101 protein-coding genes and 1 pseudogene (1 of these 102 running past the window's edge) are annotated in these 115,343 nt (G+C 43.9%); 51 read left to right on the top strand and 51 right to left on the bottom strand.

What is annotated here, in order from left to right:
- Together FLAVO9R_RS19655 and FLAVO9R_RS19650 are read left to right on the top strand one after the other, a co-directional pair.
- Positions 1–458, top strand: the 3' end of a protein-coding gene (locus FLAVO9R_RS19655) for a hydrolase (protein ID WP_159534090.1). 571 nt of this gene lie to the left of the window's left edge; the window shows 458 of its 1,029 coding nt (coding positions 572–1,029); its start codon lies beyond the left edge, outside the window; the stop codon is at positions 456–458.
- A gap of 82 nt (positions 459–540) precedes the next feature.
- Positions 541–783, top strand: a complete 243-nt coding sequence (locus FLAVO9R_RS19650) for a YheU family protein (protein ID WP_013786688.1) — start codon at positions 541–543, stop codon at positions 781–783.
- A 109-nt stretch (positions 784–892) separates the two neighbouring features.
- Here FLAVO9R_RS19650 and FLAVO9R_RS19645 read toward each other — a convergent pair whose 3' ends face one another.
- Positions 893–1,453 carry an outer membrane beta-barrel protein gene (locus FLAVO9R_RS19645; RefSeq protein WP_159534088.1) on the bottom strand — a complete coding sequence of 187 codons (561 nt, stop codon included), beginning with the start codon at positions 1,451–1,453 and terminating at the stop codon, positions 893–895.
- A 610-nt stretch (positions 1,454–2,063) separates the two neighbouring features.
- On the opposite strand from FLAVO9R_RS19645, the gene FLAVO9R_RS19640 reads away from it, so the two are divergent.
- Positions 2,064–3,743, top strand: a complete 1,680-nt coding sequence (locus tag FLAVO9R_RS19640; RefSeq protein ID WP_159534086.1) for a glucan biosynthesis protein — start codon at positions 2,064–2,066, stop codon at positions 3,741–3,743.
- Positions 3,724–5,676 (top strand): glucans biosynthesis glucosyltransferase MdoH, encoded by a 1,953-nt coding sequence (mdoH, locus tag FLAVO9R_RS19635; RefSeq protein WP_159534084.1) that lies wholly within the window; start codon positions 3,724–3,726, stop codon positions 5,674–5,676. The genes FLAVO9R_RS19640 and mdoH overlap by 20 nt, the downstream gene beginning before the upstream one ends.
- Positions 5,677–5,864: 188 nt before the next feature.
- On the opposite strand, the gene FLAVO9R_RS19630 is transcribed toward mdoH, so the two are convergent.
- The 3 genes from FLAVO9R_RS19630 to nudE all read right to left on the bottom strand — a co-directional run bounded on the left by FLAVO9R_RS19630 (position 5,865) and on the right by nudE (position 7,941).
- Entirely contained in the window at positions 5,865–6,449 is a 585-nt protein-coding gene (locus FLAVO9R_RS19630; protein WP_159534082.1) for a YceI family protein, read from the bottom strand.
- A 76-nt stretch (positions 6,450–6,525) separates the two neighbouring features.
- Positions 6,526–7,374 (bottom strand): 3'(2'),5'-bisphosphate nucleotidase CysQ, encoded by an 849-nt coding sequence (cysQ, locus tag FLAVO9R_RS19625; RefSeq protein WP_159534080.1) that lies wholly within the window; start codon positions 7,372–7,374, stop codon positions 6,526–6,528.
- 3 nt (positions 7,375–7,377) lie between these two features.
- Positions 7,378–7,941: an ADP compounds hydrolase NudE gene (nudE, locus tag FLAVO9R_RS19620; RefSeq protein WP_159534078.1), complete on the bottom strand. Its 564-nt coding sequence runs from the start codon at positions 7,939–7,941 to the stop codon at positions 7,378–7,380.
- 66 nt (positions 7,942–8,007) lie between these two features.
- Here nudE and yrfG point away from each other — a divergent pair, with 66 nt between their 5' ends.
- From yrfG to FLAVO9R_RS19600, 4 genes are all read left to right on the top strand, one after another.
- Positions 8,008–8,715, top strand: a complete 708-nt coding sequence (gene yrfG, locus FLAVO9R_RS19615; protein ID WP_159534076.1) for a GMP/IMP nucleotidase — start codon at positions 8,008–8,010, stop codon at positions 8,713–8,715.
- Positions 8,705–9,247, top strand: a complete 543-nt coding sequence (gene yjjX, locus FLAVO9R_RS19610) for an inosine/xanthosine triphosphatase (protein WP_013786679.1) — start codon at positions 8,705–8,707, stop codon at positions 9,245–9,247. Before yrfG ends, yjjX begins: the two co-directional genes overlap by 11 nt.
- Before the next feature lie 257 nt (positions 9,248–9,504).
- A complete protein-coding gene (locus tag FLAVO9R_RS19605; RefSeq protein WP_159534074.1) occupies positions 9,505–10,893 on the top strand; it encodes an NAD-dependent succinate-semialdehyde dehydrogenase in 1,389 nt (462 codons plus the stop codon).
- Between the two features lie 69 nt (positions 10,894–10,962).
- Positions 10,963–12,084: an MBL fold metallo-hydrolase gene (locus FLAVO9R_RS19600; protein ID WP_159534072.1), complete on the top strand. Its 1,122-nt coding sequence runs from the start codon at positions 10,963–10,965 to the stop codon at positions 12,082–12,084.
- Between the two features lie 17 nt (positions 12,085–12,101).
- Here FLAVO9R_RS19600 and FLAVO9R_RS19595 read toward each other — a convergent pair whose 3' ends face one another.
- The 12 genes from FLAVO9R_RS19595 to gspC are packed head-to-tail and all read right to left on the bottom strand — an operon-like array spanning position 12,102 to position 23,465.
- The gene (locus tag FLAVO9R_RS19595) at positions 12,102–12,860 is read right to left on the bottom strand and encodes a type II secretion system protein N (protein ID WP_013786676.1); all 759 of its coding nucleotides are present in this window, start codon (positions 12,858–12,860) and stop codon (positions 12,102–12,104) included.
- Positions 12,857–13,336 (bottom strand): type II secretion system protein GspM, encoded by a 480-nt coding sequence (gene gspM, locus FLAVO9R_RS19590; RefSeq protein ID WP_159534070.1) that lies wholly within the window; start codon positions 13,334–13,336, stop codon positions 12,857–12,859. The genes FLAVO9R_RS19595 and gspM overlap by 4 nt, the downstream gene beginning before the upstream one ends.
- Positions 13,333–14,532: a type II secretion system protein GspL gene (gene gspL / locus FLAVO9R_RS19585; protein WP_013786674.1), complete on the bottom strand. Its 1,200-nt coding sequence runs from the start codon at positions 14,530–14,532 to the stop codon at positions 13,333–13,335. The genes gspM and gspL overlap by 4 nt, the downstream gene beginning before the upstream one ends.
- Positions 14,532–15,575, bottom strand: a complete 1,044-nt coding sequence (gspK, locus tag FLAVO9R_RS19580) for a type II secretion system minor pseudopilin GspK (RefSeq protein WP_232370708.1) — start codon at positions 15,573–15,575, stop codon at positions 14,532–14,534. Before gspK ends, gspL begins: the two co-directional genes overlap by 1 nt.
- Positions 15,575–16,195 carry a type II secretion system minor pseudopilin GspJ gene (gene gspJ, locus FLAVO9R_RS19575; RefSeq protein WP_013786672.1) on the bottom strand — a complete coding sequence of 207 codons (621 nt, stop codon included), beginning with the start codon at positions 16,193–16,195 and terminating at the stop codon, positions 15,575–15,577. Before gspJ ends, gspK begins: the two co-directional genes overlap by 1 nt.
- Positions 16,195–16,599 (bottom strand): type II secretion system minor pseudopilin GspI, encoded by a 405-nt coding sequence (gspI, locus tag FLAVO9R_RS19570; protein WP_269748498.1) that lies wholly within the window; start codon positions 16,597–16,599, stop codon positions 16,195–16,197. Before gspI ends, gspJ begins: the two co-directional genes overlap by 1 nt.
- Positions 16,596–17,225, bottom strand: coding sequence for a type II secretion system minor pseudopilin GspH (gene gspH, locus FLAVO9R_RS19565; RefSeq protein ID WP_013786670.1), 630 nt, complete (start codon positions 17,223–17,225; stop codon positions 16,596–16,598). Before gspH ends, gspI begins: the two co-directional genes overlap by 4 nt.
- An 8-nt stretch (positions 17,226–17,233) precedes the next feature.
- Positions 17,234–17,671, bottom strand: coding sequence for a type II secretion system major pseudopilin GspG (gene gspG / locus FLAVO9R_RS19560; protein ID WP_013786669.1), 438 nt, complete (start codon positions 17,669–17,671; stop codon positions 17,234–17,236).
- Positions 17,671–18,897, bottom strand: coding sequence for a type II secretion system inner membrane protein GspF (gspF, locus tag FLAVO9R_RS19555; RefSeq protein ID WP_126872108.1), 1,227 nt, complete (start codon positions 18,895–18,897; stop codon positions 17,671–17,673). Before gspF ends, gspG begins: the two co-directional genes overlap by 1 nt.
- 1 nt (position 18,898) lies before the next feature.
- Positions 18,899–20,464, bottom strand: a complete 1,566-nt coding sequence (gene gspE / locus FLAVO9R_RS19550; RefSeq protein ID WP_013786667.1) for a type II secretion system ATPase GspE — start codon at positions 20,462–20,464, stop codon at positions 18,899–18,901.
- Position 20,465: 1 nt separating this feature from the next.
- Positions 20,466–22,508, bottom strand: a complete 2,043-nt coding sequence (gspD, locus tag FLAVO9R_RS19545) for a type II secretion system secretin GspD (protein WP_159534068.1) — start codon at positions 22,506–22,508, stop codon at positions 20,466–20,468.
- Positions 22,509–22,526: 18 nt separating this feature from the next.
- Positions 22,527–23,465, bottom strand: a complete 939-nt coding sequence (gene gspC, locus FLAVO9R_RS19540) for a type II secretion system protein GspC (RefSeq protein ID WP_159534066.1) — start codon at positions 23,463–23,465, stop codon at positions 22,527–22,529.
- 136 nt (positions 23,466–23,601) lie between these two features.
- Here gspC and hslR point away from each other — a divergent pair, with 136 nt between their 5' ends.
- The 9 genes from hslR to FLAVO9R_RS19495 all read left to right on the top strand — a co-directional run bounded on the left by hslR (position 23,602) and on the right by FLAVO9R_RS19495 (position 39,004).
- Positions 23,602–23,997 carry a ribosome-associated heat shock protein Hsp15 gene (hslR, locus tag FLAVO9R_RS19535; RefSeq protein ID WP_013786664.1) on the top strand — a complete coding sequence of 132 codons (396 nt, stop codon included), beginning with the start codon at positions 23,602–23,604 and terminating at the stop codon, positions 23,995–23,997.
- Between the two features lie 27 nt (positions 23,998–24,024).
- Positions 24,025–24,924: an Hsp33 family molecular chaperone HslO gene (hslO, locus tag FLAVO9R_RS19530; protein ID WP_159534064.1), complete on the top strand. Its 900-nt coding sequence runs from the start codon at positions 24,025–24,027 to the stop codon at positions 24,922–24,924.
- Between the two features lie 275 nt (positions 24,925–25,199).
- Positions 25,200–26,762: a phosphoenolpyruvate carboxykinase gene (locus FLAVO9R_RS19525; protein ID WP_159534062.1), complete on the top strand. Its 1,563-nt coding sequence runs from the start codon at positions 25,200–25,202 to the stop codon at positions 26,760–26,762.
- 597 nt (positions 26,763–27,359) lie between these two features.
- Positions 27,360–34,610, top strand: a complete 7,251-nt coding sequence (locus FLAVO9R_RS19520; protein ID WP_159534060.1) for an FG-GAP-like repeat-containing protein — start codon at positions 27,360–27,362, stop codon at positions 34,608–34,610.
- A 2-nt stretch (positions 34,611–34,612) separates the two neighbouring features.
- On the top strand, positions 34,613–34,849 hold the full coding sequence (locus FLAVO9R_RS19515) for a hypothetical protein (protein WP_159534058.1): 237 nt from the start codon (positions 34,613–34,615) through the stop codon (positions 34,847–34,849).
- A 486-nt stretch (positions 34,850–35,335) separates the two neighbouring features.
- Entirely contained in the window at positions 35,336–35,665 is a 330-nt protein-coding gene (locus FLAVO9R_RS19510; RefSeq protein ID WP_159534056.1) for a hypothetical protein, read from the top strand.
- Positions 35,666–35,909: 244 nt separating this feature from the next.
- The gene (locus FLAVO9R_RS19505; protein WP_159534054.1) at positions 35,910–36,893 is read left to right on the top strand and encodes a transposase; all 984 of its coding nucleotides are present in this window, start codon (positions 35,910–35,912) and stop codon (positions 36,891–36,893) included.
- A 181-nt stretch (positions 36,894–37,074) separates the two neighbouring features.
- Positions 37,075–38,562 carry a P-loop ATPase, Sll1717 family gene (locus tag FLAVO9R_RS19500; RefSeq protein ID WP_159534052.1) on the top strand — a complete coding sequence of 496 codons (1,488 nt, stop codon included), beginning with the start codon at positions 37,075–37,077 and terminating at the stop codon, positions 38,560–38,562.
- Positions 38,563–38,683: 121 nt separating this feature from the next.
- Positions 38,684–39,004 (top strand): hypothetical protein, encoded by a 321-nt coding sequence (locus FLAVO9R_RS19495; protein ID WP_159534050.1) that lies wholly within the window; start codon positions 38,684–38,686, stop codon positions 39,002–39,004.
- A gap of 286 nt (positions 39,005–39,290) precedes the next feature.
- Here the strand turns inward: FLAVO9R_RS19495 and FLAVO9R_RS19490 are convergent, their stop codons facing one another.
- Positions 39,291–39,608 carry a hypothetical protein gene (locus FLAVO9R_RS19490; protein WP_218396934.1) on the bottom strand — a complete coding sequence of 106 codons (318 nt, stop codon included), beginning with the start codon at positions 39,606–39,608 and terminating at the stop codon, positions 39,291–39,293.
- A gap of 25 nt (positions 39,609–39,633) precedes the next feature.
- On the bottom strand, positions 39,634–39,993 hold the full coding sequence (locus FLAVO9R_RS19485) for a hypothetical protein (protein WP_159534046.1): 360 nt from the start codon (positions 39,991–39,993) through the stop codon (positions 39,634–39,636).
- 251 nt (positions 39,994–40,244) lie between these two features.
- On the opposite strand from FLAVO9R_RS19485, the gene FLAVO9R_RS19480 reads away from it, so the two are divergent.
- From FLAVO9R_RS19480 to FLAVO9R_RS19470, 3 genes are all read left to right on the top strand, one after another.
- Positions 40,245–40,598, top strand: a complete 354-nt coding sequence (locus FLAVO9R_RS19480; protein ID WP_159534044.1) for a hypothetical protein — start codon at positions 40,245–40,247, stop codon at positions 40,596–40,598.
- Positions 40,599–40,623: 25 nt separating this feature from the next.
- A complete protein-coding gene (locus FLAVO9R_RS19475) occupies positions 40,624–40,953 on the top strand; it encodes a hypothetical protein (protein WP_159534042.1) in 330 nt (109 codons plus the stop codon).
- 236 nt (positions 40,954–41,189) lie between these two features.
- Positions 41,190–42,365 carry an MFS transporter gene (locus FLAVO9R_RS19470; protein ID WP_159534040.1) on the top strand — a complete coding sequence of 392 codons (1,176 nt, stop codon included), beginning with the start codon at positions 41,190–41,192 and terminating at the stop codon, positions 42,363–42,365.
- Here the strand turns inward: FLAVO9R_RS19470 and envZ are convergent.
- The 4 genes from envZ to FLAVO9R_RS19450 form a co-directional block, all read right to left on the bottom strand.
- Positions 42,356–43,672 carry a two-component system sensor histidine kinase EnvZ gene (gene envZ, locus FLAVO9R_RS19465; RefSeq protein WP_159534038.1) on the bottom strand — a complete coding sequence of 439 codons (1,317 nt, stop codon included), beginning with the start codon at positions 43,670–43,672 and terminating at the stop codon, positions 42,356–42,358. The two genes, FLAVO9R_RS19470 and envZ, sit on opposite strands and share 10 nt — an antisense overlap.
- A 44-nt stretch (positions 43,673–43,716) precedes the next feature.
- Positions 43,717–44,439, bottom strand: coding sequence for an osmolarity response regulator transcription factor OmpR (gene ompR, locus FLAVO9R_RS19460; protein ID WP_159534036.1), 723 nt, complete (start codon positions 44,437–44,439; stop codon positions 43,717–43,719).
- 111 nt (positions 44,440–44,550) lie between these two features.
- Positions 44,551–45,648, bottom strand: coding sequence for a DUF2855 family protein (locus FLAVO9R_RS19455; protein WP_159534034.1), 1,098 nt, complete (start codon positions 45,646–45,648; stop codon positions 44,551–44,553).
- Positions 45,649–45,786: 138 nt separating this feature from the next.
- Complete coding sequence (locus FLAVO9R_RS19450) at positions 45,787–46,695, bottom strand: phosphoribulokinase (RefSeq protein ID WP_159534032.1); 909 nt, start codon at positions 46,693–46,695, stop codon at positions 45,787–45,789.
- A 150-nt stretch (positions 46,696–46,845) separates the two neighbouring features.
- Here FLAVO9R_RS19450 and FLAVO9R_RS19445 point away from each other — a divergent pair.
- Positions 46,846–49,506, top strand: a pseudogene (locus FLAVO9R_RS19445) (DUF2339 domain-containing protein).
- Positions 49,507–49,519: 13 nt separating this feature from the next.
- Here the strand turns inward: FLAVO9R_RS19445 and FLAVO9R_RS19435 are convergent.
- Entirely contained in the window at positions 49,520–50,491 is a 972-nt protein-coding gene (locus tag FLAVO9R_RS19435; protein ID WP_159534026.1) for an ion transporter, read from the bottom strand.
- A 90-nt stretch (positions 50,492–50,581) separates the two neighbouring features.
- On the opposite strand from FLAVO9R_RS19435, the gene FLAVO9R_RS19430 reads away from it, so the two are divergent.
- The gene (locus FLAVO9R_RS19430; RefSeq protein WP_159534024.1) at positions 50,582–51,328 is read left to right on the top strand and encodes a sugar-binding protein; all 747 of its coding nucleotides are present in this window, start codon (positions 50,582–50,584) and stop codon (positions 51,326–51,328) included.
- A gap of 140 nt (positions 51,329–51,468) precedes the next feature.
- Here FLAVO9R_RS19430 and purD read toward each other — a convergent pair whose 3' ends face one another.
- From purD to prmA, 6 genes are all read right to left on the bottom strand, one after another.
- Positions 51,469–52,761: a phosphoribosylamine--glycine ligase gene (purD, locus tag FLAVO9R_RS19425; protein ID WP_159534022.1), complete on the bottom strand. Its 1,293-nt coding sequence runs from the start codon at positions 52,759–52,761 to the stop codon at positions 51,469–51,471.
- A gap of 41 nt (positions 52,762–52,802) precedes the next feature.
- Positions 52,803–53,618, bottom strand: a complete 816-nt coding sequence (locus tag FLAVO9R_RS19420) for a class I SAM-dependent methyltransferase (RefSeq protein WP_159534020.1) — start codon at positions 53,616–53,618, stop codon at positions 52,803–52,805.
- A gap of 605 nt (positions 53,619–54,223) precedes the next feature.
- Positions 54,224–55,822: a bifunctional phosphoribosylaminoimidazolecarboxamide formyltransferase/IMP cyclohydrolase gene (purH, locus tag FLAVO9R_RS19415; RefSeq protein ID WP_159534018.1), complete on the bottom strand. Its 1,599-nt coding sequence runs from the start codon at positions 55,820–55,822 to the stop codon at positions 54,224–54,226.
- A gap of 81 nt (positions 55,823–55,903) precedes the next feature.
- Positions 55,904–56,197 (bottom strand): DNA-binding transcriptional regulator Fis, encoded by a 294-nt coding sequence (fis, locus tag FLAVO9R_RS19410; RefSeq protein ID WP_012520109.1) that lies wholly within the window; start codon positions 56,195–56,197, stop codon positions 55,904–55,906.
- Positions 56,198–56,227: 30 nt separating this feature from the next.
- On the bottom strand, positions 56,228–57,226 hold the full coding sequence (gene dusB, locus FLAVO9R_RS19405; RefSeq protein WP_013786628.1) for a tRNA dihydrouridine synthase DusB: 999 nt from the start codon (positions 57,224–57,226) through the stop codon (positions 56,228–56,230).
- A 235-nt stretch (positions 57,227–57,461) separates the two neighbouring features.
- Positions 57,462–58,343, bottom strand: coding sequence for a 50S ribosomal protein L11 methyltransferase (prmA, locus tag FLAVO9R_RS19400; protein ID WP_159534016.1), 882 nt, complete (start codon positions 58,341–58,343; stop codon positions 57,462–57,464).
- A 351-nt stretch (positions 58,344–58,694) separates the two neighbouring features.
- On the opposite strand from prmA, the gene FLAVO9R_RS19395 reads away from it, so the two are divergent.
- A complete protein-coding gene (locus FLAVO9R_RS19395; RefSeq protein WP_332310443.1) occupies positions 58,695–59,387 on the top strand; it encodes a substrate-binding periplasmic protein in 693 nt (230 codons plus the stop codon).
- Positions 59,388–59,648: 261 nt separating this feature from the next.
- A complete protein-coding gene (locus FLAVO9R_RS19390; RefSeq protein ID WP_159534012.1) occupies positions 59,649–61,298 on the top strand; it encodes an amidase in 1,650 nt (549 codons plus the stop codon).
- An 84-nt stretch (positions 61,299–61,382) separates the two neighbouring features.
- Here the strand turns inward: FLAVO9R_RS19390 and FLAVO9R_RS19385 are convergent, their stop codons facing one another.
- The 3 genes from FLAVO9R_RS19385 to FLAVO9R_RS19375 form a co-directional block, all read right to left on the bottom strand.
- The gene (locus tag FLAVO9R_RS19385) at positions 61,383–61,676 is read right to left on the bottom strand and encodes a high-potential iron-sulfur protein (protein ID WP_013786614.1); all 294 of its coding nucleotides are present in this window, start codon (positions 61,674–61,676) and stop codon (positions 61,383–61,385) included.
- A gap of 257 nt (positions 61,677–61,933) precedes the next feature.
- Positions 61,934–62,617 (bottom strand): flavin reductase family protein, encoded by a 684-nt coding sequence (locus FLAVO9R_RS19380; protein WP_159534010.1) that lies wholly within the window; start codon positions 62,615–62,617, stop codon positions 61,934–61,936.
- On the bottom strand, positions 62,610–62,801 hold the full coding sequence (locus FLAVO9R_RS19375) for a CPXCG motif-containing cysteine-rich protein (protein WP_159534009.1): 192 nt from the start codon (positions 62,799–62,801) through the stop codon (positions 62,610–62,612). The genes FLAVO9R_RS19380 and FLAVO9R_RS19375 overlap by 8 nt, the downstream gene beginning before the upstream one ends.
- A 202-nt stretch (positions 62,802–63,003) precedes the next feature.
- Here FLAVO9R_RS19375 and FLAVO9R_RS19370 point away from each other — a divergent pair, with 202 nt between their 5' ends.
- Positions 63,004–65,136, top strand: a complete 2,133-nt coding sequence (locus FLAVO9R_RS19370) for an exonuclease domain-containing protein (protein WP_159534007.1) — start codon at positions 63,004–63,006, stop codon at positions 65,134–65,136.
- Between the two features lie 287 nt (positions 65,137–65,423).
- Positions 65,424–65,654 (top strand): TIGR03643 family protein, encoded by a 231-nt coding sequence (locus FLAVO9R_RS19365; RefSeq protein WP_269748502.1) that lies wholly within the window; start codon positions 65,424–65,426, stop codon positions 65,652–65,654.
- Positions 65,655–65,658: 4 nt separating this feature from the next.
- Here the strand turns inward: FLAVO9R_RS19365 and FLAVO9R_RS19360 are convergent, their stop codons facing one another.
- From FLAVO9R_RS19360 to FLAVO9R_RS19330, 7 genes are all read right to left on the bottom strand, one after another.
- Positions 65,659–66,102: a hypothetical protein gene (locus tag FLAVO9R_RS19360; protein ID WP_159534005.1), complete on the bottom strand. Its 444-nt coding sequence runs from the start codon at positions 66,100–66,102 to the stop codon at positions 65,659–65,661.
- A gap of 250 nt (positions 66,103–66,352) precedes the next feature.
- Positions 66,353–67,291: a hypothetical protein gene (locus tag FLAVO9R_RS19355; RefSeq protein ID WP_159534003.1), complete on the bottom strand. Its 939-nt coding sequence runs from the start codon at positions 67,289–67,291 to the stop codon at positions 66,353–66,355.
- A gap of 462 nt (positions 67,292–67,753) precedes the next feature.
- On the bottom strand, positions 67,754–69,097 hold the full coding sequence (gene accC / locus FLAVO9R_RS19350) for an acetyl-CoA carboxylase biotin carboxylase subunit (RefSeq protein WP_129740410.1): 1,344 nt from the start codon (positions 69,095–69,097) through the stop codon (positions 67,754–67,756).
- A 14-nt stretch (positions 69,098–69,111) separates the two neighbouring features.
- A complete protein-coding gene (gene accB / locus FLAVO9R_RS19345; RefSeq protein WP_126872091.1) occupies positions 69,112–69,579 on the bottom strand; it encodes an acetyl-CoA carboxylase biotin carboxyl carrier protein in 468 nt (155 codons plus the stop codon).
- Between the two features lie 9 nt (positions 69,580–69,588).
- The gene (aroQ, locus tag FLAVO9R_RS19340; protein WP_159534001.1) at positions 69,589–70,035 is read right to left on the bottom strand and encodes a type II 3-dehydroquinate dehydratase; all 447 of its coding nucleotides are present in this window, start codon (positions 70,033–70,035) and stop codon (positions 69,589–69,591) included.
- A gap of 286 nt (positions 70,036–70,321) precedes the next feature.
- A complete protein-coding gene (locus FLAVO9R_RS19335) occupies positions 70,322–71,173 on the bottom strand; it encodes a M23 family metallopeptidase (RefSeq protein WP_232370707.1) in 852 nt (283 codons plus the stop codon).
- Positions 71,174–71,222: 49 nt separating this feature from the next.
- Positions 71,223–72,977, bottom strand: a complete 1,755-nt coding sequence (locus FLAVO9R_RS19330) for a protein-disulfide reductase DsbD (RefSeq protein WP_232370737.1) — start codon at positions 72,975–72,977, stop codon at positions 71,223–71,225.
- A 334-nt stretch (positions 72,978–73,311) separates the two neighbouring features.
- On the opposite strand from FLAVO9R_RS19330, the gene FLAVO9R_RS19325 reads away from it, so the two are divergent.
- The 3 genes from FLAVO9R_RS19325 to groL all read left to right on the top strand — a co-directional run bounded on the left by FLAVO9R_RS19325 (position 73,312) and on the right by groL (position 76,033).
- Positions 73,312–73,842: an FxsA family protein gene (locus FLAVO9R_RS19325; RefSeq protein ID WP_159533995.1), complete on the top strand. Its 531-nt coding sequence runs from the start codon at positions 73,312–73,314 to the stop codon at positions 73,840–73,842.
- Between the two features lie 219 nt (positions 73,843–74,061).
- Entirely contained in the window at positions 74,062–74,352 is a 291-nt protein-coding gene (locus FLAVO9R_RS19320) for a co-chaperone GroES (protein WP_013786601.1), read from the top strand.
- Positions 74,353–74,392: 40 nt separating this feature from the next.
- Positions 74,393–76,033 (top strand): chaperonin GroEL, encoded by a 1,641-nt coding sequence (groL, locus tag FLAVO9R_RS19315; protein WP_159533993.1) that lies wholly within the window; start codon positions 74,393–74,395, stop codon positions 76,031–76,033.
- 124 nt (positions 76,034–76,157) lie between these two features.
- On the opposite strand, the gene FLAVO9R_RS19310 is transcribed toward groL, so the two are convergent.
- Positions 76,158–78,401 carry a winged helix-turn-helix domain-containing protein gene (locus tag FLAVO9R_RS19310; RefSeq protein WP_159533992.1) on the bottom strand — a complete coding sequence of 748 codons (2,244 nt, stop codon included), beginning with the start codon at positions 78,399–78,401 and terminating at the stop codon, positions 76,158–76,160.
- 226 nt (positions 78,402–78,627) lie between these two features.
- On the opposite strand from FLAVO9R_RS19310, the gene FLAVO9R_RS19305 reads away from it, so the two are divergent.
- Positions 78,628–79,884, top strand: a complete 1,257-nt coding sequence (locus tag FLAVO9R_RS19305; protein WP_159533990.1) for a serine hydrolase domain-containing protein — start codon at positions 78,628–78,630, stop codon at positions 79,882–79,884.
- A 447-nt stretch (positions 79,885–80,331) separates the two neighbouring features.
- Complete coding sequence (locus tag FLAVO9R_RS19300; RefSeq protein WP_159533988.1) at positions 80,332–82,143, top strand: putative bifunctional diguanylate cyclase/phosphodiesterase; 1,812 nt, start codon at positions 80,332–80,334, stop codon at positions 82,141–82,143.
- A gap of 159 nt (positions 82,144–82,302) precedes the next feature.
- On the opposite strand, the gene zigA is transcribed toward FLAVO9R_RS19300, so the two are convergent.
- Positions 82,303–83,505: a zinc metallochaperone GTPase ZigA gene (zigA, locus tag FLAVO9R_RS19295; RefSeq protein ID WP_159533986.1), complete on the bottom strand. Its 1,203-nt coding sequence runs from the start codon at positions 83,503–83,505 to the stop codon at positions 82,303–82,305.
- Between the two features lie 709 nt (positions 83,506–84,214).
- On the opposite strand from zigA, the gene ppiC reads away from it, so the two are divergent.
- The gene (ppiC, locus tag FLAVO9R_RS19290) at positions 84,215–84,493 is read left to right on the top strand and encodes a peptidylprolyl isomerase PpiC (protein WP_159533984.1); all 279 of its coding nucleotides are present in this window, start codon (positions 84,215–84,217) and stop codon (positions 84,491–84,493) included.
- A gap of 62 nt (positions 84,494–84,555) precedes the next feature.
- Here the strand turns inward: ppiC and FLAVO9R_RS19285 are convergent, their stop codons facing one another.
- Entirely contained in the window at positions 84,556–86,829 is a 2,274-nt protein-coding gene (locus FLAVO9R_RS19285) for a TonB-dependent siderophore receptor (protein ID WP_159533982.1), read from the bottom strand.
- Positions 86,830–87,013: 184 nt separating this feature from the next.
- Between FLAVO9R_RS19285 and FLAVO9R_RS19280 the strand changes: the two genes are divergently transcribed.
- Positions 87,014–88,510 carry a PepSY-associated TM helix domain-containing protein gene (locus tag FLAVO9R_RS19280; protein ID WP_159533980.1) on the top strand — a complete coding sequence of 499 codons (1,497 nt, stop codon included), beginning with the start codon at positions 87,014–87,016 and terminating at the stop codon, positions 88,508–88,510.
- 25 nt (positions 88,511–88,535) lie between these two features.
- Here FLAVO9R_RS19280 and FLAVO9R_RS19275 read toward each other — a convergent pair whose 3' ends face one another.
- Positions 88,536–89,234 carry a hypothetical protein gene (locus FLAVO9R_RS19275; protein WP_159533977.1) on the bottom strand — a complete coding sequence of 233 codons (699 nt, stop codon included), beginning with the start codon at positions 89,232–89,234 and terminating at the stop codon, positions 88,536–88,538.
- A 109-nt stretch (positions 89,235–89,343) separates the two neighbouring features.
- On the bottom strand, positions 89,344–89,520 hold the full coding sequence (locus tag FLAVO9R_RS19270; protein WP_159533975.1) for a DUF6435 family protein: 177 nt from the start codon (positions 89,518–89,520) through the stop codon (positions 89,344–89,346).
- Positions 89,521–89,963: 443 nt separating this feature from the next.
- Between FLAVO9R_RS19270 and FLAVO9R_RS19265 the strand changes: the two genes are divergently transcribed.
- The 5 genes from FLAVO9R_RS19265 to speA all read left to right on the top strand — a co-directional run bounded on the left by FLAVO9R_RS19265 (position 89,964) and on the right by speA (position 95,492).
- Positions 89,964–91,121: an NAD(P) transhydrogenase subunit alpha gene (locus FLAVO9R_RS19265; protein WP_159533973.1), complete on the top strand. Its 1,158-nt coding sequence runs from the start codon at positions 89,964–89,966 to the stop codon at positions 91,119–91,121.
- Positions 91,122–91,123: 2 nt separating this feature from the next.
- On the top strand, positions 91,124–91,408 hold the full coding sequence (locus tag FLAVO9R_RS19260) for an NAD(P) transhydrogenase subunit alpha (RefSeq protein WP_159533971.1): 285 nt from the start codon (positions 91,124–91,126) through the stop codon (positions 91,406–91,408).
- Positions 91,409–91,419: 11 nt separating this feature from the next.
- Positions 91,420–92,808, top strand: coding sequence for an NAD(P)(+) transhydrogenase (Re/Si-specific) subunit beta (locus FLAVO9R_RS19255; RefSeq protein ID WP_159533969.1), 1,389 nt, complete (start codon positions 91,420–91,422; stop codon positions 92,806–92,808).
- A 223-nt stretch (positions 92,809–93,031) separates the two neighbouring features.
- Positions 93,032–93,466, top strand: coding sequence for an arginine decarboxylase (locus tag FLAVO9R_RS19250; RefSeq protein WP_159533967.1), 435 nt, complete (start codon positions 93,032–93,034; stop codon positions 93,464–93,466).
- Between the two features lie 115 nt (positions 93,467–93,581).
- Positions 93,582–95,492, top strand: coding sequence for a biosynthetic arginine decarboxylase (gene speA / locus FLAVO9R_RS19245; protein ID WP_159533965.1), 1,911 nt, complete (start codon positions 93,582–93,584; stop codon positions 95,490–95,492).
- Between the two features lie 85 nt (positions 95,493–95,577).
- Here speA and FLAVO9R_RS19240 read toward each other — a convergent pair whose 3' ends face one another.
- Positions 95,578–96,726 carry a serine hydrolase domain-containing protein gene (locus tag FLAVO9R_RS19240; RefSeq protein WP_159533963.1) on the bottom strand — a complete coding sequence of 383 codons (1,149 nt, stop codon included), beginning with the start codon at positions 96,724–96,726 and terminating at the stop codon, positions 95,578–95,580.
- 206 nt (positions 96,727–96,932) lie between these two features.
- Between FLAVO9R_RS19240 and FLAVO9R_RS19235 the strand changes: the two genes are divergently transcribed.
- From FLAVO9R_RS19235 to FLAVO9R_RS19225, 3 genes are read left to right on the top strand one after another with little or no spacing between them, the layout of a single operon-like run.
- Complete coding sequence (locus FLAVO9R_RS19235; protein ID WP_159533961.1) at positions 96,933–98,345, top strand: DNA-3-methyladenine glycosylase 2 family protein; 1,413 nt, start codon at positions 96,933–96,935, stop codon at positions 98,343–98,345.
- 38 nt (positions 98,346–98,383) lie between these two features.
- On the top strand, positions 98,384–98,869 hold the full coding sequence (locus FLAVO9R_RS19230) for a methylated-DNA--[protein]-cysteine S-methyltransferase (RefSeq protein ID WP_159533959.1): 486 nt from the start codon (positions 98,384–98,386) through the stop codon (positions 98,867–98,869).
- Complete coding sequence (locus tag FLAVO9R_RS19225; RefSeq protein ID WP_159533957.1) at positions 98,860–99,750, top strand: DMT family transporter; 891 nt, start codon at positions 98,860–98,862, stop codon at positions 99,748–99,750. Before FLAVO9R_RS19230 ends, FLAVO9R_RS19225 begins: the two co-directional genes overlap by 10 nt.
- A 155-nt stretch (positions 99,751–99,905) precedes the next feature.
- On the opposite strand, the gene FLAVO9R_RS19220 is transcribed toward FLAVO9R_RS19225, so the two are convergent.
- Positions 99,906–101,327 carry a sensor domain-containing diguanylate cyclase gene (locus tag FLAVO9R_RS19220; protein WP_159533955.1) on the bottom strand — a complete coding sequence of 474 codons (1,422 nt, stop codon included), beginning with the start codon at positions 101,325–101,327 and terminating at the stop codon, positions 99,906–99,908.
- A gap of 198 nt (positions 101,328–101,525) precedes the next feature.
- Here FLAVO9R_RS19220 and glmU point away from each other — a divergent pair, with 198 nt between their 5' ends.
- From glmU to FLAVO9R_RS19200, 4 genes are all read left to right on the top strand, one after another.
- Positions 101,526–102,884 (top strand): bifunctional UDP-N-acetylglucosamine diphosphorylase/glucosamine-1-phosphate N-acetyltransferase GlmU, encoded by a 1,359-nt coding sequence (gene glmU / locus FLAVO9R_RS19215; protein ID WP_159533953.1) that lies wholly within the window; start codon positions 101,526–101,528, stop codon positions 102,882–102,884.
- 272 nt (positions 102,885–103,156) lie between these two features.
- A complete protein-coding gene (locus tag FLAVO9R_RS19210) occupies positions 103,157–103,936 on the top strand; it encodes a DeoR/GlpR family DNA-binding transcription regulator (protein WP_159533951.1) in 780 nt (259 codons plus the stop codon).
- A 2-nt stretch (positions 103,937–103,938) separates the two neighbouring features.
- On the top strand, positions 103,939–105,771 hold the full coding sequence (gene glmS / locus FLAVO9R_RS19205; protein WP_159533949.1) for a glutamine--fructose-6-phosphate transaminase (isomerizing): 1,833 nt from the start codon (positions 103,939–103,941) through the stop codon (positions 105,769–105,771).
- Between the two features lie 28 nt (positions 105,772–105,799).
- Positions 105,800–106,459, top strand: a complete 660-nt coding sequence (locus tag FLAVO9R_RS19200; RefSeq protein WP_159533947.1) for a hypothetical protein — start codon at positions 105,800–105,802, stop codon at positions 106,457–106,459.
- A 37-nt stretch (positions 106,460–106,496) separates the two neighbouring features.
- On the opposite strand, the gene FLAVO9R_RS19195 is transcribed toward FLAVO9R_RS19200, so the two are convergent.
- Both FLAVO9R_RS19195 and FLAVO9R_RS19190 read right to left on the bottom strand, forming a co-directional pair.
- Positions 106,497–107,177, bottom strand: a complete 681-nt coding sequence (locus tag FLAVO9R_RS19195; RefSeq protein WP_159533945.1) for a spermidine synthase — start codon at positions 107,175–107,177, stop codon at positions 106,497–106,499.
- A 183-nt stretch (positions 107,178–107,360) separates the two neighbouring features.
- Positions 107,361–108,866, bottom strand: coding sequence for a S10 family peptidase (locus tag FLAVO9R_RS19190; protein ID WP_232370706.1), 1,506 nt, complete (start codon positions 108,864–108,866; stop codon positions 107,361–107,363).
- A gap of 386 nt (positions 108,867–109,252) precedes the next feature.
- On the opposite strand from FLAVO9R_RS19190, the gene FLAVO9R_RS19185 reads away from it, so the two are divergent.
- From FLAVO9R_RS19185 to FLAVO9R_RS19170, 4 genes are all read left to right on the top strand, one after another.
- Positions 109,253–109,471, top strand: a complete 219-nt coding sequence (locus FLAVO9R_RS19185) for a hypothetical protein (RefSeq protein ID WP_159533941.1) — start codon at positions 109,253–109,255, stop codon at positions 109,469–109,471.
- Positions 109,468–109,890 (top strand): RNA polymerase-binding protein DksA, encoded by a 423-nt coding sequence (gene dksA / locus FLAVO9R_RS19180; RefSeq protein ID WP_159533939.1) that lies wholly within the window; start codon positions 109,468–109,470, stop codon positions 109,888–109,890. The genes FLAVO9R_RS19185 and dksA overlap by 4 nt, the downstream gene beginning before the upstream one ends.
- A gap of 99 nt (positions 109,891–109,989) precedes the next feature.
- Positions 109,990–110,610: a ZrgA family zinc uptake protein gene (locus tag FLAVO9R_RS19175; protein ID WP_159533937.1), complete on the top strand. Its 621-nt coding sequence runs from the start codon at positions 109,990–109,992 to the stop codon at positions 110,608–110,610.
- Positions 110,611–110,650: 40 nt separating this feature from the next.
- Entirely contained in the window at positions 110,651–111,070 is a 420-nt protein-coding gene (locus tag FLAVO9R_RS19170; protein WP_159533935.1) for a MerC domain-containing protein, read from the top strand.
- A gap of 250 nt (positions 111,071–111,320) precedes the next feature.
- Here FLAVO9R_RS19170 and FLAVO9R_RS19165 read toward each other — a convergent pair whose 3' ends face one another.
- From FLAVO9R_RS19165 to FLAVO9R_RS19155, 3 genes are read right to left on the bottom strand one after another with little or no spacing between them, the layout of a single operon-like run.
- On the bottom strand, positions 111,321–112,076 hold the full coding sequence (locus FLAVO9R_RS19165) for a DUF3299 domain-containing protein (RefSeq protein ID WP_159533933.1): 756 nt from the start codon (positions 112,074–112,076) through the stop codon (positions 111,321–111,323).
- Positions 112,077–112,092: 16 nt separating this feature from the next.
- Positions 112,093–112,548 carry a hypothetical protein gene (locus FLAVO9R_RS19160; protein WP_159533931.1) on the bottom strand — a complete coding sequence of 152 codons (456 nt, stop codon included), beginning with the start codon at positions 112,546–112,548 and terminating at the stop codon, positions 112,093–112,095.
- A gap of 3 nt (positions 112,549–112,551) precedes the next feature.
- Positions 112,552–113,139: a DUF3299 domain-containing protein gene (locus FLAVO9R_RS19155; RefSeq protein ID WP_159533929.1), complete on the bottom strand. Its 588-nt coding sequence runs from the start codon at positions 113,137–113,139 to the stop codon at positions 112,552–112,554.
- A gap of 203 nt (positions 113,140–113,342) precedes the next feature.
- Between FLAVO9R_RS19155 and FLAVO9R_RS19150 the strand changes: the two genes are divergently transcribed.
- Positions 113,343–114,086, top strand: a complete 744-nt coding sequence (locus tag FLAVO9R_RS19150; protein ID WP_159533927.1) for an ABC transporter ATP-binding protein — start codon at positions 113,343–113,345, stop codon at positions 114,084–114,086.
- A complete protein-coding gene (locus tag FLAVO9R_RS19145) occupies positions 114,086–115,321 on the top strand; it encodes an ABC transporter permease (RefSeq protein ID WP_159533925.1) in 1,236 nt (411 codons plus the stop codon). Before FLAVO9R_RS19150 ends, FLAVO9R_RS19145 begins: the two co-directional genes overlap by 1 nt.
- The last annotated feature ends 22 nt before the right edge of the window (positions 115,322–115,343 follow it).

Genomic DNA, 115,343 nt, shown 5'->3' with positions numbered 1-115,343 from the left:
TCTCGCGGGTGTATCAGAAATACCTTTTATCGAGCATAAAAACCACGCTACAAAAGAAGATGTCGTTTATCGATTATCGTAAACTTATTCAGTTAACAGGCGATGATGTTGATGGCATTACCAGCTTTGCGCAATTTGACGAGAAAGTCACTGCACCCTTGCATGGTTTCGAAGACGCGAACGACTATTACGAGAAATGCAGTGCGTACCACTTCTTGAGCGCTATTCATTGCCCTACGCTTGTATTGCACAGTATTGACGACCCCTTTATGAACCATTTAGTGGTGCCTAAAGAAGAAGAGTTAGCACGCAATGTTACCCTTGAACTCAGTGAGCGTGGTGGCCATGTTGGCTTTATGCAAGGTTCGGTGTTTAGCCCTAAAGTGTGGCTGCATGAAAGGGTAAAAAGGTACGTTAGCGATGTACTGCCCATTAACCCCACCACGCCCTACGTGTAAGTTTCCTATCTTGTTTGCACGTTAGCTGGCTTTATCTCATGCTTAATCGTTAGCGTGAGCTCACTTTTTTCTGGAGGCAGAGATGATAATTCCAATCGACGCGGTTGATACCGAAACCCTACACAGTTTAGTGGAAGCATTTGTGCTGCGAGAAGGCACAGAATACGGCGCTGAAGACGTCACTATGGAAACCAAAGTGACACAAGTATTAGATGCGCTTAAAAGTGGTGAGGCCGTGCTAGTGTATTCAGAGCTTCACGAGAGCGTGGATATCAGACCAAAAGGCGATGTGACATCCCAAAGTGAGTCTGCTGAAGAAGAGTAGGTATACGTGCAGCTTAAAACAGAGCTTATACGTAAATTGAAGAATAAAAAAAGCCGGGCGAGTGACCCGGCTACCTTTCATCAGGAGAGCATCCCAAAACGAGAAAGGTTTAGAAACTGTAGCGTGCAGTTACCTGCATGATGTCTAAGTCATCCATAAGCTTGTAGTTGGCACCCACGGCCCATTGAGGGGTGATATAATAGTTCGCGCCTACTTTGAACGTGGCATCGCCATCTTCAACGTCGTAGTAGCCTACTTCACCTAGAAGCTCAACTTGCTCAGTCACCATAGAACGAACACCAGCATTCACACTGTAGCCCGTCTCATCATCGAAATCGCCATCGATGCGCTCAAAGTTGGCGCCGAAATATGCATCGGTAGTGGCGTTAAGTGGCATTCTGTAACCAGCACCTAGGGTTAGCATATCGAAATCGAAGCTGCCTTCTTCAAAGTTGCTGTATTCACCGTTTAAGTAAATGTTGCTGTTTAATAGATATTTGCTGCTTAGTACGAAACCATCGGGTTCGAACGATTCGTTATCGTCAAAATCCATCTTGCTATAGCCACCTTCTACATAACGCCAGTCTGGAGACTCAGCTAACGTTGCAAAAGAAGCAACAGAGGCTGCGGTAGTGGTAAGTGCTGTCAGTAAAGTGATTGCTTTACGCATTGAAAAAACTCCTATTTATCGCAGAAAGAAAAAATACCTGCGTTTCAAATTTTGCGAACCTGTGCATCGTAATATGCAAACAAATATCGCGAATTCCATTGTTAAATCTGAAGTTTGTTTTGCAAAGGGTTTGCCAATTACGTTATGGGTTGATGGTTTAACAGACGATTTTTCTATAACTAACAGAAAGATAGTGGTTTTTAGCTGCGAGTGCATTCTCTTACCGAAACAGGTTTATCAAACAGCGTTGATTATCTGAACAACAAAATCCGCTAAATGTGTATCTAAAAAACAACACTATATCCTTTCGTCTAATGGCTGGTACGTTTTTACACAGTGGAAGATGGCCCTCCAATTCAAAAATAACTTTTGTAAATGTTTGAAAATAAGGCGATTGATGGTTTTTCAACCCCTTTTCAATAAGTTGGATCATTCTTTGCAATTGCTCTTATGAGTTCAAGCGCGGTTAATTCGCTACCCAGTTCTTCTTCCTTTTATGGGGCAGCGAGGTTCCTATCAAAATAAGCACCTTTGGGCATTCATCTATGGAGTTAGCAGGTGACTTTTTTGAACGCGTTCTGGCATAGCCCTAATTCATGGAGATAACGACATGCAGCAAGAGTATAAACAAGACCGCTTTGATGGCGTGACGAGTGTCAGTAAAGTAACCAAGCGAGGCCTCATGTCACTTTACTCTCGCGTTGCGGTTGTGATGGCCTGTGTGTTGTCATTATTAGTCGCACCAGTGATTAATGCTGAAGAGGTGAGTAATAGCAACGAACCTCGTGATGCATCCCCTATTCTTCAATCTGTTATCGATGCCGCAAAAGCGTCTGCTGAGCAAGGTTATGAGCAAAACGATCATGGTCTCGATGAAGGGTTAAAATCAATTGATTATCAAACTTATCGCGCTATTCGCTTTAATCCTGAGAAAAGCTTATGGGACGGCAAAAACGACTACGAAGTACAGTTTTTTCACCCCGGCTTTCTCTATCAATTGCCTGTGACAGTTCACACGATTGATGAATTCAATAGCGCTCAGCGCATTCCCTTCACTAGCGACATGTTTCGCTATGACGACAAAGCAGCGCCGTTAGCAGGGCTGACTAACGATAAAACGGGGTTTGCAGGCTTTCGCGTTCATTACCCATTGAAAAATGAAGTATACAAAGATGAGTTTGCCGTATTTTTAGGGGCGTCTTATTTTCGTTTAGTGGGTAAGAATCAAGTGTATGGTATTTCTGCTCGCGGGCTTGCCATTGATACTGCCCTCACGAAAGGGGAAGAATTTCCTCACTTTACTGAATTTTGGCTTATTGAGCCTAAAGAAGGCCAGCCTATTACGATTTACGCACGACTGGAAAGTCCGTCAGTGGCTGGAGCGTACAAGTTTGTTATTGAGCCCGGCATTGATACAAAGGTTGATGTGCAAAGCTGGTTGTTTGCCCGCGAAGATGTAGAAAAACTAGGTGTCGCCCCTTTTACCAGTATGTTTCTTTATGGCGAAAACAGTGAAAAGCGTCCAGATGACTACCGTCCTGAAGTACATGACAGCGATGGCGTGTTAATGGTGACGCATGCCGATGAAGAGATTTGGCGTCCGCTGACTAACCCGGCAAGGCTACAAATTACCTCGTTGAGTGACAGTGCACCGAAAGGCTTTGGCATGTTGCAGCGCGATGGTGAGTGGGGAAGCTACTTGGATGCTGAAGCAAACTATCATATTCGCCCAGGTCTTTGGGTAACCCCTACTGAGGGGTTCGAGAAAGGCCGGTTAGAGGTGGTAGAAATACCGACTAACTCAGAAACGCACGACAATATTGTAGCCTACTGGGTGCCTGAAGCACCGTTACGTAGTGGTGAATCTCGCTATTTTGCGTACACCTTAAAAACGGTAGAGCGAAACGCATTTGTTAGCGAGTTGGCCACTGTTATTCGCACACGCCAAGGCAAACCGTCGTTACCTGGTGAGAAAGTAAAAGATGAAGCGAAGCAGACTCAGCGCCGCTTTATTGTTGACTTCGCTTCACCTGATATGGATTCGACCGAAATGTCAGCTAATGAAAACACGGCTACAAGCGTTAACCCAGACGCTACCAAGCTTATTGTGCAAGGTAGCAATGGTGCAATTTCTCAGCAGCGCCTTTACCCCGCTAATGAAGGGAAAGAGTGGCGTGCTACTTTTCTTCTTAAGCCTAAAGACAAAAGCACGGTAGATATGCGTGCTTATATCGAGCTAGATGGCAAACGTATCAGTGAGGTTTGGAATTATGTCTATCAACCCAAGTAATGCTTCCATTTCCCCAACATCCTCAACAAAGCGTTATCGATTCATCACGACAGGAGAGCACATGCGCTTATTTATAATGGCAATGTTAGTGCTTCCGAGTACGGCTTTGGCCGGTTGGAGCCTTTATGAAATTTTTCTTCCAAATGGGTTAACAAAGCTTGAAATAGCTCAGCTTGGTTTAGGTCTAATATTGTTCGCTTGGCTCTGTATGGCATTTTGGACCGGTATTATCGGGTTTGTACTCCAACTCTTTAATATTGACCCTTTAAGCTTGCGTAAAAAGCAAAGTAAGCCTGATGAAGCCACTCAATTAACCGGGCGTCATGCGGTGGTAATGCCAGTATATAATGAAGATACACGCCGAATTATGGTGGGCTTTGAAGCGTGTGTCCGCGAATTAATGAATACGCCACACGCTGATCATTTCGACTTCTACATGTTAAGTGACACCCGCGATCAAACCAAGGCGGATGCCGAGCTTCGCGCATGGCAGCGTATGACGAAACGTTTAGGCAGCTTCGCCTCACAAGTGTTTTATCGTCGCCGGGAAAAGAACCTTCATCGCAAAGTGGGTAACTTAAAAGAATTTTGTGAACGCTGGGGTGCGAACTACGAATCTATGATTGTGCTAGATGCCGACAGCATAATGACGGGCGAGCGCATGTTAGATTTAGCCCGCCGTCTCGAACAAAACCCAGATACCGCATTAGTACAAACTATCCCTATGCCGGTACGTCAAAATACCTTCTTCGGCCGATTTGTACAATTTGCGGCGCACCTTTACAGCCCTATGCTGGCAACTGGTTTGTCGTTTTGGCAAACAGACAGCGCCAACTATTGGGGCCACAACGCGATTATTCGCATTGCGCCCTTTATGCAGCACTGCGGTTTACCTAAATTAGAAGGCAGCGCACCGTTTGGTGGTGAAATTCTAAGTCATGACTTTGTTGAAGCCGCGCTGCTTCGCCGTGCAGGCTGGCAGGCCTATTTACTGACAGATACCACGGGCAGCTATGAAGAAGTCCCTAGCAACGTTGTTGATTACGCTATTCGTGACCGTCGTTGGGTGCAAGGTAACATCCAGCATTTAGGTTTGCTGAACGTGAAAGGCCTGAAAGCGGCTAACCGTCTTCACTTTTTATTTGGCGCGTTTGCGTATATTTCATCGCTGGTCTTATTTTGCATGCTAGCGTTAGGTACAGCCGATGCCCTTATTCGCGCCACATCAGTGCCTGACTTCTTTGTATCTGAATACCAGTTATTCCCAAGCTGGCAGGTAGCCCGTCAAGATATGATGATGGTTACCATGTGGGGAACTGCTGCGCTACTCTTCTTGCCAAAAATGCTGGGTATCGTGCTTGCGCTAATTAAGCGCAGGGAAGAGTTTGGTGGCGCCATGTCGTTACTGAAAAGCGCAGTGGCAGAAATTACCATGGCGATTCTTATTGCGCCGCTCATGATGTTTTATCATAGTTTCTTCGTAATAAGTGTGTTTGTTGGGCACTCGGTTAAATGGGAAGCACAAGAGCGTGAAGGTAAAAAAGTGCCATGGAGCGTTGCCTTTAAACATACGCAGCTTATGAGTTGCTTGGCGGTAATATGGGGCGTAACGACCTTCCACTTCACACCCTCTTTATTTATGTGGTTGCTACCGGTTTTAATTGGAATGGTGCTCGCCGCGCCGGTTATTCGTATTACTAGCAGTGATAATTTAGGTATAAAAATGCGTAAATGGGGCGTGTTTGTTATTGACCAAGAAGTGAATGAATGTACCGCCCTTAAGCGTTTGCGGGTGGCTATGAATTACTTCGCGTTGTCTCAGTACAAGGCAGAAGAGCCAGCACTGCCTGAAAGCTTGTGGGTAACCATGCCTGAACAGGTATTAAGTGAAAAGCCGCTGCCTATGCGCCCAGCATTGGTCAATAACGCGTAGAGCCTTGTTTGTGTTAGCGCATACCTAGTAGTAACAGCTAAAGATGAGGTGTTCTTACCTCGCCGCTAGCTCCCCAGCACTACGCGGCTATATAGCGCTAACACGCTGAAAATAAACTACTAGACACAAAAAAGCCGGGTCGCTTTACTTCACAGGTAAAGCCCCGGCTTTTTTTATAGAGCGTATATTTACTGCGTGAAAGTTACGGAGAAAGAAACCGGAACCGTGGTCGTAATACTTTTAAGCCCTGCAATTTTTTGAAGTGCTTCAACACCTGCCGCTAACCCGAAAGACGCTGCTTTAATTAGCGTAGGCGCTATTGTTGAAACCGTTAAAGTATCTGTGTCTACTTTACTCGCCATCACTGAGAAGCTTGTAGGTACTGCCATACCATGCAGCGTTAAAATACCGTCGACTCTACCGCTAACCACTTCGCCATCGGCTAAATTTAGCATTGACTCAGGTAGGGTTGCGTCAAAGGTGGCTTCAGCAAATTCAGTTACATTGAATAGCATGTCTTGCATACGTGTATTACGGATATCAATTGACGTATTTACCGACGCCAAATTAACCGTAACACGCAGTTTTCCGGCATTCGATAAACTGCCTTCAAAACTATCGAATTTATGCACTTCGGTAATCTGTGAATTCTTAGTAGAAAGGAAATGCAAAGCACTGGTGTCGCCATCTATCTTCCAGTCAGCAAGTGCAGGAAACGCAAGACCGAATGCGAGCAAGGCAGTTGTTACCTTACGAATACGTGTCGTCACCATAATATTACTCCTTTAAATAATAATAATGTCCACTCGAGATTACTCGAAGATGGCATAGACCAAATAACCTAACGCACTAATTACGATGAGGGTTTACAAAGTCATTATACTGGACAACATCTTTCCATGGCACTCTTTGATCGCCCATTACCACAAAATCTGGGTTCTCTAGCGAATGGCGCTGGTTGTAAGTAAGTGGTTCGAAGTTCGCGGCAGCAATACTGCCCCCGGCTTCAGATACAATGCACTGTGATGCACCTGTATCCCACTCACCCGTTACGCCAATTCGCATAAATACATCGGCTTTACCTTCTGCAATAAAGCAGGCTTTCAGTGAGCAGCTTCCCAATGGTAGGGTTTGATAAACCCGCTTTGCACACATACGACCTAATACTTTCTCGCGGCTTTGCCTACGACTAATCGCAATCATAACCACGCTGTTTTTAGGATCATCAAGCTTACGGACGGCAATCTTCTCTTCCCCGTCGGGTGACGATTTAAATGCCCCTTTACCCTTTTCTGCAAAATAGAGCGATTGGCCAGGGGGCCAGAAAATAACACCAATCTTAGGCTGATTATTTTCTATAAGCGCAATGTTCACCGCAAAGTCACCACTTCTGGCGATAAACTCTTGGGTGCCGTCGATAGGATCGATAAGCCAATAACGCGGCCAATCTTTTCGCTCTTCCAAGCTGGCATGCTTATTTTCTTCAGACAGAATAGGAATGTTGGGGGTGGCGTCGCTTAAGCGTTTAACAATAATATCGTTGGCAAGGTAGTCGGCGCTAGTAACCGGAGAATCGTCTTCTTTTTGGTAAGCGTCAAAATCGCCTTTATCATACACTTTAAGCACAGCTTCGCCGGCTTCAACGGCAACGGTTTTTGCGAGCTCTAATAGTTCGCTGTGGGGGTGTTCATCGGGCATAATCTATTGGTCCTTCAACCATTTTTGAGCAAGCAACAGCGCAGCGATACAGCGAGCTTCAATAAAATCTTCACGAGCCAGTAACGCGTCTGCCTCAGCAAGGGGCCAGTGAATCACTTCCAATGGCTCTGGTTCATCACCCTCTAGTCGTTCAGGGTATAAATCTCTTGCTATTACAATGGTCATGTTGGCATTAAAAAAGGTAGGTGCCATGCTAACTTTGTGTAATTCAATCAGGTCGTTCGCACCAAAACCTGCTTCTTCTTTTAATTCTCTATCGGCGGCTTCAAGGGCGGATTCGCCAGGGTCGATAAGGCCTTTTGGAAAGCCAAGTTGATAGGTGTGAGTACCTGCGGCATATTCGCGAATCAATACCATGGTATCTTTATCAATCATGGGAACAATCATGACGGCGCCACGATTGCCTCCTGCCATCCGTTCAAACTCCCGCGTTGCGCCATTAGAAAACTCTAAGTCTAGGCGCTCTACGCGAAAAAGCTTACTTTGGGCAACAATTTCCCGATTGTGAATTTGCGGTAATGGCTTGTTCGGGTCAATTTTTCGCATGTCTCTTGCTACAACTTTGTTATCATACCTACTGTAACTAGCTTACTTCATTATAAGGAAAATCGCTTGCCCTTTCTGCCCTGGAATGAAATTGATACGGTGTTGTTGGATATGGACGGCACCCTACTGGATTTGCACTACGACAACCGGTTTTGGCTAGACCATTTGCCAATACGTTTGGCTGAAATCAAAGGCATTCCAGAACAAGAATGTCGAGACATGATGGCCTCGCATTATGAAAAGGTGCACGGCCAAATTCAGTGGTATTGTCTCGATTATTGGGCAGAAACACTGGATATCGATATTATGCCAATTAAGCGTGAACTGGCGCATCTTATCGAAATTCGCCCCGATACCGTTCCCTTCTTGAAGGCGTTGCATCAATCTGGTCGCGAGGTGGTGTTAGTCACTAACGCCCACCCTGGTAGTTTATCGTTAAAAATAGAGCGTACACAGTTAGACGCGCATATCGATAAATTGATTTCCACGCACGAGTTTGGTGTCACGAAGGAGTCGCAGTTGCTGTGGCAGAAGCTGCGTGCACGCTTAAACTTTAATCCAGCGCGAACCTTGTTTGTAGACGACACCATACGAATTTTAGATGCGGCAAAAGAGTTTGGCATACAGCACCTTCTTGCGGTTGATAATCCAGATCACACGTTGCCTCATCGTAATATTACCGAATTTCCTGCTGTTACCGACTATCGTTTAATGTTAGATGATATTTTGGCAAACCCTGTCTCTAGCAACGAAGGAGGTAAACATGCTGAGTAAATTATTTGTAGGGTCTAAAAACCCGGTTAAGGTAAATGCAGCGCACATCACGTTATCCATTACCTTAGAGCAAGATTTCGATGTTTACGAAGTTGGCGTGCCTAGTGGGGTATCTGAGCAGCCAATGAGCGAAGAAGAAACGCGGCTAGGCGCGGTAAACCGCGTAAAAGCACTTATTGATATGCACAAAGACGAGACAAACGATTCGTGGTATGTGGCTATTGAAGGTGGCGTTGATGTATTCGAAGATGGTCCTGCTACCTTTGCTTACGTGGCGATTTATAACGGCGGGCGCATGTCGATAGGCCGAAGTGCCAACTTGCCGTTACCCGTTAGCGTGTATCAAGCATTACAGCGGGGCGAAGAACTAGGCCCTGTTATGGATAAGTTATTCAATACTACTAATGTGAAGCAAAAAGGGGGCGCGATTGGCTTGCTTACTCTTAACCACGCTTCTAGACAAAGTGTTTATGAAGTCGCGCTTACGCTAGCCATGGCAAAGTTTCATTTTCCCGATTTGTATACCGATTGATATACAAAATACACGCTGCTAACTGCCATTGAAAATGGCAAGGTAAATAGCTGTGTTTTACTTAAAAGCACTCTGTAAGCTCTACCGAAATGGTCACGGACTTCCGTAATTATTTCTTATCGAGCTTTTTTAAAATATCGCACTCATTGTTTAGACTTTAGTCTATGTTGTTGATATGTAGTTGAAAGTCTGAGGCTGGCTGTTTTGGCGTTGTAGTTGCACTGCTTCCCATCACAAACGGATTAAGGAGTGTGACAATGAGCGAGACAATCAACACATATAACCCTGCAACGGGTGAGAAGTTAGATCATTATCATTTGATGTCAGCGGATGATGCAGAGCAAGCGGTAACCCGCTCGCAAGAAGCCTACTTAAACTGGCGCAGAACTTCTTTCGATGCCCGTGCCCAATTATTTAATAACCTTGCTGATTTAATGGAAGAGCGCATTGACGACTTAACCAGCCTGATGACCCGAGAAATGGGTAAGGTAACCGAGCAAGGTAAGCAAGAAGTGCAGTTATGTGCAAATATCTGTCGTTATACGGCAGAACATGGTGCCGAAATTCTAGAAGATGAACACCGCATTTTTGAAGGCGGTCGTGCCATCATCAGTTACCAACCTATTGGCGTGATCCTAGGTATTCAGCCTTGGAACTTCCCGCTTTATCAGGTTATCCGCTACAGTGTATCAAACATTATGGCGGGTAATACCACCGTACTTAAGCATGCTAAAAACGTATTTGGTATGGCCGTAGCTATCCAACAAATGTATGAAGATGCAGGCTTCCCTAAAAACGTCTATCAGTCGCTATTGATTGATGGCGGTACGGCGAGTGACTTAATTAAGCATAAGCATGTTCGCGGTGTGACCTTTACAGGCAGTGACGAAGTGGGTAAGCAAGTTGCTAAAGAAGCAGCAAGTTTATCGAAAAAGACGGTGATGGAGCTCGGTAGTAACGATGCGTTTATCGTACTAGCAGATGCTGATATCGACCAAGCGGTTGAAACCTGTATTAAAGGCCGTGTTATCAACAACGGTGAAACCTGTGTAGCAGCCAAGCGCTTTGTTATCGTCGATAGTATTTATGATGAGTTCAGAGATAAATTTGTTGCTCAGTGTAAGAAGCTTAACGTGGGCGACCCAGCGGACGAAAATACCGACCTAGGCCCTATGGCTCGTGAAGATTTGCGTGATGAATTACATGACCAAGTTAAAGCGTCACTTGAAGCGGGTGCAACGCTATCGTTAGGCGGCGAAGTACCAGATAGTAGTGGTTATTTCTATCCTATTACTGTGCTAGAAAACGTCACCCCTGGCATGCCGGCGTACGACGATGAATTGTTTGGTCCCGTGGCTTCACTAATTCGTGTTCGCGACGATAAGGAAGCCATGACAGTAGCAAATGATTCACGTTACGGCCTTGGTGGTGGTATCTTTAGTACTGATACAGACAATGCTATCGCCCTTGCTAAAAACGAGTTCGATACGGGTATGGTGAATATCAACGGTTACTCGTTAGCTCAGCCTAACTTGCCATTCGGCGGTGTTAAAGACAGTGGTTACGGTCGTGAGCATGGTGGTTACGGTATGCGAGAATTCGTAAATATCAAAACCATCATGATTGCAGAGCAACAAAACAGCTAAGCGTACCAATGCGGTTAGCCCACGGTGTTGGGCTAATCTGCAACAAGGCGCTGAATAGGAGTAAGTAGTATGTTAGTCACATCCATGAAATCTAGTTCAGCCCGTATTGCGAAGCCGCACGGTTCAAACGTAGGTTCAAATTTAGGCGCACACTTAGGTGTTAAATTAGGACTGGGCACAAAACTAAGTCTTGGGCTGGGGTTATTTACCTCAGCCTTTTTTGTTTGTGCTGAGCCTACCCCTTTCCCTATCGCAGCGGCTGGAGATTCCATTGAACAGTCGCCTGCTCAGCATGCATCAACGGATAAAAGCGCCACCACCGTATGCCAAGGGGTGTCATTACAAGTGCTTGGATCTGGTGGCCCAGAACTCGACGATGGTCGAGCTTCTGCATCCTACCTTCTTTGGAAAGACGAAAAGGCCAAAGTGCTGGTAGATGCAGGGAGTGGCAGTAGCGTTCAATTTGGCGCGTCGGGTGCTGATTTTACCGATGTAGACATCATCTTATTATCTCATTTGCATACTGATCATGCCGCCGACCTACCTAGTTTTATCAAGGGAAGCTATTTCACACGTCGAGATACAGATTTAACCGTGTATGGCCCTGCCGGTAACGACCTTATGCCAAGTACTCAAGCGTATCTTGATGCGCTGATAGGTAAAGAAGGGGCATTTAAATACCTGTCTTCTTATACCCAAGAAGGTGAAGATGATTATAAGGTGTCTGCACACACGGTTGCAGATACCACTTTTTCCACATCCATTAGTGATGATATCAGCATAGAGGCTATATCGGTGCACCATGGCCCAATCCCGGCGTTGGCGTGGAAAGTTACTATTGATAAATGTGTTGCTGTATTTTCAGGCGACACCAACAATGCGGATGGAACATTAGCCAACTTTGCTAAGCATGCTGATGTGCTTGTGTTGCATAATGCTATTGAAGATATTGAAAAGGGGGCGGGTAGCGCTGCAACCAATTTGCATATGACGCCTGAGCAAATTATTGAAATTGCAAAAGAGTCAAAAGCAAAACGTATTGTGCTTTCTCATATAATGAAGCGCAGCGAAGCAGGGCTAGATGGGCTTACTGAGGCTATTGCGGTTATTGCCCCCGGACGGGTGTTTGCCGCGCAAGACCTAATGAATATTCCATTGGTTAGCGACCTTACTCGTGAAGAAGGCCGCTAACTTATATAGCATTGCGCCTATTGTAATTTAATGGCGATATAACCATTCGCGTCGGGTTGTCCGAAGAATTTAGACGCCTGATGTACCTCTTGAGGAAGGCTATCATCTGGCTTAAATTTCCCGTCTACTTTAACTTTTTTCATGTCTGGGCTAACTACAGCATCAATAGAAAGGCCAAGTAGGTTTGGCTCGCTGACCACAATACCAATGTCATCACCCACACAGCGAAGTTTGGCAGAATAAGTGCCAAAGTCGATAGGGCCTTGTGTACCTGCAACGGCGGCATTCAACCAATCACCGGTGCCTTGTAGCGCCACACACTGAGGGCCAAAAGTAAGTTCGTCGAGCTTCACTTTAAATCGCCCGCTGGCATTCACTGGCAGAGGCAAATTCACTTGCGCCAACACGCGGTCGACGGGTAGGTAAACCGAAAAGTTTGTGGTTTCTACTTTGTTTGTATTAAACAAACTGGTTTTAAATGGCCCTTCAAAAGCAATGTCGTTTACATCGCGAATGTTACCCGCTTTTACATGCGCACTTACCTTTCCAATCAGCAACGCAAGGGGGCTAAGCTCCCAATTAACGTTATTAATAGGGAGTCCGTTCACCACGATGGTTTGCGCCTTACCCGTCCATAATGTGCCACTGACACCACTAATCGATACATTTTTTGGCAAGTCTACTCTGCCAATCACCTGAATAGCAGGCATGTAAGCAATTGCAAAAATTAGAAAGGCAACAATGCCACCCACTAGCCAACCAAACTTAGACTTCATGCTTTTCCTAACTGTAAACGGCGAACTTTGATGTAACCTGGATCATCAGCTTCAGCAATATCGGCCTGAATGATGACAATGCCCATGCCTTCAAGGGTTTTTAACCATTCCAGCACATTATTAAAAGGGGCTTGGTCTATCCAAACTTGTAACTCATCATCTTGCGGTTGCATACGCGAAATAGCGATGCTGTGACTTGACGTAGTGCGGTTAACGGCTTGAGGTAATGAACCTCGAAAAGGCGTAGCGCGGTTGCTGCTTTTTCTTAGCTGTTGGGCGCGAACGGCACTGTCTTTTACCCATACCAGCAAGCTTTGTTGGTTATCTAGCAATTGTTTTTGCTGATGCAAAGCTGCATTAAGGGGCGACCATACCAAAAAATAAAATAAACCAATAACCACTACCACAGCAGAGATCATTACCAGTATTTGCTCGCGCTCGGTAAGCGCTTTAAATTTGCTGACTAGTGCGTTCACAACACACTCCTAATTGATACCGTGCCAATCACATTGTCATCACGGTTATTGATAGCCCCTTGCTCTACGGTAAATCCAGCACCTTCCGCCTGTCGGCGAAATTGCTCTAATGCCTCAAAGCTTTTACCTTGCGCTTGAATACGAATTTCGGTGCGGGTGGCATCAAATCGTAAAGTTTGTGGTTTTACTTGTGTGCTAGCAAAGGCTTCTGAAAGCTGATCTAGCATCACTAACATAGAGGCATCGCCGCCACTTTTTGATAATTTATCAAGCTCATATTGCAGCTTAAGCTTCACGTTACGATAAACGCCAATATTGGGAAACCCAGATTTTACCGCTTGATCTATTTCACTGGAGAGCGCCGCGTTATCAGATTTCAGCTGGTACAGGGTAACGGTTTTATCAACCAGGCTGGTACATAACACCAGTACCGCTAATACAGCCGCGACACGCCATTGTGCCCACGCATTGTTGCGAGTACGCTTTACTTTATACTCGCCCTGAAGCAAGTTGAAACTGCTCGACAACGCCTCTTTGGCTAGCACATGCATAGGTAGCTCAAGAGGGGCGTCATTTACCGTAATATTCGGCACACCACTTAAATCAATACCCGCATAGTTGGTAATGACAACCGGGGCTTCTTGTTGGCTGGTGAAATGGCCTAGGGTGGGTAACAACCACGCTTGCTCGCCCTGTATACCTTGAAAGGTATCTTGGCGTACCAACATTTGCTCGCCTAGAGTAAGTACAGACCAACCGTTTTCAGTTACCGGTACGGCGAGTACATCAGGAATTAGATGGTTACAGAACAAGCCTGCATCAGCTAACCATTGCTGCCACATTTGAAGTTTTGCATGACTTACCACGGCAACGGCTTGGCTATCGCCTACCTTAGGACCAATAGCAAAAAACTGTTCGCTAATATCAGTGGCTAATTCATCTTCAAGCATGAAGGGCAAAGCAGAAAGTACCTTTCTGCCCGCTCTTGGCGGTAACGCTACCCATTTAAGTAATATTTCGCTGCTAGGTGCCAATGCGATTACCGCACGCTGCCCAGCACGTTCCGCTAAGGTAGAAAGGGCGTCGGCATTGGGAAGTTCACCAGAAGCGATAATTTCTTCTTCGGCTGTAGACCATACTAGCCAGCTAATTGGGTCGGCCTCGGTGGCACCTAACCTAATCAGGAGTTGTTCCATTATTTTACGCCTCCAAACTCGCGCTTTATTATTTTTACGCCCGCGTCACTACTTGCGTTAAATACGGTAGAAAGTTGAAACGTTGCTTTATTGTAACGGGTCTTAGTGTGCAAAATAAAATACTCAGTGGTTACCGTAAACCATTCTTTTCGGCTATCAGATAAACTTAATGCTTCAACACTCGGCTCGGCCAGAAATTCGCTTACGTCTTCCCAGCCATCTTGTGGGCGGTTACCCAGCAAGCTAGTGGCTTGTTGTAAATCTAACCCCGTTAAGCCGGCTAATAGCGCAGCATGTTCTTCATCAATGGTATTCACATTAATGGCTAAGGCGTCGTTGTCGGGAATTACGCAAACCAGAGGGAGAATTTCATTCAACCAAACCGCAGAGACACCGTTAATAATACGCAATTCGCTTGTCGATGCCAGTAATCCGTTTGCTGCTAAGTAAGGAAACTCTCTCGACTCATATTCGCTATCTTCTGCGCCATAGGGGCGCATGTTGTCATCTTCATCTACCCAGTCGGCCAAACTGTCCCGCACGGTATCAGCGGTAAAGCTGTTTAGATCGTCTATTTCAAGCGCCAAAAGCATAGTGTGAAAGGCATCCATCGCTTCGGTAGCGCCATCACCACTATTCACGTTTGCGCTAGCGCTGCCTTGTAGAATAGCGTTTAAGTTAAAGCATGCTTGAAGGTCGGTAAGGTTCGCTTGTAAACCGCCATTGTCTAATGGGTACATAAATTCCTGTGCCCAAGGCTGGTCTAGCGAAATTTTATCACCGGTCTCTTCCATCAAGGTTTGAAGTGACTTTCTTGCAAAGGCCTCGGCTCCCAAGGCATACCAGTACGCTTGATTACTGTCTTTAATATTCATGGTGCGCTGAACTTGCAACTGCAAGCGGGTACCCATTTCAGTGGCCAATACAGACACCAGCGCCACAATCATTAGCACAATCATAAGCGCCACGCCTTGTTGGCGAGAAGGCATCGAACGGGGTGTTTTTGTAGGAGCTTTGATAGCCGTTTTAATAAGAATGCCCATTACGCCGAACCTCCTGTTAAGGCAAACTCACGACGTACTAAACCAAAATCTTTACTCACAAACTCAATCGCCACCGCAGTGGGTAACGCTTCACCTTGGTAACTTTCACTCCAACTTAGATCGTCGCTGTCATCAGTACTACTTTCAGCGCTAATGAATTCAACGGTAAAACTTTCTATATTTTCAAGCAGGGTACGAGTCTTAGGTTCATAGCCAATAACATTATCGACGTAGTTGCTATAAAGGCGTTCTAGTCGGTCTTCATCAAGGCGATATGCCACGTATTGTAGGGTGCTTCGGGGCAACATGAGTTGAGGGTTGTGCCAACCGCCCCGCACAAAGCCAATACCATCACCGTCACTATCATCTACCTCGCCGCCAGCCATTACTACGGTTTGGGTTTCCCCTTCAGCGCGAACTGGCCGTGGCACCGCTTGTTGAATATCACGCTCTATGATGACCATGGCACGTTGTAGTTGCTGTAATTTCTCAAAGCGCTCGCTAGATAAGTCGTTGCTATCAATTACCGTGGTTAGCAGGCCTGTAGATGCCAAACCAATGAGCGTAAAAATAGCCATGGCAATCAGAATTTCAATGAGAGTAAATCCGCGCTGCTTCATTAAGTGCCTGCGCTGGTGGGCTTGGCCACAAAGGTAGTTACTGACGTGACACTGCTAGAATAATCTGAGTCTAAGCCTACGCTGATACTTACCGAGCGAAGTTCATCGTCATTGGTTTTGGTTACTTTTTGCTGCCAATACCAAGTACGGTCAGCCATTTCCATGCTGCCTTTTAAATTGTTCTTAGGTGGCCAAGTATCATCAAGCTGTAACTGATTTAGCCGGTTACTGGCAACATAGCTGGCAAAGGTTACCGCTTCAATTTGCCCTACGTTATTTAAGTGATCCCCTGCGGCCTTTAAAATAGCCGTACCGGTTAAGGCAAAAATAAGCAGTGCCACCATGACTTCAAGCAGTGTCATGCCTTTTTGATTGTTGGGCGAATGCGAAAAAGGGCTTTTCACTGATCTGGGCTCTCAAAGGGGCCAGCCAATTCTAGTGGCGGAAACTCTTCATTGTTTAGCGCAAAATAAACGGGTTCGTCGTTAAAGTCGCCTTCATAGGCAAAACTAAGGCTGAAGGGGGTAATATCGCCGCTAGACATGATTAATATTTGCGGCGGTGGCAGTTTCTTTTCTTCTTCGCTGCCTATTTCAACACCATCTTCAGACACGCTTAAGGTTTCGTCGAATATGCCTCTATCAAAAAGTTGGTCTTCTTTGGTCCAAGGCAAGTCGTCTAAATTTAGCGTAAATGAGAAGTCTTCAGGTAATGTGTGAGGTTCATAATATTTCTCGCCCTCAATACGTTGCCACTCATCATTTTCATCTAAAAAAACGAAGTAGTATTCGTTGTCTTTTTGCTCTATACGAATGCCAAGTTGCTGCTGGTTTAGCACAGCATAATCGCTTGCCATATCGACCAGTACTTGTAGTCGTTGGGCTTGGCTTTTTAGCAAGTCTGCTTTACTGGCGCCAAAGGCATTGAACATCACGTACCCAGCCGCTAACCCCATAAGCAACAGTACCAGCATCACTTCTAATAGCGTGAAGCCAGTGTGCTTGTTGTGAGGATGAAAGCGGCCAAGCATAAAATAACTTAGTTTAAGTATTCGTTAATGTTCCAGTTACCAATATCGTCATCGGTACCTGGTTCACCGTCTGGGCCATTTGAAAAAATGTCTACTACGCCTAATTCTCCTGGGCTAATTAGCGCATAAGGATTGCCCCAAGGGTCTTCTGGCAAACGCTTGATGAAACCGCCTTCTGGGTAGTTTCTTGGAATGGGATCAAGGGTTGGAGCGGTTACTAACGCTTCTAGCCCTTGCTCAGTCGTTGGGAACTTATTGTTTCGAAGCTTATACATTTCAAGCGCGCTTTCCATTTGCTGAATATCAACGGCGGCTTTTTTAAGTTGTGCCACTTCTTGGTTACCCAAAATTTGCGGCGCTACCATCGATGCCATAATGCCAATGATAAGTAGCACCACCATTACTTCAATCAAACTAAATCCAGAACTACGTTTTAAGGTTTTCATCAGATATTCACCATATTGTTTAAGGCCAAAATAGGCTGCAAAATTGCCATTACGATAAACAGCACTATGCCAGCCATCGACACGATAAGTAGAGGTTCAAATACTTTTAGTGAGACACCAACAAGGGCTTCAAATTCCCTATCTTGGTTATCGGCGGCGCGACCAAGCATTTGCTGTAATTCGCCAGACTTTTCACCCGATGCAATCATGTGCATCATCATTGGCGGGAAAATTTTTGTATTGTCGAGCGCAGCGCGCAAGCTGCTCCCTTCTTTTACATTAATGGCAGCATCGGCTACCTGATTCTTTATATGCTGGTTTTCAAGTACATCGCCAGAAATGCGCATAGATTCAAGTAAAGGCACGGCGCTGGCACTTAATATACTTAAGGTACGTGCAAAGCGAGCGGTATTAAGCCCGCGGGACACTTTACCAATAAGCGGAAGTTTCAAAATAACTTTGTGAAACCTTAGCTTCATCTTTTTCTGCTGAAGCACACGCTGAACAATTACCGCCAGAATAGCCACTACTACCAGCAAGATAAGGCCGTAATTTTGTAGCCAAGTACTCACCGAAATAAGTACTTGGGTAATACCTGGAAGGTCTTGCCCCATATGGTCGAATTGACCGACGATTTTAGGCACAACCACCGTCAGCAATAACATCACAATGCCGAAAGCGAAAAACAGCATGAGCGATGGGTAAATAAGTGCTTGGGTAATTTGACTGCGAGTTTGCTGGCGTCGTTCGGTGTAGTCGGCAAGGCGATTAAGTACCGTATCTAAGTGACCGGATTTTTCACCTGCCGCCACCATGGCGCGGTATAAGTCGTCAAATACACTAGGAAATTCAGACAAGGCATCGGCTAAACCATGACCTTCAACCACTTTGCTTCGAACAGCCATCATCATGTTCTTTTGACGGGGCTTTTCACACTGCTCGGCAACCGCCAGTAAGGCTTCTTCTACCGGTAAGGCAGATTCTACCAAGGTGGCCATTTGACGGGTTAACAGGGCCAGATCTGAGGCTGAAATTCTCGGTTTAAAAAACGAGAAACCACCACTTTTACCGTCACTTTTTCCGCGTTCGGTAACTTGTTCTACTTCTAAAGGAATAAGGCCTTTTTCACGCAATTGCTGGCGCACTTGGCGAGCATTATCGCCTTCCAGTACACCATTTGCGTTACGGCCACGGTTATTTACCGCTTTATAAGCGAAGGCGGCCATACTAATCCTCCTTGGTTACACGCAGGACCTCTTCTAAAGAGGTAACACCTGCAAGTACCTTACGACACCCGTCATCCCGAATACTGGGGGTAGAGTGCCTGATATATTTTTCAATGGCCTGTTCACCCACGCCTTCATGCATCATTTCGCGCACTTTCTCATTCACCAGCAATAACTCGTGAATACCCGTACGACCTCTGTAACCGGTTTGGTTACAGGCAGCGCAGCCGTGAGGTTGGTAAATGGTAAAGTTGCTATCGGCATCAATATTAAGGGCTTCACACTCTTGAGGATCGGGCGTGTGAGGGGTTTTACACTCTTTACACAGTGTGCGCACTAAGCGCTGCGATAATACCGCCAGTAAGCTTGAAGAAAGCAAAAAGGGTTCAATACCCATATCTTCTAAACGGGTAATAGCGCCAGCGGCGGTATTGGTGTGAAGGGTCGATAATACTAAGTGGCCGGTTAAACTGGCTTGAACCGCAATTTGTGCCGTTTCAACGTCTCGAATTTCACCCACCATCACCACATCGGGATCTTGTCGTAATATGGCTCGAAGGCCGCGGGCGAAGGTCATATCTACACGGGGATTTACCTGTGTTTGACCAATGCCGGGTAAGTCAAATTCAATAGGATCTTCTACGGTTAAAATATTGCGGTCGCGAGAGTTAATTTCGCTAAGGCCTGCATACAAGGTGGTACTTTTACCAGAACCTGTTGGGCCGGTAACCAAAATAATACCGTGAGGTTTTCTAATCAATGAAGAAAAATGGTCGCGGTTTTGCTGGGTCATGCCTAAGTCTTTTAGGTTTAACCGTGCGTTGTTTTTATCTAATAAACGCAGCACCACACGCTCACCATGGCTAGACGGCATAGTAGACACACGTACATCTACTGCGCGGCCTGCAATGCGTAGGGTAATACGGCCATCTTGCGGTACCCGTTTTTCAGCAATATCAAGTTTTGCCATTACCTTAATACGAGAAACCAGCATGGAAGAGAGCTTACGATTGGGGCGTAAAATCTCTCGTAATACACCATCTACGCGAAACCGAACCACTAACTGGTTTTCAAAGGTTTCAATGTGAATATCCGACGCGCCTTCTTTAATCGCTTCACCTAACATGGCATTAATCAGCTTGATGATAGGGGCGTCGTCTTCGTTATCTAATAAATCTTCGGTATCAGGTAAATCTTCCGCAAGGGCAAACAAATCGCTCTCGTTACCTAAGTCTTCCATTAACTGCTTTGCTGCAGAACTATCACGCTGGAATGCACTGGTTAGAAAGCTTTCGAACTCATCAGCAGCAATAGTTTTAGGTACAAAAGGTTCGCCGTAAAAGCGGCGTACTTCGGCAAACACTTCAAAAGGGGTGTTTTCCGTAAAATACAGCACAGCAGGAGTGACATTGGTTTCAAGCAATACCTGATTACGCTTAGCAAAGCTGAACGAAAGCTGGCGAGGGCCAGCCACGGCTTCTGGTAAGCCTTCTTCATCAACCATTGCTTCGAGCGCTTCTTCCTGTGCCTCTACCGCAAGGGTGAGTTGCTCGTCTTGACCTGCCATATTACTCGTTACCTTCATCAAGGTTGTCTTTCTCAGTCAGGTATTCTTCAAATGAAGGCGGCAAAGAAAGTTCATCATCCCAATTAGGCATACTAGGGCTTTCAGCGTTTGGCATTAGTGAAATACCTTCTTGCTGACGCTTAAGCTGTAACGCTCGAATATAGTTGTACTTACGATGGCTAATAGAGTTCATGGTAGCGCCGTCACGTACAATAGTAGGCTTCAAAAATACCATTAGGTTACGTTTACGCTTACTGGTAGACGTCGACTTAAACAAGTTACCAAGAATAGGAATATCGCCTAATAAAGGCACTTTAGATACGCTTTCTTGCACGTCTTCGTCTATCAAGCCGCCTAATACTATCGTGCCGCCATCATCCACAATAACCGTAGTTTTAATTTCACGTTTATTAATAGAGATATCTACCGAGGTGGCACCACTCACGCTAGATACTTCTTGTTCAATTAATAACTGAACTGCATCGCCTTCATTTATTTGAGGCGTGACTTTAAGTTTAATGCCTACTTCTTGGCGATCGACCGTTTGGAAAGGGTTCGAGTTATTCGAGCCTGTAGAAGTACCAGTAATAATCGGTACTTCTTGCCCTACAATGAAATAAGCTTCTTCGTTGTCCATGGTCGTAAGGTGCGGCGTGGCCAATACGTTTGAGTTAGTATCGGTGCTAACCGCTTGCACAACTGCGCCCCAGCCATTATCAATAATACCGGCGATTAAGCCATTGGCACTGCCAAGTAAGCTGGCTAATGACGTATAGTCACCCTCATCTGTATTGGTTACCGTATAAGGAGAACCATCATCTGATACATAAGTTTCCGTTTCGGTAGTATCTTCTGCTTCTTTAACCGCTACAGCCAATGAACCTACAGGAATTACACCGTTGCTAAACTGTGTACCACCGCCACTTTCAGATACCCACTGAACACCCAAAGTAGTACCGTCGCTTTCAAATACTTCAACAATAATGGCTTCAACTTGAACCTGTGCGCGGCGAATATCGAGCTGACGTACCACTTCTTCCAGCGAGCGCATCATGTCAGGCTCAGCGGTAATGACTAACGCGTTTGAATCTTCATGAGCATCAATACTCACGTCACGATTTGACGAGCCACGGCTATTGGTGCTGCCACTTTTCTCTTCGGCTTGAATACTGGCAGAAACCCCTTGAAGCACTTTAACTAGGTCGTCGGCTTTGGCGTAGTTAAGAAACAGGACGCGAGTGTTACCGCTGGTTTCTAATTCCTGATCCATGCGCTCAATAAGGTTAATTAAACGTTGGCGGGCTTTAATATCACCGCTCACAATCACTGAGTTAGTGCGGTCGTCGGCAACTACGCGAGGGTCAGATTTTGCACCGGTATTCGTTTTACCTTGAGATTTATTAATGCTGTCGATAATACGCACCATTTCAGATGCTGAAGCGAAACGTAGCTTCACAATTTCAACTTCTTCGTCACCTGCACGGTCTACACGCTCAATAATTTCAACCAAGCGGTTTACTACGGCCGCACGGCCAGTAATCATCATTACATTTGAAGGGTCGTGGCTTACTACGTTACCACCGCCTGCTTGGTCGTTAAGCTGACGTAAAATAGGGGCTAATTCTCTTACCGGTACGTTATAAACAGGTACTACACGGGTGATCATTTCATCACCGTCTTTCGCTGAACCTTCTACTACGGGAATATTTGATGTTTTAGCATCTTTTGAGCGCACTACTTTTAAAATACCGCTAGGCATTTCAACTACAGCAAAGTCGTAAACCTGAAGCACGTTTAAAAAGAACTGATAATACTGATCTTCAGTCAGCATATCGTAGCTTCGAACACTAATTTTACCGCGAACATTTGGGTCGACAATAATGGTGCGCTCTAAGTTTTTACCCACAATATTAATGAACTCACTAATATCAGTGTCTTTAAAATTAGGCATATATTCAGCGGCTGTTACCGAGAAACAAAGAAGGGCCGTACACAGCGCTGTGCTTAGGCGAGATAACAATTTGTGGCTAGTGCGCCTTTTCATTCTGTCTTCCTTTAATTCTTATTCTGCTGATGGCTCAGGCAAATCGAGATACAGCGTGACAAAACTGCCATCACGAATGATTGTAAGTTCAATATTCTGAGCATTGCGAAGTTCAGATAGTGCTTCTTGGGATTGCTGCATGTCTGTCAGATCCAATCCGTTAATTTGTGCAATCACATCGCCGGCTTGAAGCCCCGCCGATTTAAATAATGCGGGTTCTTTACCTGGGCTAACTTGATAACCGACAAGCTGACCTTCTTCGGTTTTTGGCGAAATAGAAATGAAGTCGGTAAAGCTTGCTGGACGCTCTCGCAATGAAGCAGTTGCTTCAATGGCTTCTTCACTTAACTGCCTTGTATTGGGTTCGTCTCGTTCATCATGCACTGGCTGTGGACGACGTTTAGCTTGTTGTTGGCGACGTTTATTCGCTTCGTCGTAATCAATGCCATCTAACATCAAGGTTTCGTTTCTAACCCCATTTTTAATGATAACCCTGTCGCGGAATACTTGTTTTAGGGTGGCGTTAGTACCTTCAATTTTTTCACCTAAGCCATACACGGCTTGGCTATTGCGATTTTCAATAATCGCGGTGCTAGAGTCTTCATCCGAACTTGCCACCACACCGGTAAGCGTAAGGTTAAGACGCGTTTCAGGCGCATCGGTAACTGGCGCTTCTTCTACCTTTGCAGGCGCGGCAGCCGCGTTACCAAACAAATTTAATTGTTGTATTTTGCGTATGTTGACCCCACTTTGCCCTGAAGCCGAAGAAGGTATGGGCGCAAAACTCACTGCGGGAGTCGCAGATAATTGAGGTTCAGGTATAATTCGCCATAGTAGCTTGGCGGCAAAGGCTATTAAATATAGGCTCAGCAGCACCACAATTAACGTGTGAAGTTGTTTTTGGTTCTGGTTTACAAAAACAACCAGAGACTGTGGATTGAGTTTATCGAATGTCATGTCGCCACTTGATGGTACTGCTTATTATAAAAGTGAAAATTTGGTTAACCGCGCTTTGTCCGACCCATCATAGCCTAGTCGAGGTGGGGCTCACAACACTAAAGCCGCACCGTTACGAAATTATTACAAAGGTCTTATGGAAACGAACAATACATCACAAAATGTGAGGCTAGACAAGTGGCTATGGGCAGCAAGGTTTTTCAAAACCCGCGCCATTGCCAGAGACATGGTTCAGTCAGGAAAAGTTCACTACAACGGACAGCGCACTAAGCCCGGCAAGAATGTAGAGCTTGGTGCAGTGATAAAAGTTCCCTCAGGTTGGGATAACCGTGACGTTATTGTTCGAGGACTCAGTGATAAACGACTTAGCGCAGCACTTGCTCAAGACTTATATGAAGAAACTGAAACAAGTGTAACAAAACGTGAAGAAAACCAAGTTGCACGAAAATTGAACGCTTTTCATAGTCCTAAGCCAGAACATCGGCCAGATAAAAAACAGCGCAGACAAATTATTAAATTTAAGCAGCAGTAGAAGTACGCTGCCTAACAGGACAAGTTTATGAGTGATTTTGATAAATTACATCGATTTTTATTTACCCAAGCGAACGTTCGCGGCGAATTAGTTCGTTTAGATGAAAGCCTAAAGCAAATTGTGCACAGCTACGAATACCCCGTACAAATTCAGCGTTTGTTGGGGCAGTTGGCAGCGGCAACGTCGTTACTTACGGCTACGCTTAAATTTAAAGGCGAAATTGCCCTACAAATCCAAAGTAAAGGGCCTGTAAGTTACGCGGTTATTAATGCCACCCATGAACAAACATTTCGTGGCGTTGCCCGCTGGGATGAAAGCCTAGAAACGCTGCCAGAAGCATTTGATGAGTTACTTACCGAAGCGGTGTTGGTGATGACCATCACTCCTGATGAAGGCGAGCGTTATCAAGGTATTGTGGCATTAGATAAGCCAACATTAGCTGAGTGTTTAGAAGAATACTTCGCTCAGTCTGAACAGTTAGCCACTCGCGTGCACTTAATGACTGACTTGCAAGATGAAAACAATGCCAGAGCGGCGGGTATGCTGCTTCAAGTATTACCAACAGATGCCAGCGCCACTGACATCACCCAAGCAACAGGGTTTGATCATATTGCTACGTTAACCGAAACGTTAACGGAAAAAGAAATGTTCTCGTTGTCGGTTGAAGACATTCTTTATCGTTTGTATCACCAAGAAGAAGTGGAAGTATACCCTGCGAAAGCGGTTAGTTTTGCGTGTACGTGTTCTAAAGAACGTAGCGCAGAAGCACTTCGTAATATCGATAAAGCTGAGCTTTTATCGATAGTGAAAGAAGATGGCGACATTAAAATGAATTGTCAGTACTGCCATGCAGAATATCGTTTCGATAGCATTGATATTGAGGCGATTCACAATGGTAATGCACCCTCACCTGATACTAATCAATAAGGGTACACTCCCGCCCCTAAAATAAGAAAACCTCTTAATTCACTTTCCCTTTACAGCATATGTTGTAAGGGGACGTTGATAAAAAACCACATATCCCGTTTTGTATCCCTCCTCAAAATAAAAAATGTAATTTTATTACGTTTTTTTCGAAAGTTGATCCAGATTAATAATCAGTATTCTTTATAGAAATAACGCTATGCCCTTATTTACTTTAGACTCAGTTAAATGATACTTTTTGAAAGTGCTATTGAAAGATTACATTAAGGGTTACGGTTATGAGTGTGGCAGCGTCTTTAAAAACGGATTTAAAAATCTCTCCATTGGTTGATTTGCCTAGCGCCGAATTAATCGAACGCGCGATTAAGCGGGGCGAGGGTGTGTTAGATACTAACGGGGCTTTGGTCGTTGAAACCGGCGAAAGAACTGGTCGCTCACCAAATGATAGGTTCATCGTAAAAGAGCCTTCCACTGAGAATGAAATCGATTGGGGCAAGGTTAATAAGCCATTTGATGCTACTAAATTCGATGCCTTGTGGAACAAAGTAGAGGCCTACCTAAATACTCAAGAGCATTTTCTATCTCACCTTCAAGTGGGCTCAGATCCTGCGCATGCACTCCCTTTAGAAGTAAGAACGCAAACTGCGTGGCAGCACGTTTTTGCGCGTAATCTTTTTATCGTGCCAGACAAATGGAACGTCAATAACGAAAGCCCGTGGCAAGTATTAAATGTTCCTGGGTTCGTGTGTGACCCAGAGCGTGACGGCACCCACAGTGATGGCGTGGTAGTGATTAATTTTGCTAAAAAACGTGTGCTTATTGCCGGCATGAGATACGCCGGTGAAATGAAAAAAGCCATGTTCTCGGTTCAGAATTTCTTACTTCCTGCGAAAGACATATTACCCATGCACTGCTCTGCCAACGTAGGCGAGCAAGGCGATGTCACTTTGTTCTTTGGTTTATCGGGTACAGGTAAAACCACGTTATCTGCCGATCCTAAACGCTTTTTAATTGGCGATGATGAACACGGTTGGGGCGAAGGCAGTGTGTTTAATATTGAGGGCGGCTGCTACGCAAAATGTGTCGACCTTTCGCAAAAGAACGAACCGGTTATTTGGGACGCCATTAAGTTTGGCACTATTTTAGAAAACGTTGTGCTAGACGATACTCGCACCCCAGATTACAAAGATACGTCGCTAACCCAAAATTCACGGGCGGCTTATCCATTAAGCCACATTGAAAAGCGGGTTGAAGCAAACCGTGGCGGCGAGCCTCGCTCTGTCGTATTTTTAACCTGTGATGTAAGTGGTGTGTTACCGCCTGTATCAGTACTAAGTGAAGAAGCGGCGGCCTATCATTTCTTAAGTGGCTACACGGCAAAAGTGGGCTCAACAGAAATTGGTTCAACCTCTGATATTGAATCGACATTCTCTACCTGCTTTGGCGCACCCTTCTTCCCACGCCCAGCAGGCGTTTATGCCGAGTTATTAATTAAACGGGTTAAAGCGTTTAATGCCAAAGTGTACTTGGTGAATACCGGTTGGACTGGCGGGCCTTATGGTACAGGTCAGCGTTTCGACATTCCTACTACCCGCGCCATTATCGATGCCATTGTATCGGGTGATTTAGCCAATGTTGAAACCCAACATGTTGAAGGCTTAAACCTTGATGTGCCTGTTGCAGTATCGGGCGTTGACGATAATTTATTAGTGCCTAAGCAAACCTGGAATGATGCAGGAAAATACGAAGAATACGCACAGAACCTAGTCAATAGCTTTAAGCAGAATTTTGAGAAATACGATGTTAGTGACGCCATTGTTAAGGCGGGCCCTAGCTTCTAATTCTTGCTGCGTTTTTTTAGGGCGCAGTTAGATGTTAGGGGAGGCAACCCTTCCCTTCCCAACCTTCATCACACTCAACGTGATTGATGTTTTGCCCGCGCTTAGCCGCGGGCTTTTTTCGTTTGGTCGTAAATGAGTGTAAATGATATTGACTAAAACAAAAATTTGATGTTGATAAAATGTGCTGATATATTCATCTTTTATTCAGGGAAGAACAAAAATGTTTTTAAAAAAGCTCCTCTTTATTTGGTGCGTTGTATTTTCTTTATCTGTGCAAGGTAATCAGCTCACAGATGAAACGACCATAAAATTTCTTGAGAGCTGGACTACTACCTCAGGTGATTTGTACGTTAAAACAAATGAAAGCTCGGTCGCCAATCCCGCTTCTTGCTCTAATTCGAGTGTCTATGTTCTCCCCAAAAATGCCCCAGAAATAACTCAAAGTATGTTGTTAGCGTCTATACACGCAAACTCAACCTTGAAACTGACAATTTATGGTGGTGGCTGCTATTACAATCGTCCTCAGATCGTGGCTGTTAAAATCATAAATTAATAATCAAAATTAAATAAAACCAAACTTACTATCAGGAATTCGGGATGAGTAGCAACTACCTGTTGAAAATGTGTTTAATATTAGCGTTGGGCGCAATGTTAATGTCTCCTAATATCTATAGCTCAACATGGGTACCAATTAGAGTTGGAGATATAACAACATTTACGCCATTGCCTAAGCTAGAATCATTTGATTATGGTAAGTTTCAGCAAGGTACGTCCATTTCGGTGAATGTAGGCTCAACAGACAGTACACAAGCATATTATTTCAGAACCATCGATACTCAAACAGGGTCGCTCGGTGCATGGCAATGTTCTACGGCACAAGCGGTTGCCGCTCAGAATAATAGCGTTATAGCAACTACTAATCAGGAAGGCCACTTTAAGGTAGAGGTTTCGGCCTGTATGACAGGAAACGGATGCGATGTGCAAGCATATACTTCCGGTGCGCTGGCTTGTTCTGAAACCGTTGCATCTGCTTCTGTTGAGGTGATGGATACCGGCGTGGTGACCACTCCATCCACAACGAATTCTACATATCAGTATGTTGCTACAACGGGGGCTGAGTTCAGAGTGAACGAATTAGGTGCAGCAACATACCAAGTCCCATTTCAGATTCCTCAAGGTACGGCTGGTGTTCAACCTAGTTTAGGCATTTCTTATTCAAGTAGTGGTGGTGATGGCATCGCTGGTAAGGGGTGGAATATATCTGGAGCATCAGCAATCACCAGATGCCCAAAGAACTTTGCTCAAGATGGGGCTATTGCAGGCGTTCGTTTTACTAAAGGTGATAGGTTGTGTTTAGATGGACAAAGGCTCATAACCAATAAGTCGTTGAACACTAGCATATCCGATTTATCTGAAATTAAACAATTAACATCGGATAAAGGGGTAAGTGACGGCTCTTATTGGTCAACAGACGCCCGCTTTCATACAGAATCAGATTCTTTTAGTTATATTACTCCCCATTACGATTCTGCGGGTAGCTATTTGAAAGCGTTTACTGTGGAAACTAAGTCGGGTGAAATTCACTACTACGGTTTGCTTAACCACGTTACAGGTAATTCCAAATTAAACAATGCTCAGTTAAGAACCAGCTTTAAAAATAGGGATGGAGTTGTTGAGAATGGTACTGATAGTTTTGTTCAGCTAGCCACAAATGCAAATAGAGCCCGGATATGGGCGATAAAGGCTATCAAAGATGTAAAAGGCAACTATATACTTTTTAGGTACGGAGAAAATGTTACTAAAGGCCAACATTATTTAGAGGAAATTCAATACACAGGCAACGCTTCGCATGGTGTGAACCCTTACAACCGCGTAGATTACAGGTATAAAACTAATCCTAAACCATCGGTCGGCTGGATTACTGCAAACCCTGTATCAAATGACAAGTTGCTAGATAAAGTGGTTATCTTTGCAGATTCATCTGAGTTTAGAACTTATAAATTTAGTTATCATACTTCGCCCTATTTGGATGAAGCGAATAATCTTGAAAAGATTACTGAGTGCGTCGGCAGTTCATGCCTTAAACCATTAACGTTTAAGTGGCAGAAAAAAGCTGAAATTACATCTTCTACTGTAAATAGCGCTTTTAAGCCTTTTAGCTCATCTGGCACAAAGGTGACTAATACATCTAACTATAGTAAAGCGAGAGTTTTCGATATTAATGGTGATGGGTACTCAGATATTGTGTATGTAAGGGGGTCTTCCTGGAAAGCTAAGTTAGGGCCAAGCTACAATACAGAAACGCACCTATACGCAGGCTCCACTGGTAAAGCTGAATACGCACAAGTGCTAGACTATAACGGAGATGGTGTCTTAGATCTCTTGGTTGCTCAATCTGCCACTAGCAATTGGATAGTAGTTTCCTACGACCGAGAATTTAAAGCGGTACAAAATCAATGCCGTTATGGAAGTAGAACCCCAAACTGTAACTATAACGCAACCGTTAATTACAATAATACAAACAGAAAAGCGATAGGGCTTGAGGGCGCGGCTCAAATTCTTGATATTGATGGCGATACGTTAGGCGACATCGTTTTTGGTCAAAACAATGCAATAAAATACTATAGAAACCAAGGCGACGGTACTTTTAGCGAAGCTAAAACAGCAATTTCAATTAGTTCTCAGGCAGGCGATTTAGGTTTCAATCGTATTGCTTACCGTCACACTGCAACAATGAAAAATGCTTCTGCAATGGACATTAATGGAGATGGGCGCTCTGATTTGATATTTCATGAGCAACATAACAGTGGTTATTGTGAAGGTGCTAATTATCAAGAAATGGGTGATTGTGAATATGAGGGGGGAGTATGGCAACACGAATCAAGTCACTACTGGAAGTTATTCGTAGCGAACGGCGATGGAACGTTTACAGAGAAACAAGTGTTAAGTGAAAGTGCGGAATTAGATTACCACGTTGCTGATTTAAATGGCGATGGTCTAAGTGATATTGTCATAAGAACCGCATCCAGTTGGATGTATAGGTTATCTAACGGAAATGTATTCTTAGGGCTACGCGAGTTAAAAACGACCGCAGGCGCTAAATTCGGAATAGATAGGGATGATAAGCATCTCGCGATGTTTCTTGATGTATCTCAAGATGGAAAAACCGATATTCTTGTACCTAACTCAACAGGTACCCAGTGGAAAATATTATTCACCCGCGTCTATCCAGGTGACCCTACTAAAATTACAGCGGACTATCGCGGACTATTTAATTTTGATGAAAATAGAACCATTCAATTTGGCGATGCTAATGGTGATGGTAAATTAGACTTGTTCCAAAGTAACGGCAACTGGTATGTACATTATGCTGGAATGTCGGGACGACCTGAAAATGTTATTACAGAGTTTACGTCCCCTTTCGGTGTTAAAACTACGGTCAAATATGGTTATATAACTCAACCTTCTATTTATTTTAATGATGCTTCTTCTGAATGGGCTACAGATGGTAACCCCGACAAAGACTACTTTGCTCCCCAATCAGGCTTTTCTGTAGTTTCAACTGTCTCTACTCAAACGAATACGTCAGATACTAACTCTGTCCTATACGAATATGGTGGATTACTAGTTCATAAAAATGGTCGTGGAATGATGGGCTTTGAACGCCTGAGAACACGAGATCTACAAACTTGTGGTACTGAGACTATTGAACCTTCTATACCCAAATACGAAGATGGGTACTACGATTACGGTGGGACTGTTCAAGTAGCGGATAGTGCGACTTGTATGACCACAGAAACACAATATCATCAACGTTACCCGTTTACAGGAATGCCAAAATCTACGGTACAAACATTAGGTATTGGTGATAACTCAATTCTGATTTCTGAGGCCAATAATACAGCAGACGTTAAATTAACCGCTAACGGCGGGGTGTTTGCTTATATTAAAAGCTCAAAAGAGACGTCATACAGTTTGAACAGCGCGTTTTCGTCATCCTCAAAACAATCAGTTGTAGATTCTGAGTTTAGTTACGACAGCTACGGAAATCAGCTAACTTCTCAAATTTACGAGCGTCATCCGACTAATCCAAGTAAATATTATCGGTCAACGAAAGTAACAAACACGTACGGTACATCGGTTAAGTACAAAACATTTGGGCGCCTAAGTGATTCATCGGTTGTCAAAACTCTCTATCACAACGGAAGCGCTGTAGAGCATGCGCCAAACGATAAAACGGTTAATCGATCGTCGAAGTTTGAGTATTATTCTGACTCATTGATGATTAAAAAAGAGATTGTGAGTCCTACCAATAATAGTCATAAATTAGTGACGACGAATGAATATGATAAATTCGGTAACAAAACTAAGGTGTCAACCGTAGGTGCTTCTGGTAAAAGTGGTACGTTGTCTCAAACAAGAAGCGCGGCTACAGCCTATGATGGTAGGGGGCAATACACAATAAGCTCAACGGATTCATTGGGCTATAAAACCATAACATCAGTTGCAGGAAATGGCGGCGGAAGCAAAGGAAGAATATCATCGATTACTTCTACCAGTCCAAATGGTACAACATCGAAAGTGTATTTTGATAATTTTGGTGGTAAAAAAGAAACTAGAATTACGGCAGGAGGCGCTAATGATCCAACCATTATCAGCCGTCAATATCCAGCCTATTGTGCAACCTCAGGCGTCGATTGCTACACCAGCAGCTTATTTCCAACAGCTTACTATCGCATAATAAGCGTTTCCCCAGGAAAACCTGAAAGTCAGGCGTTTTTTGATAAATGGGGTCGGCAGGTAGGGTCTAGAACTCAGGCTTTCAAAGCTGGTGACTGGACCGTTACTGTTACAGAGTATGACAGCAACGGTAACCCTTCAAAAACCTACGAGCCCAAGCTAAATGCAAAATCATCCTATTTCACGTCATACGAATACGACAGGCTTAAGCGCGTTGCAAAAGAAGTTAAGCCAAGAGGGACGGTAACTCGAACCTATAGCGGGAACACCGTAAAGACAGTTAACGAAAAGAACTTAATTCATAAAGAGATTCGAAGCTATTTAGGGCATATCGAAACGGTAACGTCAGGTTATGTTAGTAGCAATGGGAGCGATGTACAGACCTCTAAGTTATATTATAGGCATTCAGCAAATGGCGACTTGTTGTGGGTAAATGTTTATTCAAATAATACTTATAGTCATCGACAAGTAACCAACAGATATAATGATTTGGGCCAGAAAATATCCATGACTGATTTGGATAAAGGGAGCTGGTCTTACGCTTACAATGCATTTGGCGAGTTGGTAGAACAAAAGAATAGCAGCAACCAAGTCACTAGTTTTGTATATGATAAAGCTGGCAGAAAAAAGAGTCGAAAAGACAGCGACGGTTTTACTCATTGGCTGTACGACTCAGGCGCTTTCGCAAAAGGTAAATTACATGAAGTTGCCTACTTTAAGGGCAAGTCATCGGCCTCGGGCACGCCTACACATAGGGAAAGGCCAACTTACAGAAGTATGGGGCTAGTTGCTGCAAACGATGTATTAATAGATGGAGAGAGCTTCAGAACTGAGTTTGGCTACGATAAGTTAAATCGTCTTTATTACACTCAATACCCAGCAAATAACTTCACAATTAAGCAAACTTATACCGCGTTGGGTTTCCCATCTAAGACTATTAATGCAACGCCCGGCCATCGTGAATACGGAAAAGTCTATCAAGAAGTGACCCAAGTTAATCATCGTGGGCAAGTAAACCAAGTGAAGTATGGTAATGGAGTTACCGAAAACAAATCATACGAGTCGGATACAGGGTGGTTAAGTACACTTGACATTCAAAAAGGGACAAATTACGCAAACCCCTATCATAGCCTAATTTATTCATATGATGACCTTGGAAATTTAGAAACAAGAGACCATGCTTTTGCGTCTTCAAGTGCAACAGACTTTACTGAAAGCTTTGGGTACGATGAGCAAAACCGCCTAAAATACAGAGACCGGAAAGTTAATGGCTCTACACAAAGGCAAAATTATACCTACGATCGCCTAGGTAACTTTAAGAAAAAAGATGGACTGGGATATTACTTCTATAATGGTGCGAAAAAGAACAGGCTAGAATACGTTTACAGCGGTGCCAATAAATCGGGAACACGTTTGTATGCCTTTAGTTACGACAATAGAGGTAACATAAAAACAGATGGCAATAGAACGTTTAATTATACTGCTTTCGACAAACCATACAAAATAAGTAAAGGTAGCAGCGCTACCACCGAATTTTGGTATGGACATGACAGAAGTTTATACCGTCAAAAATTGACGAAATCGGGTAAAGTAACCGATACACTTTATGTGAAAGGCCTGTACGAACGCACTAAATTACCCAATGGTGTGACAGAGCATAAATACAATGTCGGTTCAGTTATTGTTACTGACAGAAGTAACGGTTCGAAAGAAACACTATATCTGCATAAAGATAATCTAGGCTCAACGGTGTCGATTACTAATGCTGGCGGAAATATTGTGCAGCATTTCTCATACGACCCATGGGGTAAGCAAACGGCATTCGGTAGCCATAGTATATTCAATACGTATTCAACACCGGGTGATAGTCACGGCTACACTGGCCATAAAATGATGAATGATATTGGTATTATTCATATGAATGGTCGGATCTACGATCCTACTTTGGGTCGATTCCTGCAGGCTGATCCGCATATTCAGGCGCCTAAAAACTCTCAGAGTTATAACCGATATAGCTATGTGCTGAATAATCCGTTGAGTTATACTGACCCAAGTGGATATTTCTTTAATAAACTGTTCAAAAAACTTAATAAAGCATTAGGTAAATTTGCTCCATTTGTTGGGATCGCCATGATGTTTATACCCGGAGCACAAGGTTTCGGAGCAACCTTACTCAAAGGTTTTATTGCTGGAGGTATAGCTACAGGCAGTCTCAAAGGAGCCTTAGTTGGGGCATTTAGTGCGGGGGTATTTTACGGAATAGGAAATGCGTTCAGCCAAGCTAACTGTAGTAGTTGTTATACAACTAGTGCTAGCGGAGGATTAACAAATGCACTTACAACAGGAGCGAGGATCGCTAAAGTAGCCGCACATGCTATGGCAGGAGGAGTGATGAGTGTTTTGAATGGCGGTAAGTTTGGACATGGCTTCGCTGCTGCTGGTTTAACACAAGCTATGGCTGGCTCTATTGATCAAATTGGGCCAGAAGTAAATGGAGTTAGGCATAGTGATTGGTATAACACTGCCAATAGAATTAAGCGTATAGTCACAAGTGCAGTCGTTGGTGGGACAGCTTCATCAATAACAGGTGGTAAGTTTGCAAATGGTGCTGTAACAGGCGCATTTTCTAGAGGATTCAATGATGAAGCTCATCACCAGCAAGGACAAGAAGGGTTTGGGAAATTTATGTGGAATCGTTTGCTAAGTGGACAGGTTCGAGATGATATATTCTCATATTTTGGTGGAATGTATGATGGTGCGTCATCAGTATTTAGAGGTTCATATAGGTTTGGATATCAAGCGGCTAGGGAATTCGATTCAAATATATATGTACAAAGTATGACGAATATGGAATCTAGAGCAATGTACTCGGCAGTGAGTCTTTATGCTACAAATGGGGATGCAAGGGGCTATGCGAACCAAGCCTTAGTGAACCATGTAACCTCTAGCCCTCATAATATGGGGTATGCTGTCGGAAGATTTGTTACTGGTACTCTTTCCGGCTTAGGGATTGTTGCTATAGCAGGAGATAGTATGCATTATACCCATCAAGCGGGCCAAGAAGTGACAGCACAAGGTTTATCTATTAGCGGTATTTTGGGACAGTAATTGTGGAACTATTAAAAGAAAATAAAGCACAACGCATTTTTATGCTTTTAACTTGTATTGTTGTATTTACTTATTTGTTTGTGGAATGGACTGTTTTTTATGTCGGAGTATTGTTTATTGGCTTTTCGGTATATTCCTTTTTTAAAAATAGTAATAAAAACTTAGGAGTTATAAGCTCAATAATAGCAATTTCTAGCTTATTAGCTGTTTGCATTGGTGGGATAATGATGTCTATGTAGGCATAGCTTAATGTTTTAATTTCAAACTTAGTTCAACGGCAAGTTACCCGAAGGTTTGGCTTCTTTGGGAGCAACCAAAAGGCGCAGCCAACAAGCAAACGAAAGCCAGCGGGAGCTGGTTTTCTTTTATCTGGTGTTTGGGTTTGGCGCTTCGCTTCCTTTGGGTTGGTGCCAAAGCTAATGGGCTAAAAGAGGCGATGAGCTGTTTAGTGCGCGGATCTGCTCTGGTGAAAATCCGTGCCGAAGCATTTCGAAATCGTCTAAATCGATAACAGCTCGTTTTCCGCGTCCCTTGAGAACGTAGCAAGAGTTGCTTGCTGTTATTATCTGCTGTAATTAAATAGGACACCCACCTTAACTGGCCCAAGGTTCAATTAAGTGGTTGGTTAAAATAGTCCAAAATAGCGGTCATCAAAGTTTATATGGTGGCCGTCGAATTAAATAGAATATCCACTATAACTGGCCATAAAATAATAAGGAATAATTATGAAGTTAGTGTTAATTTTTTTTGCAATAATTTTTGCTTTTAAAGCTGATGCGAAATGTAGTCAGAATAGTTGTGATACTAATATTTCCCGGCTCTACCTTACTAGCCTTTCTGATGGCCGTGTGTTTGTTGAACCAAGCGATGTTGCATCAGAAGTAATTAACTGCGAAATGGCAGAAGGGAAATTTTTTACTCTTTATAAGTCACACCCTTTATTTCGCGAGGTATATTCAACCTTACTAGCAGCTAAAATTTCCAATCGCAGCGTTAGATTAAGAATTTTAGAAAATACTTCGGGCTGTAAATTGGCATATATCTGGTTGATGTGAATATCAGAATTAACGAAATAGGACACCCACAATAATTGTCCTAGGGTTCAATTACGTTAAGTTGGATTAGCAGTCAAAATAGCGGTCACTGATAGCATATATGTGTCCGCTATGCCTTTACCAAGAAGCTCTCAAAAAACTAAATCAACTAATAGGACACCCACTAAACTGGCCCAAGGTTCAATTACGTGTTTAGTTAAAATAAGCCAAAATAGCGGCCAGCAAAGTTTGCATGGTGGTCGTTATGCCTAGAGCCAGAAATTCTCAAATTAGCCTGTCAGATACCCCCTACTATCACTGCGTATCACGCTGTGTACGCCGTGCATTTTTATGTGGTGAAGATAAGCTTACAAGCCGAAGTTATGAGCATCGTCGCCAATGGGTTGAAGATAGAATTCACTACCTTACTGAAGTATTTTCCATTGATGTATGTGCCTATGCAGTTATGAGCAATCATACGCATTTAGTGCTACATGTTGATTCAGAAAAGGCAAAAGTAATGTCTTCTGAGGAAGTGGTTACTAAGTGGCACAAAGTGTTTAACGGCACGCTGTTAACACGCCAGTATCTGGTTGAGGAAAGGCGAGAGCGCATGCGAGAAGCACAACTAAAAGCCATTGAGGCAACGATAGCGATATGGAGAAAGCGCTTATGTGATATTAGCTGGTTTATGCGTTGCTTGAATGAATACATAGCACGGCAAGCAAATAAAGAAGACCAATGTACAGGTAGATTTTGGGAAGGCCGATTTAAATCTCAAGCGCTACTTGATGAAGCAGCATTAATGGCGTGTATGACTTATGTCGATTTAAATCCTGTTAGAGCAAAGATGGCTAGTACACCTGAAAACTCTAACCATACCAGTATTCAATATCGACTCAATGCCGCGAAACGCAGGGTAGCCCCTAAGTACCTTATGCCGTTTGTAGGTAACCCAAGAAAAGATATACCCAAAGGATTGCCATTCTTGATGATGGATTATGTTCAGTTAGTCGACTTAACCGGTAGGCAAGTACGCGAAGATAAAAGAGGTGCGATAGCGGATACTGAACCGCCTATTTTAGTTCGTTTAGGATTAACTGCAGCGCATTGGTATGAATTGACAACAACGTTCGAACGTTGTTTTTCAAGCGCCGCAGGAAAACTGGAATACCTTGAAAAATATTGTAAAAGCCAATGTATGCAGCGGGTGTCTAGCCGGGCAATTGCTATTAGGTTGTTTGCATAGGATTTAGTTATTGATTAAAAGTGATTACTGGCGGATAAAATTTGACCAAATAACAACGGTTAGCTTACATTATTGTTATACAATTTTTGGAAGCTAATTAAATGGAATTTAGCCAAGCTTATATTGATAAAGCGTCTTACTCATGAGCAGAGTAACGCTGAGAAAAGTATTCGGAAATGAAATGGCTCAAGAAGACCCCAATTTCCTTGAGTACGCGCTAATCAGAAATGAGTATCTAACACCTTTATCAGATATAGATTCGAAGGTAATTATTCTAAATGCCGCTAGAGGTTCTGGTAAAAGTGGTTTACTCATATCCCTTTCAGAAAATCTCAACAAACAGAAAGATACTGTAGTAATAAACCAAGACTATAGAGATATGACGTTTCCTAGGGGAGAGCTGTCTGTCAATGAAGCTATAAATTATTGGAAAAATACAATTTTATCAAAAGTAGTATCTCATATTGGTCAAAACAAAGGTTGGGCGATGTTAGATGATAATATTACTGCTGTAGAGTTAGCTGAAAGTTTAGGTGTGAAAAATAAGAACCTACTTACTACTATTCTCGATAGACTAAAATTTAAAGGTAGTCCTGTAGAGAAATGTGATTTTGACGGTAATATTCCGATTGAAAAAATGTCTAGGATTGTCGCCACGTCTGAAAATAAATATTGGCTGCTCTTGGATGAAATGGATGATATTTACGACAATGGTGATGAAATAAATTTGTTGATTGGACTATTGCAGGCAGTGGCTTATCTGGCTGTAAGATTAGAAAATGTCTGGATTCGGGTAACAATACGACCCCATATTTTAACCAGTCTTAGAGTTTCTAATGGAACGATTCAAAAGTTAAACGAGCACGAATTATCTCTGTCGTGGAGCAAAGAGCAGCTAATAGAAGTTATAGCAAAAAGGCTGGATTTCTATCAGAAGAAATGTTCCTCAGAAAATCAGTTCCTACTTGATTTAGCCATGGTTGATGCAAATAAACAAAAAGAAAGTGAGAAGACCCGTTTAATATCAAATTATTTTGAAGACTTTGATATGAGTTTTTCTGAAGAATCGACGTCAGGTTATCGGGCATTTGCTACTTTGTGCTTTTATCGTCCCAGATGGTTAATTGAGTTTTGTAAAGAAGTTAGAAAGATTACCTCTGAGGGTAAGAAAAGTAACTTGTATCACTATAAAAGAGCATTCGTTCCTTTCGGGAATAGACGTATTCAATTCATTTCGGGTGAATTTAATAAAACAATCCCTTACATAGAGGCGGCCATGAATGCTTTGATTGCCGTTGGTGTTTCAGGTTTCGGAAAATCCAAAAAACTTAGGTCTGTTATAATTAATCAAATTATTAAAACTAACATTGTTGAAGCACCGGAGAATGCACATCAAAGAGTTGCATTAGAAATTGCAAAAAATATGTATAGAACCGAATTTTTAAGAGGGAAGTCGAAAATATCTGGTGCAGGTGGCTATCACAGGTTTTACTACTTTGTAGATAGGCCTGACTTATTGAGTTCTTGGCAACAAGAGGCGGATATCCTCTGGGAGATACATCCTACATTCCAGCGAGCTTTCAATTTGATTGATAGTCAAACGTATAAAGTTTCTGAAGACGTAAAGCTAGTAGGTAAGAAAATACAGGGCGAAGAAGGTGTATTTTAATAGTCTTGGGGGAATCTAGTTAAATGGGTCTTTATTTTACTTTAAATGACGAATGAAAATGTGTACTTGAATTAAATTTTATTAATTTAATTGTACGGAATAAATTTAAAAAGGAATTAATATGAAGAAAACTTTATTGGCAGGTGTTATTTTTCTTATCTGCCCACTTGAGGGGATGGGTGCTTGGTCTGGTAAGCATTCCATAAAGTCAGTTAAAGCGACAAGCGGGGGCGTGGAAGTTGTTCTTTCTGGGTTTACCAATAATAGCACAGAGGTCGTTTGTACTCACAACTCGTTTGTTATTGGCAATAGTAATTCAAATTACCAAGTTAAAACGTCATTTGTATTATCTGCATATATGGCGAAAGAGCCAATTAATATAAGTTACTACAGTTGTCGTTCAAACGGTCAAATCGAAGCTAGTTCTATATTGTTTCAGTAAATTAAAGGCGCTAGATTTCTTAGTGATTTTAAGTGGATTATCATATAAGGAACTTAGTGATCGCGTATCTGAATTAGTATCTAGGCACACAGATAGGTGAACCAGATAAGGCTGCATCGGATGAATCCAGCAATGCTGCCAACCCTGCCCCATTTCAAGCAATAATCAATATTGCAACGTTGGTTGAAAGTAGTTTGTTACTATAGTGTCAGATTTTGCTCAAGACTTCATAGAGTGGTAGCAGTTAACTAAAGAAGCTTCGCTACTCTCTACTAAGCTTCCAGTACTAATATATCGTTATGTCCTTTGCGCTCGCAGTATCTCGCCAAGGTGAATCACTACACTCTACGTATCTAGCTACAATTTTTCTTTTAGAAAGCATAGCAGCTGTTGTAATAGCAGTTACTTCGTCAATGTTTGGTATGCTAGTTGATATCTTGATTAAGCTGCCATTACAACCGTTCTTTTTTTCCTTTAAAGTAACGACAAGTGCCCAGTTGGTTGTGCGTATGCTTGAAATTTCACTTTGTTGGCTATCTATAGAATAAGCAAGTGGTGTAACCAAAGTGCCAATTAAAGCTATTAATAGAGCTCGTTTTATCATCATAATTCCTTTTAGTTGTTAATATCTAATAGTTGCGTAGTGCCATTGTCATTGGCCTTGGGTACCGAGTAGCTCCTTGGGTTACACAAGAGTCATTGTCTAGCCACATATATATCTTTTTGTTGGTGGTAAAAGCGGTTAAGGCAATTGTCATGAAATGATCAAAGTTGTTGTCATCCTTAGGAATAACAATTTCTTTTTCTTTGCCCGAGGTTACGCACGTAGAGCTGTGCTGTTCATTTACCAATTTGATTCTTAAATTATCCCAAGATGTAATTTCGACTAGTTCAATATTTTGATCTCCAGTGCCTGAGCCGGCAGAGAAGCAGTTTAAGGAAAAAGCTAAAGTCGAAATTAATAAAGTTATCCTCATAGTACTTTCCATAATGGTTTGTTTCCATAAAAATGTAATATAAGAAAATAATAGCTCCTCGTCTAGAGAACTATTATCGTACAGATATTATTCCAAAAATAGGTAATAGGTTTGGAAATCAACATGTATTACCTTAGATATTTGAATTGATTTTATTGATACTATATATTGTTAGTGAGGATGAGTTTTCTTCAGGTACGCTTAAGAATATTTAGAGGAAACCATTTTGAATGGTTTTTATTTTATTGTAAGAAAGGAAGCTTATGAAATTAAAAATGATTTTGAACATCACTACGTTCATTATGCTTATTCTTGCAGCCAACATGGCAAACGCCGGTGTAAACTGTGACCGTGGAACAATTAAAAGTGTTTACTTTACTTTTCCAAAAAATGGTGAAGGTCAAGTGAACATTTATTTCAACGATGGTAAGGGTGGGATTTGGAAAAAAGTTCCACACCACACAACGAATGAAGGCCTAGATAGGTTATTTAGTGCTGCAATTTCGTATAAAGTAGCCAATGAAAGAGTGACGGTACGTTATCCAAATTTAGCGTCATGTAACGACATATCTTCATCGGAGACCGATGCTACTGTTACAGCAATATGGTTGAACTAAATATTAAGTAAGGAAAACTGAAGTTATGAGAAATTTATTTATATTGCTTTTATTGGTGGTATCTCCATACGCGCTAGCAGCAAAAGCGAACTCATTCAAAGTTGATCAAGTGAGGGTGGATAGAAATGGTAAAGGCTACGTTCAATTTGTGAATAACTTGGTCGAATCAAGGCCTTCCTGCTCAACACACCTCAAACAGTTGGCTTTCGATGTTAATACCCCAGGTGGGCAAGCAATCTTTTCTTTGGCGCTAGCTGCTAAAGCATCAAACAAAAAAATATGGGCGGTAGGTACTGGCACATGTGATGTATATGGTGTGGTAGAGTCTTGGTCGTGGGGAGTTATCAGAGATTAAACCAAAGAATGTTTTGCCCGCGCTTAGCCGCGGGCTTTTTTCGTTTCCTATCTTGCGCGAGTTATACTAAAGGCGTACTGTAGCGTCCTTGGTAGTCGATAACGTTCTCACGTTAAAATACGCTCCAAACAAAAAATCAAAAAACGTTGTAGTAAGTCTCTTAACTACAAATCATGCCCTGCTACACCAATATATTGCACTATTTCGTTTAGAACCCTGTTTGTAAAGGAGCATGGATGAGCCGTCGTCCTATTACTGTTGTTATATTTTCCGGTTTTTTCTTACTGGGTATGTTGTTTATATTATGGGGTATTTTACTTCCAGATATTGCGGTCGACCTGCGTATGTCAGAGTTAGTAAGTGGTTTGTTCTTCTCGCTTTTCTCATTGGGTATGATGGTGGGAGCCGTAGTAGGCGGAAAGTACGTTAGTCGCTTTGATTACATGCCATTGTTAGCATCGCTATTGGGTATAAACGCTGTTTTATTATTGCTTATATCGTCATTACACGGGTGGCAATGGGTATTGGTGGTAGCCGTCGTTATAGGCATAGTCAGTTCCTCAATTTTTACTATTGGGCACACCTTAATTGCCCGCTTGTATGAAGAAAAGCGCTTTACCATGATGGGGCTAATGGACTTTATGTTCAGCCTAGGCACATTTGCCGCTTCGTTTTTTGTTACCTTGCTTTATCTTCAAGAAGAAAACTGGCGTAGGCCAATTCAAGTGCTTGCACTCTTTATGCTAGCCCTGTCGGCGTATACCTTTATGGCAGCGCACTCTCAAGCCAAATTACTCCGAGGCCAACCCAAAGCGCAGCGTAAAACCCTCAACTTTGGCGCGGTAATAAAACAACCTATTTTTATTTTTATGGCGTTACTTAGTTTCGGATACGGCGCGGTAGAGTTTGGTAACGCTAATTGGTTTGTAAGTTATGCGCAAAACGGCATTGGGTTTACCGGAGAGCAATCTCGAAACCTACTCGCGTGTTTTACAGCGGGTATGGTTATCAGTCGGTTGGCTTTTCCTTTCTTATTGCGATTTATGTCAGTGCATCGGCTTATTGTTATATTGGCTACAGCGTCGTTGTGCGGCGTATTTGCCATTAAGCTTACCACTGACCTGTACAGTATGGGCGCAGGTAACTTACTGTTAGGGCTTGGATTAGGTGGGTTATTTCCACTTATGTTGTCGGCAGCCATGAATATTGATAGTGACAATGGCCCCGTATTATCTGGCATTTGTATTATTGGCAACTCAACCGGCGTACAAGTGGCCTCTTTTTCAACGGGGTTATGGGCAAATTATGTTCCTCTAACTACTGCGTTTTGGGTAATACCTATAGGTGGTTGCTTGTTGTGGGTTGCTGCGTGGGCGTACAGCCGAATGGTGAAACAGCACGGTTACTTATGAAGGGGTAAATAGAACTCTGCGATTAAACCTTGTTGCGGGTGATTGCGTAGCTCTACACCACCATCATGTGCTTCCACAATACGTCTTATAATTGATAAGCCTAAACCAGAGCCCGATGTACTTCGGGCTTTGTCACCTTGCGCGAAGGGCATGAACACATGCTCTAATTCTGCTGCGGGAATACCAGGGCCAAAGTCGCGTATTTTACAGTAAACCCGTTTTTCATTACGGTTATAAAATGTGGAGATAACAATATTATTTGAGCCGTAACGAAAGGCGTTCTCGATAATATTATCAATAACCCGCTTCATGGCCACACGGCGTAAATCTAATAAAGGAATATCGTTAAGCTTCAACGCGATACGATGCTTCTCTTCAATATGCCGAGCTTGTGCCAATTCGATAATAAGGCTGTTTAGGTCGGTATTTTCTTTTATCTCTTCTGTGTCGTAGCGGGCGTAGTCGATGAATTGATCGATAATCGCATTCATATCTTCAATATCATTAACAATGCCATCTTTTATCCAGTTTTGCGATTCGGGCAGCATTTCAGATGCAAGGCGAATGCGCGTCAGCGGGGTGCGTAAATCATGAGATATACCTGCCGTCATCAAAGTCCGGTCATGTTCTAGCTGCTTAATACCTTGATTCATACGGTTGAAGGCGCGGGTAACTTGAATCATTTCCGTGCTACCTTGCTCTTTAAGCGGCACTGGATGTTCGCCTTTACCTACCGCTAATGCTGCTTTTTGCAAAGAAGACAGTGGCATGGTCATGCGTCGTACGAATAGCCAACCACCCGCTACACTTAATATACCTATCACCATTAAATACATGGTTAACGGTGAAATATTCGCTTCGTTTAAACCGGTTATGGGAATAGCAATCCAGGTGTCGGGGTAGCGAGACAATGAGACCCACACCGTATAGGGGGCATTAGCGTCGGTTTTCTGTGAAACCGTACTAATACGAACATCAGCTAGTTGCTCAAGTTGCTTGCTTACCTGCGACGACATGAACCCGTAATAAACCGCACTTTCTAACCCTTTGGTTCGCGCTTTGCTGGCATCGAGTATCTGAATGTCGGTTTTGGCGAAATAACGAGCTCTGCTGTCGTCATTACTAACTAACAAATCTTCCGCTAATACCGATTTTACTTGTGTGGCAAGTAAGCTGTTTATTTGCTGATAACTAGGTTGAATAAAATAATAGGTAACCGACAGATAGGAAACGACTTGGTTAATAAGCAACAGTACACCAATCAGTAACACTGTTTGACCAAATGCACTTTGGGGTAACAAACGCACTACTTAGACAACCTACGTAAACAACCTGTTTTGGCCATGGTTACTTATGCCTGCTCACCATCAGGAATAAAGACATAGCCTAGGCCCCATACGGTTTGAATGTATCTTGGATTTGCAGGGTCTTTCTCTAGCATTCTACGCAATCGCGATACCTGAACATCTATACTGCGTTCTAGCGCACTGTAGTCTCGTCCACGGGCAAGGTTCATAAGCTTGTCTCGTGATAGGGGCTCTCTAGGATGGGTGACTAAAGACTTCAACACTGCAAACTCACCACTTGTTAGCGTAAGAGGGGTGGTGCCAGCCGTCATTTCGCGAGTCGCCAAATTCAGTTTGTATTCGCCAAATTCGATAACTTGTACGTCTTTAGAAGGTGCGCCAGGGGCTTCACTACTGCGTCGACGTAATACTGCCTTTGCTCGAGCAAGTAACTCTCGGGGATTGAATGGCTTAGGCAAGTAGTCATCGGCACCCATTTCAAGGCCAATAATTCTGTCTACTTCATCGCCTTTTGCAGTAAGCATGATGATAGGAAGTTCGCTACCTACTTGGCGTAAACGACGACAAATAGACAAGCCATCTTCGCCAGGAAGCATTAAATCTAACACCATAAGGTGGAAGTTCTCGCGCTCCAGCAATCTGTCCATTTGCTCTGCATTTCCAGCGCCTCGCACCTGATAGCCTTGCTCCACTAAATAGCGTTCCAGTAGGCTACGAAGGCGCATGTCGTCATCGACAACGAGAATTTTAGACGTTTCCTGACCCATGACATGCCTTTAGTAATAGTTTTCCTCACTATAACTATTCGCTGGCGAATACAAAAGAGAGGAATGCATGAAAGCCTTCCTCTCTTTGTTACAAATAGTGTCTGTTAGCAACTAGTCAAAGCGAACGACATTAAGTGCTTTGGTGTCGGCAGTGCCATTTAGGGTGTCTGAATACAAAGCAATAATTTGTTGCGAGCCTGTGTGTTCTTGCTCAAAAAAGGTATCTTGAACTTTACCTGCAAACCCATGCCAGGCCTTTGCGTATTTTGCTAAAAATGCCTCATGACCCCATTCTTGTTGGCGTTGTTTAACTCGTGCAGGGGCAAAAAATATCTCTGCATCTAAGGCTTTCTTATTTGGTTTTTGCTCGGCCTTCCAATCGGTGGCACCAATAAGCGTTACTTTGGAAAGATTATCACCAAGGGCGTCGCCAAGTGATGTGATCAGAGCACCGTTGGCAGCAAAATCGAGCAACCAGTATTGTTGACCTTTAGGCAGTGTTTCTACATCGTCGTAGCTAAATACGTGGTCGTAGCAACCTGACGCTTTTACCATGTCTATATTTGACGCAGAGGTTAACCCAATGACTTGATAATTAGCATGTCTGTGAACTTTTTGATCTTTAAGCAGTTGAGCGGTGCCCAATGCAGTTTTGCTAGATGCACTAGAGAGCAATAATGACTCACCCTTGCTAAATTCATCTACAAAATCATCCAGCACAAACGAGGTCATATATAACGGACGGAAATTTAGCTGCCAAGCTTCACGGCTTTCATCATACCCAGGGTCACCGGCGCAGCGTAGAAATTGGTCGTACACCGGGCTAATACTTTTACGATTTTCGTGAATATCAGAAAAACCATGGGGGGCGACCTTTCCGGCTTTAGTTATCCAGTGGCTTGCCATAGGCAGGTAACCAAACACTTTCTCGCCTGCTTTAATGTCAGCGTGGTTTGACGCCACCACAGTGGCAAATCCCCATACAGGTACAATGCCGTAACCTTCATCAGCGGGGAAAAACCCCCAGTAGCCCATGGTAAAGCCCAGCGCGGCATAAGTAATATTATTGGCTGAAAAACCAAAGCTGTCAGTTTTAAGTAAAACCTCATCTTCAGCTAAGTCATTGGTAGACAGGGTTTTGTCTACTACTTGGGTGGAGTCGATTTTGTCTTTTTTCACCCAAATCTGCGTACTGGTTACGGTTGTCATGGCGTCACCTTTCATCTAATTTTAATAGACTACGATGCCGTACTTTGTATGGGTTTTCGACTTCAGGTTGTAAATAGATTGTTATAGGGGCGGCGAATATACAGTCACTAACACCCTTTTTTGAGATGATGGCTAATATTACTCGTCTTGGGTATTCAACCAATCCATTTGGTGGCCTGCACGACGCTTTCTATTTAAAATATCTTCCAATAGTGGAGTAAGAATGAGCTCCATCGCTAACCCCATTTTGCCACCTGGTACTACGAGTGTGTTTATACGCGACATAAACGCGCCATCAATCATTTGTAGCAAATAAGGGTAGTCAACATGCTTCATTTCACGCCTGAAGCGAACCACAACAAAACTTTCGTCTTGCGTAGGTATTTCACGGGCACTAAACGGGTTTGAGGTGTCTACAGTAGGTACACGTTGAAAGTTAACATGGGTTTGAGAGAACTGAGGCGTGATGTATTGGAAATAATCATCTAGCCCACGCACGATGCTACTCATTACCGCTTCACGAGAATGGCCTCGGTCGGTAGTGTCGCGCACAATTTTTTGAATCCACTCAAGGTTTACAATAGGTACCATGCCTACCAATAAATCCACATGCTTGGCTACATCATTTTCTTCGGTTTTAACGCCGCCATGTAAGCCTTCATAAAACAGTAAGTCGGTATTTTGTGGTAAATCTTGCCATGGGGTAAAGGTGCCCGGCATTTGATTAAAAGGCACGGCTTCATCAAAGGTGTGCAGGTACTGGCGGAACTGACCTGAACCCGAGCTTCCGTATTCTCTAAAGAGGGTTTCGAGTAATTCGAAATCGTTGGCCTTCGGGCCAAAGTAACTAATATGTCGGCCCTGTTCTTGGGCTTTGCGAATTTCCACTTCCATTTCCGGGCGAGTAAATCGGTGGAAACTGTCGCCACCAACCACTGCTGCGTTCACATTTAAGTTTCTGAAAATGTGGCGTATAGCATTGGTTGTTGTGGTGGTGCCCGCACCAGAAGAACCTGTTATAGCAATAATTGGATGTTTTACAGACATAGAAATTCGTTTGAGAAATGACGGGTACTAGTTATAAGCTGATGTGGGTTAAGAATCAAGACCACCCTCTTACTGAGAAATTGACTACAAGCACGAATTAGCGCTAACTTGGCGAAAATAAATTACAAAAAGCACAATGAGGAAGTGGCGATGGAATCTTTTCTACTGGGTATACTGGCTTTAGTAACCGTAGCTGGTGCCATGCTATCTTTTAAACATGTGGGCAAGCTGTCACGCATGCAAACTCATATTGATCAATTGGAAAGACGCTTAAGGGCATTTGAGCAAAAATCTACGTCTTCAAAGCCCTCTCCTCGCGTTGAAAGCATAACCGCTCCTAAACGCGACGCCTCGGCTAGCCATTTAGGGGGCGCCTCTAAACCTCGTGCATCGAGCAACCCGTCAAGTCCTCCTACGCTTATTTCCTATGTTGAAAAGCACCAGCAGGGGCTCGTTAACGCCATTAAGGGTAACGGGTTATTATGGCTTGGCGGCTTAGTTTTGGCGGTGGGAGGCATTTTTCTCGCAAACTACGCCATTGAGTCGGGTTTCGTTTCAGCCGAACTTCGCGTGATACTCGGTGGCGTATTTGGTGTTTCTCTGGTGGTGGCCTCAGAATTTTTAGCTCGCCATCGCATTCGCTTTTCTATTTATTCACCGGCGGTATGTGCGGCACTTGCCTCAGGTGGTGTGGTCACGTGTTACGCCATTACGCTAGTGGCCTTCAATTATTATGGTTTTTTATCGCCTTTGATTGCTTTTGCAACGTTAGCGCTTATTGCTTTAGGCGCGGTTTCATTGTCGCTCCGATTTGGCCCATTGCTAGCGTTTATTGGGATACTGGGGGCATTTGCCATTCCAGCGCTCGTTAACACGGGGTCGAATAATATTCCTTTGCTTTTGGCGTTTGTTAGTCTTGTTTCTTTATCTGGCGTGTGGGTGGCGCAAAAGGTCGCCGCGGTTTGGTTGTGGCGAGTGAGCTTTTTAGGGCAATTTTTATGGGCGTTAATGGGGCTATCAAGTACAGAGGCGAGCCACTTTGTTGCTTGGTTATGTTTTAGTGTATTTTCAACATACTTGTTTGCGTTGGTTCGTACATTGGGGTGGTCATTAATGGCTACGCAACATCAGGGAATGTCACTGAGAAGCTTATTTTCTCAACGACAACAACTCGCGGCAATTTCACTGGTTTTAATCGTCATTCATGGGTTTCTGATTCAATACGGCAGCAATGAAAAAATATGGATTAGCGCCTTCACCTTGGCCGCTTTACTGCTTGTTGCGCCTATTCGACACAGTGCCTTTGATATGTGGCCTGCACTTATGTTGGTTACTGGTTTGACGCATTTTGCTATGTTAAGGCCAGCTGAAGGGCCAATAGATCTTAGCTTTATTCTTAGTGGAAAGTATCTATTTTCTCAGATGCTCGCGGTAGGGCTTTGCGTGTACGGGGGTATTTTAGCGAGAAAACACAATACCCATGACACCGCGCGACCGGCGTTTTGGCTCTATATGGTGGTAAGCCCAGTGGCGTTGTATGGGGTAAGTTATGCGCTAGCACCTAGCAAGGTCACCGGCGTACTCTACGGTATTTGGGCGCTTGAACTTGCGCTGATTGCACTAATAAGTGCTTTAGTCACGTGGAGAGTTAACCCCCATATAGAAAAGCTATCTTTTTCCGTGCTTGCCAATGCGTGTTTAACATTGTGTTTTACCATGGTACTTGATGCCGCAATATTATCACTGGCGTTGGCTATTCAAGTGGCTATGGTGAGTATACAAAGTGCAAAGTATCGCGTAGCGCTACCAGACTGGTTGTTTAAAGCCTTATTGCTTGCCGTGTTGTTAAGACTCACTGGCGCGCCATGGTTAGCGGATTATGCTGACGAACATATTTTCAGCATACATTGGACGGCTGTTGTCTATCCGGCGGTGTTTTTAAGTTTATGGTTAGCACGAAAATACAACCCGTCGCCGACATTAAAGGTGTGGCTGGAAGGCGCGTTATTGCATGTTGTTGCACTGTTTATTACTACCGAGCCTAGTTATTGGTTAATGGGGGCCTACCCAGAGCTATTCCTCGCTTCATACACGGAAAAAGTCTTTTTAGCCTTGGGATGGGTTGCGCTCGCGGTAACCTATTGGCACCGTGCTTGTGTTGCTCAACAGTTGGCTAAACTCTATCGTGTGGCGGGCTTTATCTTAATGATAGGGGCTTTTTGGCTTCACTTAGATATATAAGTGGTGAATAACCCCTTTGTGTTCCCACAAAATACGGGGGGTAATGCAGTACTGAATTATATGGCTTTACAATGGTTAGCTCCAGCGTTACTGCTTAGTACATTGTGGTTGCCACCTTGGTTTAAGGTATTGCCAAGCAGCGCTTCACAGATAAAAGCGCTCATTTCAGGGCCATGCTTAAAAGGTGTTGTGGTGATTATCGGTCTGTTTTTGGTGCTTTATATCAATAGCATCATTCGGCGTCTTTTCCATCATGGACACGTTGAGTTTGGTTTAGGAATAGGTCAAGCTGAGCAATACACCTACTCGGTGGTATGGCTTATTTTGGCGACCTTAACGATTTTCCTCGGCCAATACATGCATAAAGATAGAGCCGTGAAGTTAGGCTTTGGCCTGTTAACGGTTGTGCTACTGAAAGCCTTTGTTATCGACATGTCTAGCCTTGAAGGTTTATATCGTGCCCTGTCCTTCATTGGCTTGGGGTTAAGCTTGGTGGGAATAGGATGGCTATTTCAGAAATTTAATATGGAATCGGATAGGCCTCGTGATCAAGTAAGCCCAGTGACGTAGTGGAGAATGGCGTCTATGTATGCGGCTTCTTGTCGGCGTTAGGTTTTTGAGACGTGCTATGGTGGTGCTGAAGAAGCCGCACTATTAGCTGAGCTTCTTCTTCATCTAGGTCTAACAAATCGCGAACACGTTCAATGTGCCCTTTATCGTGCTCGCTAAATTTCCCATCTTCCAATGCCGTACGAACGGTTTCTTTAAAGCGGTCTCTTTTTAACTGCATTTGAGCGGTAAAACTAGACGACAAAATACCTGCTGGAAGGGCATAAAAGCAGATGCCTAAAATGGTGATTAAACCACCAAAAAGTTTGCCCCCAGGCGTGATGGGAACAATGTCACCATAGCCCACAGTAGTGAGTGTTACCACTGCCCACCATAGTGAAGCAGGTATACTGCTGAATGCCTCAGGCTGCGCAGTGTGTTCAATGTAATAAATGCAGGTGGCAGCAATAACGGTAAACAACATCAGCACGCTGAGTGCGGCAATTAATGCATGAGACTCGTTTCTTATGGCAGTAATCAGCGTTTGCATCGAGCGCGAGTAGCGCCCAAGTTTTAATATTCGCAGCACTCTGAATACCCGTAATATCCGTAAATCTAGGGTAACAAACATGCTTAGGTAGAAAGGTAATATGGCAAGCAAATCAATCAGCGCCATAGGACTTTTAAGATAGTACCAGCGCTTTTGCCAAGGCGTATGCAATTGAACGTCTTTTGACGATGCTAGTGCCGAAGGCGGTGCTGCGCCACTACTCCAAATACGAAGTATGTACTCAAGGGTAAAAAGGCAGACAGAAATCACTTCAATAATGTGTAACTCTGTACCCCATTGTGAAGAGGTACCCGGCACGGTAGATAGCATCATAGTAGCGATATTAATCACAATGACAATCACGAGTATCACATCAAAGTACTTACTTGCTTTGTGATGTGATTGAGCATCTTTATAAGAAGCTAAAATATTGTAGCAAGTGGTCTGAAGTGACATAAATGCCTTTGCGTTAAAGGTGCAGTTTAATACTCTACCAAGAATCGGCAGGTAAGCAAAAATACACCGTTAATAAAATAAGGATTAACTATGAAAGCATGTCATTGGCTGGCAGTAGTAATGTGTACAGCTACGTTAAGTGTAAATGCAGATGAAGCACTGCATACCGAAGCTGCACCCACGATTGATGGGGTAGCGAACGAGGCACTTTGGCAAGGGGATGAATGGTATCCTATGAATGAAGTGATCATTGGTGATACGCCCGCTGCCAGTGATTTTACAGGAAAGTATAAACTTCGCTGGAACGAAGATGCCCTGTATTTGTTGGCTGAAATTCGAGATGACCATTTATCTGACACTTATGCCTCGCCCATAGAGCGTTATTGGGATGACGATTGTTTAGAGATATTCATTGATGCAGACGGCTCAGGTGGCGACCACTTCAACAACTACAATGCTTTTGCATACCACTTAGCGTTAGACAACCAAGTGGCGGATATCGGCCCAAGCATGGCAACAGAAAATAAGGGTGAAGCTGTGCCTCAGCTTTATAACGACCATGTTGATAGTGCGTGGAAACGCCAATCAGACGCCCCGTTTGTGGTGCATTGGGAAACCGCAATAAAAGTGTTTGCTGATGATTATGTTCACGGTGAGTCTAACACCCCTTTAACGTTGAAAAAGGGTATGAAGCTAGGCTTTATGCTGGCTTACTGTGATTCGGACGGAGGCGATAGAGAACATTTTATGGGGTCGCACCCTATTACCCCAATCAACGGGGATAAAAACCAAGGATACAAAGATGCGTCTGTATTTGATGTGCTTGAGTTAAAGTAAGCACGGGTTAATACAAACAAAAACGCCGCCTAAGTATTATTAGCTTAGGCGGCGTTTACATGAGCTTTTACTCAGCGCTCCTCTTAACAAGAGATTAAATAAGAGGCTAAATAAGACATCCACATGACATCTATAAGCGCCTAGTCGGCACTAGATTCACGGGCAATGGCACGGTAGCCAATGTCAGTTCTAAAGTACGCGTCTTTAAACTGAATTGCATTTACAAGCTCATACGCTTTTTGCTGGGCTTCAGTGACGTTATTACCCATGGCAGTGGCGCATAGTACGCGGCCACCATTTGTGACCACTTTGCCATCTTCTAGTGAAGTACCAGCGTGAAACACTTTGCCATCTAAATCGGCAGCTTGTTCAAAGCCAGTAATTTCATCGCCCTTGTCATAGCTTCCAGGGTAACCACCTGCCGCAAGAACCACGCCGATGGCGGCACGTTCATCAAACTCAATAGTTTGATTGCCAAGTTCACCCTTACAGGCTGCTTGGCACAAAGCGACAATATCAGATTGTAAACGCAGCATAATAGGCTGGGTTTCAGGGTCGCCAAAGCGGCAATTATATTCAATTACTTTTGGCGTACCATCGGCCATGATCATAAGGCCAGCGTACAAGAAACCCATGTAAGGGTTACCTTCTGCCGCCATGCCTTCAACGGTAGGCATAATCACTTCTTTCATCACGCGGTCGTGAATTTCTTGTGTTACCACTGGCGCAGGAGAGTATGCACCCATGCCGCCTGTATTAGGGCCTTTGTCGCCATTTGCGGCGCGCTTATGGTCTTGACTGGTGGCAAAAGGGAGCACGCTTTTGCCGTCTACCATAACGATAAACGAGGCTTCTTCACCATCTAGGAATTCTTCTACTACAACACGGCTACCAGCTTCACCAAAGGCATTACCTGCTAGCATGTCGCGAATGGCATCTTCCGCTTCTTGCAACGTCATCGCTACAATCACGCCTTTACCTGCTGCTAGGCCGTCTGCCTTAATTACAATAGGTGCGCCTTTTTCACGCACGTAAGCGATGGCAGGATCAATGTCAGTAAAGTTTTGATATTCTGCGGTAGGAATATTATGGCGAGCTAGAAAATCTTTAGTAAAGGCTTTTGACCCTTCAAGCTGCGCTGCAGCTTGTGTAGGGCCAAATATCATTAAGCCTTCGTTAGTGAACGCATCTACTACACCTGCAACCAACGGCGCTTCTGGGCCAACAATGGTTAATTCAACATCGTTACCTTTAGCAAAAGACAGTAAACCAAGGATATCGTTTACATCAATTGCTACGTTTTCTAGCTTAGGTTCTATTGCGGTTCCTGCATTACCAGGGGCAACAAACACTGTTGAAACATCAGAAGATTGCGCTGCTTTGTAAGCTAGCGCATGCTCGCGGCCACCGCCGCCAATTACAAGTACGTTCATTAACTATTCCGTTTTAAGGTTTTGGTTTTACGACTTAGGTTTTATAAACTAGGCTTTTTAAACTTAAGCGTCATGCGATTACTCTCGCCAATGGCAAGGTACTTCTCACGATCTTGATCTTTTAATCTTAGGCTAGGAGGAAGCGTCCATACACCGCGCGGGTGGTCGGCTGTATCTTTAGAGTTTGCGTTGATGTCACTAGCTTCTTCAAGCTCAAAGCCCGCTTTCTCGGCTGCAGCAACAACGAAAGAACGCTTCATATAGCCACTTTTCTCCATCGCTGAGTCGTCAGCAGATTCAGGTAGTTCATGTTCTACCACACCTAGTACGCCACCAGGTTTAAGGGCTTTAAAGAAAGCGCCAAATGCGTTGTCGATGCCTTCAGTACCTTGACCCATGTACCAGTTATGAATGTTGCGGAAGGTAAGCACTACATCGGCACTGCCTGCTTCAGCAATATCAAGAGCTTTGGTTGGGTGGAAAGCCGTGACTTTTACACCTTGATAAGGCGCGCTGTCTTTTACTTTTTGATTGAATTTTTCTAGCGACTTACGGTAATAATCGTTGGTCGATTCGTCAACGAAGAAGTGAGCAGCAATGTACTGGCCCTCTTTTTGAACCAAAGGCGCAATAATGTCGGCATACCAGCCGCCACCCGGTGCAATTTCAACCACGGTCATATCTGGTTTAACACCAAAGAATCGTAATGTTTGCTGAGGATTACGGAATTCGTCACGTACTTTAGCTTGTGCTGAGCGGTGTTCGCTCATGGCTGCATCCGAGATAGCATCTGCGCTTGCATAGGTTGCTGACATGCCAAGCGTGGCTACGAGTACTAATTTGGCTAACTTCTTCATTGTTATTTCCTTATTATCATCGAGGGTAACGGCGATTACGTTAACTGCTAATACTGATAAACACCAGTTTCAGATTAAGCTTAACAACAAACTATTACACCTACCCGACACCCAACATGCTAAATCTGTACTCTGCCGCTTTGCTTTTTCTTGCTTCAGAGTTAAGAGCTCAAAGCTAAGAGCGAGAGCAGAAGGCATTCAAAACACGCGGTAAACCCATCCATGGGCGCTCTGCCACAGCATCCATGCTGTGGAAGGTTTTGAATGCCTTCTGCTCTCACTCCTATCCGCCGGCGTCATGCCTATTGGATTGTGAGTTTTAGCGTGTTCCGCGCTTTTATTCAATTGCAACTGTAGAGCCTAGATATCAAAAGAGGGGAAGTGAATGCCAGTACTAAACCCTCTATGGCATGGATACCACAGGGAACCCTTCACCTATCTCTAACCAGCCATTTGTTTCCAAAGCACGGCACGCAATAAGCTAGCAAGATGTAGTGAGTGAGTACGAGGGTGGAGCCCTCCACGGCAAGGATGCCGTGGCACAGCCCCCATGGACGGGTTTACGGCGTGCTCCAAACTCGTACTCGCTTACTGCATCATCTATTTTAATGGCGGAAGTGGCGCATGCCAGTGAACACCATGGCGATGCCGTGTTCGTCAGCTGCATCAATCACTTCTTGGTCGCGCATAGAGCCACCAGGCTGAATAACAGCTTTAATACCTGCTTCTGCGGCAGCATCAATGCCATCGCGGAATGGGAAGAATGCGTCAGATGCCATTACAGAACCTGCAACTTCAAGGTTTTCATCAGCGGCTTTAATACCTGCAATTTTAGCAGAATACACGCGGCTCATTTGACCTGCGCCCACACCTACTGTCATGCCGTCTTTGCAATATACAATGGCGTTCGATTTCACGTATTTGGCTACTTTCCAGCAGAACATCAAATCACGAAGTTCGTCTTCAGAAGGCTTAAGCTTGGTGACTACTTGAAGATCTTCCATTTCAACCATGCCGAAGTCGCGCTCTTGTACTAACAGACCGCCGTTAACGCGTTTGAAATCGTAACCGTCGGTAAGTTGGCCAGCCCAATCGCCACATGCCAATAAGCGCACGTTTTTCTTCGCGCTAACAATCTCTTTTGCTTCGTCGCTAACCGTTGGTGCAATAATCACCTCTACGAACTGACGATCCACAATCGCTTGCGCTGTTTTCGCATCTAACTCACGGTTGAACGCAATAATGCCGCCAAACGCAGAGGTAGGGTCGGTTTTAAACGCGCGATCGTAGGCAGATAAAATGTCTTCCCCAATAGCTACACCACAAGGGTTAGCGTGCTTAACAATAACGCAAGCTGGCTCTTCGAATTCTTTAACGCATTCTAGGGCAGAGTCGGTGTCGGCAATGTTATTGAACGACAATTCTTTACCTTGAAGCTGAGTGGCCGTAGACACTGACGCTTCTTGAATATCGTTTTCAACGTAGAAAGCAGCGCTTTGGTGGCTGTTTTCACCGTAACGCAAATCTTGCTTCTTGCTAACTTGAACGTTGAACGTACGTGGGAATTCGCTGTGCTCATGTCCGCAGTCGTCTTCGCAATCGGTAGCATCAATACGTGCGCCGAAGTAGTTAGCAATCATGCCGTCGTATTCAGCAGTATGCTCAAACGCTTTAATCGCTAGGTCGAAGCGGGTTTTGTAAGTCAGTGAACCTTCGTTTGCTTCCATTTCAGCTAAAACGCGACCGTAGTCGGCAGCTTTAACTACAATGGTTACATCTTTATGGTTTTTAGCCGCAGCACGAACCATAGTAGGGCCGCCAATATCGATGTTCTCAATAGCGTCTTCTAACGTGCAATCGTCGTTAGCTACAGTTGCTGCAAATGGATAAAGGTTCACTACCACCAAATCGATTGGCGCAATATTGTTTTCGTCCATAACCGCTTCATCAATTCCACGACGAGCTAAAATGCCGCCATGAATTTTAGGGTGAAGGGTTTTTACGCGGCCAGCCATAATTTCTGGGTGACCTGTGTGGTCAGACACTTCTGTTACTGGCAAACCAGCTTCAGCGATGAGTTTAGCAGTACCGCCCGTCGACAGAAGTTCCACCCCAGCGTTATGCAGCGCGGTGGCGAAATCGAGGATACCGGTTTTATCAGAGACACTTAATAGAGCACGTTTAATGGGTTTTGGTGTTTGCATAAAATATAAGCTTCAAAGTTAAGAGTGGTGAAACAAAAAGAGCACCTGTAGGTGCTCTTCGGTGGGCTAGGCCCGGTGATTTTAGTTCATGCCGTACTGCTTCAGCTTTTTGCGAAGCGTGCCACGGTTGATTCCCATCATGATGGCAGCGCGGGTTTGATTGCCGCGGGTGTAAGTCATAACTTCTTCCAGCAGCGGGGCCTCAACTTCGGCCAGTACCATTTCGTACAGATTATCGATGTTGGCGTTGTCCAGTTGCTTCAGGTATTTATTAACCGCTTGCTTTACTGAGTCACGAAGTGGCTTTTGTGCTTGCGTTTGAGAAGGCGTAGTTACTGTAGTAGTAAAAGGTGAAGTCACGTTTTGATCGAACATAATACTGTCTTGCTCTTAAGTTAGTCATTACTATGCTGCAGGAGAAATCTGTCGGGTTTCTCGATTCTGCAGCGCTTCAAAATAAGCGTTTAGTGCTTCAAGTTGCGCTGACGCATCCTCGATAGCGTTGAACGATTTACGAAATTGACGATCCGTATCGTGTTCCGAGAGATACCAGCCCACATGCTTGCGGGCAATTCTTACACCGGCGACTTCACCGTAAAAGCTTTGTACATTAGCAACGTGCTCGTGCAAAATCTCATACTGTTCAGACAATGGTGGTGGCTTAAGGTTCTCGCCAGTTTCTAGGTAATGCAGGATCTCTTTAAAGATCCAAGGATTGCCTTGAGCACCGCGACCTATCATCACACCATCTGCACCGGTACAATTCAGTACCTGTTGTGCTTTTTCAGGAGAGGTAATGTCTCCGTTGGCAATTACGGGTATCGAAATTGCCTCCTTTATACGACGGATAGTGTCGAACTCCGCCTCTCCTTTGTACATACATGCTCGCGTTCTACCGTGAACAGCCAGTGACTGTATGCCGTTTTGCTCAGCAATGCGGGCTATCTCAACCCCATTGCGGTTATCGGTATTCCAGCCGGTACGAATTTTAAGTGTTACAGGAACATCTACAGCGTTAACTACCGCTTTAATGATCGATTCCACCGTACTCGGGTACTGAAGCAACGCGGAACCTGCCAGTTTCTTATTCACCTTTTTGGCAGGACAACCCATGTTGATGTCGATGATTTGCGCACCGTTCTCAACATTAAATTGTGCCGCTTGGGCCATAAGCTCTGGATCAGCACCTGCAATCTGTACAGAACGAATACCTTCTTCGCCCTCATGATTCATTCGTGCTTGTGATTTTGCGGTATTCCATACCTTTGGATTGCTAGAAAGCATTTCCGACACCACAAGCCCCGCACCCATACGTTTACATAGTTGACGAAACGGACGGTCAGTCACGCCAGCCATTGGAGCCAGCATCAAATTGTTATCTAACGTATAGGAACCAATTCGCATATTTCGCCATCTAGAACTGCACAGAATTTATACACCCGGCTAAAACGGGGCGCTAAGTGTACGTGTTTTCGCAATACTTGAAAAGGCTAAAAATCACACAAAATTTCACTCTATGGGCTTGACAGTGAAAAAAAACTGTAACATTAGCCATCTATCACCGTTTTGCAGAGTGAATTTTAATCAAATCTCTCAAAGGCCGCGAATTGAAAGGCATTGAAAGACAAAAAATTTACATTTAGACGAGTTTTTTACCAGACACTCGCGCCCATTCTCCATCAATCGCACTCTCATCAAGGGCAAAATCGCGGGTATAGGCAGCTTCAATTTTGGTTACTTGTTCAGCAAGAATGCCGGAAAGGGCGAGTAAACCAGATGGTTTACAGTAAGATGAAATAACATCTTGAAGCTCTAGAAGTGGGCCAGATAATATATTCGCCATCACTACATCGGCCTCTAGCGTGGGTTGGTCAGCCGGCAGGTAAACATCAAGCCTGTCTTCAACGCCGTTACGGCGGGCATTTTCTTGTGTGGCTTGAAGGGCTTGGGGGTCAATATCAATACCAACTACCCGCTTTGCACCTAATTTAAGCGCTGCGAGGGCCAAAATACCTGAACCACAACCAAAATCTACTACCACTTTATCGGCAACGTCTATACCGTCTAACCAACGCAAGCACAGGGCTGTTGTAGGGTGAGTACCCGTTCCAAAGGCAAGACCCGGGTCTAGCATCACGTTAACAGCATTAGGGTCGGGCACATCACGCCAACTCGGGCAAATCCATAAGCGGGTACCAAATTGCATAGGGTGGAAATTATCCATCCACTCACGTTCCCAGTCTTTGTCTTCAAGTGGTTCTAGTTTGTATTTAAAATCTGAACCTAGAATGCGCGCTTTGCCCAATCGTTTGATTATGGCTTTCATGTCATCGGTAGCTTCAAACAAGCCCACCACTTGCGTGTCGGGCCACAGCATAATTTCTCCAGGCTTAGGCTCGTACATAGGCGTGTCTTTCGCATCTACATAGGTTACCGCTTGCGAACCGTTAGCGCTTAGCATTTCGCCAATTGATTCAGCGTATTCAGAGGAGGTATTTATTCGTAACTGTAGCCAGGCCATATTCACACAAGTTTAAAGGGTTTGGCTATATTGTACCGCTTGGCTAGTTAAAGCGAAATCATAATGCTGGTAGTAACCCGTCAATTCCCCGTTCGTTTTACCGCTTTATGCAATAGTTTCATGTAATAGTGATTTTTTTCATCAAACTTAAGTCTAAATTTAACTTTTATTAGCCTTTGTTTTTAAAGGGTTTTTGTAATAGTTAAGTCTTTTGGTGAATGGTAATTTATTGGCAAGTGTTTATAGTTAATAAGTGTTCCATTACTATTTCACCTTATGCACTATATTGTCGTACTTTTTATTATTTTGTTCTCTTCCAACGCCGCATTTGCAAAGCAAATTGAGGTGGTCGTGGGCTGGACAAAACCTCCCTATGTTATCTCAGAGCAAGATTCAGGCTTTGAGTTAGAACTCGTGCGGGCAATATTGCTTGAAATGGGGCATGACATGGCGCCGATTTACGTTCCTTTTGGGCGCACCGCCAGCATAATGAAAAAGGGCGGGATGGATATTGGACTAACCTTAAATCCAGGTCACGATATTGACCCCGCTATTCTGACTGATGCATACGTTTATTATCAAAATGTAGCGGTAAGCCGTACGGACAGAAACTTTGAAATTAACGAAATACAAGACTTACTCGGCCATAGCGTGATTGCTTTTCAAACGGCAATATCGGTTTTGGGTGAAGAGTTTAAAAACACGCTAGCCCATCAAAAAAACTATATGGAGCTTGCGCAACAAGACAGGCAGGTTAGTTTGCTACTGCTTGGCAGTGTGGATGTTGTTGTACTTGATAGAAACATTTTTGAATACGTTAAACATCAGCTGCCTGTCGAAAAGCAACACGACACAAAAATACACGAGTTGTTTCCTGTTTCCGCCTACAGTGCGGCTATTTCTGACGAGCAACTAAGAAACCAGTTTAATGAAGTATTGGCGCTATTTATAAAAGACGGCCGGTACCAATCTTTACTTGATAAATTTGGTCTATTTAATTTTATTGAAGATCAGCCCATGCAACCTGCTAAAAAGTTGAATTAAGCTAAGATGAGTTATTGATTCTCGTGGCTTATCACTTCTAACGTACTACCCTCTACCCCAAATTTTTTAATCCAAAGTCTCTGCTCTAAACGCTGATTTCTAGCGCTTATCACTTTTTGTGTGTCTTCATGGGTCGTGTTTACCGAATAAAATGACACTTTGAACCTAGTTACTTACATGTTGCGTAGTAATCGTTTCAACGCACTACTAAGATATTTAAAATTAAAATGTAGATATCTTAGAAACTTGGGGACGAACCACATGAGGGCTACACTTTTTTACGCCACCGTTATTTTAATTTGCACCGCGTGTGCACCATCTAAACCGAACACAAAAAATGCGTCTGTTGAACGTTCAGACGACAGTGCTTTTTCAGTAGCTGTTGAGTCTTGGTTAGATAAATCTGCACTAGAACAAGCGCAGGCTATAGCAGCAGGTGAGTTGTCATCCGAGGCGTTAGTAAAAGGCTATCTCGCTAGAATCGAAAAGCTTGATGGTGATGTAAATAGTATTTTGGCACTTAACCCCAATGCCATTGAAGAAGCCAGAGCGGCTGATATAGCACGTAAAAATAGAATGCGTAAAGGGCCGCTGTTTGGTATTCCAGTGTTACTGAAAGACAATATTGAAACCAGTGAGCTACCTACTACCGCAGGCGCGATGGCACTTGTTAATAATGACACAAAACGAGATGCCCCCATTGTAGCTCGCCTAAAAGCCGCGGGTGCCATTGTGTTAGGTAAAACTAATTTATCTGAATGGGCTAACTTTCGGTCTGAATCTTCTATTAGTGGTTGGAGCGCCGTAGGTGGGTTAACCCGAAACCCGCATATGTTATCTCGTAGTGCTTGTGGTTCTTCGTCGGGTTCTGGTGCTGCTATGGCATTGCGTTTAGCGTCGTTAGCCGTGGGCACTGAAACCAATGGTTCTATTATTTGCCCTTCTTCAATGAACGGAATTGTAGGTTTCAAACCTACAGTTGGGCTGTTATCTCGTACGCACATTGTCCCTATCTCATATACTCAAGATACCGCAGGTCCTATGACCGCAAACGTTAACGATGCATGGTTAATGGCATCAATCATGGCAGGTGTAGATACAAAAGACAGCGCAACGCTAGAGGCTAGCAAACACATGCTTAATGCACCACAGCAAAGTATGTTGGCGACCGATTTAAAAGGCGTGCGCGTAGGCGTTGTGCGTTACCGTCAAGGGGATAACCCTCATGTGCTTGCTACTTATGAAAAAGCCTTAAATAGCCTAACTGCCGCAGGCGCTGAACTGGTGGAAATTAGCGACTTCAAACAACCTGAAAGTTTTTGGGCCGACTCTTATCAAGTGTTACTTAGCGAGTTTCATTACACATTAAACGAATACTTAGAAGGCAGTCCAGCGGACATTCCTGTACGCAGCTTGTCGGAACTTATCACTTACAATCAAGCTAGCACTCGAGAACTTGCGCTCTTTAATCAAGATATATTCGAAAAAGCAGTGAATACAGATGACATTAATAGCCCAGAATACGCTTCGGCTCTAGCCTTGGTAAGAGAAACTGCGAGAGACAAGGGTATTGATGCCCTAATGGCACAACATAAAGTTGATGTACTTGTGGCACCCTCAAATAGCCCGGCTTTTCTGATTGATGGCGTGTATGGCGATCATTCCCCAATGGGTTTTATTGGAATTGGGTATTTAGCGGCCATTGCAGGTTATCCGCACCTTACTGTACCAGCGGGAGAAGTGAAAAACCTTCCGGTGGGAATTAGCTTTATTGGCAAGCAATGGGACGATGAAAAAGTGCTACGCATTGGCAGTATATTTCAAGCAAAGCATGGGGCCTATATAAAGCCTGGTTTGTTACCGAGCCGACTACATAACCCCGCATTGTTAGACGCTGTGAAGGGGCTGTAACTCGTTATAGACCCTTATCTCAAATGCATAAAAAAGCCCCAGCACGCATGAGCGAGACTGGGGCTTTTTTGATAATTCGAGTTACTAGCCTGGGCGTTTAACCCATGCACTACACCAACCATTGGCGTTAACCAATTTGTTAGGGAAGATGGCGCAAGGGCGGTGTTGTTCGCCGTCGGCACCTTGAATGTACATGCAGTTGTTACATTTAGCACCGTCTACAGTAGACGCCGCAGTGTAGTTTAATGCTTTTGCGCTTGGATCATCTGCTTGTAGTTGTTCTTGCGCATTAGCACGTAACGCAACGCTTCCTAACGTTAGGCCTATCAAAGATGTACCTGACAATTTCAGAAAGTCACGACGGTTTACAGACTTCATAATTCTCTCCAATTGAGATAATAACGATAATGATTCTTTTTTACTCAGCGCCTAAAACGCAAAAACCTGCCGCAAGGCAGGTTTTGAATATTAATAATTATACTATAACCCGTGGCGTTTGGATCTAACACAAAGCAATAAAGATTTGTTGATATAGATTAACGGTTGCCACCTGAACAACGCCTGAACGGCTAGCAAAATCAATGTCCTATAGCATTGACGCAACATTAGTTTGTGCGCCACTGGCAAAATATGAATTATTTTTTAGTTATGCTCGCCTTTGTTAAAGGCACATCGGGTTTTGCGTAAGCATATTGGGCTATCTTTTGCGTACTATGATAAGTGTCCAGACCCGAGATACATGAGGTTTGTAGTGATTCAAGATCTATATACCCATCTTCGGCAATAGCACTTTTTGCAATGTCATCTCCTGCAGTGCTGCTGCCCGCAATAAAGACCTCTTGAATCTTACCTATAATCATTTCGGTCTGATTACACAACGTAAAATGCTGTTCTACTTTTAACCCCATTTTTACTGCGCTTTCTTTTACATAAGGCGCGCTGAACGTGTTGCTAAACCAAGGCGTTAGTCCAACCTCCTCAAACTCACTCACCCCATTATCGTATCGCGCCGACGTTTGATGTGCTTTATCAGTCCAACTTGTATGAACATGATTTAGCGTGAACACACCTTGCTGCTTAATATTAGACAAAGAATCTCGCTGCACAGTGTGCGGACGCATAATAATGCCCAGCAATGGTGGGTTGGCACCCACATGAACCACAGAGCTAATAATGGCGAGGTTGTTAACTCGGCCATCGGTGGAGCCAAGCAGTGAGGAAGATTTAAAGCCAGATAAACTATTCACAAAGTTGGCGCGATATCGTTGCGGCAAAGCATTGATATCCTGCAACGAAAAATGGGTACCGCTATCAGCCATTTTCCTGCTCCACAATAATATTTAAGTCTTCGCCTTGCTGATAAACACCAAGTTCTATAGGTTGGCAACATACTTGGCAATCAAGCACCTGCACTTGACCAACATCATTAACCTCGTCAATTTCTACATCATTGGCTGCCATGCAATATGGGCAAGAGAACTCTATCGATCGCGTTAAGCTCATGATTTCCTCGTATGTGAATTACGTCGTGATAGTTATTACGAGTAAAGTAGAAAACTGGATTGACTGCCAATTAAGCCAGCATGACATTACAAGCTACTACGCAAACGCTCGTGCACCCACGCATGAAATAAAAAGGGAAAAGGTTGAACAATAGGGCTGTATAAATATACACTAATCAAGTATACAATAGTTTGGTTTTATAATGCGAAAAGATTTGCCACCACGATATTACTTAGCCCACTTTTTTGAGTTCTTAGCGTTCTTTAAAGGGGCGAATGCTGCGTTGTTAAGTGATGACGCTAATGGTTTTATAGAAAGCTTTAACCAGCTAGATGCTGATAAACAATGCATCATCGTGCGTGCGGCTAATCGTAAATATGCAGTGATTGATAGGTCGCAGTTTAGTTACGCAGAAATAGCGAACCCTCAACAGCAAATTGATGAGCTGATTGAAGCTAAGTGGTTCGGTGATTTGCACCATGCTTCGCTACAAGATATTGCAGGCGTACTTACTAAAGACGCAATTTTAAGGCTGTTAAGTGAATACGGTGCCACTCAAGGTTTGGCATCATTAACCAAGCCCGTGCTTGTATCGCGTTTAGAAGCATACATTAATCAGCATGGCTGGCCTGAAGGGCTAAATGAGCATACTTACTTAGTGTGTTTGTTTGATGCACCTCTAAAATTTTTATTATTCCTTTATTTTGGTAATACCAAAGGCAGGCTGAATCAGTTCTCTATGCGCGACTTAGGCGTCATGCGTACCCGCGGCGATTCCGTATCAGATATTACTCGTTTCGACAGTAAAGCAGATGCTGAAGCAGCCTGGTTTTATGCCAGCCAATTAGAAAAGATCCCTTTTCTTTCTTTAGTGCAAGCAAATGCATTAGCTCAAGAGGCGTTCCCCAATAGCGATGGCGTATCAGCCATGTTTTATCGCGATCAGTTTCTTTATGCACTAGCGTTAAAATTACTAGGCGAGCACCGAGAGCAGGCCCTTCTTTTGCTATACCAAGCCCAAAGCGACAAAGCGAAAGAGAAATGGATAAGAGAAAGCTATAAAGACGGCAACACCGATAGTGTTAAAGAAGTACTAGAGCACATTATCGACTCACCACCTTCCGATACGCTGCTGGCCTTTGCTGAAGATTTCTATGCGAGGAAATACCACAAAAAGCGCACCAGTGCGGTGACGGATATGTTAAGAAATGCAAGCCGTACTATTGATATTGATGTTAGCCAAAATCAACAGGTAGAGCGTGGCGTGTTAGCCCATTATAAACGCTTAGGTATTGCCGGTTGGCGCACCGAGAACCGATTATGGCGCAGCTTGTTTGGGCTAACCTTTTGGGCACAGCTATATGAAGAAGATACGCTAGTCACTGAGTTTGATAGACGGCCTCTATCGCTTAAGCAAAACAACTTCTACGCTCGTTTTGACAGCAGTATTGAAGCCTTATTTGAAAGGTTAGATAGCAAAGATAAGTTTCGCCACCACGTTCACAAAATGGCGACAGCCCACTATGGCAAGGTGAATAGCTTATTCATGTGGAGCAGCCATTTGCTTGAACCTATCGATGCCCTAATCAAGCACGGCGAGCTTAGCGCCATTGTTAACTTGCTTCGAATGATGAGCGAAGATTTTGCCTCTTTAAGCGACGGCTTCCCTGACATCATGATTTTTGATGAAAAGTTACGCTTTGAAGAAGTGAAAGCGCCAGGCGATCAGTTAAGACGCAATCAGTTGGTGTCTATTCAGAGGTTGCAACGTGCAGGGTTTGAGGTTGCCGTTACTACGGTAAATTGGCATCGCGACCCTAATCAGCCGTATGTTGTGGTTGATATTGAAACCACTGGGGGCAACAACAGCTACAACCGGATTACTGAAATTGGCATGGTGAAAATTGTTGCGGGCGAGGTGGTCGATACCTATCAAACTTTAATTAATCCGCAGCGACGAATTCCGGCTACCATCACACGTCTTACTGGTATTTCTGATGATATGGTGGCTGATGCTCCATTATTTGTTGAGGTGGCTGAACGTATTGCTAGCTTTACCGACGAGGCGGTATTTGTGGCCCATAACGTTAACTTCGATTATGGCTTCATTAAACAGGAATTTGCACGATTAGAGCTTCCTTTTAAACGACCTAAGCTGTGTACGGTGCGAGAAATGCGTAGGGTAAACCCTGGGCTACCTTCATATTCATTGGCTAACCTTACTCGGCATTTCGACATAAAAATGGAGCAGCATCACCGCGCGCTCTCTGACGCCAAAGCGGCCGCTGCACTGCTTGATATCGTTCTAACAATGTCGGCTGAAACGGTTAAATAAATGTAAGGTTAGGTAAGGTGAACATTTTTTCTATATCGGCGTAGTAGTAGTGTTTAATAACAAGAGCCAGCAGCATGCGATATAGAGAAGAGCAACATACAGAAGAGCAGTACACTGAACAGCGCAACTTCGAAAAAGAACATTCTTTTGAGGGGAATTCGTCAAATGGCTATGTTTCAAAAGGTCATCTTTCAAAAGAGCACTCTTCTAAAGATTATCCATCAGAGCTTTATCCCTTAGCGCGTTGTACTAAAGGGTATCTCACCGAGGTTGAGCAATCGCGCGTCATTGAAATGGCCTGGGAAGATAGAACCCCTTTTGAGGCTATCGAAAATTTGTATGGCTTGCCTGAAAAAGAAGTTATAAAGCTGATGCGTCAGAATTTAAAGCACAAGACATTCAAAAATTGGCGTGCAAGGGTGTCAGGACGCAAAACTAAACACAAAAGTTTACGCCCAGCAGGTGTAGAAAGAGCGTATTGTCCTTCTCAATATAAACCTCAAAGTGCAAATAAGTAATCTGCTATTCCGCGGGTTTCAACGGTTTCACGGTAGTGACAGGCAATAGCAGCATCATAAGTTGCTGGCGCCAAGGCGTGGGGAATAACGGTGTGGTGCGGTCATGCGCAGACATGGTTTCTGAAACTTGTTGCTTATAGGCTTTATAGTCAGGGTTGTTATTTTTCAGACTTTCAATGCGACTTAACACCGAGTCGATAAAGGCAGCGGGGCTACGCTGCGTGTACTGCTTTAAATCTAACACCAATTCACGCACAACATAGGCTTCCCATTCAGAACGATAACCTAGTTCTAGCTTGCTAGGGTCGCGAGAAAGCTCAGCAATTTGTTGGCGTAATTCCACTTCGCTTTCGGGCTTGTCGTAAAGCACGCGCAGGGCAAGCAATACGTCGATAGACAGGCGTGAAACAGGGAGTTGAGATTTTAGTTCTTCGTAACGTTTGGGCACCTTGTAAACCTTTTTACCTAAGTGGTAAAGATTGAAAAACTTTTATTTCTTAGCGTTTGAGTTAGTAAACACTACCATACTTCACTCAGTTTTTTTAGTAAATGGCAGTACGCACAAGCAGTTGTAATCATTAAATAAACGTAACTATTCATCGCTGAACTTTCGCGTGGGGAACCAACGTATTAAAGGGTGCACTGTCAAAGTGCGTACGCGTTCTTGCTGTTTGGCCCATCATTTTGATGGGCCTTTTTTATTGTTGAAATGACACCTTTATACCTGCAAGCAGCCTACTAACGCTGTCTACCACATCGGCACGAATAAACCACTCAGTATCATCAACAAGGGTAATATCACCGCTTAATTCAGCTGAAGCACCGTGCCCGGTACCCAAAAAATCTTCAGTCAGCTCAGCCCTAGGGCCAAAGCCTTCACTTACATAAGAATAGTGAGAAAAATAAGACAAAGGGTAATTTCCCACGCTCGTTTTTCCGCTCAAGCCAATAACAAACTTTGAGCTTGAAGATGACAGCTGCTGAATAGTTTCAACGAACAACGTTTGGGATGGCGTGTATTGAAAGCGATATTCACCCCGAATAAAGTTGTTGTCAGTCATACGCTCGATACTCACTTCGTAGCTATGTGTTTGCCCCATTTTTGCCGAGTATTCTAATTCAACATAATTGAGTTGGTGGAAGCTATCAAACGCGCTGTTGGCGTTGGTATCGTCAAGTTCGCCAATAACCAGTTCTATTTCACTGTCCTCTTGCAAGGCATAAACACTGCGAATGCCTTTAATCCAGCCATCTTTAGATAGCCCTGACGAAGAAACTCGGCCCTTATAAGTGGGGATGATCCCCGCCTCCATTTTTCCATCAGAAAATTCATAGCGTAAATATAAACGCCTAGCGTAAAGGTAATCTGACGTATCACTACCAAAGGTATTATGGCTTGATGCAAAAGATTCTCCGGTAACCACAAAGCTATTTAATGACCACGCATCGTCAGAAGACAGGGAAACAGAAGGGTAATATCGCACTCTATACTGATTTCTATGATCTCGGTCTGAGCGTTCGTCAAAACGAAATTGCATGTCAAGCTTCTGTGAAAAGCTTAAGCGCTCGGCAAAGGCATTGGCGCATACGGAAAATAAGAGAACAACAAATACAGCTGCGTTATCTACCCTTTTCATTTCAGTCGAGTCCAATTCATCAATAAGTTAATTAAGCCTAACCAGCTTATACGAAAAAAAGTGCGACTAGGGTAACTATTTGTGATGGAAAAAACTGAAAAAAAAGCCGGTGAAAGACACCGGCTAAAAACTGGAGGTGGACTCCAATGAGGGTAAACACATAAAACACAACTAAAGTTTCAATAGCAGGGAGGGCTAGGAAACTGAGTTAAGTATATGCCCGCCTCGTTCATTTGAAAAACCTTAAAACTTGATTGTTTTAATCGCAAAAACTGAATGAACTATGTGAACTTTTAATCGCTTAAGCATGGGCAGTAAACCGCATCGCAAAACGGTACAGATAGTAGCGAATAATTTAAGTAGCTTGGAAATATGTTGTAGAAAAAGAAGGGATGTAACAGAAGTAAAACAGGGGAGATAAAATCAGTGCCGTGCAAAACACGGCACCAAATTTTTATGCTGTTAGGCTATGCCTAATTTCTTCTCAAGGTAGTGAATATTTGTTCCACCAGCAAAGAAGTTTTCATCAGCCATAATAGCGCGCTGTAAAGGAATGTTAGTTTTTATTCCTTCAATAACTAACTCATCTAATGCATGGCGCATTCTGGCAATGGCTTCGTCACGACTTTCACCGAAGGTAATTAACTTACCAATCATGGAGTCGTAGAAAGGCGGCACCGTGTAGCCAGCATAAATGTGAGATTCCCAACGAATACCTAAGCCACCAGGTGAATGGAAAATATCAATCGTACCCGGGCTTGGGATAAAGGTTTTAGGATCTTCTGCGTTAATTCGACATTCAATAGCATGGCCACGAATTTGAATTTGCGATTGGTCGATAGACAGAGGCTGACCAGCTGCTATGCGAAGTTGCTCTTTGATTAAGTCAACGCCGGTAATCATTTCAGATACTGGGTGTTCAACCTGAATACGGGTATTCATTTCAATGAAATAGAACTCACCGTTTTCGTATAAGAACTCGAACGTACCAGCGCCGCGATAACCAATTTCGACACAAGCACGACGACAACGATCGCCAATCTTGTTACGCATTTGCTCAGAAATACCTGGTGCAGGTGCTTCTTCTACCACTTTTTGGTGGCGGCGCTGCATAGAACAGTCACGCTCGCCTAAGTGAATAGCATTGCCTTGGCCATCGGCTAAAATTTGAATTTCCACGTGACGTGGATTTTCTAAGAATTTCTCCATGTACACGGTGGCGTTACCAAAAGCCGCGCCCGCTTCAGCTTGCGTAGTTTCAATAGCACTAATGAGTTCCGCTTCACTGCGAACCACACGCATACCACGACCACCGCCGCCGCCAGCTGCTTTAACAATAATTGGATAGCCAATGCGTTTAGCAATGGTTTTATTCTTATCATTGTCGCCAGTAAGCGGGCCATCTGAGCCAGGTACACATGGAACGCCAGCTTTCTTCATAGCACTAATTGCTGACACTTTATCACCCATCAGGTTAATGGTGTCTGCCGTTGGGCCAATGAAGATAAAGCCACTTTTTTCAACTGCTTCAGCAAAGTCAGCGTTTTCTGCTAAAAAGCCGTACCCTGGGTGAATAGCAATAGAGTTTGTGACTTCTGCCGCCGCAATAATGCGAGGAATATTCAAGTAGCTTTCGGTCGCTGAGGCTTTACCGATACAAATCGACTCGTCTGCCAGCAACACGTGCTTTAAGTTTTTGTCTGCCGTGGAGTGTACCGCAACGGTTTTGATGCCAAGTTCTTTACAGGCACGCAAAATACGAAGGGCAATTTCACCACGGTTTGCAATGAGTACTTTATCTAGCATAGTACGAAGCCTGCTTATTCAATGATGAACATGGGTTGATCAAACTCTACTGGGTCTTGGTTATCTACCAGTATTGCTTTAACCACACCAGATTTGTCTGATTCAATTTGGTTCATCATCTTCATTGCTTCAATAATACAAAGTGTGTCGCCAGCATTTACCGTTTGACCCACTTCAGCAAACGGTTTTGCTGTAGGTGAAGATGCGCGATAGAAGGTTCCTACCATCGGAGACTTAACCACATGGCCTTCTGGCGCTGCAGGTGCCGCTGCTTGCGCAGGTTCAGCCGCCGCAACAGGCGCTGCTGGAGCCGGAGCTGGTGCCGCATGAGCCGGTGCAGCAAAGCTATAGTTCATTGGCGCTTGAACACCAGTTGGGCCGCGATGAATTCGAACAGACTCTTCGCCTTCAGTGATCTCAAGTTCGGCAATGCCAGACTCTTCCACTAATTCGATGAGTTTTTTGATTTTTCTAATATCCATGTTCAGTCTCTACGTTAATTTTTTTGATTGCGGTAAATTGATGGCGGCGGTCAGTGCTAGTGAATAACCTATGGCACCAAGGCCAACAATGACGCCTGCCGCAACATCTGAGAAATATGAGTGATGTCGAAATGATTCACGGGCATGAACATTCGACAGGTGAACTTCAATAAACGGGATATTGACACTCAATAAGGCGTCGCGAAGTGCAACGCTGGTATGAGTGAAAGCAGCGGGATTAATAATGATTGCGTCGATATTACCCATGGATTGATGAATACGGTCGATAAGGGCATGTTCTGCGTTCGACTGAAAATGGGTAAGGGTGGCATCAGACGATTGTGCCTGCGCGCTCAGATCATCAACGATGTCCTGTAACGTTTGTGTGCCATACTTATCGGGTTCACGTTGTCCTAACATATTTAAGTTAGGGCCGTTCAGTAACAAAATATTCATTAAAGTTGCTGCTATCTTCGGGAAAAAGTCAGTGTATTTGCTATTTCAGCAAACTTTCATGACAGTTGCACGAAAAAAAGACAATTAATCCGGTCGTTTATTCATTTAAACGTTGATTATAGAGATAGTGAAAGATTTCGCAGCAAAATACTGGTCTAATCAGGTGTTTTCGACGCAAAGTTCTCTTTCCAGTCTATGCGTTATCACAGGTGTGTGGCGGTGCATAAGGAAGTGCTTATGTAGTTCTTATGTGATGTTTATGTGCTGATTATGTAAATAGTGGAGTTCATTCGGGTTCATTTTTTAGCGTAAAAGGCACCGACATGTACCTTCCTTCGTACTTCGCCCTGTATACGGCGAAGTGCAAATGGGGCAGTGATGAAAACCCTGTATTACCAGAATAACCAATGAGCTCTCCGGCTATTACCTTTTGCTCTCGTGTTACCACCACACCCTTATATTTCAAATGATAATATTCGCCTGTGGTGCCATCGTCGTGCAAAATTGCAACAAAATTTGCGTGCTTAGCAAACTGTTTGGAAGCGCCGCCTAATTGGCCATCATCTTTCGTATCGATGACCACACCATCGCGAGCCGCGAGCACGGGTGTACCCACGGGGGCAGCAAAATCTAAAGCATAGCGAGAGGCACCTGTATGGCTATAGCCCCCACCAAAGCCTTGCACTATGGGGTAGTTACCTGCGGGGCGTAGCGGCGGCAAATAAGTCACGTTGTCATTATGCACCGCGTTCAGCTTTCCTGAGGTCCAGCTTACTTTCATTGAATGCCAAAACCGTCGAGGGCTTTTTATTACCCCCATTAAAACGGGAGTGTCATCGTTTAAAAATACGTTGGATGTTGACTTGGGAGGAAGCCCACTGGGTGGTAAAGTAGACGTAAGCCCACTGGCTGATAGCGTAAGCACAAGGGGAAGTGGTACTTTTCGCTGAGCATAGACTTCATACTTCCCATTCGTTGGCGCTAAAATACTGATACAAAATCGATTAGCATCGTAGCAACTGGGCGCTTGGGTAGACAGGTTTTGGTTTACGACCTCTTGCGCCAATAGCGTTTTTAGTGGCACACACAAGGTAAAAACAAAAAATAGTGTGAGTGAAAACTGAGACATTAGGGGCATAGCTCACCCTTGCATTACGGTGAAGTGTAGTCACTCACCCATCATAACGTTAAAACGTATTCTCAACATGTTCAGCAAAGGCCGGCGCTTTCATAAATCCGGTTACCCGAGACTGCGTTAGCTCATTACCGCTTTCATCGAAAAACAAAATGGTCGGCAGCCCAAGAATAGAAAACTCCTCTTGAAAAGCTGTGTTGGTGGCAGAGGTATCGGTTAAATCTATCTGCATCCACACGGTATTATTAAGCGCATTAATGACATTAGGATCAGAGAAGGTGTATTTTTCAAACTCTTTACAAGCCACACACCAATCGGCGTACAAATCCACCATCACCGTTTTGCCTTGTGAATTAGCCGCCGCAATTTGTTGGCGTAAATCATCTAAGTTTTTAACAACGATAAACGTTGGGTGAGCAAGCTGACTATGCTGCGTGGCAGTGTCTTCAGATGAAGTCAGAGTGTTATACGCTAGCAGCGCACTGGCGAACAAGCCTGCCGCAATAACTAACGTTCGCACGTATTTCGCAATGCCTTTTTTACTCGCTTCGTTTACTACAAAATAATAGCCAAATGCCCCTAAACCAAGGGTTGCCCACAGCAGGTTAATGTAATCGCTAGGCCATGCTTTTGGCCATAAACGCTCTACAAAAACAATGGCCACCGACAGCATCATAAACCCAAACGATACTTTTACCACGTTCATCCACTGACCCGCTTTAGGTAGCAATTTAGAACCGGTGATCCCAAATATTATAAGGGGAACGCCCATGCCAATGCTCAATATATATAGGGAAACAAAACCAAGGGTTAAGTCGCCGCTTTGTGCAATAAACAATAAAATGCCGGTTAACGGCGCCGTAGTACACGGTGAGGCGATTAGCCCCGACAATGCTCCCATGGCGAATACCCCCGCCATGCTGCCAGGCGTTTGGTTATTACTTAAATTGGTTAAGCGGGTTTGCCATTTCGCAGGAAGTTGAAGCTCGTATCTGCCAAACATGGCTAAGGCCAGCAAAACAAAAATACCAATAAAAATACCCAGAATGAGCGGATGTTGAAGTGCCGCCTGAAACTGCATACCCGCCGACGCCACTATTAACCCTAATATCGAATAGGTAATGGCCATGCCTTGTACATAAATGAACGTTAACCAAAATGCGTGGCTGGCTTTGGCCTGTTTACCTTGACCAATCACAATACCCGACACAATGGGGTACATAGGGAACACGCAGGGGGTAAAGGCAAGGCCTATCCCTAATGCAAAGAATAGCACCAAGGTAAGGGCTAGGTTTTCTTTGTTGATGAGCTTATCGGCCAGAGAATATTGAGACGCTTGCGAGCTACTCGGGTTGGTTTGCGAGAGACTCTGTTCATCTGTCGACGCGGTGTCAGTGCCGTTCTTTGAGGCTCCGCTGTTCATGGCGCTGGCAAGGGCATTCAAATAGACGGTTTTAATATTCGGTGCGTAACAAAGGCCCGCATCGGCGCAGCCTTGGTAGCGTATTTTTACTATACCGTCGTTGGTGGCTTGAGTAATAGGAACAGTTAACGTGACTTCATCATAAAATACTTCCGATTCGCCAAAGTATTCATCTTCAATGATAACGCCTTTAGGATAATGAGGTTCACCAATGGCGGCGTGCTTTGCCACTAACTTGAATTGCTTTTTATAAAGGTAATAGCCATCTGCGATGGTAAAGGAAAGGCTTAAGGTGTCGTCTGTCTGATTGAAGTCGAATACAAAGGCTTGGTCTACTTTTAGGAATTCTTCTTGGTTGCTGAACACATCGTCGAACCCACCCATGATCTGACTTGATGGCTGATCTGAGGATTGAGTCGAAGTTTGCGCATTAGTTTGCGTATAGCCAGGCAGCGCAAGCGATGCTACAAATAGACAAAATGCGACAAAAGAAAACAAACGGGTGATGTACTTCATATAACGACTTTCTTTATCCTAAAGCTATTGGCCTATAAAAAAGTAAGACCGAGGTGCATACGCTATTCTTTCACAAACCCAGTTTAACACAGCTACCGTCGGTCGCTTGAGTTTGCCACTTAACCCAAAGCGTTGCACCTTCGCTTGTTATTATGGTGTTTACCCCAATACTATTCTATGACTAGATGAAAGAGGAAATGTTGTGCGGTTTTTATTTTTATTGTTTGCCATATTACCCATAGTAGAGATTGCCCTATTAGTTCAAGTGGGCGGCATAATTGGTGGCTGGAATACTATTGGGCTAGTGATATTAACGGCATTCATTGGTGCTTATTTTGTTAAGCGCGAAGGTATAGCAACATTACAAACCGCACAGGCTAAAATGCAGCGTAATGAACTGCCAGGCAAAGAGATGGTAGAAGGCCTAATGCTGGTAGTTGCAGGTATTTTATTGGTTACCCCAGGCCTAATCACTGACGTTCTTGGCTTTATGTTTGCCTTGCCAGGCTCACGCCACCTTATTGCTTCGCAGCTAAGTAAACACATGAAACTACGGGTAGTGACCCAAGCGGGCGGGTTTAACCAACAAACTGGCGGCGGCCAGTACAACCCGTTTGAAAACCCATTCAATCAGCAACAGTCTGGTCAGTCGGGCAGCTCAGATAATGGCGATGTGTTTGAAGGTGAATTTTCAGACAAAACCCAAAATGATACAGATAGACGCCTGAAGTAGTGTGTGCTTTTGGCCTTAAGTGCAGGCTTTGAGCATTAAAATCACTTTTTTTACATTTTTTTGCTCAAAAACCCTTGAACTTACATGGCTACTCCCCCATTTATCCTCGCAGACACGATTTTAACTGCTCGGTAACGAGCAACCCAAGCATACGACATGCAAATAATTGTGTGTCGACAATCATTAACTTGAATAGTGAAATTTTCAGGAGACTTGAAAATGGCAATTCGTCCTTTACACGACCGCGTAATCCTTAAACGCGCAGAGCAAGAAAGCAAATCTGCAGGCGGTATCGTTCTGACTGGTTCAGCAGCAGAAAAATCTACACGTGGCGAGATTATCGCTGTAGGTAACGGCCGCATCCTAGAAAATGGCGATGTTAAAGCGCTAGACGTTAAAGTTGGCGACACCGTTATTTTTAGCGAAGGCTACGGCGTTAAAACTGAAAAGCTGGATGGTGAAGAAGTTCTGATCCTAAGCGAAAGCGACATTCTTGCGATTGTTGAGTAATGACAACTAACGTTAAACGAATTAAGAGAGGAATTTAATCATGGCAGCTAAAGAAGTACGTTTTGGTAACGACGCTCGTACAAAAATGCTTAAAGGCGTTAATACGCTAGCAAACGCAGTAAAAGTTACACTAGGTCCTAAAGGCCGTAACGTAGTGCTAGATAAGTCTTTCGGCGCTCCTACCATCACTAAAGATGGTGTATCTGTAGCGAAAGAAATCGAACTTGAAGACAAGTTTGAGAACATGGGCGCACAGATGGTGAAAGAAGTTGCGTCTAAAGCGAATGACGAAGCGGGTGACGGTACTACTACTGCTACCGTGCTTGCACAAGCTATCGTAACTGAAGGTCACAAGTCTGTTGCTGCAGGCATGAACCCAATGGATCTTAAGCGCGGTATCGACAAAGCAGTTATTGCTGCGGTTGAAGAGCTTAAAGCACTATCTACTGATTGTGCCGACAGCAAGTCAATTGCTCAGGTTGGTACTATCTCTGCAAACTCTGATTCAGAAGTGGGCGACATCATTGCTCAAGCAATGGAAAAAGTAGGTAAAGAAGGCGTAATTACCGTTGAAGAAGGTCAAGCACTTCAAAACGAACTTGACGTTGTTGAAGGTATGCAGTTCGACCGCGGTTATCTATCTCCTTACTTCATTAACAACCAAGAGAACGGCACTGTTGAACTAGACAGCCCTTTCATCCTATTGGTTGATAAGAAAATTTCTAACATCCGTGAGTTGCTTCCTACCCTTGAAGGCGTAGCAAAAGCGGGTAAGCCACTGATGATTATTGCTGAAGATGTTGAAGGCGAAGCCTTAGCTACACTAGTAGTAAACAACATGCGCGGTATTGTTAAAGTAGCTGCTGTTAAAGCACCTGGCTTTGGCGACCGTCGTAAAGCAATGCTACAAGACATCGCTATTCTTACTGGTGGTACGGTTATCTCAGAAGAGATTGGTCTAGACCTTGAAAAAGTTGAGCTAGAAGACCTTGGTACTGCTAAGCGCGTTGTTATCAACAAAGACAATACTACTATTGTTGATGGTAACGGCGACGAAGAAGCGATTGAAGGCCGTTGTGCTCAAATTAAAGGTCAAATTGAAGACTCTTCTTCAGACTACGACAAAGAAAAGCTTCAAGAGCGTTTAGCTAAGCTTTCTGGCGGTGTTGCAGTAATTAAAGTTGGTGCAGCTACCGAAGTAGAAATGAAAGAGAAGAAAGACCGCGTTGAAGATGCACTTCATGCAACTCGCGCCGCGGTTGAAGAAGGCGTAGTACCTGGTGGTGGTGTTGCTCTAGTTCGCGCAGCAGCTAAGCTTGCTAGCCTAACTGGCGAAAACGAAGACCAAACAGTAGGTATTAAGCTTGCACTACGTGCAATGGAAGCGCCTCTACGTCAAATCGCTAGCAACGCCGGTGCAGAAGCATCTGTTGTCGTTAACGAAGTGAAAAATGGCGACGGTAACTACGGTTACAATGCGGGTAACGACACGTACGGCGACATGCTAGAGATGGGTATTCTTGACCCAACTAAAGTAACGCGCTCTGCACTACAGTTCGCAGCATCAATCGCTTCACTTATGATCACAACTGAAGCCATGATTGCAGATATACCTCAAGACGAAGCAGCGCCTGCAATGCCTGATATGGGCGGCATGGGCGGAATGGGCGGCATGATGTAAGCCACCCAAGCTTAATTGCTTGAAGGGTGCTTGTTTAAGCACCTAGATATAAAAGAAACCCTCCATTTCGGAGGGTTTCTTGTTTATACGCAAAATAAAGCGAGTTAATTACTAACCCACCCACTTACTCTATTGATAACTCTACCACGTCTTTTCTTGCTGCCACTCTAAGTGTTATTAGTATGGCATTGTCGTTTACATCGGTAATGTAATCTACGGTTTCGGGTAATTGTCCAAGTAATTCGACCGTGCCGTTTTCTAACATGTATTTCCACAGCTGATAGTGGTCATTAATGCCGTAAACAACATCGTTTTTAACAATGAAATTTTGATGGCTACCTTGAGTTGTTAGTTCGGGTATGAGTTCGTTTTCAATCGCACCGGATATCCACAACTTGTCCGCATTGTCTTTATAAATCAGTTCACCGGTCACCGTTTTTGCTGCCCACGTGACATCGTGATGGGTTAAAACACGAAATTCGCTGTTGGTGAGGTTCAGCTCTACCAAGGTATTTACACCTTTATAAAGTATGTTGGCCACTGCCGTTTTATTTTGGCTGTCCCAGTGAAATAAACTTCTCACGGGGTAATTAAGTGAAATGGCTTCTTCTTCGCTATTTAAGTAAAGGCGAGTTAGCTGGGATGATGCATTCACCAGTAAGCTTTGGCCGTCTGCGGCCCATAGTATATTTCGCACATAGGTATTGGTAGGAAACTGGCTGCGCTGTTTTGTGTAATTACTGTCAGCTGCACTGTGGGGGAAGTCATTCTGTGAACCGGCAGCGCCTTGCGGTATGGTGGTAGTCCATACCTGAGACGTGCCATCGCCCTCAGAAAAGTAAGCAATAAGGTTTCCATCGGGTTGGTACTTTGCCCTATTTTCTTCCTGCATAGAGCGCACCACGGTCTCATAATTAACAGGGGGTAACACATCAGGTTGCTGCGCAACTATTTGAGGTACATGCGCTGAGTGAGAAAATTGTGATAGCGGCACAGAAACAATATCGCTGTCGTAATGCCCTTTAATGGCAAGCATTTTTTTACCGTTGGGGTGAAACAAAGGCGTGCCTATGGCGTCGGTAAGCGGCATGCTTATGGGGCTAATATCACCATCGAACGATACCGTGAAAAGTTGCTTACCTGTGCTAAATATTAAGTGCCCGTCTATGGGTGAAAAGTTCGGGTAAATTGCGCCATACTGCGGGATCACACCGTTAAAATTAATCGGATTGCTGGACAGTAACGTTCCCTCTGGCGCAAGTTTTTCAACATGAAGTACACCACTTTCGTGTACGGCGGTAAGGGCAATCAAGTTGTGGCTTTTTGAGAAGTCGTAAGACACTACGCTGCCGTTATTAACCTCATAAAGTAATGTGCTTTTGTCGGCGCTCACGGAATAGCGAATGAGTTTCCAGCGCCCCTGGTCCTTCTGCAAAAGCGCAATGTCATTTGCACTCATCCAAGTAGGGCTTTTAATTTCAGTATGCTTACACTCCATTAAGGTGGTCGGTGTTTGTGGCGATAGCAATGCTTGCTCAAAATCGACTTGTTGTAATAGGAAGCACTTTTTCTGCTGGGCGGGCGCTGAGCAGTTGTTCTGTTTTACAACGGTGAGTGAAGCGCCATCTTCAGAAAATGCGAGGTTGCCGTAAGTACCTAGCTCGCGTGTCAGTTGGTACTCTTGTTGGGTCTCGATGTTTTTTGCCCATAAATGACTCTTGCACATAACTTCGGGGAAACGCTGAAATACGATGAATTTTCCGTCGGGCGAATAGGTACTCGCTAGCTCTCGGTTATCGGTTGATGTTAGTAAACGAATATCGATAATTCGCATCGCGTTAGCTGGCGAGGGAGTAGGTACAGAGGAAGGCCATAGCATACGAGTGATACTAATCAGCAGCGTAATAACCAGCGCAATAAATAGACTTAAAGTGAAGATCTGCTTTTTATTAAATCCCGCCTTTATTGTTTTATTGTCTTCGGGCATCGCGTAAAGGTGGGTAGGGCTTTTATCCAATGCATCATTGTCACCAACATTCCCTTTTTGCTGATCTTCCCAGAGAATAGCAGCCTCTAAACTGTAGCCCTTTTTAGCATGGGTTTTAATTAGCCCCTGTGCCTTACCATCATCGCCTAAGGCTTTTCTTAACTGCGCAATACAACGCTGTAGGGTGTTGGGCGATACCACTGTGTCTTTCCATACCTGATTCAGCAGCTCTTCTTGACTTACAACTTCGCCTTGGCGCTTAGCAAGGTAGGTTAAAACGGTGAGGGCTTTAGGTGGCAATGTTTGGGTATGCGCATTATGCGTTATTTGGTTTCTTGCCTCGTCAACGAAAAAGCCGCCAATCCAGTATTGTTTGGTCATACACCCTTTAGCCCATAAAGATATAAGTGACAGGCTGGTTAGCGCCTGATTAATCTATATTACCGTACCACTATAAATCATTGATAAGAATAAGGTGTTTCAAGAACACGCAGAAATCAGCGAAAAATCAGGCTTTTTTCATGTATATCTCGTTCATTTCGATAGCGTGGTGGCTGACAGCGAATACGTGCCGCTGACTCGGCGACAAAAATAACAAGGAAAAAGTATGACCACGACAATAAAAGCAACCGCCTTACTTACAATTGCATGCTGCTTGGGTATTGCCCATGTGCCTTCGGTGTGGGCTGGGGAAAGAAGTAAGGTACCGCCTAAAGCGAGTGCCGAAGAAGCTCAAATTAAGCATTGGCGCATGCCAGAAATAGAAAAGCGGTTTTTGGATATACCTGAGTTAGATTCCCCTTACATAGATACATCGCCCGTTAATTTAAATGATGGTATCGCCGTTGGCCAATTCAGCCTCGCAGGTGAAGATCAAACTAGCGATGAAGAGGCAATAATAAAACTCGCTAAAGAGATGGCAACTGGTGAGTACGGAAAATACGACAGTATGTTAATTGCTAAAGGTGGCACCTTGTTGTTTGAGTCTTACTACAAACGAGGAAGAGTAGATTTACCACACCCTCAATCATCGGCCACAAAAAGTTATACCTCATTAGCGCTGGGCCGAGCGATTCAAATGGGATATCTATCGATGGACGATTTAGACAAACCGATAATTAGTTTTCTCAACGATATTGATAGTACCAAGCTAGTGGAGGGCGCAGAAACCATCACGCTGCACCACGCATTAACAATGGCCACAGGTATTGATATTTCGAAAGAGGGGTGGGATGCGATATCTGCGGATCTTGACCGTATTAAAGGCCAAGGTGAAATACAAGCTGTATTAGAAGACAGTGCGCCTATCACTAAAGAAACACTAGTTTTCAAATACGGTACAGGTCCTCGGTTGGTCATGCAGGTAATTGAAGCTGTGGTGCCTGGTTCTGCAGAGGCGTTCATTCGCACTGAGTTGTTTGGTAAGTTAGGTATTACGAATTACGATTGGCGCTTGGCACCTAGTGGTTTGCCTGAGTCAGGATGGAAGGTAAGCGTGACTGCCCGAGATATGCTTAAAGTGGGGCTTTTGGTCGACAATAACGGTAAATGGAAGGGGGAGCGGCTTGTACCGAAAGCCTATTTGGAGCGTGCCACAAGTAGGCAGATACTAACCGGAGACGACGATATTTATGGCGGTGGAGAGCTAGTATCAAATCAAGGTTACGGCTACTTCTTTTGGGGAACAGACTTAGCGCTAGATGGCAGTAAACACCATGCTTTTTCAGCGCAGGGTGGCGGGGGGATGTATATTTTATTGGTAAAAGATTTTGACCTTGTTGTGGTGGTGACTGCCCACGAGCGAGAAGATGTTACACAGCAGTTAGTTGCCGAGCGTATTTTGCCCATATTTTCCAAGCGGTAACGTAAATTTAACCGCATAAAAATCTAGTGCACCCGTTCACTTTCACGAAAAGCGCTGAGTTAATCTTCAGCGCTTTTTTTGGTTAAAAAGGAAAGGTAAATATAGGTACTAGTCTTTGTTTGCATGCACTACGTACCTAAAATTGAATATATGCATCATGGCAAAAATTTTAAAACTTACTGTACGTTTGCTTAAGTGCGATTACCTGCTATAAATTCAACAGTGTATTTCTAAAAATAATCGTTCGCCGATAGCGTACTTACATATTAAAAATAACTTGCTCAAAAGTGAGTTCATATTAAAAGAGCAATTTGAACAATGGATGTGAAGAACAGTGGCATAAGGAAGGCGTTACCTGTTTTAACGTTAACGTTTTTTGTTTTTGCTCTAATCCTACTCTGGTGTTTTTTCAAACTTAACCAAAGTAGCTTTTTCCATCAGCTAAATGTGCGGCACTTTAAATATACCTCTGAACTGAACGCGCTAATTTCAGCCCCTGCTGAGCTTTTTTCCGAAAGCCACCCTGTTAAGTTAGGCGATATTCGCAATACTATTATTAATATTCGTCAGCAGCCTATTCGATGTTTATCTATGATAGGCAATTCAGAACGTCTACTGATGAACTTCATAGGTACCGAGTCAGTCATTGAAATTTGTCAGCGCGATATTGAAAGTGCTAACGATTCGCTGTTGGCATTAGACCAGTATGAAAATGGTGATATTAGTCGTGATGTCTTGCAACAGCAGATAGTAAAATCGCTGAATGACTTTAGAACGAATTCTACCGACTTTGAGCTACCGGTAGAAAAAACCGTTAAGTTTGTAGCCAATTTTATTTTAACAATCATCATTCTATCATCTGTAGTTGTGCTGCTTTTCGCTGTATTTATTTCCCGCGTTGTATCTGCTGGTTTAACCAGCAGGGAAGAGGCGATGGATGCCCTAGCCCAAAGCGAAAAGCGTAATAAAGCGTTGGCCCATACCGATACATTAACGGGCTTGCCGAATAGAAACTTGCTTGAACATACTGTAGACAAAGCCATTAATATGTCGGAGCGTAGTAACTTGCCCTTCGCGGTGATGTTTATTGATCTCGACCGCTTTAAAGACATAAACGATAGCTTAGGTCACGCGTTAGGCGATAAGCTTCTGGTCACTATGGCGCAGCGAATTTCTAAAGCAATTCGTGCTACCGATGTGGTGGTTCGCTTCGGCGGAGATGAATTTGTGGCAGTAACGGATTGCTTCGAATCAATTGAAACGATTGATTTTATTGCCCATAGAATATTAGACGCCATCAGTAAACCGATGAAGCTTGCGAATAACGACTGTTATATCACCGCCAGTATAGGCGTGGCCTGTTACCCACAAAACGGTGCTAACTCTTCACTGCTGCTAAAGCACGCTGACACCGCAATGTATCAAGCTAAAGAGGCGGGCAAAAACCAATATCAAGCATTTGATAAATTATCGGCCATCAAACAAAACCGCAAACTAAAACTGGTTAATCAGCTTCATTATGCCATTGCAAACAATGAGTTTAGCTTGGTTTACCAACCCATAATTAGGCTTGTCGATGGCGTTACAGTAGGAAGTGAAGCACTACTAAGATGGACAAACCCAGATAACGAAGCCATTGGTCCCGATGAGTTTATTCCTATTGCCGAGCATTCTGGACAAATTATTGATATTGGCAATTGGGTATTACAACAAGCCTGTGAACAATGTAAAGCGTGGCATGATGCAGGTGCTACGCATCATGCCATGGCAATAAATGTGTCTTCACATCAGCTTAAAGATCAGCATTTCGCGCAAAGGCTCGAAGATATTCTGGCTAGCTTATCGTTGCCAGCAGAGTGTATACATATTGAGGTAACAGAGAATATTGCCATTATGGAAGAACAAGCCTGCGTTGCGTCGCTGTACAGGTTATCTGAGCTTGGTGTGCGATTGTTACTCGATGACTTTGGTACGGGCTATTCGTGCCTAAGCTATCTCAAGAGTTTACCTTTTGACGTGTTAAAAATAGACAAAAGCTTTATGCCTGCAAATAACACCATTGCCAGCACCATTATCGCCATGGGACACGAACTGGATATGGAGGTGGTAGCCGAAGGCATTGAAACTGATATGTGTTACGCAATGCTACAGAAGCTAAAGTGCCAATATGGGCAGGGGTATTTGTTCCAAAAGCCAGTGCCAGCTAGAGAGTTTGATATCTACAAACAATACAAATGCAGTGTTCCTGAGCTAGCTTAATAGCGCAAACGGTATGTGTTTTTAGTCAGTTGGCTTAGCGTATTGCTACTAAGACAACCACTTGTCACATAAGCACAATAGGCTCTATCGACGTACTCGACTTTTTAATGCTACCAGCAGTAGGGGCGCTTTCGGTTAAGGGGCTAGCAGCTAGCGTCATTATAAACCCTCCCAACGAGGAAATGGATCCGGCAGGGTTCGCCAATAATCCACCCCCTTTATCAGGCTTTCATCGTCTAGTAAGCAAGAATCAAGGATTTTAGTGATTGTGGCTTCATCTAGGTTTTGCCCAATAAATACCAGCTCTTGGCGCATGTCGCCAAAAGGTTCCATCCACTGCTTTTCAATTGAAGCTAGATACTCTTCATCTTCAGGCCATTCAGACTTAGGAAGAGCTTTCCAAAACATACCACCATAACCATAATGGGCAATACCACCGGCTTGGCTCCATTGACCCGCACATTCAGGCCGCGAGGCTAACCAAAAGTAACCTTTAGATCGCAGTAACTTTCCGTAGTTTTCGGTGGTATGCAAAAAGTTATAAAATTTTTGCGGGTGGAAAGGACGGCGCGCATGATAGCTGAAGCTACTGATGCCATATTCTTCGGTTTCTGGCGTGTGCTCACCGCGCATTTCCTTAAGCCACCCTGGTGCAAGTTGCGCTTTTTCGAAATCGAACAATTGAGTGCCTAACACTTCATCAATATCGATACTGCCTCTATTTATAGGAATAATTTTTGCTGTGGTATTTAAACTTTTCAATATGGCGGTTAAGTTCGCCAAATGAGTTTCATTAACCAAGTCTGTCTTACTGATTAGGATAACGTCGGCAAATTCAACTTGGTCAACAAGCAAATCGGCCACACACCGCTCGTCTTCTTCGCCAAGAGACTCACCGGTTTCCTGTAAATATTTGGCTTCTTCGTAGTCTTTACTGAAGTTGACCGCATCAACCACAGTAACCATGGTATCTAATGTAGCAATATCTGATAACGACACACCGTTTTCATCGGCAAAGGTGAAGGTTTCTGCCACAGGAAGGGGTTCTGATATACCCGTGGACTCAATGAGCAAATAGTCAAAGTTGCCCGTTTTCGCTAACCGATTAACCTCTAAAAGCAAGTCTTCGCGCAAAGTACAACAAATGCAGCCGTTACTCATTTCAACCAGCTTTTCTTCACTGTGGTTCAGTGAAACATCGTTTTTAACGATGGAAGCATCTATGTTCACTTCGCTCATGTCATTGACAATAACGGCTACACGTTTGCCTTCGCGATTATTAAGAATATGACTGAGCACTGTCGTTTTTCCTGCGCCTAAAAAACCAGACAGCACGGTAACGGGAAGTTTAGCGTTGTTCATCCTAATTCACCTACAATGATTAAGGTTTATTTTGTTATAATATAACATATCATAAGTGACTGGTTTGAGAATAGTGAATTTGTGTTCTAATTAATGAAGGTGCCGCGCAATGAGGAAACAAAAAGAAATGATATAGCGCAAAAAAAGCGTGCTTATTTATTACGACACAAACCGGCGTACTTCATCCAATTTGGACAGGTGTTGGCATCATCGCAGCGCCATCTTACGCCGCTTAAATCATATTTTTCTTTTAAAAGGTAAGTCTTAGATTCTAGATTAATGATCTCGATATAATGGTAGTTTTCCCAGCGAATGAAGCAAGCATATGAGCCTGGGTTCACGGGGCGAATTCTTATTTCAATGCCGTTCGGATTTGGGCGTGTGATTAAGCAGCTTGTTGCACCGCACTTGTCAGCGTGCGCAGTTGAAGGCACATAAAGCAATGCGAAAAATAACAGGAAAACAATCAGACGCATAAACGCGTAAATCGCAATATTATTTGCTGGCTCATAATGCGGCTCCTGCCTTAACGTAAATTGTATTCTTAATACAATTTTAGCGTGGTATTGGCAGTTTGCTTGCCCAATGAGGGTACATGGCAGCGTGAGGCGCTATTATTAATCTATTGAAGTATCTTTTAAGCCTGAGCAAACGCAAGGTAGTGAATGCGGTATACTTGGCCGTATAAAATTAATTAATAGGTATCTTAATGGCATCTGCATCCGCGTTACACATTCTGGTTAAAACTGAAAAAGAAGCTTTTTCGATATTAGAGCAGCTTAAAAAAGGAAAAGATTTTAGTACCTTAGCTAAGCGCCATTCTACTTGCCCTTCGGGAAAGCGAGGTGGTGATTTAGGTGAATTCCGCCGCGGCCAAATGGTAAAAGCGTTTGATGATGTGGTGTTTAAAAAAGAACTATTGAAGGTACATGGGCCAGTTAAAACCCGCTTTGGATATCACTTAATAAAAACATTATATCGTAGTTAGTATTAAGCAAATTAAAACTACTCAACGCCATTGTTTCCAATGGCGTTGTGATCATTACCAAGTTACAGCGTGAAAGACACAGAGCCAAATACGGTTCTGGGTGCGCCTATGCTAATACGTAAATCGCCGCCGCTGGCGGAGTAGTATTCTTCCTCTAACAGATTTTTTACTGCCAACTGAAATCTTACGGTGCTGTTTTTTCCTGCGCGGGGAACCGCAAGGGTATACCACATTGATAAATCAACTAAGCCGTAACTATCTAACACAAAGCTGTTTGCATCGGTGCCGAATCTATCACCCACATAGAAATAGCCGCCGCCAATACCCAACCCTTCAAGATCACCATGTTGAAATTCATAGGATGCCCATAAGTTAAATGTATTTTCTGCTACGTTGCGAGGTGTGTTGCCGGCAACTGAACCGCTACCTTCAATTTCCGCATCAGTATACGCATAGCCTGCAATCACATTCATTCCCTCGGAGGGTTGGCCTGAAATTGACAGTTCAGCCCCTTGTGAGGTTTGGCCATCGCGTAAAACAGCAACGCCGTCTAGGTCTGCGAGCACGTTGGTTTTATCAATATCATAAACCGAAACACTGGTTTGCAATCGTCCGTTAAAAAACTCCGCTTTAACACCGGCTTCAATTTGTTGTGAGTCTTCTGGGTCAAACGGTTCTGTCTGGCTAACCTCCGTATTAGCTTGATTTATATTAGGCTCGAATGCCTCCGAATAACTCAAAAAGAGGGAAGTGGTATTGTTCAGCTTGTAGTTAGCGGCAATTTGCGGTGAAAACGCGGTGGCTGAATCTAAATCCAGTAAGGTTACACCATCAGATTGCACTTCTTGGGTGACCGAGTCGAAACGTCCACCAAGTAACACACTAAAACTGTCGGTTAATTCAACGTAGTCATTAATGAAAACACCGTACTCTTGCAGTTTTGTCCCTCGACGAGGAAAGTCTGACGGGGTAAGTGAAGTGGGTAAATTGCCATATATTGGATTTGATACATTAAATAAGGGGCCATCGCCACCTAGAGATGTTGGTACGCCATTCGTGTTCGCGGTTAAAACAAAGTTGTCTTCACGGGTAAAATCACGAAAGTTAGCGCCTATGGCAATATTGTGAGTAACGCTTGCAATGTCCATCTTACCTGACACCTTTGCATTAACGTAGGCAACATCAACATCGGCATTTTGGTTTCCGTCGGTACGTCTAAATAAAAATACGCGGTCGCTAGGATCATCAAACTCTGCAACCAAAGATGCACCCAAAATACCAGCGATATCGGCAGGGTTTTGGAATATTACGAAACCATCATCAGTAATGGGGCCGTCGGCGTCAAATACGCCCACTGCAAGGGGCCTGGCTTGTAAATCATCCGCAGAGCTTTGTTCGTATGCGGTACTGACCTTTAACGTCCAATCATCGTTAATATTATGCGCTATTGTGGCGTCAAAAAAGTTGAAGTTGCTTTCAAAAATTTCAAACGACTCACCAAATCGCGTTGAATGAGAGATATCGAGCAAGTTGTTGACTACCTCCCGGCCATTTGGTGTGGGCACCGTAATTGTCCCTCGATCTAATGGTCTTGCTTCATCGCGGTACTCATACGACAAATTAAGCTGAGTTGCGGGGGTCAGATTTATGTTGCCAGAAATAGATAGGGTGTTTCTATCAACATCAGTAAAATCCCGAAATGACTCAGCATCTTGCATTGAACCCACAAGTCGAATTGCGGCGTTGTCACCGATAAGTTGAGACCAATCTACTAGCGCAAATTTATCATTGAACGAGCCTATGCGTGCTTCACCCGAAAGGCGTTGTTCATTAAGCGGTTTCTTCGTAACGATATCTACCAGTCCACCCGGTTCAACTTGTCCGTAAGTAATCGATGCGGGCCCTCTGATAATTTGGGTATACGCAACATTTGATAAATTCGTTTTGAAGTTGGTGGCGCGCCTAAAACCATCGCGGTAAACCGCATTCCTTCTAAATCCACGAATTAAGAAATCATCGTTTGTACCACCAAAACCATCACCTAAAGAAACCCCTGGCGTGTTTCGAAGCGCCTCTGAAAGGTCGGTGATTTTCTGATCGAGGATGAGCTGCTCAGGAATAATATTGACCACTCGAGGTAGCGATAGAAAATCTAATTCAAAACCCGTAAGGGAAGACGATTCCCCTACAACATAGCGAGATTGAGCGGTACCAACAACGGTAATTTTTTCAAGTGAGTCTTCGTTTTTATCTTGTGTGTCGGTAGCTTGAGCGAATGCGAGTGGGCTACTACACGCTAAAGCGATGAGTGTGGCGAGGCGTTTAGGGGCGATCATTTTTTGTCCATCTTGTTAAATAAAAACAAATATTTACAATACTAATTATTCAAATGCAAATAATAATTGTTATCATTCGCTTAATTGTGTTTAAACGCCCATATGATATTGATAATTGTTTTCATTTAAACTAAGCTCGTACGTCTTCTTATACTTGTTATTGTCGGAGCGCAGTGAGCACAGCATGGTTGAAGTCGTTAGCTCAAAGCGTAGAAAGCGTAAGCTATACAATTGGCATATTTGGTTAGGTTTCAATCTTGCATTTTTAACCGCTTTGCTGCTGGCTACTGGCACCATAGCCACAATTTCCAATGAGATTGATTGGTTGCTGCAAGATGATATGCGCGTGTCACCCGAGGGCGAAAAAGTGTCTTGGGGGGAAATGGAGGCCAATGCGAAGGAGCGGGCTAATCCTGATGACATGTTGATAATGCTGACTGCTGGGGAAAACGATCACTTTGCATACAGGGCCACTTTCTTGCGGGCAAATGGCACACGCTACCATGTTCATGTCAATCAATGGACAGGCGACGTTACCGGAACTACACCATTTTTAACGGTTCAGCGTTTTTTTAGAGATCTGCATCGATATTTCTTTATGCCAAGTTTCATTGGTTTACCCATTGTCAGCTCCCTCGCTATTGTACTGATGATTTCACTTTATACGGGGCTAAAAACCACAGGAAGGCTTAAAAAGGACGCGTTTCGGATACGAAAAGGTAAAGGTATTCGGGTGCTGCTAAGCGACTTGCATAAGGTGGCCGGAATTTGGTCGATGTGGTTTATTACCCTCATGGTTATCACTGCATTTTGGTATCTCATTGAATTTGGTTTTCTGGTGGCTGGCGATGGTTTTGAGCCCCCTCGTCCCGGGCCAACAACCCAACGTATTGAGGAATTTGGTGATGCATTACCTTTGTTACCTGCCGATACTATTATTGCGCGCGCATCGAGTGCCTTTCCAAATTGGGCACCCCAGCAAATACTGTATCCTCGTTCACCTAAGCAAGCGATAACTGTTTTAGGTTACACCCAAGATATTTTCGTTAGAGCTAGAGCCAATCGAGTGTTTTTAGATCCTGTCTCGGGAGATGTCATTCAGGTGCAGAAATCGGAAGATATCGCCTTCGATGAATATCTCAATGAAATGGTCGACCCGCTGCACTTTGGCACATTTGGAAAGCTCACCACTAAACTAATATGGTTTACGTTTGGTTTATTGTTAACGGGGCTAACAATTACCGGCGTTATGATGACGTATAAAAGAGTTAAGAAAACGTATATATCGAAGGCGCAAATTAAGACTTTTCCCATCTTATTTGTAACCGCTATTTTTGGGTGTTTTTATGTGAAAGGGCAAATCAATTATAGTGAGAGTGGCGAGCTGATTACCACAGAAACTTTCATATACGAAGGCTATATATTGAACAGCGAATTGCGCCAAGAAGGTATAGATGAATACCATTTAGTGTTAAGGGCGCAGCATAAAAAAGGGATACCCATAATCCATTCAATAACAGCGCTTGATCAGAACGGGCAAACTCATGCCGTAAAACAAAAGACCTTTGCATCAACTAGCATATTTAATTATTCGTATCGTCAATCGGATAACCCGCTAGATAACCACATCACGCTGAACGTTGTTTTTGCCTCGGGTGAACAAAAGCAGTTTGTATTGTAGTTGACGATTAAAAGCCCTGATTAGTTTAGGGCACCCAACGTTCGCCGCAAACGCCATGTTTGGTATAAATACGGTACGGGCTGTTAGCGCTGTGAATGTCTTCACGTAACGCTGTGCTATGGTCGACTTCGATAAAAGGGGTTTGTGATGCGACACCTTGGCTGTCTAGTACGTAGTAGCGTGACGCGTACTCCGTTAATTGCATTTTATTTTTATGAGCCACGTCGGTAAGGCGTACGCGAGTAACGGCTTTAAATCGAGTGTTGGGGTCGGTAATTGAGAGCAGTTTTTTATAAAAATAGCCCTTATCAGCTTGATGCTGAGAAAACGCATTAAGAACGTTAATTAAGGCTTTTAGCCCAATGGCTTCGCGCTGCAGCATAAAATCGTGTTGGGTATAATTCGCATTTTTCGCTACTTGGCCTGCCGTGTAGACTTGCTCTTCTTCTAAGCCTGTCAGGTAGTCTTGGCCTTCTTCACTGTAATTAATCAACGCTGCGGTATTCATGTTTATCATGTAATCGCTGATACCGGCAGGTAGCACTTCAAACAGCAAAACATCCGGGGTAACTACGCCACGCTCTTCTGGGGCCTGCGGGCCTTTGGGAACGCAACTATCAGAAATGAAATAGTAGTATTGGCCAGCATTCATTGCATGCGCAGAAGGCTGGAACATGGCTAGGCTAACCAAAGTTCCTAAACAAAACAGAAAACACTTACTCATAACGCAAATCCGCAACAGCAAGGCATCACATGATTCGCATTATGCAACACCGTAAAATAATGATGCTATTGTAACCTGTAAGAGTGCTCGGTCGATAGCGAACCTATTTTTATTTGTCACCTTTCTCTATTGCCTGTATTTCACTCCATAAAGTTTCTGACTCTTCTGTTATTTTGGCGTAGCTTTTCATATCACCATTGCGTTGCGCCACCATGGCTTTCTCTAAAAGAGCGTTATATTGCTTACGCATTTTTTTAGTAGGGTTGGAATTAAACATGCCGAACATAGTAGGTTCTCTTTATAAACGAATAGGCTTATTACATACGCTGAGTGTAGCGTGATCACGTGGCATGTTTTAAATATTTGTAATGGAAATTTAGCTTCGCTGCCTATCAATACTAAATTCAATACTTGTTGATTCATAAAATTAATACTCTTGCCAAGCTGCATTAATTCCCGCTATGCCAATCTCATATAAATTCTAGTTATGACTCGTAGCAAAATAATACTAGTTGAGCATGTGCAAATGCCGTAAGTTCTTTTGCTGAGTGGTAAAAGTGGTGAACAGTAGTGGCTACTTTTATGACTTTTAAAAGAAGTGTTTTAGCGTAAATAAGGGATGAGAACAGTTTTGATTTCCAAAAGGCATGTTAAGCATAAGTGAATAAAATGGCTTGTTCATCTATAAAGGATGTCATTCTCGTGGAGCCTGGACGTGAGGAGAAGCGTGTGAAAATCATAGTATTAAACGAATCGAAAATACCGATGCCACTATCCAATGTGGAGAAGCGCTGTGCAGTAACCCCATCAAGTGTACAACGCTTGGTGAAGAAAGGGGCTGAGCTTCACATAGAAAGTGGGGCAGGTTTGTTATCGGGGTATGCCGATAAAGAATATGTAGATGTGGGTGGAATTGTTATTGATGATGTGAATAGTGCATTATCAACAGCCGATATGCTTGTAAGCGTAAATAAACCGGCTGAATCCCAACTGTCGGTGATGAAAAAAGGGGCCATTGTGGTTGGCCATCTTGACCCTTTCTTTGAGCAACCGCTGGTTGAGTCAATAGCAAACAAAGGCTTAACGGCTATTTCGGTTGAAATGATCCCCCGCTCATCTCGAGCCCAAAAAATGGATGCGCTAAGTTCACAAGCGAGCCTTGCTGGCTATGTAATGGTAATGCAAGCCGCGAACTACTTACCTTCTATATTACCTATGATGATGACACCGTCGGGAACAATAAAGCCCGCCAAAGTGTTCATTATTGGTGCTGGCGTGGCTGGCTTGCAAGCTATTGCCACGGCGAAACGATTAGGGGCGAACGTACTCGCCTACGACACGCGCCCCGTTGTTGCTGAGCAAGTGGAGTCTCTAGGCGGTAAGTTTCTTAAAATCGATATTGGCGAAACCGGTCAAACTAAAGACGGCTACGCCAAAGAACTCACCGATGAACAAAAAGCGAAACAGCAAGACGCGCAGCGTGATGCAATTGCTGATTCAGATATTGTTATTACCACCGCACAGCTGTTTGGTCGCAAACCACCAGTGCTAATTAGCAAAGAGACTTTGGCACTAATGAAGCCTGGTAGCGTGGTGGTCGATATGGCAGCCCAATCAGGCGGTAACGTTGAAGGTTCTGTGGCCGGTGAAGTAGCCCAAGTGAATGGCGTAACAGTGATAGGCACCGGTAACTGGAGCCAAGCGGTTGCCCGCGCAGCCACTGATATGTATGCGAACAATATTTATAACTTGGTAGATGAATTCTACGACACCGAAAGCAACGTGTTTGGTTTGAATCTAGAAGACGATATTTTAAGTGGCTGTGTTATTGCTCATAACGGTGCCATTACCAACGATATGTTAACCAACGCCTACAAAGGAGCGTAATTATGGAAATTATCTATTTACTATTTATTGTGCTGCTTGCTGGTTTTCTTGGATTTGAGTTAATTCGCAAAGTACCTGCGACTTTACATACGCCATTAATGTCGGGCTCTAATGCTATTTCAGGTATTACCTTGGTGGGGGCATTGGCAGCGTCTGGTGGCGATAACAATGTGTTGACCACGATATTAGGAACCGCGGCGGTAGCGCTTGCCAGTATAAACGTTGTGGGTGGTTACTTGGTAACCGATCGCATGCTAAGCATGTTTAAAAAGAAAGATAAAAAATAAGGAGTATGCAAGTGAATGATATCGAAACCATAATCAATCTTGCGTACGTTGTAGCCGCAGCGTTATTTATTTTAGGGCTAAAATTACTTAGCCATCCAGATACAGCAAAACGGGGTAACTTTGTTTCTGCTGTGGGTATGTTGATTGCCGTTATAGTGACGTTGCTCGATCAACAAATAATCACTTATCAATGGATTATTTTAGGCGTTGTTGTTGGTGGTGCGTTTGGTGCTTGGAAAGCCAAATCAGTTGAAATGACAGCCATGCCAGAAATGGTGTCGTTGTTTAATGGCTTTGGTGGTGCAGCTTCATTATTGCTCGGTTGGGCTACATTGTCTGGCATGAGCATGGTTGCCCTTCAAGCCGCTACTGCGTTTACGTACATTACCTTGTTCTTCACTATTTTAGTGGGGGGCGTTACGTTCTCTGGTTCTGTGGTAGCGTGGGGTAAGTTGTCTGGCAAAATGTCGTCTAAAGCCGTAATTTTTACCGGTCTTCGCGAACTTAGCGTACTGCATCTAATTGCTATGCTAGTAGTAGGGTACTTTTTTACCACAGAACCCCAAAATACCCTGTGGCTATACTGCGCTATTGCGCTGGCGCTCAGCTTCGGCCTGTGGGCAACTATCTCAATTGGTGGCGCCGATATGCCAGTGGTTATTGCCTTATTGAATAGTTATTCAGGTGTAGCGGCTACGGCGGCAGGTTTAGCCACCGGCAACACTATTTTGATTGTTACTGGTTTGTTGGTTGGTGCTTCAGGTCTTATTCTTACTAACATTATGTGTAAGGCAATGAACCGCTCGTTAATGAACGTGTTGTTGTCTGGGTTTTCGAAGCCTGTGGAAGCGGGTGAAAAAATTGAAGGCGAAATTAAGATTTTGTCTGCCCAAGATGCATTTTATGTATTAGAAGCGGCGCAGTCGGTATTGGTGGTACCTGGTTACGGTATGGCAGTAGCGCAAGCGCAACATGCGGTGCGTGAAATGCAGTCGTTGCTGGAAGATAACGGGTGCACCGTAGACTATGCCATTCACGCGGTAGCCGGGCGTATGCCGGGCCACATGAATGTTCTGCTCGCCGAAGCCGATGTTCCGTATGACCAACTGTACGAAATGGATGATGTTAACCCGCGTATGGAAAACTACGATGTGGTTATTGTTATTGGGGCTAACGACGTGGTTAACCCTGCCGCGAAAGAAATGAAAGGTAGTCCAATTTACGGGATGCCGGTTATTGAAGCATATCGCGCTAAAACCGTATTCGTGCTTAAACGCTCTGCCAATGCTGGTTTTGCTGGGGTAGATAACCCGCTCTTCTTTAAAGACAATACCCGTATGGTATTGGGCGATGCTAAAGAAACAATTAACAGTATCGTGAGAGAGTTTGGTGACGATTAAGGTATAAAATATCAGTGGCAGGTATGAAAATGCCTGCTGCTGTTTTGTCCTCAGCGATAGCTGTTAATTCTAAGTTGCTGTTTTTTAGTTGATTTCATTTCTTAATATGCACCATTTTTTTCCACGAAAAAGATGAGACATTTCTTGTACAACGATAATAATCACCTTTACCATTGCATATGCTACTTTAGTCGAGCTTTTGAAAGGGATTGCAGTTAGACAGATGTCAAATCAGTATTATCACATTGAAGTGTTTCAAGATCTTATTTTGGTAACACTGCGCGGGCGTTGGGACATGAGCACCAACATTCAGTATCTAGCCACGTTTGCGGATACGCTCAACGCTAGGCGAGGAAAAGCCTTTCATATCATTGTAGATATGCGGTCTTGGGAAGTGCCAGATTCGGAGTTTTTTGCCCGAATGAAAGCGCCGATACAAATTGATAGACGAAATCAGAAAATTGAAATTTGGCTTGAAGACGACAAAACTGTCGCCGATCACATAGCCGCAAAATTCTTTAATGAGCAAAACTTCACATTGCACCGTACCAAAAACCAAGATTCGTTTATTAGGCAAGTCGATTCGGTGTTTAGTGGTGAAACAAAGGCGTATATTCTTGAATGGGTTAGCCGACAAGTCATCGATAAACAAAATTAGTCGAGACAATCGATATTTTACGTAGCACCACATTGTACGTTGTCTATAATACCGCCCTATTTCGCATTAATTTCTGAACAGCAGCGTTCAGCATAGTTTTTAAAAGGTGACTACATTGTCAGATTGGAGCATTGAAGAAGCAGAGCGCGTCTATGGCGTGTCTCAATGGGGTGGCGGCTATTTTCAAGTTGGTGAAAATGGTAACGTACATGTGACTCCAGTTCCTGATGATCCCAGTATTCGCATCGATTTTAAATCGGTTGTTGAAGAGATTCGAAAAGAAGGGGTTCAATTCCCTGTAGTAGTTCGTTTTCACGATATCTTACGCTCCCAGGTTGCTAGTCTGAATAAGGTGTTTCGTAGCACTATTGAAGAAGCTGAGTACAAGGGCGTATACCAAGGCGTTTATCCGGTAAAAGTAAACCAGATGCGTGAAGTGGTAGAAGAGATTGTAGAGGCAGGCGCACCTTTTAACTATGGTTTAGAAGCGGGCTCAAAAGCTGAGCTGCTTACCGTACTTGCCATGAACACCAACGAAGATTCCCTGACCATTTTAAATGGCTATAAAGATGATGAGTTTATGCGCCTAGCATTGTTAGGTCGAAAGCTTGGTCGCAAGATAGTGGTGGTGGTTGAAAAGTACAGTGAACTACTGCTGTTGGTAAAAGTGTCTAAAGAACTGAAAATAGACCCTATTATCGGCGTGCGCGCTAAAATGACGGTGAAAGGCCGTGGTAAATGGGAAAGCTCTGGTGGCGAACGTGCCAAGTTTGGCCTTACCATTACCGAAATCATTAAAACCGCCCGTTACCTTGAAGAGCAAGGTATGTCTCATTGTCTTAAGTTACTGCATTTCCACATTGGTAGCCAGCTTACCGATATTCGTGCGGTAAAAGAGGCCATGACCGAAGGCGCACGTATTTATGCAGATTTGCACAAGATGGGCTTTCCACTAGATTATGTGGATGTAGGTGGCGGCTTAGGCATTGATTACGACGGTAGTAACTCTACTAACGAATCTTCACGCAACTACAGTATGCAAGAATACGTCGCCGACGTGGTTTACGGCATGAAAGAGATGTGCGACCTAGAAGGCGTACCGCATCCCAATTTAGTGAGTGAAAGTGGCCGAGCTATCACCGCACACCACAGTTGTGTAGTGACAGAAATTGTGGGCGAAATTAAGTCGAATGCGGCACAAATCGATACGTCTGAAAATGCAAACGAACATGTGTTTTTGAAAAATATGCGTGAGTTGTCAGACGATTTCGAGAATCAAACCAACATGCACGAAGTGTATAACGATGCGTCGCAATATAAAGAACAAGCACTCGGTGCCTTTAAATTGCGCGTGTTGTCTTTAGAAGAGTTGGCAAAAATTGAAACCCTTTACTGGGATATCATGGCGCGTTTGCAAATATGGTATCGCAAAGAAGAGTACGTACCTGAAGAACTGCAAGAGTTAGATTACAGCTTGTCTTCGCAATACTTGTGTAACTTTTCGGTATTTCAGTCTGCCGCTGATACATGGGCCATCGACCAGCTGCTTCCGGTCGTGCCGCTTACGCGCATGAACGAAAAGCCTACGGTGAACTGCTCATTGGTTGATATTACCTGTGACAGTGACGGCAAAATTGATCAGTTTTCTATTGGCCGTGAAATTACCGATGTATTGCCGATGCACCCGCTTAAGAAAGATGAGCCTTACTATATTGGCCTATTCTTAACTGGCGCATATCAGGACGTAATGGGTGACATGCACAACTTGTTTGGTCGTTTGAACGAAGTGCACATCTTTAGCTACGATGACGATCCAGAAGACTTTTATATCGAAGAAGTGGTGAAAGGCTCTTCAGTTGAAGATGTTTTAAACATTATGCAATACAACCCACGGGCTATGGCATCTGATGTGAAACGTCTTATCGACAGACAAGTGTCAGGTGGGAAAATTAACCCGAAAGAAGGTGTTCGCTGGACTGATTTTTACGAAAATTGCTTAAGCGGTTATACCTACTTAAAGCCGTAATTTCGGCGGGTTAACGTAAGAACAAACACACGGTGGCGCTTAAAATTCGTATTCGTAATAGAGAAAACGAGTGTTAAGTGCCAGCCTATTCCTTAGCCTCTGCTTGTTTAAAATAACGCTTCCAAAACTCAGCCGTTGTAGAATTTATCATATTCGATTCGGCATTCATCAGCATCACATATCCGGTTTTATAATCGGGCGCAAACGCCACATCAGCACGATACCCTTTTACCCAACCTCCATGATAGTTAATGCGCTTGCCGTCAAAGTCATAAACGCGCCAGCCTAGCCCATAATGGGCGTCTTTAAGCATTCCGCGCCAACCTCTGCGCCTAGTTTCGCGCTGGGTTTTAACCCGTGGTGTGGTGACTTCCTCAATCATGTCAGGTGAGATCACCGTAGGAAATTCGCCTAGCAAAGCCTGCAAGTAAATGGTCATATCGGTAATGCTTGCGTTTACACCCGCTGCGGGTGAAAAGCGGTAGTAGTTGCTTTCAACCGCGCCTTCCCGCCATCTATCTCTGGCAATAGCAATGTGTGGGCGAGCCCAGGATGCAGAAGCAAGCAACCCGCCTTTTCCTACACTTGCGGTATTCATGCCCAGCGGAGTAAACAGCTGAGTTTGTACTTCCCGAGAATAAGAAGAATAATTGTTCGTAAAATAGTACTCGAGCGCCCCAAAAAGCGCATTTTGGTAGGTGTAGCACTCACCAGGTACGCACAAAGGGTCGAGTTCACTCAATGACGTTAGCACCCGTTGCAGCGAATAGTCGGCTTCAATTAAGTTGTCGTAGGCATTGGGCATAAAACCGCTAGATTGGCCCACAATGTGCTGAAGCTGCAATGTTTCCATACCGTCCACAGCAAAGGGAATATCAGGTAACAGGGTGGAAATGGGGGTGTCCCAATGCAAACGTTGTTGTTCAACCAGTTTGGCAGAAAGAAGCGCGGTGAAGGTTTTTGATACCGAGGCTAGGCGAAAGACGGTGTCTTCGGTGATCCGCTTCCCGCCTTTGTGAGTTCTGCCATAGACATAAACTTGTGGTGCCTTGCCTTGCTCGTAATAAACAAAGGTATAGCCGGGCACATTATATTTTGCGGCCTCGCGCTGCACATAGTTGGCATAATCAGAAAGCCAATCGGCGCTTAATGCGGGAAGTGTCACGATAAGCGTGAAAAAGAATAGGCTAATTCTAATCAGGCGCGTTACTAAATTGCGCGTGGTTTGCAACATGAATTGGGCTCAGTAAGGGCGCACCCCAAAGGTGGCAGGCACTATTATTTTTACGCCATTATGCGGTTGCTAGTGGCGATTATCAACTCTACTGATATTTTACTGTCAGTTCCGATTTTGTCGCACCCTTGCAAGGGGAACAGGATACAATTAATTCTTAATAGCGCAGTGACTGTTTAAACCCGCACATCAACCAGAGCCATAGTATGAACACTGACATAAAAGATTCAGCGCATGTAGACAATGAGCACCGCGATACTTACGCTAAAGCTAGGGTAAGTAGAGATGCCCGTTTTGATGGTCGCTTCTTTGTGGCGGTGAAAACCACGGGCATATTTTGTCGGCCAATTTGCCCTGCCAAATTGCCAGATGAAAAGAACGTGGCTTACTATAACCACGCTGCTAAAGCCATGAGCGATGGCTTTCGTCCCTGTTTACGATGCAGGCCCGACAGCGCACCGTCTTCTTTTGCGTGGTTAGGGGTAGGCACAACGGTGACAAGAGCGCTAACGCTATTAAGTGATATACCCGTGCAGTCTATTTCCACTATTTCAAGCCGATTGGGTATTAGTGAGCGCTACTTAAATAAACTCATGGTGTCGCATACGGGGTTGTCGCCCAAACAATATCAAGATTTACAAAGGGTGCTGTTTGCTAAGCAGCTACTACAACAATCTACCATGAAGCTTACTGATATTGCGTTTAGCGCCGGATATGCCTCTACAAGGCAGCTTCAGCGGGCAGTGCAAACCTATTGCAAAAAAACGCCTACCGAATTACGAAGCAAACGCCATGTTGCATTGCCTGAAATATCCCTTAGGTTGCACTTCAGGCCACCTTACCACTGGCAGCAAGTGCGCGAATTTCTTGCTTTGCGCGCTATTCGTGGCGTAGAAGAGGTGTGTGAAGATACCTACTGCCGTTATATAAGTGTTAAGGGAGAATTGGGGTTTATTAGCGCAACTTTCAACGAGAGCGTAAATGGCTTCGATGTGAAAATGCGTTTGCCAAATTTAGGTTATGTGTATAAAACGGTAGAACAAATCAAGCAGCTACTCGATTTACATGCAGCCCCAGAGTTAATAGAAAAATCGCTATTAGCAGCGGGCTTGCCTGATAATCTTCTTACTAAAGGGTTGCGGCTTCCTGGTACATGGACTGTATTTGAAAGTGGGTGCAGAGCGATAGTAGGGCAACAAGTCAGTGTAAAAGCCGCGATTAATCAAGCGGGGCTGCTTGCACAGCATTTAGGGGCGGTAGCCGCAGAGGGGCCCGTCGAGCAAAACCAACATTATTGTTTTCCAGAACCCGAAGCGGTTGCGAATAGTGAGTTAACTTTTTTGCGTATGCCTAATGCCCGTAAGCTTGCACTTCGCGATTTTGCGGCGTTGTTTTGTAACGGTAACCAGCCAACTCATGATGAAATATTGTCAATCAAAGGGGTTGGTCAATGGACATTAGATTACCTTAAGATGCGAGGTGAACGTAACCCTGATGTGTACTTGGCTGGCGACCTTATTGTAAGAAAAATGGCAGAGAAATATCCGGTGTTGCCGCAAAAGGCTGCACCATGGCAAAGTTATTTAACACTACAGTTGTGGCAGTTAAGCAATAGTTAACGTGTTGTTGGGTATAAACATATCAGTAGGAATAAGTCATGACAGTATGCAAAAGCTACCTTGAGTCACCACAAGGGCTTATTGAAATAGCGGCAACTAGCAAAGGAATTAGTGCGATTGTATTTGTAGATAGCGCTAATGGTGACGTTGACGGCGGCGTTACCAGCAATGATTTCACTGAAGCAGCAAAAGTGCAGCTAGCAGATTATTTTAATGGAAGCCTCACCCAATTCGACTTACCCTTTGATGCCAAAGGCACTGCGTTTCAGCAAGCGGTATGGAAGGCACTGTGTGATATACCTTATGGTGAAACCGCCAGTTATGCAGATATTGCCAATAAGTTAAATAATCCCAAAGCAGTTCGTGCCGTGGGCATGGCTAACGGACGCAACCCTATTGCGATAGTGGTACCCTGTCACCGGGTTATTGGGAGCAATAAAACCTTAACGGGATACGCGGGTGGGCTTGAACGTAAGCAATACTTATTGAAATTAGAAGGAGCACAAGGCGTACTATGGGCTTAAGAGATATTGCTGCACTATTACTATTAGCATCGATTTGGGGCGGCTCATTTATTTTTATGCGGGTGGCGGCGCCTGAGTTTGGGATTTATGTATTGGTAGCCATTCGTACCGTACTGGCTACCAGTGTGTTACTGCCTATTTTGATGATGACCGGTGGCGTGAGCCAAATTTTCAGGCATTGGTTTCCCATTGCACTGGTAGGGCTAGCGAATACCGCCGTGCCCTTCGCGTTATTCAACTACAGCAGTTTGCATCTAGAAGCGGGAGTTAATGCTATTTTAAACGCCACCGCGCCAATGTTTGGCGCGTTAGTGGCGTGGCTATGGTTGGGCGACAAACTTACTCCTACTGCCATTGGAGGCTTAGCGCTCGGGTTCTTGGGTGTAACGGTTATTAGCCAGCAAAAGCTAGGGGAAGGTGATATTAGCTTTGTGCCTATTCTAACCGCTTTACTTGCCACTACCTGCTACGGCATTGCTGCCAGCATGATGAAACGATGGCTGCAAGGCGTGCGACCTTTAGTGGTGGCTACAGGAAGCCAAGCGATGGCATCTGTTATGTTAGCACCGTTCGCGTTAAGTACATTACCAGCCACTATGCCAAGTACTAATGCTTGGCTAAATGCGGTTGCACTCGCCATTTTAGGTACTGCTATTGCTTATATTTTGTATTTCAAATTGATTGCCAATGTAGGGCCAGCAAAAGCGATTTCGGTGGCCTACATGGTGCCGTTATTTGGCATTATTTGGGGCGTATTGTTCTTGCAAGAGCACTTGTCGTTACAAACCATTATTGGCGGGGTAATGATACTAACGGGTGTGGCACTCACTACCGGTGTGATAGGTATAATAAAACGTAGCAGGGCAGCCAAAACGGCGTAATAAACTTGTTTGCTCGGTTTGAAAGGACGTTAGCATCACCCTAGTATACGTAATACAGCTTAGTACCATTAAGTACAGCTAATACGTGTGGTGATGCTAAGCGTTATATATTGAAATCTGTTTATTAAATTTCAAATCAAAATTTAGCAGCTTACTTATTCAATAAGCTGCATACGCACTAAATTGTGCCCATCCCTTTTAGCCTGATACAGCGCATCTTCCGCATGGGCAGTAACTTCATTCATACTGCGGGTGGTGGCAGTGAAAGATACCCCAAAAGAGGCGGTTAATTGAAGCTGCGGCGACTCACTTAACGGCGTTAACGTGGCAATGCCATGACGTAAGTTTTGCGCAGTATCGAAGGCTTCATGCGGCCCTGTTTGAGGCAATAAGATAATAAATTCTTCACTGCTCCAGCGACCAAGCACATCTTGCTCACGTAAGTGATCAGAAAGATATGCCACAACCTTATCTAACACATCATCGCCCGCATTTCGGCCATGGGCATCAATAATATGCCCAAAGTCGTCTACGCTGATTAAAATTACACTAATAGAACGCTGTTCTTTTAATAACGATTGGTAGATAAGTTCTAAGTTAGTGCGGTCGGGCAAACGATTAGCATGACGCACAATTAAGTCGGGCTGCATGTCTCGTCTGAAATAATAGAGCAAATTATATATAAGCAAAAAGAGTGAGAAAACAACCACTAGCAAAGTAACCACACTGAAGATAAAGGCTTGCGATATTTCGGTCTGCCTGTCTTCTAATGGGCTAAGTAAAAAGACGGTCCATCCAAACTGGTTCAATTTAACTTCGGCAATCAAAAAGTCTTTTTGATCGATAGTCACTAACTTATTATTAAGGGCTTGCTCGTCTTGCACCGTAATCGGAAGGCTGGCATACCAAGGTAGCTCTGAAAGGTTGGTAAAGTCAGAATACGAGGCCACAAGAGAAGGGTCGGAAGACAGCATGATGTCTCCTTTTTCATCGACAAAAAGAAAGTCGTAGCCGTATTGTTCTTTGTAAGAATCGAAGACACTAATAAAACTGCGTAAGCTTTTCCCTACGCCAAAGAAGCCCAGAAACCGGCCATCGTCATCAAAGACCTTAAGGTCGATATAAAAATGGGTGTCTTCCCATTTACCAATATCCGCCACTGCATCCTGAGATCCATCACGGTACTTAAAATACCAACTGACTTCGCCCTCAATTAACTCAATGGTAGTGCCATCGGAATTATATTGTCGTTTGGCGCTCTCGCTGGCAATAAAGAAGGATAAACCAAACTCTCTTTCAAGACGGTTTAGGGTGTTAAATATCGCGGCCTCGTTAACCTCGTCGCCTTCCATTAAGGTGACTAATTCAGTGGAATGGCCTAACGCTTCAGACGTATGAAGCGGCTTTAATAACTGCTCGACAATAAGAGACACCGCTGGCGATAGTGACTGTTGCTGTGCTCTGCTTTGCTCCGCTACAATTTTAGAAATACTAAAATGCACTAGGGTAACAATAGCTAGAACCACGACGGCAAACAGCACCAATATACTTCGGTGAAGTGTTCGAAAAGTATTCACTGACTACGCAAGCTCCTTTGCTGCTACAATCCAATTCAGTTGAGAACAAAGTATACCCGTTGATTTAATGAACTACTAGGCTGTTCAGCTCAGATATAGACTTAAGAATGAGCCCTTAAAAATCAATCGCTGACATATAATCACGGCTTAGATACACTAGGCAAAAGTTCGTATTATCGATTTTCGTAAAGGAATAGCATGGCATTTTCAGTGGTAGTTTTAGCCGCAGGCAAAGGCACGCGCATGAAGTCTTCGTTACCAAAGGTACTTCACAAAGTGGGCGGAGTGCCCATGGTGCAGCGTATTATCAACACCGTTCAAGCCCTAGAGGCTGATAGTATTCATTTAGTTTATGGTCATGGAGGCGACAAGCTAAAGGCCACATTAACAGGCGAAAACTTAAACTGGTGTTTGCAAGAAGAGCAGTTAGGCACGGGTCATGCGGTGCAGCAAGCCGCGCCGCACATTAGCGATGATGAAGATGTGCTTGTACTAGTTGGCGACGCCCCTCTTATACGTCAAGAAACCTTGGCCAAGCTAAAAGCCGTGAAAGCTGAGTGTGATTTAGCCCTGCTTACCGTTGAATTAGACGACCCAACAGGTATGGGCCGAATTATTCGTAAAGACGACAACATTACCGCCATTGTTGAGCACAAAGATGCCACCGATGCGCAAAAGCAAATTTGTGAAATCAATACCGGCATGATGATGATGGCCGGAAGCGATTTAAAACGTTGGTTGGGTGCGCTAAGCAATAGCAACGCACAAGGTGAGTATTACCTTACTGATGTCATTGAAATGGCGGCTAATGAAGGCAAGCGTATTCAATCGGCACAACCACAAGAAGTGGTTGAGGTTGAAGGGGTAAATAACCGCATTCAATTGGCGCATCTAGAGCGTGCGCTACAACTTCGCCAAGCGAACGAATTAATGACCAATGGCGTGGCATTGGCCGACCCTCAACGTTTCGACCTAAGAGGCACACTAACCACGGGGCAGGACGTAAGCATTGATATTAATGCGGTGGTAGAAGGTAACGTTATTTTAGGCAATAACGTAACGATTGGGCCGAACTGCGTTTTGAGAAATTGTGAAATTGCCGACAACGCAGTCATTGAGGCAAATTCTATTATCGAAGAAGCCATCGTAGGTGAAAGCTGCACGGTAGGGCCATTTGGTCGCTTGCGCCCTGGCGCGGTTATGCATGCAAAATCTAAAGTCGGTAACTTCGTTGAAATGAAGAAAACCGTGCTAGGTGAAGGTGCGAAGGTTAATCACCTTACTTACCTAGGTGATGCGGAAGTGGGCGCTAATGCCAATATTGGTGCTGGCACTATTACTTGTAACTATGACGGCGTGAATAAATCTAAAACCGTTATAGGTCAGAATGCCTTCGTGGGCTCTAATTCTTCGTTAGTGGCTCCCGTAACGATTGGTGACAATGCCACGGTAGGTGCTGGCTCAGTCATTACCACCGAAGTAGAGAGTGCGGCATTAGCAGTAGCACGAGGCAAGCAGCGTAATATTGCTAACTGGCCCCGCCCGACTAAAAAATAGCGAGTATGTAATAGCTTTAGAGCTTTTTACCGCTTAATGGAAGGGCAACTAAGGTTGTCCTTTTTTGTGCCCGCTTGTTTCTACCCTCGTTCGTCGCTTTATAATAATTGTGCAAAAAACTTGCGAAATAAAGTCGAATAGCTTACATTTCTTTCACTTTGTAAATTATAGCTTTCGTTTTGAAAGTAATGATATAGAAGTAATGTAGAAATAGTTTAGAAATGGTGTAGAGAAAACACTGTGGTTTTCGTCATATCGGGGTTGGGTTGAGTGTGAAAACAAGTCGTTCTGTAGATCAGCGCCGCGCTGGCATTATTAAATGGGTAAATACTCACGGCTACGCGCAAGTTGAATTCCTCGCGGCCCAGTTCAGTACATCTGAAGTGACTATCCGAAAAGATTTAGCCGCCTTGGCAGACCAAAAAAAGCTTATTCGTCAATTTGGCGGTGCCGCGCCATTATCTGCTTCTCAAGGTGAAACCAATGTAGTGAATTTACCTTCATCGATAAAACAGAATATAGGTAAGCTTGCTGCTAGTCGCATTCAACAAGGCTCAAAAATAGTATTAGATTGCGGCAGTACCATCGCTGCGCTTTTACCTTGCCTTCGTGACATACCCAATCTGGTAGTGATGACCAATGCCTTAGATGCAGCGAGTCAGCTGACCAAAAGCAATAACGAACCGACTATTTTAATGACAGGTGGTACCTGGGACTCGGCATCTCGTTCATTCCAAGGTGCAATGGCCGAACAATTAGTATCGGCATATAGTTTTGATATGGCGTTTATTGGCGCGGCGGGTATTGATGTAAGTCGCGGAACTACTACCTTTAATGAATTAACCGGGCTTACTCGTGCCATGGCACGTGCTGCCCATGAAGTTGTTGTAATGGCAACGTCAAATAAGCTTTCGAACAAAATGCCCAATTTAGAATTGGGCTGGGAAAATATCTCTACCCTTGTGACTGATAATGGCATTAGTGACGAGGATAAATATCTAATTGAACAACAAGGCGTAACGGTGCTGGTCGCTGCGCAAAACGGAGAGTAATTATGTGTGGAATTGTCGGTGCTGTTGGCGAGCGTAATGTTGTTGAAATTCTATTAGAAGGCTTAAAGCGACTTGAATATCGTGGTTACGACTCTTCAGGCGTGGCCTTGTTGCAGCAAGATGGCACACTAAATCGCATAAGAAGTACCGGTAAGGTACAAGAGCTCGTCGATATTATTGCTAACGATGAAGCGTTAGGGACGACCGGTATTGCGCATACCCGTTGGGCCACCCACGGCGGTGTTACTGTAGCCAATGCCCACCCTCATTTCTCTAGCGACCGCGTTGCGGTAGTGCACAATGGTATTATTGAAAACTACCAAACCCTACGCGAACAGCTTTCAGCAAAAGGCTATGTATTTAGCAGCGACACTGACACCGAAACCATCGCCCACACGGTTCATGAAGCATTAGATGCTGGCAAAGACTTATTAGAAGCGGTTCAGACCTCCGTTAAAACATTCCACGGCGCTTACGGTACTGTTGTTATCGACAAAGAAGATGTGGGCCGTATGGTAGTAGCGCGCTCTGGTAGCCCGTTAGTAATTGGTTTAGGGTTAGGCGAAAACTTTGTTGCGTCTGATCAAATGGCACTGTTACCAGTTACACGCCGTTTTATATTTTTAGAAGAAGGTGATGTTGCCGATATTACTCGCCGCACCATTGCTATTTATGACAAAGACGGTAATGCAGTTGAACGTGAAATTATTGAATCTAACGTTGAACACGACGCCGGCGATAAAGGCGCTTACCGTCATTATATGCTCAAAGAAATTCACGAGCAGCCAGTGGTTGTGCGCAATACGTTAAAAGACAGACTAACCGAAAATGGATTAGCGGCAGATGTGTTTGGAAACGGTGCCGATGATATTTTTAGTAAAATTAAACATGTGCAAATTGTAGCCTGTGGTACCAGCTATCATTCCGGTATGACCGCCCGCTACTGGTTAGAACAATACGCCAATGTGTCGTGCAATATCGAAATTGCCTCTGAGTTTCGTTACCGTAAATCGGTAGTGCACCCAAACAGCCTGCTTATTACTATTTCTCAGTCGGGAGAAACAGCCGATACTTTAGCGGCACTACGTTTAGCCAAAGAAATTGGGTATAGCGCAAGTTTAGCTATTTGTAACGTACCGGGTTCTTCGTTGGTACGCGAGTCAGACTTAGCGTTTATGACCCGTGCAGGCGCCGAAATTGGCGTGGCATCAACCAAAGCCTTCACTACCCAGCTAGCTGCATTCTTAATGCTCACCTTAGCGTTAGGTGAGAAAAACGGTATGGCTGAAAGTGATAGTAAAGACATCATCAGCGCACTTCAAAGCTTGCCCGCCAAGCTAGAAGAAACCCTAACCATTACCCAAGGTATTGAAGATTTAGCCGAAGAATTTGCCGATAAACAACACAGCTTATTCTTAGGCCGTGGCGATCAATACCCTATTGCCATGGAAGGCGCGCTTAAGCTAAAAGAGATTTCGTATATTCACGCAGAAGCCTATGCTTCAGGTGAATTAAAGCACGGCCCATTGGCACTTATCGATGATGAAATGCCGGTTATTGTGGTTGCGCCTAATAACGAATTGCTAGAAAAGCTTAAATCGAATGTGGAAGAAGTACGCGCTCGTGGTGGCATCATGTATGTGTTCGCCGATAAAGACGCCGCGTTCAAAGGTGACGACACCATGCGTGTAATCAATGTACCGCACTGCGAAGCACCTATTGCCCCTATCATTTATACCTTGCCGTTACAGTTGTTGTCGTACTACGTAGCGTTAATTAAAGGTACGGATGTTGACCAACCTCGTAACTTGGCGAAGTCGGTAACCGTGGAGTAGTTCTCTATAAGCGGCTGAGGAGTCTCTTTTGTTGTACCATATTTTAGGTACCGTGAGCGCAGCCGCTTTTTTGCTGACGTGGTACGGGTTAGCAAAGCAAATCACTAATATAGAGACGCTTCGTAAAAGTCATTTGCCTGCTACTCAAAGCTTGTCGGTAAACCAGTTTGCCTCAAGCTTTTTTGCGTTTTATGCCAATTTTATTTTCGGTATTGCGATAGAGCCGCTTAGTCATTATCTCGTCTGGACTCGCTTTGGTGCGCTCCTTCTGATATTGGCAATCCTTTATCAGATTTGGCGAGACAGGCGGTCAATCTCAACTGGTTTTATCGTCAGTTTGTGTGCCGTTGGTGTGGTGATTGGGCTCTGTTCTATAGGCTTTCGTCCTTACCCCAATCTGGCCAAACTTGGGGCTAACAGCCTAATGTTGGTAGTAACAGTGCTACTTATGCAGGGCACACTGCACCAAATAATGGTGTTAAGACGCAGTCGCGTTATCGGTGCGCTGTCGCCAACCTTATTTCGCAGTATTCTAATTAAAGATGTCACTACACTCGCGTTCGCGTTTACGATGCCTATTGCCGTCGCTTGGCCACTTATTCTTCTTAATGGGGCCAGTGTACTCACTCGCGGTAGTTTGTTAATTCAAATGAAAAAAATAAAAAATAATGAGGTCAGCGTTAATTAAACCTAAAATCGCTCTGACCTTTTAACCCCAATTTTTGTTAACCGGCTTTTCTAGCCAAGAATATGGTGTGCTTACTTCCTTTACCCTTGCGGGCTCTGGCAATACGAGTACTCACTACGTAGCCTACGTTTTTTAGGCGAACAGAAAACAAGTAATCAGGCCCAGCAGACCATATGGCTAGCATGCCATTGGGTTTTAGCACTTCATAAATATCTTCTAAGCCGTCGATTGAATAAATCCAATTATTGTCAGAATGGGTTAACCCTTCAGGGCCATTGTCTACATCAAGTAATATGGCGTCGTAGGTAGGTGTTTTAGTATTTAAAAGGTGTTTTACATCACCTACTTTAACATTCGTTCTAGGGTCTTGAAGTGGGTTTTTAGCGCAATTACCTAGTGGGCCTTTGTTCCATTCCACCACCTCAGGAATTAACTCTGCCACCGTTACTTGTGAACTAGGCGTCACTGCTTTTAGCGCAGCTGCAAGGGTGTACCCCATTCCTAAACCGCCTACCAAAACGTGCGCATTAGGTGTGGATTTAAGATGCTCGCAGCCCATTTGAGACAGCTCTTTTTCTGAGTTGTATACACGGCTATTCATCAACTCGCCACGAATACCGGATAGGCGAATACTGAATTCTTCATCTCGCTGAGAAAACGTTAATTCACCACCGTTATTTGGAATTTGAGCTGTACCTAATTTAACCCATGGAACCATGTGAAGGCTTTTCCTTTTGACCGCAATTTGTTGCTTGAACTGAATCTAGGCGCGCAGGATAGCACATTTGCCGAGCATTGATGGAGTTAGCGCCTTTAAAGGCGCAAAGTGAAAATTGAGTAAATAGGGTCAGTGTTAATTAACCTTAAAAGTACACTGACCCCATATTCTTTTTATCGCCTTTTATCGGCGATACATCGCGGGTTCACCCTTTTTAGGTGTGCTGTTATTGATAAACTCACGTAAGTCTTGATTAGACTGTTTTAAATCGTCTCGTCGCAAGTACATCATATGCCCGCTTCTATAGCCTTTAAAGCTTAAACGGTCTTGCAAAATGCCGCTTTGATCAAGCTGCCACATAGTATATTTGGCATCAAAATAGTTGGTGGCGCCGTCGTAGTAACCTGCTTGAATCATCACATTCAAGTATGGGTTTTGTGCCATGGCAAGACGCAGGTTTTCGCCAGATTTATTGCCACTTCTGTCCCACGGGTGAACATCGCCAAACATATTATATTTGGTGTCAGTTTTGTAATTTAACTCTTCTCTCAAGTAGTAATTAATGGCGGGAGTAAACGAATGCAGCCATGAAGTAAGCTCTGCCCAGTAATCTGGTCTATCGCCGCTTTGCTTGGCATCTATACCTAAATAGCGGCTATCTAATCGGCCGAGTGTTTTACCTTCATCACGCAGTAGCGATTTCCAAAAATAGGCGGTGCTGACATCAAGGTTGTTTTGTGAAATCGCGTCTTCTGATAACCCCGAATAGCGCGCCATTTTTTTTAGTACAACTCGTTTTTCCTCAGCACCAATAAAGCCACCTTTTGCTAGCGCTGGAATAAGCGTGTTGATGGTGAAATCTTCCACTTCAGGAAGCAGTTCAGTTAAATCTTTATTTTGGAGTTCACGGTCTAACTTTTTGTGATACCAAGCAGTAGCGGCAAAATAAGGTAGGCGATTCGCGGCTTTTACTGGGCCATTGCGTTCAATACCAATATCGGTAGGTGATACTAATATTACGCCATTTAAATACATCCACTGGCGGTTTTGTAATTCAAGGGCTAAACCCGAAACTCGAGTAGTACCATAGCTCTCACCAATGAGGTATTTAGGCGAACGCCAGCGATTATGGCGAGTGACAAAGGTATTTACCCAATCTGCCAGGTAACTGATATCAGCGTTGACGCCAAAAAACATGCTCTTCTGTGCGTCCTTTGAAGGCATTTCACCTTCTTCATTCTCAAGTACGCGGCTGTACCCAGTATTAACGGGGTTAACAAATACGATGTCTGCTACATCTAATATTGAATATGGGTTGGTTTGCACGCCGTACGGCTGTAAGGGGTAGCCTTCATCATCAATATTTAAAATTCGAGGGCCTGTATAGGCCACGTGCATCCATACTGATGCTGAACCGGGGCCACCATTAAAAGAGATAACAAGCGGGCGAGACTCATTGTCTTTTATATCAGTGCGCTGATAGTAGGTGTAAAACAAGGTGGCGACCGCGTCATCCTTGCTATTCCACACCGGTTGCGTACCTGTTGTAGCGCTGTATTTCACGCGCTTACCTAATATTTTGGTTTCATGCTCGGTTACTACACTACTATCGATATCGATGGTGCGTTTATGTGTTTCTTCTGCTGCATTAGCGGTAATAGCGAACAATGCCACTAAAACAAACCACATAGCTTTGCTTTTGATTATTGAATTTATTGAGTTCATCGCGTTTTCTTTTCGTTGTTATTCATTTAATAAATGCCACGTACCTCACTATACCTTGCCGCAGAGGTATAGTGATATTTGCACGACAAAATAGCTAATATTTCCGACTTATACCTATGAGCCTTCCAGCTGAATAGAAAGTGATGGCATAAGCGAGTGTAGCTAGGAAAGGCGCGACATCCCAAATACTCGCGCTAAGAAACTCAGCACTAAACTGAGCGAGAAGCTAATTTGCACATTCTATCGATGTGATGTTATAACATAGTCAGTGCGGATTGATAAATAGTAAGGCTCTATTAAATGGACCCTTTGAAATCATATTCTTAGTTTACTGTTAATAAGGTAATCGAATGAAAACGCCAATCATTCCATCAAATTACGGGCAATGGGAACATTGCATTATAGAAGAGTGTGGTATTCCACTGACGGTATCTTTTGTCGATGAGCGCATCGCAGCAATGAGCGATGTGAAGAATGAGTACACACGACATTTTTTGAATTGCTACGGTAAAAATCATTACGACAATACGATGCGTTGGTTGATGCAAGCGAAGGAAACATTGTCATGAATCAGATAGTCGATATGCAACAGCTTTTAGATGCCCCTACAGAAGAATATATGAACGAGGCCCAGCTTGATTTCTTCAAAACGCTACTTACCGATTTAAAGAGGAAAACAATGTTGCATATAGAGGAAATGAAGGTTCAATTAAGTGATCCTCCTGAGATAAATGATGATGTAGATCGAGCGCAATACGAGGAGGATTCGCGCATCGGTTTGCGCATTATGGATAGAGAAAGAAAGCTCATACGTAAAATAGACAAATCACTGAAGCGTATTTCAGATGGTGACTTTGGTTATTGCAAAGAGACGGGTGAACCTATTGGCATACCTCGGCTTTTGATTAGACCAATTTCAGAATATTGTGCAGACGTTAAACAAGTTAATGAAGGAAAAGAGCGCCATTTTCAACGAGAGCGAAAGTAACTTAAAAGGCCATTTATGGATGGCCTTTGTTTATTTTAAAAGCGCTAAGCGTTAGTGTTCACACGTTATGTAGATCAAAATTTATAAAAAGGTATATTCATGAAAAAGCCCTATTTAGCGGTCTCTTTACTCTTTTTTTCTAGTGTAGGGTTTGCAGTAAATGCACAGCAGCATGTGCACGGGCAAGGCGAGCTTTTAGTTTCTCAAGAGGGCAGCATGCTTCACCTTCAGCTTGTATTACCTGCCGCAGATGCCCTTGGTTTTGAGCACGAGCCTGAAACGACCGAGCAACTAAGTAGTCAAAATTTGCTTGCCGAAAGGTTCACCTTAAATACCAACGTGATAGATGTGGAGGGTAAATGCGAGTTAGTGGGTGTTGAGCACACATTAGAAGCGCATGATGACCATCATAAGAGCGACCATGAAGATGCTCACGAAGCGCACTCGGGTGATCACGACGAGGCGCACGAGAGCGAGCATGCTTTGCACAAAGAACATGACGAACATGACGAACATGACGAACATGAAGGGCACGAAGAAGAAAAGCATCAAAATATTGAAGTTGAATATCAATTTCACTGTGATGATGCGGTGTCTGGCATTACCGTTACCCTATTTGAATCAATGCCATCGCTAAGTGCTATTCAAGCTCAGTGGATCACTGAACGTGGACAAGGTCTTTCTGAGTTATCTGCCCGTCAGCCAACGTTACGTTGGTAAGCTAAGAATCTGGTAGGTTAAAAATAAGGAACCATACTGAATGAATTTTCAAAAAATAAGCGATAAAACTGCCATAGCACTGTCTATGCTATGCGTGGTGCACTGCTTATTATTGCCTGTTTTATTACTTCTTCTCCCACCGCTAGCGGGTGTATTAGCTTTAGATGACGAGTTGTTTCATAAAACGTTGCTTTTCTTCGTTGTGCCAATCAGTGTTATTGCTCTCATGATGGGGTACTTTTATCACCGAAATCACACCATGCTTTTGGTGGGTGGTGTAGGGCTATCATTGCTTATTTTAGCCGTAGTGTTAGGACACGACGTGTTGGGTGAATACGGCGAAGTGGCGTTAACGGTTATAGGGTCTAGCTTTATTGCATTTAGTCATATTCGAAACCTAAGACTACGCCGTCAAACAGATAATGAAACCGATTACCCGCACATCATCACACATAAATAACGGCGTACAGGAAGGGTGTGTATTACAACAAGTAAGCTTGAAAAATTAAGTGCTATTCCAACCAATATTATCAGTGGTTTTTTAGGTGTGGGAGCAGCAATTAGTTGCATGTCAGCTAGATGAAAACTAAATGCACTCTGCAATAAATGTTTACTGAATGCTCACTAAATTCCCTTTAAATGCTTAGGAGAATAGCTAACGCAAACCTGTCAGCGTTTGTGAAAAATAGCATCTATTGTTCTTGATAAACCTAGTGAGCACGAAAGTCATCGGGCTGACCATGGTAAGCCTCAATGTCGTATACGTTAAGGATATACGCTGAGGTTCCAAGGGGGTCTTCAAACATACCCTGTTCTAAAATACCCGTTAACGTAAATGCGTCGGCTAAATTGTGATGGGCAAATCCATCGGGCAGTTGTACAAAAATAATTTGATTGGGTGGTGGAGGGGGAAAGTGAATACAAGCGCCGTAGTAAGGCACCACGAAAAAGCTTTGTAGTGTGCGATCTTCATTCACTTCTATCGGTACAATAAAGCCGGAAATAGAAATCGCTTTGCCTAAAATGGTGTGTACTATATTGGTGGAGTGAAGGGCTGAAATGTAATTTTCATCGCTACTGGCTTGAATAGATAACAGCAGTTGATTCGTTATAGACTGGACGGTGCCGATTTGGGTAGGCGATAAGTCACTTGTGTCGTTCCCTGATTGATATTGACGTAAGGTGGCTGCTTCTTGTTCTGGCAGTAAGTCTTGCCAACCTAAGCGCATTACACCTTTTTGTTCAACTTCTTGGCTGAATAAGGCCTGTAACTGAGGGTTGCTGGTCTGATAAAGTGCTTCGCTAGTGTATAACTGATGTTTTATGCTGGGCCAATATAGTTGAACTAGCCTAGTGAATACACTACCAGCCACTAAGAAAACGAAAAGAAGTAGTACTATCTTCAATGGTTTGCGCTTAGCGATAACTGCAGCCGGCTCGTTTTCTTTAGCAGCGACTTTACTCACTCCCTTATCCACTTTTTTATGCTGAGCGTAGTTCAATTTTCTGACTCAGTGAAAAAGGCTTCCCGTCACTTAACCCATTTATTTGGATGGAAATGTGCGATTGGCCTGGGCGCTTTACCGTAAACGTTAAGTTATAAACGCCAGCGTCTTGTTCCAGTAACACAGCGCTATTTCCCACTATTTCTACGCCATCGCTACCTATAAAACTAACGTTTACATCACGATAGCGTAGCGGTATCACGTAAGATATTTTCGCTGTGGCGGCTTCATCAACAACAACGTCCACCTGTTTAGCGTGTTTAACCGACAGGGTTTGGAAAGCCGACACCTGATAATGTTGCTGAGCAAGGGGGTGTAACCGATTAAAGCCAAAGCCCAAATTACCACCGCCATGCAGGCCGCAAGCATGTGGGGCAGAAACCACTGTCAAAGAGGCTAGCAGGGCAGATAATAGTTTATTAAATCGTGTCATCAATTATCCCTCGTATGGTTTCACATTGACGTGATCTAAACGGTACGCCGCGGTGCCCATCGCATTTTCAGTGGTGTCGATAGCCAAGGTGCCTTCGAACCAGAAAGGATCGTACAAACTTTCTAGTTCAACACCTTGCTCAATACTCACATATATAATCTGATTCGGGGGCGGTGGAGGCATATGAATGCATGCACCGAAGTAAGGTACGATAAAAAATTCTGTGACCATTTGCGATTCGCTGCTTTCAAGAGGAACAATAAAGCCAGGAATACGGATAGGCTTATTCTCAAAGGTTTTAACGACTTGCGTTGATGTCAGCGCTTGCTGAAAGCGGTTGGTAGCTTCGTTATCAAACTCTTGATTACCAAAGGCTTCCACAGAATCTTCTTGAGAGCCGTCTTCAATAGCGGCTAAATAATCTGGTGGATTTAGCAGCGCAGCTAAATCTTCTTCAGGCATTAACTGTGTCCATTCCACCTCTTGGTAGTCAGATGCTTCGATATCTTCAGCATATGTTGTAGGATAAAAAAGCATGCCTGCTATCGCGACAAAAATACCAATGCGGGCGCGTAAGAAGAGGTCCATCATTTTATTTAGCCAAGAATTATTATAACAATTAGTGTAAAACGTTATAACATAACATGGTTAAGTTGTATATTGGAAGTCTGGCTGAGCGTACTCCTACAGCAAAGTAGGCTTAGTTTGGCTTGCATGGCGGCCTAATAGAATTAGAGTCAGCGACATCCACTTTTACGCAAGCATCGCGTAACGCATAAAGGAGATGATTCACATTGTCAGCAGCACCAGAGCAACCATTGAAAAATGAAGCACACTCCAAAAACACAGCGCCTAACCAAGGCAATGCTTTTGCGCTTAATGACGTTAAATATCATTATGCAGATTCAAACAGCAGTGGGCTGCATATACCTACGTGGAAGGTGAATTACGGTGATCGTGTTTTCCTACATGGTCATTCAGGCTCTGGCAAAACCACCTTGCTTAATTTGTTAGCAGGGGTGCTAACGCCACAAAGCGGCGAGTTATCGTTACTCGGCAAGCCATTTTCCGCCTTGTCAGCCAGGCAGCGCGATAAGTTTCGCGCGCAGCATATTGGCGTGGTATTTCAGCAATTCAATTTGATTCCCTACCTAAGCGTGCTTAAAAATATTGAGCTGGCCACATATTTCGCAAAAGCTGGCAAAACCAATGTGGCCGATGCGGCCGAAGCGTTGCTGATAGGGCTTAAATTGCCTGCTACTATTCTTCAGCAACCCGCTAATACGCTAAGTGTAGGCCAACAGCAGCGGGTAGCCATTGCCCGTGCGTTAATCAATAAACCAGAAATATTGCTTGTAGATGAACCCACGTCTGCCTTGGATGCTGCCGCACGAGACGCCTTTATGACCATTCTTATCGATATGTGTAAGCAGCACAACACGACACTGATATTTGTAAGTCACGATATGTATTTGAAAAAGTTTTTTGAAACCAGTGTAGAAATGTCCTCTCTAAAACAGCCAGCGGAGAGCATGTAATGTTAGTGTCGTTAGCGTGGAGTAGCTTAGGTAGTCGCAAAAAATCAGTGATATTAACGTTTCTTTCGTTGCTGATTAGTATCAGTGTATTGCTAAGCGTTGAGCACATTCGCCAGCAGGCAAAAGAGAGCTTTAACCGTACGATTTCAGATGTCGACCTTATCGTTGGCGCCCCAAGCGGTCAGCTCAATCTTTTATTGTATTCAGTGTTCAGGATGGGAAGCCCCACCAGTAACATCAACTATGCAAGCTATGAAGCACTGCAAGAAAGTAAATTAGTAGAGTGGGCAATTCCTATCTCTTTAGGAGATTCTCATCGCGGCTTTCGGGTAATGGGGACGAACGACAACTATTTTCAGCATTTCAAGTTTGGTAACAAGCAAGCGCTCAGTTTTCAAAACGGTAATGCCTTCGCGAGCTTATTTGAAGCGGTGATAGGCGCTGATGTGGCCAAAGAGCTGGGTTATAAAGTGGGAGACAGTGTGGTGATTTCTCATGGTATTGGTAACACCAGTTTTACCAATCATGACAATACCCCTTTCACTATCACCGGCATACTTTCAGCCACTGGCACGCCGGTAGATAAAACTGTGCATGTAAGCTTAAACGCGATTGAAGCTATTCATTTATCGGCGTCAAAGCAAAGCCAATTGCTCAACGATGCAACCTCGGTAAATACCACGCCAGACAGCGTAACAGCGGTAATGCTTGGGTTAACCTCAAAGTTTGCAACGTTTAAACTTCAGCGCGATATCAACAACTACAAAACAGATAGGCTTATGGCCATACTGCCTGGCGTGGCGCTAACCGAGCTTTGGCAAATGATGGGTACGGTAGAAAACCTACTGCGAGTGATTAGCATTTTAGTGCTTATATCTTCATTGTTTGGTTTATCGACTATGTTGTTAGCCTCTATGCAGCAGCGTAAAAACGAAATTGCCGTATTGCGAGTATTAGGTGCAGGCCCAGGCGTTATCTTTACCTTGGTATTAGTAGAAGCGTTAATCTTAGTATTGTTAGCGATTGTGGCGGCGATTGGGTTGCTTAGCGCAGCGTTAACCTTATCGAGTGATTGGCTTGCGTCTCAGTATGGTCTATTTTTAAGTGCGAATTTGCTTACCCTGGAAACGCTGAAAGTGGTAAGTGTGATTACCTTGGCGGCTATTGTCACTTCGGCAATCCCAGCCTTTGAAGCGTATAAAAACGCACTGCATAGTTCACTTTCTTCGAAGTAGCGGGTGGTACTGTATACTGATG

This window comes from Alteromonas sp. 38, assembly GCF_902506055.1.
GTDB lineage: Bacteria > Pseudomonadota > Gammaproteobacteria > Enterobacterales > Alteromonadaceae > Alteromonas > Alteromonas lipotrueae.
This window is presented reverse-complemented; position numbering and strand designations above follow the sequence as displayed.

What these genes read in the sequence shown, in the direction of transcription:
- FLAVO9R_RS19650 (WP_013786688.1), top strand. Translation starts at nt 541, where the DNA reads ATGATAATTCCAATCGACGCGGTTGATACCGAAACCCTACACAGTTTA.
- FLAVO9R_RS19645 (WP_159534088.1), bottom strand. Translation starts at nt 1,453, where the DNA reads ATGCGTAAAGCAATCACTTTACTGACAGCACTTACCACTACCGCAGCC.
- FLAVO9R_RS19640 (WP_159534086.1), top strand. Translation starts at nt 2,064, where the DNA reads ATGCAGCAAGAGTATAAACAAGACCGCTTTGATGGCGTGACGAGTGTC.
- mdoH (WP_159534084.1), top strand. Translation starts at nt 3,724, where the DNA reads ATGTCTATCAACCCAAGTAATGCTTCCATTTCCCCAACATCCTCAACA.
- FLAVO9R_RS19630 (WP_159534082.1), bottom strand. Translation starts at nt 6,449, where the DNA reads ATGGTGACGACACGTATTCGTAAGGTAACAACTGCCTTGCTCGCATTC.
- cysQ (WP_159534080.1), bottom strand. Translation starts at nt 7,374, where the DNA reads ATGCCCGATGAACACCCCCACAGCGAACTATTAGAGCTCGCAAAAACC.
- nudE (WP_159534078.1), bottom strand. Translation starts at nt 7,941, where the DNA reads ATGCGAAAAATTGACCCGAACAAGCCATTACCGCAAATTCACAATCGG.
- yjjX (WP_013786679.1), top strand. Translation starts at nt 8,705, where the DNA reads ATGCTGAGTAAATTATTTGTAGGGTCTAAAAACCCGGTTAAGGTAAAT.
- FLAVO9R_RS19605 (WP_159534074.1), top strand. Translation starts at nt 9,505, where the DNA reads ATGAGCGAGACAATCAACACATATAACCCTGCAACGGGTGAGAAGTTA.
- FLAVO9R_RS19600 (WP_159534072.1), top strand. Translation starts at nt 10,963, where the DNA reads ATGTTAGTCACATCCATGAAATCTAGTTCAGCCCGTATTGCGAAGCCG.
- FLAVO9R_RS19595 (WP_013786676.1), bottom strand. Translation starts at nt 12,860, where the DNA reads ATGAAGTCTAAGTTTGGTTGGCTAGTGGGTGGCATTGTTGCCTTTCTA.
- gspL (WP_013786674.1), bottom strand. Translation starts at nt 14,532, where the DNA reads ATGGAACAACTCCTGATTAGGTTAGGTGCCACCGAGGCCGACCCAATT.
- gspK (WP_232370708.1), bottom strand. Translation starts at nt 15,575, where the DNA reads ATGGGCATTCTTATTAAAACGGCTATCAAAGCTCCTACAAAAACACCC.
- gspJ (WP_013786672.1), bottom strand. Translation starts at nt 16,195, where the DNA reads ATGAAGCAGCGCGGATTTACTCTCATTGAAATTCTGATTGCCATGGCT.
- gspH (WP_013786670.1), bottom strand. Translation starts at nt 17,225, where the DNA reads ATGCTTGGCCGCTTTCATCCTCACAACAAGCACACTGGCTTCACGCTA.
- gspG (WP_013786669.1), bottom strand. Translation starts at nt 17,671, where the DNA reads ATGAAAACCTTAAAACGTAGTTCTGGATTTAGTTTGATTGAAGTAATG.
- gspF (WP_126872108.1), bottom strand. Translation starts at nt 18,897, where the DNA reads ATGGCCGCCTTCGCTTATAAAGCGGTAAATAACCGTGGCCGTAACGCA.
- gspE (WP_013786667.1), bottom strand. Translation starts at nt 20,464, where the DNA reads ATGGCAGGTCAAGACGAGCAACTCACCCTTGCGGTAGAGGCACAGGAA.
- gspD (WP_159534068.1), bottom strand. Translation starts at nt 22,508, where the DNA reads ATGAAAAGGCGCACTAGCCACAAATTGTTATCTCGCCTAAGCACAGCG.
- gspC (WP_159534066.1), bottom strand. Translation starts at nt 23,465, where the DNA reads ATGACATTCGATAAACTCAATCCACAGTCTCTGGTTGTTTTTGTAAAC.
- hslR (WP_013786664.1), top strand. Translation starts at nt 23,602, where the DNA reads ATGGAAACGAACAATACATCACAAAATGTGAGGCTAGACAAGTGGCTA.
- hslO (WP_159534064.1), top strand. Translation starts at nt 24,025, where the DNA reads ATGAGTGATTTTGATAAATTACATCGATTTTTATTTACCCAAGCGAAC.
- FLAVO9R_RS19525 (WP_159534062.1), top strand. Translation starts at nt 25,200, where the DNA reads ATGAGTGTGGCAGCGTCTTTAAAAACGGATTTAAAAATCTCTCCATTG.
- FLAVO9R_RS19520 (WP_159534060.1), top strand. Translation starts at nt 27,360, where the DNA reads ATGAGTAGCAACTACCTGTTGAAAATGTGTTTAATATTAGCGTTGGGC.
- FLAVO9R_RS19510 (WP_159534056.1), top strand. Translation starts at nt 35,336, where the DNA reads ATGAAGTTAGTGTTAATTTTTTTTGCAATAATTTTTGCTTTTAAAGCT.
- FLAVO9R_RS19505 (WP_159534054.1), top strand. Translation starts at nt 35,910, where the DNA reads ATGCCTAGAGCCAGAAATTCTCAAATTAGCCTGTCAGATACCCCCTAC.
- FLAVO9R_RS19500 (WP_159534052.1), top strand. Translation starts at nt 37,075, where the DNA reads ATGGCTCAAGAAGACCCCAATTTCCTTGAGTACGCGCTAATCAGAAAT.
- FLAVO9R_RS19495 (WP_159534050.1), top strand. Translation starts at nt 38,684, where the DNA reads ATGAAGAAAACTTTATTGGCAGGTGTTATTTTTCTTATCTGCCCACTT.
- FLAVO9R_RS19490 (WP_218396934.1), bottom strand. Translation starts at nt 39,608, where the DNA reads ATGATAAAACGAGCTCTATTAATAGCTTTAATTGGCACTTTGGTTACA.
- FLAVO9R_RS19485 (WP_159534046.1), bottom strand. Translation starts at nt 39,993, where the DNA reads ATGGAAAGTACTATGAGGATAACTTTATTAATTTCGACTTTAGCTTTT.
- FLAVO9R_RS19480 (WP_159534044.1), top strand. Translation starts at nt 40,245, where the DNA reads ATGAAATTAAAAATGATTTTGAACATCACTACGTTCATTATGCTTATT.
- FLAVO9R_RS19475 (WP_159534042.1), top strand. Translation starts at nt 40,624, where the DNA reads ATGAGAAATTTATTTATATTGCTTTTATTGGTGGTATCTCCATACGCG.
- FLAVO9R_RS19470 (WP_159534040.1), top strand. Translation starts at nt 41,190, where the DNA reads ATGAGCCGTCGTCCTATTACTGTTGTTATATTTTCCGGTTTTTTCTTA.
- ompR (WP_159534036.1), bottom strand. Translation starts at nt 44,439, where the DNA reads ATGGGTCAGGAAACGTCTAAAATTCTCGTTGTCGATGACGACATGCGC.
- FLAVO9R_RS19455 (WP_159534034.1), bottom strand. Translation starts at nt 45,648, where the DNA reads ATGACAACCGTAACCAGTACGCAGATTTGGGTGAAAAAAGACAAAATC.
- FLAVO9R_RS19450 (WP_159534032.1), bottom strand. Translation starts at nt 46,695, where the DNA reads ATGTCTGTAAAACATCCAATTATTGCTATAACAGGTTCTTCTGGTGCG.
- FLAVO9R_RS19435 (WP_159534026.1), bottom strand. Translation starts at nt 50,491, where the DNA reads ATGTCACTTCAGACCACTTGCTACAATATTTTAGCTTCTTATAAAGAT.
- FLAVO9R_RS19430 (WP_159534024.1), top strand. Translation starts at nt 50,582, where the DNA reads ATGAAAGCATGTCATTGGCTGGCAGTAGTAATGTGTACAGCTACGTTA.
- purD (WP_159534022.1), bottom strand. Translation starts at nt 52,761, where the DNA reads ATGAACGTACTTGTAATTGGCGGCGGTGGCCGCGAGCATGCGCTAGCT.
- FLAVO9R_RS19420 (WP_159534020.1), bottom strand. Translation starts at nt 53,618, where the DNA reads ATGAAGAAGTTAGCCAAATTAGTACTCGTAGCCACGCTTGGCATGTCA.
- purH (WP_159534018.1), bottom strand. Translation starts at nt 55,822, where the DNA reads ATGCAAACACCAAAACCCATTAAACGTGCTCTATTAAGTGTCTCTGAT.
- fis (WP_012520109.1), bottom strand. Translation starts at nt 56,197, where the DNA reads ATGTTCGATCAAAACGTGACTTCACCTTTTACTACTACAGTAACTACG.
- dusB (WP_013786628.1), bottom strand. Translation starts at nt 57,226, where the DNA reads ATGCGAATTGGTTCCTATACGTTAGATAACAATTTGATGCTGGCTCCA.
- prmA (WP_159534016.1), bottom strand. Translation starts at nt 58,343, where the DNA reads ATGGCCTGGCTACAGTTACGAATAAATACCTCCTCTGAATACGCTGAA.
- FLAVO9R_RS19390 (WP_159534012.1), top strand. Translation starts at nt 59,649, where the DNA reads ATGAGGGCTACACTTTTTTACGCCACCGTTATTTTAATTTGCACCGCG.
- FLAVO9R_RS19385 (WP_013786614.1), bottom strand. Translation starts at nt 61,676, where the DNA reads ATGAAGTCTGTAAACCGTCGTGACTTTCTGAAATTGTCAGGTACATCT.
- FLAVO9R_RS19380 (WP_159534010.1), bottom strand. Translation starts at nt 62,617, where the DNA reads ATGGCTGATAGCGGTACCCATTTTTCGTTGCAGGATATCAATGCTTTG.
- FLAVO9R_RS19375 (WP_159534009.1), bottom strand. Translation starts at nt 62,801, where the DNA reads ATGAGCTTAACGCGATCGATAGAGTTCTCTTGCCCATATTGCATGGCA.
- FLAVO9R_RS19370 (WP_159534007.1), top strand. Translation starts at nt 63,004, where the DNA reads ATGCGAAAAGATTTGCCACCACGATATTACTTAGCCCACTTTTTTGAG.
- FLAVO9R_RS19355 (WP_159534003.1), bottom strand. Translation starts at nt 67,291, where the DNA reads ATGAAAAGGGTAGATAACGCAGCTGTATTTGTTGTTCTCTTATTTTCC.
- accC (WP_129740410.1), bottom strand. Translation starts at nt 69,097, where the DNA reads ATGCTAGATAAAGTACTCATTGCAAACCGTGGTGAAATTGCCCTTCGT.
- accB (WP_126872091.1), bottom strand. Translation starts at nt 69,579, where the DNA reads ATGGATATTAGAAAAATCAAAAAACTCATCGAATTAGTGGAAGAGTCT.
- aroQ (WP_159534001.1), bottom strand. Translation starts at nt 70,035, where the DNA reads ATGAATATTTTGTTACTGAACGGCCCTAACTTAAATATGTTAGGACAA.
- FLAVO9R_RS19335 (WP_232370707.1), bottom strand. Translation starts at nt 71,173, where the DNA reads ATGCCCCTAATGTCTCAGTTTTCACTCACACTATTTTTTGTTTTTACC.
- FLAVO9R_RS19330 (WP_232370737.1), bottom strand. Translation starts at nt 72,977, where the DNA reads ATGGGTGGGTTCGACGATGTGTTCAGCAACCAAGAAGAATTCCTAAAA.
- FLAVO9R_RS19320 (WP_013786601.1), top strand. Translation starts at nt 74,062, where the DNA reads ATGGCAATTCGTCCTTTACACGACCGCGTAATCCTTAAACGCGCAGAG.
- groL (WP_159533993.1), top strand. Translation starts at nt 74,393, where the DNA reads ATGGCAGCTAAAGAAGTACGTTTTGGTAACGACGCTCGTACAAAAATG.
- FLAVO9R_RS19310 (WP_159533992.1), bottom strand. Translation starts at nt 78,401, where the DNA reads ATGACCAAACAATACTGGATTGGCGGCTTTTTCGTTGACGAGGCAAGA.
- FLAVO9R_RS19305 (WP_159533990.1), top strand. Translation starts at nt 78,628, where the DNA reads ATGACCACGACAATAAAAGCAACCGCCTTACTTACAATTGCATGCTGC.
- zigA (WP_159533986.1), bottom strand. Translation starts at nt 83,505, where the DNA reads ATGAACAACGCTAAACTTCCCGTTACCGTGCTGTCTGGTTTTTTAGGC.
- ppiC (WP_159533984.1), top strand. Translation starts at nt 84,215, where the DNA reads ATGGCATCTGCATCCGCGTTACACATTCTGGTTAAAACTGAAAAAGAA.
- FLAVO9R_RS19285 (WP_159533982.1), bottom strand. Translation starts at nt 86,829, where the DNA reads ATGATCGCCCCTAAACGCCTCGCCACACTCATCGCTTTAGCGTGTAGT.
- FLAVO9R_RS19280 (WP_159533980.1), top strand. Translation starts at nt 87,014, where the DNA reads ATGGTTGAAGTCGTTAGCTCAAAGCGTAGAAAGCGTAAGCTATACAAT.
- FLAVO9R_RS19275 (WP_159533977.1), bottom strand. Translation starts at nt 89,234, where the DNA reads ATGAGTAAGTGTTTTCTGTTTTGTTTAGGAACTTTGGTTAGCCTAGCC.
- FLAVO9R_RS19270 (WP_159533975.1), bottom strand. Translation starts at nt 89,520, where the DNA reads ATGTTCGGCATGTTTAATTCCAACCCTACTAAAAAAATGCGTAAGCAA.
- FLAVO9R_RS19260 (WP_159533971.1), top strand. Translation starts at nt 91,124, where the DNA reads ATGGAAATTATCTATTTACTATTTATTGTGCTGCTTGCTGGTTTTCTT.
- FLAVO9R_RS19250 (WP_159533967.1), top strand. Translation starts at nt 93,032, where the DNA reads ATGTCAAATCAGTATTATCACATTGAAGTGTTTCAAGATCTTATTTTG.
- FLAVO9R_RS19240 (WP_159533963.1), bottom strand. Translation starts at nt 96,726, where the DNA reads ATGTTGCAAACCACGCGCAATTTAGTAACGCGCCTGATTAGAATTAGC.
- FLAVO9R_RS19235 (WP_159533961.1), top strand. Translation starts at nt 96,933, where the DNA reads ATGAACACTGACATAAAAGATTCAGCGCATGTAGACAATGAGCACCGC.
- FLAVO9R_RS19230 (WP_159533959.1), top strand. Translation starts at nt 98,384, where the DNA reads ATGACAGTATGCAAAAGCTACCTTGAGTCACCACAAGGGCTTATTGAA.
- FLAVO9R_RS19225 (WP_159533957.1), top strand. Translation starts at nt 98,860, where the DNA reads ATGGGCTTAAGAGATATTGCTGCACTATTACTATTAGCATCGATTTGG.
- glmU (WP_159533953.1), top strand. Translation starts at nt 101,526, where the DNA reads ATGGCATTTTCAGTGGTAGTTTTAGCCGCAGGCAAAGGCACGCGCATG.
- glmS (WP_159533949.1), top strand. Translation starts at nt 103,939, where the DNA reads ATGTGTGGAATTGTCGGTGCTGTTGGCGAGCGTAATGTTGTTGAAATT.
- FLAVO9R_RS19195 (WP_159533945.1), bottom strand. Translation starts at nt 107,177, where the DNA reads ATGGTTCCATGGGTTAAATTAGGTACAGCTCAAATTCCAAATAACGGT.
- FLAVO9R_RS19190 (WP_232370706.1), bottom strand. Translation starts at nt 108,866, where the DNA reads ATGTGGTTTGTTTTAGTGGCATTGTTCGCTATTACCGCTAATGCAGCA.
- FLAVO9R_RS19185 (WP_159533941.1), top strand. Translation starts at nt 109,253, where the DNA reads ATGAAAACGCCAATCATTCCATCAAATTACGGGCAATGGGAACATTGC.
- dksA (WP_159533939.1), top strand. Translation starts at nt 109,468, where the DNA reads ATGAATCAGATAGTCGATATGCAACAGCTTTTAGATGCCCCTACAGAA.
- FLAVO9R_RS19175 (WP_159533937.1), top strand. Translation starts at nt 109,990, where the DNA reads ATGAAAAAGCCCTATTTAGCGGTCTCTTTACTCTTTTTTTCTAGTGTA.
- FLAVO9R_RS19170 (WP_159533935.1), top strand. Translation starts at nt 110,651, where the DNA reads ATGAATTTTCAAAAAATAAGCGATAAAACTGCCATAGCACTGTCTATG.
- FLAVO9R_RS19160 (WP_159533931.1), bottom strand. Translation starts at nt 112,548, where the DNA reads ATGACACGATTTAATAAACTATTATCTGCCCTGCTAGCCTCTTTGACA.
- FLAVO9R_RS19155 (WP_159533929.1), bottom strand. Translation starts at nt 113,139, where the DNA reads ATGATGGACCTCTTCTTACGCGCCCGCATTGGTATTTTTGTCGCGATA.
- FLAVO9R_RS19145 (WP_159533925.1), top strand. Translation starts at nt 114,086, where the DNA reads ATGTTAGTGTCGTTAGCGTGGAGTAGCTTAGGTAGTCGCAAAAAATCA.